Here is a 111,488-nt window from a genome sequence, read left to right on the forward strand (position 1 = left end):
TCGACCGGTTCGGCGATGAATCCGAGCTGCGCGGGCGTTCCGTCCCGACTCCGACGGTGGGGGAAAGTGACGTGCTCATCCGCGTCGATGTCGCCGGCGTCGGGTCCTGGGATCGGGTCGAGCGCGAAGGCCACTTCGAAGGGTCCTTCGGCGTCCCCTCGACGTTCCCCTACATCCTCGGATGGGAAGGTGCGGGAATCGTCGAGGATGTCGGCGCCGAGGTCACGCGCTTCACGCGGGGAGACCGCGTCTACGCGGCGTCGATGCCCGTGCCGAGAGGGGGGTTCTATGCCGAGTACGCCGTGGTCGATGAGGAACACGTCGCACTCGTACCCGAACGCCTCACGAACGAGCAGGCGGGTGTTCTCGCCTGGGATGCGCTGACCGCCGCCAGCGGACTCGACGTGATCGATGCCAGACCCGGAGACACCGTGATGATCTTCGGTGCGAGCGGAGGGATCGGTCACCTCGCGGTGCAGCTTGCCAAGCACCGTGGACTCCGGGTCCTCGCGGTGGCCTCAGGGCGGGACGGGGTCTCGCTGGCCGGAGGCCTCGGTGCCGATGTCGCCGTCGACGGTAGGCGGGACGACGTGCTGGCGGCCATCGAGAGCTTCGCTCCGGATGGCCTCGACGGCGCACTCGTCACCGCCGGAGGTCGGGCGGCCGAGGATGCGCTGCGCGGGGTGGCATCGACGGGGCGCATCGCGTGGGCGCACGGCGTGAATCCGCCGCCGTCGGCCGACCTCGTCGAACGCGTGTCGTTCTACGACGGCGACCGCAGCCGGGAGGCGCTGCAGCGTCTGAACGAGGTCATCGAGTCCAGTCTCATCGCCCCCGCACGTGGCGCAGGTGTTCGAAGCTGATGACATCGTGACGGCGCACCGGGCGCTGCGAGGCCATTACGTGGGAAAGCTGGCGTTGCGCGCACCGCGCTCCTCGCGCCCGCTGTGATGCTGTGTGCCGCATGACTCCGCGTGTGCGGTGAGGGAAGGGTCCGAGTGTGCGAACACGGCTCGGACCCTTCCCTCACTGCGGGATCAGATGCCGGATAGGTCGACCCAGTGCGTCAGCTTCAGCCACGCACTGCCCGTCCCCGAGAGCTGGTACTTCACCTCGGCCAGCACCCGAGGGGAGGTGAGAGAGTTCTGCGGTGGCTTGATTTGGAAGCCCCATCCGGTGTTGTAGCTATAGCTGTTCGCCGTTGGCGCCTTCTTGATGATCGACGGCACTCCGCCGCCGCTGTAGATCTCCACCTTCCGGTCTTTGAGTCCGAACCCAGGGTCGGGCGTCCAGCTCCCCGTGACCTTCTCTGTCCGAATCTGATCGCCCTTCAAGGTGTACTGGATCGTGATCGACGACTTGACCGAACCGTTGTCATGATTCCCGCCGACTGACGAGAGCGGGGCGATGGCGCCCGGCTTCGTCGAAGCAGCTGATGATTCGGTCGAAGGGATCCGCGCTTCGATCGTGGCCGACGTGCTGTTCGTATCCACGGGTATCTGCTCCGACTGCTGATACACGATCGCTCCGGTCCTCACATCGGTGACGACGATTGTCGAGTTCGCGTATAGATGCTCCTCTGTCGCCGCGTGAGCGGTGGCAGGCAGTGAGAAGGACAGAAGTACCGCGGTGGCCGTGGCGAGTGCGACTTTCTTGCGTGTTTTCATGACGTCTCCGGTCGTTGGATCGGTGCCGGACGGCACCGACACTCTTTCGAGTGCGTCGAGCAGAACACACGGTGCGGTTGCCGTCGCCGACTGTTTCTCACCGTCGCCGCCTGTGTCGTTCGATGACGGTCGGCCAGGGCGCAGGCGCGCGCGGTCGATTCGAGTCGGATGGAAGACGGTCGACCCGCCGCTGTGACGCCGTGTGACATTCGATTCCGCCTGCGTCGCGCGGCCTGCCTAACGTATTCGAGTCCCCCAAGAGAGGAACTCCTTCACATGTCACGCCGCACCACTTCCATCCTGGCCGCGTTCGCCGCGGTCCCGCTCTTCGTCGCGCTCACCGGGTGTGCCACGGGGGCGTCCGATGCCGGATCCGGCAGTGAGGGATCGTCCGAGAACGAGGTCGTCAAGATCGGCGTCGTCGGCGAGAGCGATCCGCAGTGGCCCGCGTTCGTGGATGCGGCTGCGGCGGAAGGCATCACCGTCGAGCTCGTCGATTTCGGTTCGTACGAGCTTCCGAACCCCGCACTGAGCGAGGGCGAGGTGGACCTCAACCAGTTCCAGCACATCGTGTATCTGGCGCAGTACAACGAGGCGTCGGGCGATGACCTTGCTGCGATCGGTTCGACGCAGATCTACCCGCTGGGCCTCTACTCGACCAAGTACGACTCCGTGAAGGACATCCCGGAAGGAGAGACCGTCGCTGTGCCCGATGACGCCTCGAACCAGGCCAGGGCGCTGCTGGTGCTGCAGGCCGCCGGGCTCGTCGATCTGAAGGACGGCGGTACCGCGTTCTCGGATCTCGCTGACGTCGATGAGAGCAAGTCCAAGGTCAAGGTCACAGCGCTGGAAGCGGCCCTCACCCCTGAAGCCCTGCCCGATGTCGCAGCGGCCGTCATCAACAACGACTTCGTGGAGGACGCAGGGCTTTCGTTCGATGACGCGCTGTTCACCGACGACCCCAAGGACCCGAGCGCGCTCCAGTATGTGAACATCTTCGCGTCGCGCGCTGAAGACGTCGACAACGAGACCTACCTCAAGCTGGTGGAGATCTTCCAGACCGACAAGGGCGTGCAGGAAGGCCTGGCGAAGTCGTCGGGCGGCACCGGTGTGACGCTTCAGACTCCAGCCGACGAGCTTGCATCGCTGCTCAAGGATGTCCAGAAGGACGTTGCCGCCAACGGCTGATCAACGTGACCTGAGAGAATCGGGCGACGCATGCGCGTCGCCCGATTCCGCATCTTCAGGTCGACCACGCCTTTCTCCCCCTCAAGACCGGAGCACCCCATGCCGATCGTCTCCCTCGAGAATGTGTCGAAGAAATACCCATCCCCGGCGGCGGCCGACGAGCAGATCACGGCGGTCGACGACGTCACGCTGCAGATCGACCAGGGCGACGTCTACGGCATCATCGGCTATTCGGGGGCCGGCAAGTCGACCCTCGTGCGTCTCATCAACGCGTTGGAGCCTGCCTCCGAGGGGCGTATCACCGTCGACGACGTGGAGATCACCGCTCTCACGGAGCGGGAGCTGCGCCGCGTGCGCAGCGGAATCGGAATGATCTTCCAGCAGTTCAATCTCTTCTCATCGAAGAGCGTGCGGGCGAACGTCGCGTACCCGCTCAAGCTCGCCGGATGGTCGAAGACCGACATCGAGGCGCGAGTCACCGAGCTGCTCTCCTTCGTGGGTTTGAGTGACAAGGCGCGGTCGTACCCCGAGCAGCTCTCCGGCGGTCAGAAGCAGCGCGTCGGCATCGCCCGCGCCCTCGCCACGAGGCCGGCGATCCTCCTCGCAGACGAAGCGACCAGCGCGCTCGACCCGGAGACCACTCACGAGGTGCTGTCGCTGCTCAAGAAGGTCAACGAGGAACAGGGCGTGACGATCGTCGTCATCACGCATGAGATGGACGTCATCCAGACGATCGCGACGAAGGTCGCCGTCATGGACCGCGGTCGCGTCATCGAGCAAGGCGACGTGTTCGAGGTCTTCTCCAACCCGCAACACGCGGCGTCGCAACGCTTCGTCGGCACGGTCGTGAAGGGGGTACCGTCTCCGTCCGAACGTGCTGTGCTCCGCGAGCGCCACGATGGACGCCTCGTGACGTTCTCGTTCCGCGACGGCGGTCCGTCCCAGGCGCAGGTCTTTCTGCAGCTCGCCGATGCGGGACTGGAGTTCGAGCTCGTGTTCGGGGGAATCAACGACATCCGCGGGCGGGCCTTCGGGCACCTCACTCTCGCGATCCGCGGCGAGGACGGAGTCATCGAGCGGACGCTCGCGAGCATCGCCCAACATGTCGACGTGTCCGACATCGACAGCGAGGAGGTGCGCTGATGGATCGTCTCATCGAGCTGGGGCCGGAGTTCTGGACGGCTGCTGTCGAGACTCTCTACATGGTCTCTCTCACGCTGGTGCTGGGCGGCCTGCTGGGCGGCCTGATCGGCGTCGGTCTGTATCTCACTCGGCCGGGAGGGATGCTGCAGAACCGCGCTGTCTCCGCGGTGCTGAATCTCTTCATCAACTTCTTCCGCCCCATCCCGTTCGTGATCCTGATCACGGTGCTGATCCCGTTCTCACGCTTCATCGTGGGCAGCGGCATCGGCACGAACGCCGCGATCGTCGCGCTGGTCGTGGCATCGATGTTCGCGATCGGTCGTATCGTCGAGCAGCACCTCGTCGGGGTGTCGCCCGGAGTGATCGAAGCTGCCCGTGCCATGGGAGCTGGCCCTTGGCGCACGCTCTTCACCGTCGTGATCCCTGAGGCGCTGGGCCCGCTCATCCTCGGATACACCTTCGTCATCGTCGCGCTCATCGACATGACCGCAATGGCCGGTTACATCGGCGCCGGCGGACTCGGCAATTTCGCGTTGACGTACGGCCGTCGTCAGTTCGAGCCCGTGGTGATGTGGGCTGCCGTGCTGCTCATCGTCGTCTTCGTGCACGTGGCCCAGACCCTCGGAACGCGCCTGGCGCGCAAGGTCATGCGCCGCTGACGGGATCTTCGCTGACGGGATCCTCGCCGGCGGGCGCGTGCTGCAGCGTGCGCCGCGTGGTGAACACCCGCTCCTCGCCGCTCAGCGGATCGATGAACCGCAGCTCCCGCGCGAGCAGTTGCAGGGGGCGGTCGAAATCGTCGGGCAGGTCCTCGAGCAGCTCGGGGTAGAACCTGTCGTTGAGGATGCCGATGCCGAGGGCGGCGAGGTGCACGCGCAGCTGGTGCATCTTCCCGCTGTGCGGTCTGAGCAGGGTGTGCACCACGCGATCGTCGCTGCTGATCAGCGCGATCAGCGTCTCGGCGTTCGGCTCCCTGGTGTCGTCGACCTCCACCCGCACCTGGGCCCGCGGCTTCTCGATGTGGTTGCGATACACGAGGGGGAACGAGGGCAACTCGCCGCCCTCGGGGAGTGCGGAGACCGCCTCGTAGACCTTCTGCACCTGCCGGTTCTCGAACATCAACTGGTAGGCACCGCGGGTCGCCGGCCGTGTCGAGAACATCAGCAGCCCGGCGGTCGCACGGTCCAGGCGGTGGATCGGCGCCAGGTCGGGATTGTCGAGGAGATTGCGCAAGCGCACCAGCGCCGAGTTCTGCAGGAACTTGCCGCCGGGAGTCGTCGGCAGGAAATGCGGCTTGTCGACGACCACGAGATGCTCGTCCTGGTGCAGGACCTCGATCTCGAAGGGGATCCGCGTCTCGACAGCGGGTTCGCGGTAGTACCAGACGAATTCGACGCTGCCCAGCGGGGCGTCGCGAGGGACGGGGGAGCCGTCGGCACGCACGATCTCGCCGCGGTCGAACCGCGCGAGCAGACGCTCGGGATCCATGTGGAAGAAGCGCTCGACCATGTAGGCCGCGGCGGTGGGCCACGGCCCGGTCAGCGGCACGTGCAGACGTGTGGCTCCCACGCCGTCGCGCACAGGGAGGGGAGAGGGCATGCCCATCAGATGCGGCCGGTCACGAGTCGAAGCTCAGACTCAGCTTGCGCAGCAGTCCCGCGAGGCGATCCCGATCCGAGCGGGAGAGGGCCTGCAGCAGATCCGCTTCCACGTCGACCAGACGCGTGATGGCGGCATCCACACGGATGCGGCCGTCGTCGGTGAGCGTCACCAGCACACTGCGGCCGTCACCGGGGTCTGCCTCGCGACGCACGAAGCGCCGTCCGACGAGACGGTCGATCCGGTTGGTCATGGTGCCGCTGGACACCAGTGTCTGCTGCAGCAGCTGCTTGGGGGAGAGCTGGAACGGCGCGCCGGCCCTGCGCAGCGCCGACAGCACATCCCACTCCCAGTGCTCCAGATCGCTGCGACGGAACACATCACGGCGGGCGCGGTCGAGGTGTCGCGACAGACGATCCATCCGGGACAGGACCTCGAGGGGCGAGAAGTCGAGGTCGGGGCGCTGGGTGTTCCACGCGCCCACGATCCGGTCGACCTCATCCGCCTCGCTCATCCGCCCATTATCCCGTGTGCGAGTCGGCGATCACGGACGCCGCGGGCAGATCGAGTGTCATGAAGGTGCTGTACGGGTCGGCGGCGTAGCCCCCGAACGGTCCGCATTCACGGAAGCCGACTGCGTGGTACAGGGCCCGTGCCGGGGCGAAGAAGTCGGCACTCCCGGTCTCCAGGGAGATCCGACGGATGCCGCGGGCCTCGGCATCCGTCAGGAGGAAGCCGAGCATCGCGCGTCCGAGGCCGCGCCCGCGTAGAGCGGGGTCGGTGCGCATCGACTTGATCTCCTCGTGTGCGTCCTCGACCGCCGCCAGCGCTCCGGTGGACACGGGGCGGCCGTCGAGGTGACCGGCGAACAGCCGCACACCAGGGGCGAGCAGACGCTCGAACACCAGGGCGTGACGACTCTCCGCCGGTGCCGTGTGCTCCATCTCCGCGTGATGGGCGACCAGGAACTCGGCGAGGGCGGGGCTCGCGGTCTCCACCCGTTCGATCACGATGCTCATCTCGTCAGCATCCCAGAGCCGTGTTTCGGCGGGATGACGAGCGGTGGTGTCAGCGGATCCGGGGTCGGAGCATGGCAGACTTGTCCCCGCGGCGTCCTCGGGGCGGCGCGGTCCGCCGTGGTGTAATGGCAGCACGACAGCCTTTGGAGCTGTTAGGTCTAGGTTCGAGTCCTGGCGGCGGAGCATGACTGGGAACAATCTCGCCATCATCGTCCTCGCCGCAGGCCAGGGCACCCGCATGAAGTCGCGCCTGCCGAAGGTGCTGCACCCGATCAGCGGTCGTCCGCTGGTGGGTCACGTCCTCACCACGGCGGGGCGGCTGCAGGCCGCGCACGTAGAGGTGGTCGTGCGACACGAGCGCGACCAGGTGGTCGCAGCTCTCCAGGCCGACTACCCGGATGCGGTGTTCGTCGACCAGGACGACATCCCCGGAACCGGACGTGCAGTGCAGGTGGCTGTGGATGCTCTCCCCGCCGACTTCGACGGCGACGTGCTCGTGCTCTCGGGCGACTGCCCGCTGGCCGATGCCGACACCCTCTCCGCCTTCCTCGCGGAGCACCGCGCCTCGGGCGCTCCGGCCACGCTGATGACGGCGCTGGTCGACGATCCGACCGGCTACGGACGCGTCGTGCGCGATGCCGACGGAGGCGTCGATCGCATCGTGGAGCAGAAGGACGCCAACGCCGAAGAGGCCGCCGTCCGCGAGATCAACGCCGGGATGTACGTGTTCCGTGCCGCGACGCTTCGGGACTACCTGCCCAGGGTCGGCGTCGACAACGCTCAGGGCGAGATGTACCTGACCGACGTCCCCGGCCTGCTGCGCCGCGACGGCGACCGGGTGGCGGCATCGGTCGTCTCCGACATCTCGGTCACCTTCGGTGTCAACGACCGTGCTCAGCTGGCCGAGGTCGGTCGTCTGCTCAACCAGCGCATCGTGCGCCGCTGGCAGCTCGAGGGCGTCACCGTGATCGACCCGACCACCACCTGGATCGATGATGACGCGACGCTCGCGCCCGACGTCACGATCCTCCCGAACACGCAGATCCTGCGGGCCACGACGATCGCCTCCGGCGCCGTCATCGGTCCGGACACGACTCTGGTCGACTGCGAGGTCGGCGAGGATGCGATCGTCCGCCGCACCGACGCCACTCTCGCGGTGATCGGCGCCGAGGCCACGGTGGGCCCGTTCTCGTTCCTCCGCCCCGGCACGGTGCTGGGCGCCAAGGGCAAGATCGGCGCCTACGTCGAGACCAAGAACGCCGAGATCGGCGAAGGCAGTAAGGTGCCCCACCTCTCGTACGTGGGCGACGCCACGATCGGGCGCGGCGTGAACCTCGGCGCGAGCACGATCACCGCCAACTACGACGACGTGAACAAGCACCGCACCGAGATCGGCGACGAGGTGCACACCGGGTCGCACACGGTGCTCGTCGCGCCCGTTAGGCTGGGAGCCGGTGCGAAGACCGGTGCAGGCGCCGTCGTCCGCAAGGACGTCCCCGCCGGCGCTCTGGCCATGAGCGTCGCGCCCCAGCGCAACATCGAGGGCTGGGTCGAGAAGAACAGAGCAGGGACGGGCGCGGCGGATGCTGCGTCCCGCGAGAATTCGGCGGAATAGGCGGACATGGCGCGCAAGAAGAAGACGGTCGATCTGGATCGCGACAACGGCGTGGCCCCCGGGATCATCGCCAAGACCAAGAAGCGGCTCGTCGTCGCCGGCGGTCGCTCGCACCCCGAGCTCACCGCAGCCGTCGCCGAGGCTCTCGGCACCGAGATCGCACCGGTGGAGCACCGCACGTTCGCATCGGGTGAGATCTACGCCCGCTTCGAGGTGTCGATCCGCGGCGTGGATCTCTTCCTCATCCAGACGTTCGGCGAACCGGTCAACGAGTGGCTCATGGAGACGCTCATCATGATCGACGCCGCCAAGCGCGCCTCGGCCAAGCGCATCACCGTCGTCGCGCCGTACTATCCGTATTCGCGTCAGGACAAGAAGGGCCGCGGCCGTGAGCCGATCAGTGCCCGACTCGTCGCCGATCTGCTGAAGACCGCAGGCGCCGACCGTGTCATGAGCGTCGACCTGCACGCGGCGCAGATCCAGGGGTTCTTCGACGGTCCCGTCGACCACCTGTTCGCCAAGCCCGTGCTCCTGGACTACTTCGAGCGCACCCTGTCGCCGGCCGACCGGGAGATCCTCACCGTCGTGTCGCCGGACATGGGCCGCGTGCGTGTCGCCGACACGTGGTCGGACAGCCTCGGCGCTCCGCTCGCGATCATCCACAAGCGCCGCGACCCGAAGGTCGCCAACCAGGTCTCCGTGCATGAGATCGTGGGTGCCGTCGACGGCCGCACCTGCCTGCTCGTCGACGACATGATCGACACCGGCGGAACGATCGTCAAGGCGGCCCAGGCGCTCAAGGCGAACGGCGCCCACCGCGTCATCGTGGCCGCCACGCACGCGATCTTCAGCGACCCGGCATCGGAGCGGCTGCAGGACTCGTCCATCGACGAGGTCGTCATCACCGACACGATCCCGCTCACCGAATCGCGTCGCTGGGACAACCTGACCATCCTCCCGATCGCCCCGCTGCTCGCACGCGCGATCCACGAGGTGTTCGAGGACGGCTCCGTGACGAGCATGTTCGGCGGCGACGCGTAACGCATCGTCACGGCACAGCCCGCGCATAGCCGCCGTGCCTACGGTCGAATGGTCGACGAGCGCGTCGGCCGACACCGAGCCGGGAGGACCACAATGATCCGCACGACCGTACCGACCTCTGTCCGCAAGGGAACCGCACTCCTCGGGGTCGCGGGACTCTTCGTCCTCGCCGGATGCTCCGGAACCGCTGACGCCGTGACCCCGAACAGCACCGGCAGCACGCCCGATGCCGGTTCTTCCTCCTCGTCGTCCGGCGGCGATTCCACGGGGACCTACGCCGACGGCACGTACACGGCCGAGGGCTCGTACCAGACGCCGGAGACGGTCGAGGAGATCTCCGTCACCCTCACGCTCGCCGACGGCGTCGTGACCGACGTCGAGGTCACGGGAGACCCGCAGGCCCCCGAGAGCAAGCAATACCAGGGGCAGTTCATCGCCGGGATCGCCGACGAGGTCGATGGCAAGGCACTCGACGACCTGAACGTCAGCCGCGTGGCCGGCTCGTCGCTCACCAGTGGCGGTTTCAACAAGGCCGTCGAGTCGATCAAGGAGCAGGCCGCCTCCTAGGCGCCTGAATTCCCATGGCGAGTTGGCGCTTCGAGGCCATCGGAACGCACTGGGAGATCGAGACGACGGATGCCCTTCCGGAATCCGTGACGGTAGCGGTCTCCGCGGAGATCCAGCGCTTCGACCGCGAGTGGTCCCGGTTCCGCACGGACTCGGACGTCTCGCGCCTCGGTCGGGAGGGCGGCGCTCTGGCTTCCTCCGATGCCGGGCCCATGCTCGACGCGTATCGCGAGCTCTCCGCCGCGACCGGAGGAGCCGTCAACCCGCTCGTCGCCGACAGCCTCGACGCGCTCGGATATGACGCGGACTACTCTCTGACCGCGGGAGATCCGGTGCGCGCTCCCGATACCTGGGAGCAGCGTCTGTCCTGGACCGACACCGGGGTCACCGCATCCACCCCGGCCCTGCTCGATGTCGGCGCGCTCGGCAAAGGACGCCTCGTCGACCTCGTGACGGCGGTCCTGGCGGGCGTGCCCGGAGATCTCGTGGTCGACGCCGGCGGCGACATCCGAGTCCGCGGGTCCGGTGTGCGCATCGGCCTGGAGCATCCGTTCGACCCGACGAAGGCGATCGGGGTCGTCGAGGTGCAGGATCAGGCGCTGTGCGCCTCGGCGATCAACCGACGAGCATGGGGGAGCGGGCTGCATCACGTGCTCGACGCCCGTACCGGACTCCCGGTGCGCACCTGGGCCGCGACCTGGGCGTGGGCACCGGAGGCGATGACGGCCGATGCGGTGGCGACGGCCCTCTTCTTCGACGGCGGCGACGAGATCGCGGCCGCCTGGGGCGTCGAGTGGGCGCGGATGAGTACCGACGGACGCGTGCAACGTTCGCCCGGGTGCCCGGCCCAACTGTTCCTCGCCGTGGGGGAGTCGTCCCCGGCAGCCCAGAACTAGGAAAGAGTGGAAACGTGATCACCTCATTCGCCGCCGCACGTCAGCGGGTCCTCGCGGTGCTGGGCTCGCTGTCGATGTACCGCCTCGTGCTGTTCGCGCTCGTCGCTCTCGCGGTCATCGCGTTCGTGCTCTCGCTGTTCGGCGTGATCGTCTCGCCCACCCCGATCGAGCTCGTGGCGTCGTTCCTCGTGCTCGCGGTCGCCATCTCCGCCGTCGACGCCGCGGCGCAGCGCCTGCTCCGACTGCCCTGGCGCATCGAGTCGTCGTTGGTGACGGCGCTCATCCTGCTGTTCGTGCTCCGACCGGGCGTCGAGGCCGGCGCGCTGCTCGGTCTCGCGCTCGCCGGTGCGGTCGCGAGCGTCTCGAAGTACCTGATCGCCTGGCGTGGGCGTCACATCTTCAACCCTGCCGCGTTCGGCGCCGCCGTGGTCTCGATCCTCGGAGCGTTCGGCGCCTTCGAGTGGCTGGGCACGTCGTCGTCGTGGTGGGTCGGCGCGCCGGTGCTCACCATTCCCGTGGCCGTGCTGGGCCTCGCGGTGCTGTGGCGCACCGAGAAGATCCGAGTGATCCTGGTGTTCCTCGCCGTCGCCGTGGCCACATCGGTCGTGCGGCAGGCCGTGCAAGCCGTGGAGTTCGACATCGCCTTCGACGTCGCGACGGCTCTGCAGTTCGCACTGTTGCAGTCGCCGTTCCTGTTCCTCGGAGCGTTCATGCTGTCGGAGCCGCTCACCCTTCCGCCGCGCCGCCGGCAGCAGCTCGTGGTGGCTGCCGTCGTCGGGCTGCTCGCGGGGTGGCCGATCTCGGTGGCCGGTCTCTTCACACTCGGTCAGGAGCGCGCACTGCTGATCGGCAACCTGGTGGCGTTCGCCTTCGCCTTGCGCGGTTCGGTGCGGCTGGTGCTCGAACGGCGCGAGTTCGTGACCCCGACCGCCCAGGAGCTGACGTTCCGCGCCAAGGGCCGGGTGCGTTTCCTGCCGGGACAGTACCTCGAGCTCGACGTCCCGCATCACCGACCCGATGCCCGAGGGACTCGTCGGGAGTTCAGCATCGTGTCGGCGCCGGCCGATCTGCCGACGCTGCGCATCGCCTACAAGAACGGCGACCAGAAGCATCCCTCGAGCTACAAGCGTGCTCTCGCCGCGGCCGAGCCCGGTGCGACCTTCGCGGTGACCGGAACCTGGGGCGACTTCATCCTGCCCCGCGGGGAGCAGCCGGTGCTCATGGTCGCCGCCGGCATCGGGGTGACGCCCTTCGTGTCGCAATTGCGGCAGCTGCAGGCGACCGGGCAGCAGCGCGACGTGGTGCTCGTGTACGTCGCCTCCGACGCCTCCGAGCTCGCTTTCCGCGAGGAGCTGGCAGCGACCGGCGTGCGCACCGTCGTGTTCACCCGTGACGAGCCCGCCGACCTCCCGGCGCACTGGTCGTGGGCGCAGGGCGCGCGTCTGGATGCGGAGACCCTCGAGCGCGCCGTCGCCGACCTGGCCTCGCGCCACGCCTTCATCTCCGGCCCCCCGCGGCTCATCGCCGACCTCGCCCCCGCCCTGCAGAAAGCACGCAGCCTCACGACCGACGCCTTCGCCGGATACTGATCCGGGTCGCGGGCGCGACCCCTCACCCCCGTGTGCACGGTGCCCCCGTGCTCTCGCGTCCTTCCTCGTCCACCTGTCGGGAGCTCGGGCGAATGTCGGGTGATCCGACGGCGATTCGTCCGACATCCGCCCGGACTCCCGACGGGTGGACGGCACCTCTGTTCCTGCACAGTCGATGCGTGAATCGAATCTGCCCGTATATCCGGATGCTCGGCCCCCGCCACGAGCACGGGAGGTGCAGGATCGACGGATGCTCAGTGCCGCTTTCGTGACCGCCCGACACGGCGGAGTCGTCCGGGGCACCCTGCTCCAGAAGTATGGGATCACTCGTCGGATGCGCGCGGACGAGGTGCGTGTCGGCGCGCTTCAGCGCGTGAGACCTGGGGTGTTCGCCGTGCCGGAGGCGAATGTGCACCTCGTGGAAGCCGCACGACACGGCGGTGCGCTCACCTGTGCACATGCGCTGCGACTGCACGGCGTATGGTGTCTCTACGACGAAGGTCCCGTTCACGTGTGGCTCGGCGGGCGAGGTCGTGCTCACCACGACGAGTGCGAATGCGTGGGGCACTACGACGCGGGTCGCGCGGGCGTCGGACTCGCACCGCTCGAAGAGGTGCTCGTCCATGTTTACCGTTGCGGTGGTGACGAGGCGTTCTTCGCCGCGCTCGAGTCGTCGCTCACGCAGCGGCTGATCTCCGAGGCCGCACGCCGACGAATCCGGAGTCGACTGCCGGCTCGGGCGCACTGGCTCGTCGATCTGGCCAGATCGGATGCCGACAACGGGCTCGAGTCGCTGCTGCGGCTGCGGCTGCATGTGCACGGGATCAGGCTGGATTGCCAGGTGACGATCCCGACCGTGGGGAGGGTCGACTTCGTGGTCGACGACAGGCTCATCCTCGAGGCCGACGGCAAGGGCAACCACGCGGGCTCTGCGCACCGCCACCGGGATCTGGTGAGGGATGCCGCGGCGTCGGCGCTGGGGTACGAGACGCTGCGATTCGACTATGCACAGATCGTGCATGCCTGGCCCACTGTCGAGGCTGCCGTGATCGCCGCCGTCGTGCGTTTGCGCGAGCGCGGCTGACGTGGGCGCTGGTCCCGGCCCGTCCCTCCCCTCGACCTCGACGCGTGCGCTTGTCGGGAGATCGTCCGGATGTCGGGAGGAAACAGCCCCCACACGCCGGTCCACGAGCAATCTCCCGACAGGTGTGCAGGGAGTGCGGGTGTGCCGGGGAGTGGGGAGCGCGGGGTGTGCGGGTGTGCGGGTGTGGGGGTGTGGGGAGCGAGGAAGGAGGGCGCGAGGCCCCGCGCGACTGTGCGGGGTTCTCACGCCTCCGCAGGGGCGTCGCCGGTCGTCGCCGGGTTCATGGGGATGCGGACGGTGAAGGTCGTGTCGCCGGGCTCGCTGGTCACGGTGATGAGGCCGTGGTGGCCCTCGACGATGGCCTTCGCGATCGCGAGTCCGAGGCCCGTGCCGCCGGTCTGCCGGGCCCGCGAGCTGTCACCGCGGGCGAAGCGGGCGAAGAGCTCGTCGCGGATGGCGGGGTCGATCCCTGGACCGTCGTCGTGCACGCGCAGCACCGCCTCCTCGCCTTCCTGAGCGACGCTCAGCGTGACGGTGGTGCCGGCGGGAGTGTGGGTGCGGGCGTTCGCGAGCAGGTTCGCGACGACCTGATGCATGCGTCCGGCGTCTCCCACGATCGTGACGGGCTCGTCCGGCACCTCAATGACCCAGTGGTGATCCGCGGCCGTCGGGCGGGCGTCCGAGAGTCCTTCGAGGGCGAGCTGGGCGAGATCGACCGTGCTGTAGACGAGTTCGCGGCCCTCGTCGAGGCGGGCCAGCAGCAGCAGATCCTCGACGAGGCGGGTCATGCGCAGCGACTGGGCCTGGATGCGCTCCAGAGACGACGTCGTGCTCTCGATGACCTCCGGCGCCTCCGCCTGTGAATCCGTCCGCCGCAGCGCCCGCAACGACAGCTCGGAGTAGCCGCGGATGGAGGCGAGCGGGGTGCGCAGCTCGTGGCTGGCGTCGGCGACGAAGCGCCGCATCCGCTCCTCGTTCTTCTGCCGTGAGGCGAGCGAGGTGTTCACGTGGTCGAGGAGCTTGTTCAGCGAGGCTCCGACGAGACCGGTCTCGGTGCGGGGATCGGCTTCGTACGCGGGAACGCGCTCGGTGATGGTCACCTCACCGCGGTCGAGCTGCTGATTCGCGACCCTGGTCGCGGTCAGTGCGACGGCGCGGAGGGGACGCAGACCCACCCGGATGGTGATAGCGGTGGTCAGCGCCAGGAGGATCAGACCACCGATCGTCGCGAGCGCGATCACGGTCAGCAGCTGCGTGAGCTGGTTCTGGATCTCGTCACGGGGGAGCCCGGTGACCACGATCAGCCCGTTGCTCGTCGGCAGCGCCATGACGCGGTAGGAGCCGAGGTCGGTGAGGGTGACGGTCGCGACCCGGGTATCCTTCAGCGACACCGCGATCTCGGCGAGCTGGGCGCCGGTCAGCGGATCGAGCGTTCCGGCGAATTCGTCGCCGTCCTCACTCTTCGCGACCACTCCGGAGAACCCTGTGACGGGACTGGAGACGACGAAGAGAACTCCGACCGGAGGTGCGGGGCTGCTCGCGAGCACGTTCTGCGCGGTCGCCGACGATGGAGCGACAGCCTGGGAGATGCGAACCAGCTGGTGGGCGTATTCGCTCAGCTTCTGGTCGAGCTGGTCTTCCATCGTCTTTCCCAGCGTCGCGCTGGTGATCACGGCGACGATGATGAGGATCAGCGACACGAACCCGATCACGGCGGTCATCAGCCGTGTCTGCAGGCTCATCGGCCTTCTCATCATCGTCGCTGAGCTCACTGCGGGGCCTTGATCATGTAGCCGACGCCGCGCACGGTGTGCAGCAGCGGCGTGCGCCCGGCATCGATCTTCTTGCGCAGGTACGAGATGTACAGCTCGACGACCGACGACTTGCCGCCGAAGTCGTAGCTCCACACCCGGTCGAGGATCTGCGCCTTCGACAGCACCCGGCGCTCGTTGCGCATCAGGTAGCGCAGCAGCTCGAACTCGGTCGCGGTGAGCTCGATCTCGGTGCCGTCTCGCACGACCTCGTGGCTGTCCTCGTTGAGGGTGAGGTCGGCGACGCGCAGGATCGACTGTCCGTCGTCGGCGGTGGCGTGGCCGGTGCGGCGGATGATCGCCCGCAGCCGTGCGATCACCTCCTCCAGGCTGAACGGCTTCGTGACGTAGTCGTCGCCTCCGGCGGTGAGACCGGCGACGCGATCGCCCACGGCGTCCTTCGCGGTGAGGAACAGCACGGGGACGAGGTTGCCGGACTCCCGCAGACGCTTGAGCACGGACATCCCGTCGAGGTCGGGCATCATGATGTCGAGCACGAGCGCATCGGGTTCGAACTCGCGCGCCACCTGGAGCGCCTCCATGCCGGAAGAAGCGGTCCGCACCTCCCAGCCCTCCATGCGCAGTGCCATCGCGAGCAGGTCGGTCAGCATCTGCTCGTCGTCGACGGCGAGGATGCGCAGGGGGGAGCCGTCGGGGCGGCGCAGTTCGGGCAGGTCGCTGGTCATGTGCCTATTCTGCGGAATCTCCTATGCGATTTCTATGGAGAACGCTATGCGTTGTCTGGGAGATCCGCAGGAGCGCTCAGATCAAGCGCTCGTCGGGGAGCGCGAGGAAGTCCAAGCCGTCCTGCAGGGCGAGGCGGTCGGACAGCTCGCCGATAGGTCCGTCGAGATGACCGCAGGCTCGCACGCCGAGGCGCTTCGGGCCCGGCAGCGCGTGATACACCGCGAACTGCCCGCGCGGATCGACGGCGGGGTCGAGCACTGCCGCGCTCACGTGCACGGGAATGCGCAGACGACGTGCCGCGATCGCCGCGTCGAAGTAGTCGAGGACGGGGCGGACCTCTGGATGGTCGCGCAGGTGCCGGCGAACGGCCTCTCCGCTGCCGGTGCAGCGCCGCGAGAGGCGCACGTCGTGGTTGCCGAAGCTCGGGACGTCGAGGACCGCGCGTCGGAACCGGGCGTCCCAGGGAAGGGCCAGGGCGCCGATGCCACCGCCGAAGCTGCCGCCGCTGAAGTCGAGCGATCCCGCGACGGCGGGCGCGATCTCGAGGAGGATCGTCGCTGCGCGCCAGATGTCGGCTGCGCTGAAGCGATGCGAGTAGGTGTCGCGATGGGCGATGCCGGCCAGGACGTGCTCTTCTGGCGGTGCGGGGAAGCGGCTGGCGGTGCCGACATGCGTCCCGGGGGCGACGGGGAAGATCGCCGCGGTATGGGCGGGCACCCTCTCGACGTCGGGTCCCGTGCGACCGCCGTAGCCGTGCCCGACGACGAGGCCGCGCCGCGCGTCGGCGACGGCATGGGGCCGCATCACGAAGGCGGTGGCGTGTTCATCGGCCGAGGAGCGGAAGCGGATCTCCATCACGCGATGCGTCGCGGTCTCGGGGTGCTCGCGAGTGAGCTCCCACGCCACCACTCCCGCACCGAACTCCTGGAAGGTGCCCCGCCAGAAGGCGTCGAAGTCCTCGGGCTCGGCCGGTGATTCGGGGGGAGCGAGGAGCGCACTCAGCGAGTACTCCGTCATCTCCTCGCGAGGGGTCTGGGTCACCGCGGGCGTCCTTTCGGGGTGGTCTGCCTCGACGACGCTACCGGTGTCGAGCGGAAGCGGCGGCGGGCGGATCGGTGAGGCGCGTTCCATTGACATGATCGCATATGGATTGCAGTATGTGGATCATGGATTCAATAGCTGGCGATGGAGCCGAAGACAATCCCCTGATGTGGAGCCGACGCTCCGTGCTGCGAATGCTCGTGATCGCCGGTGTGCTTCCTCCGGTGCTCGGCTCGTCCTCCGGCTCGGCACCCGCTGCGGCCACCGAGCTCACCACGCCGGGCGGGGTCTATGCCGATGCGCTCCGCCGCCTGGAGAAGCCGAATCTGGCGTTCTCGCAGGTCGCCCAGCTGGTCGGCCAGAACCACCGGATGACCTTCCTCCAGGCGACGTGGGACGGCGGGGCGACCATCGTGCGCGACCTGGAGATCAAGCACAACGGCGGCTGGTTGTCGATCACCGACCCCGCCCATCGGTTCGACGAGCAGTGGCTCGTGCTGGAGGGGGCACTGCCGACGGGGAGCGCCCCGGAGCTGTACGGGCCGCTCACCCCGAGCTGGCTCGGTTTCACCTCCTACCAGGTGCTCGGGCCGCAGGCCATCGAGCTGACCACGAGCACCGACGATGTCGATCTGGTCGTGCGGTGGAGGCTGGAGGGCGCTCACCCCGAGGCCCACCACGTGCTCACGGCCAAGACCGCCGGCGACTACATCGTCGGCTACCAGAGCCAGGACACGAGATCGCTCGACGACCTCGACGAGGTGCTGTGCGGTTCGTACCAGCATGCGCTCTCGGTGCTCGACGGCTCCGCGCCCCTGGGCGCCTGGGAGCTCTTCGCGCCGATGGCGCTGACGCAGTACTCCGTCGGCGGCGTCGCCGTCACCTCGGGGGTGTACCTGCCGTCGGAGGTCGCCGAGTTCGTGCATGAACGTCAGCTCATGGCGGACCGGCAGCCGTACGGCATGAGCCTGCGCAACGACAGCCTCGACATCGTGCCGTCCATGTACTCGCCGCAGCCGGGCCTGCGCACGGCCATGACGGTCGGACAGCAGCGGGGATTCGCGTTCGGCATCGCCGCTCGTGCGGACACGCTGTACGGCACCTACGCGCAGCTGTGCCGGAACGAATACGGTCTGAGCGCCTATCGGCACAACGTCTACGACCGATCGCTCACGGATGCCGTGCACGCGATGACAGCGCTGATCGCGGTGGAGCCCAGTGGCGACGACTCGGTCGACTACGTCCCGTCGTACTCGGGCTGGTGGAACCGCGCGAAGGGCTTCGTCGACGTCGAGAACGAGGATGCCGTCCGCGCCGCGGCGAGCGGGGTCGTGCTCGCCGCGCACTATCTGACCGGAACCGCCGACAGCACGCTGTACGACCGTCGCGCGCGGCCGCTCGTGGAGTATCAGCTCTCCCGCAAGGGCATCGGGCACACGCCGATGATCGGCAGCCCGGTCTACAACGACAAGACCCAGTACCGGATCGGGCGGATCCCCACCGATGCCGTGAACCTCGCGTCGCTGTACCAGCTCACGCACGGCCGGAATGCGGGCATCCAGCGGCTCGCGGTGCAGGCGACCAAGGCCGGCGTGGTCGGTCAGAGCAGGGCGCCGTTCTCGAACGCGCTGGCGACGTACCGGGTCACGGGGGATCCGGCCTATCTCGCGGAGGCCACGCTGATCGCGCGGCGCTACTCGCAGGAGCAGATCCTCACGCCCTATCGGAGCAACGGACAGCCGCCGGGCGGCTTCGCGTACAGCTTCTCGAAGTACTGGGTCGACCTCCTGGAGATGTTCGAGGCGACGGGGGAGACGGAGTTCCTGGACGGGGCGTACCGCGAGGTGCAGCGCTTCATCACGCAGACCGCGGTCCGCCCGGTGCCCGACACCACCGTCACCGTGCCGGTCGGCTCCGTGATCACGCAGCAGTACGACTGGGAGTCGCGCTCCTCGCTCCCGTCGTACCCGACGACGAGCGTGCAGAGCGAGACCGTGCCCGCCTGGTACGTCTCGACCTCGGGGCTGACGTTCGAGGCGCTGTCGTCGTTCAAGCTCGGCGTCAGCACATTGACGAACCCGGGCGGAGGCTACGTGTTCAACCCCTGCTGGGCCGGAGCCCTGCTGCGCCTGGCTCATCACACCGGTGACGAGCTGATCGCCGACATCGCGCACAACATGGTGATCGGGCGCTTCACCACGTATCCCGGCTACTACGGGCGGCAGTTCCAGGTCGCGCACATGAAGCCCGACTTCGCGACCAGCGGGCCGGTCGGGATCACCGGGTACTACTTCCACCACGCGCCCGCCCAGCTCGGTCTCGCGATGGACTACCTGATCAGCGAGAGCTTCTACCGCAGCGCCGGCGCGATCGAGTTCCCGCACGTGTTCGAGGCGGACTTCGCCTATTTCAAGTTCTTCGCCTACGGTCACGCGCCGGGGACGTTCTTCGGCGAGGGCGGCGTGTGGCCGTACCTCCCCGAGGGGCTGATAGCGGTCGACAACCCTCTGGTCAACTGGATCGGCGGCGTCGGCAACGAGGCCCTGTACGTGAGCCTCACGAACTCCGCCGGCACTCCGCAGCAGGTGGTCGTCGACCTCTCCACCGATCTCACCGGCTTGCCCCGCAGCTCGTCGACCGCGGTCGAGGTGGTGGCCGCGAACGGCGCCCGTTCGACCACGGCGGCCCAGAACGGTCGCGTCACCGTCACGGTGCCCGCCCGCGGGTTGGTGGCCCTGGTGGTGCGGAACGTGACCGTGCAGCGGCCGGGGCTGCCGTTCGACGACATCGTCGATCACGGGCGCGACAGCTTCCACGAGATCGACTCCGACCCCGCGACCGAGTATGGGGTCGCGCGCGGGATGCTCCTGGTGCGTCCCGACGGGGAGGGGTACGACGCCTACGTGCAGATCGACACCGAGCAGCAGGCCACGCTGTCATACCGCATCGGCACGCAGGCGGTGCAGCAGGCGCCGCAGAAGGCATACCCGTTCGAATGGACGATCCCCGTCGACGACCTCACCAAGACGTTCCGATACACGATCACCTCCGGGGGCACGACCACGCCCGAGGTCACGCTGCGACTGCCCGCACGGATCAGCGGAGCGAACCCCGGCCTCACGGGCGACGTCATCGCGCAGGCGACGGGAACCGCGGGCGACCGTGTGCCGCTGATCATCGAGGTGCGAAATGCCACCGACGATCCGATCACGGGCACCGTGGCGGTGACCCTGCCGTCGGGCTGGCAGATCGACGGTGCGGTCCCGTCGATCTCCGTGCCCGCGCAGGGGTCGGCGCGGGTGGAGTCGGCGGCCGTGATCGCCGCCGCTGCGCCGCTGGGCGAGGTCGAGGTGAAGGCGAAGCTGACGATCCAGGGGGAGGACCCGGTCACGCTCCGCGCCGCGGCGATCGAAGTCATCGACCGGCGCCGGCTGGTGTCGCTCACCTCGGACGTCGAGATCGTCAGCGGCCCCGGCGCGGTCGCCACACTGACGGCTCTGGTGATCAACACCGGAGTCACCCCGCTGCAGGCCACCCTCGCGCTCTACGGCCTCACGGGCTGGAGCGTCGGGCAGCAGAGCGCGACGATCACGGTGCCGCCGAGGTCCGATCTGACCCACACCTGGACGGTGACGGCAGGGGCCGGCGTCGCACCGGGGTCATCGACCCGATTCGAGGCGCGGCTGGATCAGACGCTGCGTCGAGGGGTGCTCGTGCGGGTCGCCGACGAGGGCGTGATCGCCCACACCCAGTCGCCGTGGCCGGGCTATCTGGAATCGGGAAACTGGTACCCCAGCGGGCTCTCGGGCTGGAACGGCACCCGCACGCGGTACAGCGATTCCGACTCGGTCGGCAGCACCGTGACGTGGAACGTCGATCTGCCGCAGGCGGGGCTCTACCGCGTCTCGGTCTGGTACCCGACGAACCCCACGACCACGACCTCGGCGGCCTACGTCGTCGAGCATCAGAACGGCAGCTCCGAGGTGATCGTGGATCAGACGCAGGGGGCGGCGGCCTGGCGCTCGCTGGGCTCGTTCCGCTACGGCGCGGGGGCGACCGGGACCGTGCGGCTCGAGGTGCGCAACACCAGCATCCACCGGGTCAGTGCGGCGCAGTTCGTCCGCATCGGAGACTGACCGGCGCGCGCCCAGACGACGAACGGGTGGGTGGGACCGGAAGGAATCCGGTTCCACCCACCCGTTCGTCTTCGGCAGGAGGGGAACTCGTCAGTGCCGCACGTACTCCTTGATCGCGTCCTCGTCGACGGTCACGCCCAGTCCCGGCCCCGTCGGGACGATGAACCCACCGTCGGCGCGCACCTCGAGCGGCGTCGTGAGCAGGCGGTTGGCGACCGGGAGTGTGAACGGCTGGTATTCGAACGCGAGGAGCGAGGCGGCGCTCGCCGCGACGTGCACGCCGGCAGCCATCGCGATGCCGAAGGCGGCCGAATGGTGAGGTGCGACCTGCACGTGGAATGCGTCGGCGACCGCGGCGATCGCGAGGCCCTCGGTGATGCCCGTGCGACCGATGTCGGGCTGCGTGATTCCGACGGCGCGGCGGGTGAGCCAGTCGGTGAATTCGAAGCGGCTGCGCATCGCCTCGCCGACCGCGATCGGGGTGGCGAGCGCGGTCGCAAGGTCACGGTGGCCCTCCACGTCTTCGGGAGCCAGCGGCGCCTCGAAGAACCAGGCCTTCCGGTCGTCGAGCTCCCGACCGAGTGCCCGCGCCTCTCCGAGCCGGTACGTCCAGTGCGCGTCGAGCGCGACGTCGAGGTCGGGGTGGACGCCGCGGACAGCGTCGTAGGTGGCGAGGTCGGTGCGGATGTCGACGCCGAGGTGCAGCTTGATGCGGCGTACACCGCCCTCGACGAGCTCGGCCGCCTTCTCCGCGCGCTCGACGTCATCGACGCCGCGGATCCCCGAGACGTAGGTCGGCAGCACCTCGTGGAAGCGGCCGCCGGCGAGCTCGGACACCGAGAGGCCGGTGGCGTGACCCCAGAGGTCCCACAGTGCGATGTCGACGGCGGCCATGGCGTCGGCCTGGTGACCGGTGAGGTGACCGCGCTCGCGCATCGACTCTGTCATTCGGTGCCAGAGCGTGCGCACCGAGCGCGGGTCCTCGCCGATGATGAGCGGGGTGAGCAGGTTGTCGACGATCGCGCCCGCCACGACGGGGGCGACCGGCGCCAGTGCCTCGCCCCAGCCCACCAGACCTTCGTCGGTCTCGATCTTCACGAGCAGGGTCTCGTAGCCGGGGGAGTACAGGCTCCGCCAAGGCGGACGGATCACATAGCCGCGGTGGTCGACCGCGGTGTCGCCGGCGTAGGAGTTGTTCGCCTCCTCTTTCGACAGGTAGAGGGGGAAGGTCTGGACGCGCGTGATTCTCACAGGGGTCTCCAAAGACATCGAGGGGCGAGCGGCCGGCGGCTGGTGCCGCGGTCAGGGATCAGGATCGGATCAGGGGGCCGCCTCGCGGCCGGGCGTCAGAGCGCCGCGAACGCCGACGCGGTGCGGGACGGGCTGTAGCCGAGAGCCACGGAGATCTCGTCGGCGGCCTCGATCAGCTGCAGCGCGAGTTCCTGGTGCGGGGCGTGCAGGTCGAGCACCGAGAGGGGGCCGCTGGCCGAGATGCCGGCCACGATCTCGCCGGCACGGTTGCGGATCGGGGCGGCGATGCAGGCACGTCCGAAGGCGAGCTCTTCGATCTCGGTCGAGTAGCCGCGACTGCGCGTCTCGTCGAGCGCGAGCTGCATGCTGTCACGGTCGACGATGGTGTGCGGGGTGAATCGCTGCGGCGCCTGCGCGAAGTACTCGTCCACCTGCGCGTCCGTCATGCCCGAGAGCAGCGCCTTGCCGATGCCGGTGGCGTGCAGCGGGCCCGTACGACCCGCCATGTCGAACGACTTGGGCGCGAGTGCTCCCTCGAAGTTGCACAGGTACATGAAGGTGAAGCCGCTGAGCTCGGCCACGTTCACACCGATCTCGATCCTGCGAGCGAGGTTCTGTGCGATCTGCCGCGATGCGCGGAAGATGGGCGAGCCGTTGAGGGCGATCGTGCCCAGGGACACGGCCGCGGGGCCCAGGCGGTAGAGCCCGGTGCGTGAGTCCTGCACCACGAACTTCATGCGATCGAGCGCCGACATCATGCGCGAGACGGTGGACTGGCCGAGGCCGGTGAGAGTGCACAGCTCGGAGACCCTCAGCTCACCGGATTCCTCGGTGAAGCATGCGAGCAACGACATCGCCCGTTCGACGGTCTGGGTGCCGCCCACCGATTCCGATGCCATGGTCACTCCTCCTCAGTGCTGCCGCCGCGGATGCGACGCCGCGGTCGATCGCCGCTGCCAGTCATCCTATTCAGAGAAATGGCTTCAAGCAACACAAATGTGGGTGTCTTATGCATCTTGTGGATTTCGCATCCGCATTGTGGTTAACTGGCCGCACGTCGACGTTGACGACTGTGACGACGACGCGCAGGGCCCTACGGGGTCGTCTCTACTGGAAAGTGACTGCAATGCAACAAGCCATACTCGAGCGGCCCGCAGAGAGCGAGCAGAAGGCCGTCGAGCCACGCTCCGGGCGACGCTCCACGCTGGGCGCGAAGGATCGCACCTTCGGTTTCATGATCGCACTTCCCGCGGTCCTGCTGTTCCTCGTGATCGCGATCTTCCCTCTCGTGTCGAGCATCTTCACGAGCCTCTTCGACCAATCGCTCCTGCGCCCCGAGCGCACGTTCGTGGGTTTCGACAACTATGCGGCCGTCTGGGAGGAGTTCTTCGCCCGGCTCGGCACGACCGTCGTGTTCGCGTCGCTCGCCACGGTCTTCCCCCTCGTCCTCGGCGTGGCGCTGGCACTGCTGCTGAACGCCCGCATGCGCGGACGCAACATCCTGCGCGGCGCCCTCATGCTGCCGTGGCTGCTCCCCGGTGTCGTGGTCTCCTTCCTCTGGGCGTGGATCTTCAACGACAGCTACGGCGTCGTCAACCATGTGCTCTCGGTCTTCGGCCTGCCCGAGGTGAGCATGCTCGGCACCCCCACCGGCGCCATGGCCGCCGTGGTCATCGCCAAGACCTGGCACTCGTTCCCGTGGATCATGGTCGTCGCGCTCGCGGTGCTGCAGACCCTCCCGAGCGAGCAGATCGAGGCCGCCACGATCGACGGCGCGACCCGCGCGCAGCGGTTCCGTCACATCTCGCTGCCGCACATCGCCGGCCCCGTCACCCTCGTCGCGGTGCTGGAGTTCATCTACAACTTCGGCAACTTCGACACCATCTTCGTCATGACCGGCGGCGGACCCGGCAACTCGACCACGACGCTCGCGGTCAGCCTCTACGACCTCGCCTTCGGCAGCTACGAGCTCGGCAAGGCCTCCGCCATGGGCGCGCTGTGGCTCGTCCTGCTGGCGATCATCACGAGCGGATACCTGTTCCTCAACCGACGGCTGGAGAAGTGATGCGCCGTAGTCGCGACGTGGGGGAGTCGATCATCCGTCCCCACCTGTCCATCCCGGGGCGCGTCCTGCTCCTCCTGCTGGCCCTGTTCGGCCTGCTGCCGGTGTACTGGCTCACGGCCACCGCCTTCACGAAGAAGGAGGACGTCTTCTCCCTCGACCGTCCGTTCTTCCCGGTCGACCCGACGTTCGAGAACTTCATCGGCTTCTTCCAGAACGACCTGCTGCTGAAGAACCTGCTCAACAGCATCATCGTCTCCACCGGCACCGCCCTGCTCGCGGTCCTGGTCGGCGGGCTGATGGCCTACTCGCTGTCGAAGTTCCGCTATCGCGGGCGCAACGCCATCATGTTCATGTTCCTGATCGGCCAGCTGATCCCGGGTGCACTGCTGCTCATCTCGCTGTACCTGATGCTGAGCTCGGCCGGTCTGCTGTACACCTACACGGCGCTGATCATCTCGTTCACGACCTTCACGCTGCCGCTCGCGGTGTTCCTGCTGAAGGGCATCATCGACGCCCTTCCCGACGACATCCTCGAGGCGGCCAAGGTCGACGGGCTCTCGCGCACGGGGACGATGTTCCGCATCGTGTTCCCGCTCGTGGTCCCCGGCCTCATCACCGCGGGCATGTTCGCCTTCATGCGCGGGTGGAGCGATCTGCTCTTCGCGCTCACGCTCGCCGGCCCCGACAAGCAGACGCTGCCCGCCGGTCTCACCCAGGCGTTCATCCGCGAGGGCACCGCCGACTGGCCGGCGCTCATGGCGGCGTCCCTCATCACCTCCCTGCCGCTCGTCCTCATCTTCATCCTCCTGCAGCGCTACTTCGTGTCCGGCCTCGCCGCCGGAGCGGTCAAGGGCTAGCGATGCACCGCAGAACAGCTCGTCCCCCTCACCCCGAAGGAGCAGTCTCATGAACCTCTCGAACTCGCAGCTGAGCCGCCGAGCCTTCCTCGGAGGCGGAACCGTCCTGGCCGCGTTCGGCGCTCTCGCGCTCGCCGGTTGCGCGACGCCCGCCGCGCCCGGCACCGGCGCCGGGGCCACGGCCGCCGGAGCCACGAAGGCCAAGACCATCAACTTCTACGGCAACTCGCTCGGCGAGGAAGCCCTGAAGTCGGCGTGGCAGGGCATCCTCGACGGCTTCTCGAAGCAAGAGGGCGTCAAGGTCGCCCCTGTCATCTACCCGTACGATCAGGCCGCCACGCAGCTGGCCCTGACCGGACGCTCCGGCAACCTCATGGGCGTCGGGCAGTCGGGCGGCTGGCAGGTGCTGACCCCGATGAATGTGCTCGCCGACCTCTCCGACCTCGCGAAGGGGCTGGGCATCCCGCAGGGCGTGCTCGACTCGTACACGATGGACGGCAAGCTGCTCGTGCTGCCGCTGACGGCCGCAGGCATCGGCATCATCACGAACGGCGAGATCGCCAAGAGCGTCGGCATCACCTCGGGTATGACCGTGGAGCAGTTCGCCACGGCGCTCGAGAAGATCAAGAAGCAGGACTCCTCGCTGATCCCGTACGCCGCTGTCACCAAGAACCCCGACCTGAAGGACGCCGTCCCGTGGATGTGGGGCTTCGGCAGCGATGTCGTCACCGACGACCTGAAGTGCACCCTGGGAGACGCCGAGAGCGTCAAGGCGGTCACCTGGTACAAGTCGCTGCAGGATGCCGGGCTCACGCAGACGAACGTGGCGCGCAGCGATGCCCGCATCCTGTTCGCGAGCGGGCGGGCGGCCCTGTACGACGACGCCCCGCTCGCGTCGACCTTCGTCAAGACGAACGGTGCCGCCCAGAACATCATCGACAACATCGGCGCCATCTCGCGTCCGACCGCCGGTGGTAAGGACTCGTACAACCGGGCCTGGGGCAGCGGCGTCTTCGCGACGGCGGGCGAGGGAGAGCTCACGAGCCGCGACTTCATCCTCTACGCGGCGACGAACGTCGAGGCCGCGACCGCGCTCTACGAGAACTCCGCTGTGGCGCCGGCCGCCAAGAGCGTGGCCGACAAGATCCCGGCTCTCGCCGCCGACAAGTTCCAGGGCGCGTTCCGCACCGAGGTCTCCGAGCACGCGCGCGGCGCCGCGTGGGATCGTGTCGCCGTGACCGCCCAGATCGATGCGGCCATCGGCGCGGGGGTCGCGACGATCCTCGCGGGTCAGGTCGAGGCGCAGGCCGGTCTCAACGCGCTGAAGAAGGAAGTGCAGGGGCTCCTCGACGCCAACGCCTGATCCGAGCGTTGCTCACGAAGAAGGCCGCGTCCCGGGAGGGGACGCGGCCTTCTTCGTCGATGTGCGCGGGTCAGAGCCAGCGTTCCCGCAGCACCGGCTTCAGCCAGGCCGCGGGGGAAGAGATCGACAGCCCCCCGTCGACGGCGATGGAGGTGCCGGTGACGAAGGAGGCGGCGTCGGAGGCGAGGAACGCCACCACCGACGCCACCTCCTCCGGGCGGCCGATTCGTCCGAGCGGGTACCCCTCGCTCTCGCCCGTGTCGGCGGCCGAGATGCTTCCCGGTTGCACGGCGTTCACGCGGATGCCGCGGGGGCCGTTGTCGAGGGCGAGCTGCCGGATGAGGCCGTCGACGCCCGCCTTGGCGGCCGCGTACGCGGGCAGGGCGGGTGCGGCGAGCGACGAGTTGACCGACGTCACCGCGACGATCGACGATCCCGCGGAGAGCCGGGGAAGGGCCGCTCGCGCCACGAAGAACGCGGAGTCGAGTGTGGCGCCCAGCGCGCCGCGCCAGTCCTCGTCGCTGGTGTCCTCCGCGCGGGCGATCGGCATGCGCCCGGCTGCGAGAACGATGACGTCGAGTCGGCCCAGCGCCTGCTCCGCATCCGCGACGGCACGGTCGGCGGCCTCGGGTCTGCTGCAGTCGGCGACGAGGTACCGCGCGAAAACGGGATCGTCGGAGTGCTCGAGCCCCACTCCGACGACGGCGTCTCCACCGTCGACGAAGGCGCGGGCGATCGCGAGGCCGATGTCGGAGCTGCCGCCGATCAGCAGAACACCGCGGCCGCTCACACGCGCACCGTGGTCGGGATCGGCGGAAGGGCGAGCTCGTCGATCACGAGCTTGACCGAGGCGCGGCTGCCGGCGTCCAGGCGCGAGGCCGGGTAGCGCACGGTCGCATGGTCGATCACGCCACGCGCGACGAGGACCTCCTTGTGCACCGCCCACGCGATGCCGCCCTGCAGACCGATGAGCACGAGAGGGAGCATACGACGGAACTCGGCGCGAGCCTCGTCGACGCGCCCCTCGAGGAACTGGGTGAGCACGGGGCCGAGGAGGTCGGGGAACTCACACGCGGGCATCGTGCCGACGGCGCCCCTGGCGTATTCCTCGAGGCAGAACTGGGCGTTCTGCCCGCCGAGCACGGCGAAGGCGGGATCGTCGATGGCCGAGACGACCGCGCCGACCTTGGGGGCGGTCGGGGGAGCTTCCACCTTGACGGAGTCGACGCCGTCGAGGCGGGCGATCTCGGCGATCAGCGCCGGTGCCATCACCACACCGGTGACACCGGGGGCATCCTGCACCATGACGGAGAGCGAGGTGGCGTCGGCGACGTCCCCGTAGAAGTCGACGAGCGTCCCGGCCGGAGGCTTCACCATGAACGGTGGAAGCACCATGAGGGCGTCAGCGCCCCCCTCTTCCGCGAGCAGCGCCTGCTCGATCGAGGTCGCCGTGGAGGTGCCGTTGACGCCGGCGATCACGGGGACCCGGCCGTCCACCACCCGGACGACATCGTCCAGGATCGTGCGTCGCTCCTCGGTCGTGAGGGCGAAGCCCTCGCTCGCCATGCCGAAGACGGCGACGCCGTCGACGCCGGACGCGAGCTGGAACTCGACCAGCCGGCGCAGGCCCTGGCGGTCGAGGGCACCCGACTCGTCGAAAGGTGTTGCCAGGATGGGCATCAAGCCGTGGAGTGTCGGAGCCATCAGCTGTTTCCCCGCTTCATCATCGTGTGTCCACATTTCTCGCAAGTGTTATGCATATTGTGAGATAGTCTGCCACATAACGGTTACGAGCTACCAGCGAAGGATGACCCGGATGCCGCACACCCAGACCTCCCGACGCGTCGAGATCCTCTCCGACGCCCGTTACGTCCAGGCCGAATCGCCGCGCTGGGACGGTCGGGACGGGAGCCTCGCCTGGATCGACATGGCGACCGGTTCGCTGCATCGCGGACGCATCGAAGACGGACGGGTGGTTCCAGAGACCGCGGTCGTCGTCGGCGCGCAGATCGGCGCCCCGATCCCGCTCGCCCGGCCGGGGGCGGGCTGGCTCGTCGGCGTCGACCGCCGCGTGGTGCATGTCGGTGACGACGGCGTCGTCTCTCCCCTCACGGGCGACATCGCCGGGGCGGGCGACTACATGAACGACGGCGGCGGCGATCCGTCCGGGCGGTTCTGGGTGGGTAGTCAGTCGATGCCCCGCGACCCCCACTGCACGCTGTGGAGCATCGGTCCCGACGGCGAGCCGACCGCCCGCCTCGACGGGATTACCGTGTCGAACGGACTCGCCTTCGACCGCAGCGGCTCGACGCTGTACTACATCGACACGCTTCCGCACCGCAGCATCGAGGCCTTCGACGTGGCGCCCGACGGGGAGCTCTCGAACCGCCGCACCCTGTGCCGGGTCGAGGGTGGCAACCCCGACGGCATGGCCATCGATTTCGACGGCATGCTCTGGGTCGCTGTCTGGGACGCCTCCGAGGTGCGCCGCTACTCGCGCGAGGGTGAGCTCGTCGAGACGATCACCCTTCCGGCGAAGCGGCCCACCGCGGTGGCGCTCGTCGACCGGCTGCTCGTGATCACGACGGCGAGCATCGGGCTCTCCGACCCCACGGATGCCGACGGCGCCCTGCTCGGCGTGCGGGTCGACGTCGGCGGCGCACCCGCCTTCCCCTGGGGCGGCGGGGCGCCGATCGTGGCATCTGCCGGCTCCGTGGAGGAGGTCGCATCGTGAGCACCGTCGACAACGCCGAGCTGCAGGAACGGCTGCGCAGCACCCGGCTCGTCGCGATCCTGCGGGGGACGGATGTCGACGCCACGGTCGCCGCGGCGCGGACGCTGCTGCAGGTGGGTGTGCTCACCCTCGAGATCGCCCTCACCCTGCAGGACGCGGAAGAGGCGATCGCGCAGATCGTGCAGGACGCCCCGGCGACGGCGCTGGTCGGTGCCGGCACGGTGCTCGACGAGGCCGATGTCGAACGAGCGGTCTCCGCCGGTGCACAGTTCATGGTCACGCCCACCCTCAGCGCCTCCGTCCCCTATGCGGTCAGCCAGGGCATCGGTGTGCTGGCGGGCGTCTACACGCCCACCGAGATCCAGCGGGGCCACGACCTCGGAAGTGCGGCGGTCAAGCTGTTCCCCGCGTCGGCGCTCGGCTCCGGCTTCATCCGTGCCGTGCGTGATCCCTTCCCGCAGGCGCGGATCATCCCGGTGGGGGGCGTACGTGTCGACACGGTCGCCGAGTATCTCGCGGCGGGTGCTTTCGGCATCGGGGTGGGCGGGCCGCTCGTCGGAGACGCCACGGCTCCCGGCGGCGACCTCGAGGCGCTCGCGGTTCGCGCCGGCGCGTTCGTCCAGGCATGCGCTGTGGATGATCCGCGCCTTCCATAGGTTCCTCATCACCTGTCCCTCGATCTCGCATATGAGCGATTCCTAACGTCGATCTCGCCCCGCGATGGCCGCGGCGGAAGGAGAGAGATGTACGGAATGTATCTGCGGCGCGAACTGGCCGGCCGCAAGAAGCAGACGATGATCGTCGCGATCGGACTGGCGATCGCAATCGCTCTCGTGATCGTGGTCAACGCCCTCACCGCGGGAGTGCGCGACGCTCAGGCGCAGGCCCTCGCCTCCGTCTACGGTGTCGGCACCGACCTCACCGTGACCGGCGCGACCACGGAGCCGGGCCAGGGCGAGGGGCCGCGCTTCGATTTCGATGCGGGCGCCGGGGAGAGCGACGGCGAGACGACCACGCTCGCGCAGTCGATGCTGCGGACCGACTTCCTGCGCGGCACTCTCGACTCCTCGGTGCTCGACACCGTCGCCGACACGGACGGCGTCGCTGCCGCTTCCGGGGCACTGAGTCTGACGAACTCCACCTTCTCCGGAGAGATGCCCAGCGGCGGTTTCGCACAGCAGGACGGCGAGCAGCCGGCCGCGCCCGAGGCCGGACAGGCACCGCCGGACGCCGGGCAGGGCGGCGGAGCATCCTTCGGCGTCGATTCCTTCTCGGTGCTCGGGATCGACCCCGCCGAGACCACGGTGGGCCCGCTCGCCTCCGCCGAGGTGACGGACGGTCGCGGCTTCGACGCTGCTGACGATGAGGCGCTCGTCGCACTCGTCGATCGCACCTATGCCGCCACGAACGAGCTCTCGGTGGGGAGCACCATCGACGTGGCCGGCTCCGATGTCGAGATCGTCGGCATCCTCGGCTCGACCTCGGACAGCGCGGACACGGCGGCGAACGTGTACCTGCCGCTGAGCACCGCGCAGACGCTCGCCGGTGTCGACGACGTCATCTCCACCGTCTACGTGCAGGCGGACTCTGCCGCCTCGATCGATGCCGTCCAGGCGGCTCTCGCAGATGAACTCCCCGACGCGACCGTCACGTCGCAGTCCGAGCTCGCCTCGACCGTCTCCGGCTCGCTCTCCAGCGCGACCGCATTGATCACGAACCTCGGCACGTGGCTCTCGATCATCGTGCTCGTCGTCGCGGTGGTGCTCTCGGTGCTGCTCACGCTGTCGGGCGTGGGGCGTCGCACCAGGGAGTTCGGCACCCTCAAGGCGATCGGATGGTCGAACGGTCGCGTCGTGCGGCAGGTCGCAGGCGAATCGATGGTGCAGGGGCTGATCGGGGGCGCCGTCGGGCTCGTCCTCGGCATCGCCGGGATCGTGCTGATCAACGTCCTCAGGCCCACGGTCGCCGCGAGCAGCGCGGGTCAGGGCGCGGGCCCCGGAGGCATGGGCCCCGGTCCCACCGGCGGTGGGGGCGGGATGCTCCAGACTCCCGCCGCCGACGTCGTCCTCCAGGCGCCCTTCACGCCGTGGGTGCTGGTGGCGGCGGTCGGTCTCGCGGTGCTCGGCGGCCTCGTCGCAGGCGCATTCGGCGGCTGGCGTGCCGCCAGGCTCAGCCCGGCGGAAGCGCTGCGGTCGGTCGCATGAGTATTCAGCACACGGACGATGTCCCACAGCGCACGCCATTGCCCGAGCAGTCGTTCCACGAGAAGGAGAACCGCATGACCATCGCAGACCTCGAGCCGACGACGCCACGACGCGAGGACGAGCACCCGCTCTACCGCGTGGCGGGCGTCACGCGGACGTACACGCAGAAGGGCCGCATCGTGAAGGCGCTCACCGGAGTGGACCTCGACATCATGCCCGGCGAGTTCGTCACGATCCAAGGGCCGACAGGCGGGGGGAAGTCGACACTGCTGCAGCTGCTCGGGGCCCTCGACACGCCGTCGACCGGTTCGCTCCTGCTCGACGGCAGAGAGCTCGCATCGGCTTCGGCGAAGGAGCTCGGCCGCATCAGGGCGGAGGAGATCGGGTTCGTGTTCCAGGGGTTCAACCTGATCCCCACGCTCACCGCCACGGAGAACGTGGACATGGCGCTCGAGCCCCTCGGTCTCGACAGGGCGCAGCGCCGCACCAGGGTGGCCGAGGCGCTCGCACACGTCGGGCTCGACGACAGGGGCGACCATCTGCCCACCGAGCTCTCCGGAGGGCAGCAGCAGCGCGTCGCGATCGCACGCGCCATCGTGAAGAGGCCGCGCGTTCTCCTTGCCGACGAGCCGACGGGCAATCTCGACGAGAGCATGCGCGACGAGATCCTGACGCTGCTCGAATCGCTGTGCGCCGAGGGGATCACGATCATCGTCGTGACGCACGATTCGGCGGTCGCGCGTCATGCGACACGGCGGCTGCGTCTGACGAAGGGCGTGGTGCAGGACATCACGAAGTAGGGGAGTGCGGCATCGTGGTGCGATGCACGAAGGGCCGGGTACCTCGCGGTACCCGGCCCTTCGACGGCGCGACGTCAGTGCGTGTCTTCCGCCTCGATCTCGGTGCGGTCGCCCGACCACAGCGTGTGGAAGGTGCCCGGCTTGTCGACGCGCTTGTAGGTGTGCGCGCCGAAGAAGTCGCGCTGACCCTGCACGAGCGCTGCGGGGAGGCGGTCGGCGCGGATGCCGTCGTAGTACGACAGCGACGACGAGAACGCGGGCGCGGGGATGCCGGCCTCGGCGGCCGCGATCACGACGCGGCGCCACGGCGCCTGGGCGCGGGTGATCGCCTCGGTGAAGTACGGAGCGGTCAGCAGCACGGGCAGGTCGGGGGTCTCGGCGTAGGCGTCCGCGATGCGGTTGAGGAACTGGGCGCGGATGATGCAGCCGCCCCGCCAGATCTTCGAGATCGCGCCGAGGTCGATGTTCCAGCCGTACTCGGCCGCACCCGCGCGGATCTCGTCGAAGCCCTGCGAGTAGGCGACGATCTTCGACGCGTAGAGCGCGAGGCGCACGTCTTCGATGAACGCCTCGGTGTCCTCGACGGAGAACTCCTCCTCGGGGCCGGGGAGGTCGCGCGACACGGCGCGCTGCTCGGGGTGCGAGGAGAGCGAGCGGGCGAAGGTCGCTTCGGCGATGCCCGAGACGGGGACGCCGAGGGACAGTGCGGTCTGTACGGTCCAGGCGCCGGTGCCCTTGGCTCCTGCCTGGTCGAGGATCACGTCGACCAGCGGCTGGCCGGTGGAGGCGTCCACCTGGCGCAGCACCTCGGCGGTGATCTCGATCAGGTACGACTCGAGCTCGCCCTTGTTCCACTCGGCGAAGATCTCGGCGATCTCGGCCGGCGACTTGCCGGTGCCGCGGCGGATGAGGTCGTAGGCCTCGGCGATCAGCTGCATGTCGGCGTACTCGATGCCGTTGTGCACCATCTTGACGAAGTGACCGGCGCCGTCGTGGCCGACGTGGGTGACGCACGGCTCGCCCTCGGCGATCGCGGCGATCGACTTCAGGATCGGTCCGAGCGTGATCCAGGACTCGTCGGAACCGCCGGGCATGATCGAGGGGCCGGTGAGGGCGCCCTCCTCGCCGCCGGAGATGCCCGCGCCGACGAAGTTGATGCCGGTCTCGCGCACGGCCTTCTCGCGACGGATGGTGTCGGGGAAGTAGGCGTTGCCACCGTCGACGATGATGTCACCGGGCTCGAAGACCTCGACCAGCGAGTCGATCACGGCGTCGGTCGGGCCGCCGGCCTTGACCATGATGATCGCGGTACGCGGCTTCTGCAGCGAGTCGGCGAACTCCTGATAGGTGCGGGCCGGGACGAAGCCGGCCTCGGGGTGCTCGTCGAGGAGCGTCTGGGTCTTCTCGTAGCTGCGGTTGAAGATCGCCACCGTGTTCCCCTCGCGGCTGGCGAGGTTGCGGGCGAGGTTCGATCCCATGACGGCGAGTCCGACGACTCCGATGTTCGCTGATGCTTCGGGCACAGAAGGCTCCTCGATGGTGAAGAAGGGGTGGTTTCAGCGTATCGCTGTACGGCAGGTCAGTGGCCACCTGTGTCACGAGAGGCGATGAAGCGTCGTGACACGGCGATGTCGCGGTCGCCGAGACCTGCGGCGACCAGCTCGTCGAAGGCCGCGCGCAGGGCGGGCAGCAGGACGGGGGAGGTGCCGGTGGCATCGGCGATGTCGGCCGCGAAGCCGAGGTCCTTCACCATGTACCGCGCGATGCCGCTGGGGGAGTCGTCGCCGGTGATGAGCTTCTCGCGACGGCTGTCCAGCAGCCGCGATCCGGCGTATCCGCCCGACAGCAGCGACCACAACGCGTCGAGATCGAGGCCGGAGCGGTCGGCGAGCACGGTGGCCTCCCCGAGCGCCATGATCGTCGCGGAGACCACGAGCTGGTTGCAGGCCTTGGCGACCTCGCCGGCGCCGAGCGGGCCGAGCAGGACGGGTGTGCCGCAGGGGGCGAGCACCTCTGCCGCGACGGCCGCGTCGTCCGGGGCGCCGCCGAGCATGATCGAGAGGGTTCCGGCGATCGCCCCGTCCTCGCCGCCCGAGACCGGGCAGTCCACGACACGTACCCGGCCGTCCGTCTGGTCCGAGACACGCTCCGCGAACGCGCGGACGGCGGGTGCCGAGGAGGTGGAGCCGATGAGGATGAGCAGGTCGCCGGCATCGGCGAGCAGTCCGTCAGGGCCGTCGAGCATGGCCTCGAACGGAGGGAGGTCCGGCAGCATCATGAGCAGGACGTCTACTCTGGAGGCGAGCTCACGTGGCGTCTGCGCCCAGGAGGCTCCGGCGGCCAGCAGTTCCGGCTGCGGGCGCCGCGCGTGGACGACGAGCCGGCCGTGTGCGGCGAGCAGGTGGTCGGCCATGGGGCGGCCCATGGCGCCGAGGCCCACGACGCCGACGGTGACGGATGAGATGGTCATGCGCACACGGTAGCAATATTCCAACAGATAGAACAGTGTCCAACCTGCTGGAACTGGGCTAAGGTGAGGGATCCAGACTTCCCGAGGAAGGGACCAGCATGACGGGGACCGAGAAGAAGCTGCGCGCCGTCGTGGCGGTACCGCTGGCGGAAGACCTGTGTCGGCTGATCGAGGAGCTCGAGCCTCGCGTCGAGGTGATCCGCGATCACGCGCTCATGCCGCCGATGCGCGGACCCGCCGATTGGTCCGGCGACCCGGACCACGTGCGCACACCGAGCGAGCAGCAGGCCTTCGATGAGATGGTCGACTCGGCCGACGTGCTGTTCGGGATCCCCGATGTGGATGCGGCGGCGCTGGCGCGCACCGTGGCTGCCAATCCGCGGCTGCGCTGGGTCATGACGACCGCTGCCGGTGGCGGCGCCTCGGTCAAGGCCGCTGGTCTCGATCGCGAGCAGCTCGACCGCGTCGTCTTCACCACCAGTGCGGGCGTGCACGGCGGACCGCTCGCGGAGTTCGCGGTGTTCGGGGTCATGGCGGGCGCGAAGAACCTCCCGCGTCTTCTCGCCGACCAGGGCACCCGCACCTGGCCCGACCGCTGGGAGATGCGTCAGCTCGACGAGATGACCGTGCTGGTCGTCGGCCTCGGCGGCATCGGCGCGGAGTGCGCACGACGTTTCCACGCGCTCGGCGCGCGGGTGTGGGGCACGACACGGTCCGGCGAACCGGTGGACGGAGTGGATCGCCTGGTGCCGCTGGACGAGCTGATCGACGCGGTGGCCCACGTCGACGCGATCGTCGTCACCCTTCCTGGTACGGCGCAGACCCATCATCTGATCGGCGCCGAGGTGTTCGAAGCCGTGAAGCCGGGCGCGATCATCACCAACGTCGGCCGCGGCACCGTTGTCGACGAGACCGCGCTGCGCGGTGCGCTCGACGACGGTCGGATCGCGTTCGCGGCTCTCGACGTCTTCGAGCAGGAACCCCTCGATGCCGCCTCGCCGCTCTGGGGCCATCCGAACGTTCTCGTGAGCCCGCACACCGCGGCCCTCAGCTCGAAGGAGGAGGAGCGCATCGCCCGCCGCTTCGCGGAGAACGCGGCGCGCCTGCTCGATGGCGAGCCGCTGACCGCCGTGGTCGATACGGTCGAGTTCTACTGATCGGCCTGCAGGCGGCAACCGCCTGCAGGAATCCCTGAAGGCGGAAGGCGCGGCCATGGACGACGACACCCGCGAAGGACGCGACCCCGCGCCGGCCGTGACTCGCAGCATCCGCCTGCTCGGCATCCTCGCCGAGGCCGGTGGCCCGCGCACGCTCACGGAGCTCGCGGGAGACCTGGGGCTGGCGAAGTCGTCGACGGCGAACCTCTGTCTGGCGCTCGAGGCCGGTGGCATGGTCGACCGCACCCCGCAGGGCTACCGCCTCGGGGTGCGCACCGCGGAGCTCGGAGGAGCGTTCGCGGCGCAGTTCAACCAGGTACGCGAGTTCTACAGCGTGTGCGAGGCCTCCCCGCAGCTCGCCTCCGAGCTCGTCCAGGTCGCGATGCTCGACGGCACCGATGCGCTCTACCTCGCCAGGCACGAGGGGTCGCGGTCGCTCCGGCTGGGCACGCCGCTCGGTTCGCGGCTCCCGGCCCCGCTGTCGGCGACGGGCCGCGCGCTCCTGGCGGCGATGAGTGACGCCGAGGTGGTCGAGCTCCTCGGTGAGGATGCCGTCTTCCCTCAGCTCACCGAGCGGAGTGCGACCACCATGTCCGGCCTTCTGGAAGTGCTGGCCACGGCCCGCCGCCGAGGCTGGGCGCTGGACGCCGAGGAGTCCTTCCGTGGCATCGTCGGCGTGGCCGTGCCGCTGGAGGGCTGGGCTCCGACCGATCCGCCCCTCGCGCTGGGAGTGGCGATCCGCGCCGCCGAAGCCGACTACGAGCGCATCGAGCGCGTGGGTGAGGCTCTGCGCGAGGCCGCCGCGGCGCTGACGAACCCGTTCAGCGCCGCCGTCCGGCGCTGACCCCTCGCGCCGCGCAACCGGCGGAGCCCTTATGGAGGGCCATGCTTTTCGTGCGCCTGACTCCGGTCCAAAGGGTTGAACGCAATCCAACGGGCTGGTACAGTCGGGGTCACGCCGCAGGCGAAGCCGATCGAAGGAGATGGCCGTGACCGACCCCCGCACCCCCGTCCGAGCAGCGTCCGATGACCCGGAATACGCGGCGAACCTGCGTCGCGCGACACTTGCGTCGAGCATCGGCAGCGCGCTGGAGTACTTCGACTTCGCGCTCTACGGCCTCTCGACCGCGCTGATCTTCAACGTGCTGTTCTTCCCTCAGGACGACCCGGCCATGGCCACGGTCGCCGCCTTCGCGACCTTCGGCGTCGGGTTCCTGGCTCGTCCGTTCGGCGGCCTGTTCTTCGGTGTCCTCGGAGACAAGCTCGGGCGCAAGTGGGTCCTGGTCGCCACGATCGTGCTGATGGGCGGAGCCTCGACCGCGATCGGTCTGCTGCCCACCTACGCCGCGATCGGTGTCTGGGCGCCGATCCTGCTGGTGCTGATGCGTCTGCTGCAGGGCTTCGGTGCCGGGGCCGAGCAGGCGGGCGCGACCGTGCTGATGGCCGAGTACGCGCCGGTGAAGCGTCGCGGCTTCTTCTCGGCCCTGCCGTTCGTCGGCATCCAGGCGGGAACGCTGCTCGCCGCGGTCGTCTTCGGCCTGATCACGCTGCTCCCCGAGGACCAGCTGCTGAGCTGGGGCTGGCGCGTGCCGTTCCTCGCCTCCTTCGCGCTGATCCTGCTCGCGCTGTTCATCCGGATGCGACTGCGCGAGACGCCGACGTTCATCGAGCTCGAGAAGCACGAGCAGGTCGCCGACCGCCCGATCAAGGAGATCTTCACGCACGGGCTGCCCGGTGTGATCGTCGGCGTGGGTCTGCGGATGGCCGAGAACGGCGGCTCCTACATGTTCCAGACACTCGGTCTCGCGTTCTTCGTCACCGTGATCGGCGACAACGCCGACAAGAGCCTGCTCACGTGGGGTGTCACCCTCGGATCGCTGATCGGCGTGTTCTCCGTGCCGTTCACCGGCCACCTCTCCGACCGCTTCGGGCGTCGCACGGTGTACCGCTTCGGGGCGGTGTTCATGCTCGTCTACACCTTCCCCGCGTGGTGGCTGCTGTCGCTCGGAAACTACGCCGTGGCGATCGGCGTGATCGCGATCGGCATCGGTGTCGCCGTGAACAGCATGCTCGGACCGCAGTGCGCCATGCTCCCCGAGCTCTTCGGCAACCGTCACCGCTACCTGGGTGTCGCGATGGCCCGCGAGATCTCGGCCGTGCTCGCCGGCGGTCTCGCTGGTGTCCTCGGTGCCTACCTGATCGCGGTGAGCGACGGCAACTGGGTGCTGCTGGCCATCTACATGGCCGTGCTCGCCCTCATCACCACCGCGTCGACCTTCCTCGCGCCCGAGACCCTTCGTCGCGACCTCACCCGCGTCGATGACGCGATCAAGGTCTCGAGGGCCGAGGCCGGCGACGACGTGTTCGCCACCACGGTGTCGATCAAGGCCGTGGGCCGATGACCGCGCTGCCGGCGGGACTCGCCGCCTTCGATCTGACGGGGCGCACGGCGCTGGTCACGGGGTCGAGCCAGGGGATCGGCAGGACACTCGCGGCGGGGCTCGCCGGAGCGGGCGCGACCGTCGTCGTGCACGGACGGGACGCTGTCAAGGCCCGGACATCGGCCGACGAGATCGCGCACGCCACGGGAGCCGTCGTGCACAGCGTCGTCTTCGACGTGACCGACGCCGCGGCGGTGGATGCCGGCATGGCCGAGGTCGAGCGTCTGGTCGGCACCCCCGACATCCTCGTGAACAACGCCGGGGTCCAGCGCCGAGCGCCGATCGCGGAGTTCGCCGACGAGGACTGGGATGCGCTCGTGCAGACCAACCTCTCCAGCGTCTTCCATCTGTCGCGACGAGTCTCCGCCGGGATGATCGCACGCGGCTCGGGCAAGATCATCCAGATCGGCAGCGTGCAGTCGCAGCTCGCGCGTCCTTCGATCGCTGCCTACTCGGCCACCAAGGGTGCCATCGTGATGTTCACGAAGGGATTGTGCGCCGATCTCGCCCCGCACGGCATCCAGGCCAATGCGATCGCTCCCGGGTACTTCGCGACCGAGCTCACGAAGGCGCTCGTCGCGGACGAGCAGTTCTCGCAGTGGGTGCGCGGACGCACGCCCGCCGGCCGCTGGGGAGACACCCAGGACCTCGTCGGTGCCCTGCTGTTCCTCGCCAGTGGCGCGAGCGACTTCGTCAACGGGCAGACGCTGTTCGTCGACGGCGGCATGACGGCGGTCGTCTGATGCGTCTCGGGCGCATCGACACCGCCGACGGCCCCCGCTGGGTGCGCGAGACGGCGGACGGGCTGATCCCGCTGTCCGATCCCTTCGTTGCCTTCGCCGAGGGGCGCCTGCCGAGCGATGAAGGAGACGCCGTCGACGGGGCGATGATCGCGCCGGTGGACCCCGTGGTGATCGTCGGCATCGCCCAGAACGGACCGGAGCACGTGTCGCCGGTGCAGGCGTGGCTCAAGAGTCCGCGGACGGTGATCGGCAGCGGTGCCGAGGTCGTGATGCGCCGCGACGCCGGTGCCCAGGTCGCCGAGGGCGAGATCGCCGTCGTGATCGGGCGCCCGACTCCGGGGCTGACCGTGCACAACGCGCACGAGTACGTGCTCGGCGTCACGGCGGTGAACGACCTCTCGAGCCCGGATCGAGCGGCGTTCGACCCCCGCAACTTCGAATCGAAGTCGGGGGAGGGCTACACCCCGCTCGGCCCCTGGATCGACACCGAGGTCGGGATCGGCGACGTGAGCCTCGAGGTGGAGGTGGACGGACGCCTGGTCGCCGAGACGGGAAGCAGGCAGCTGCCCATGTCGATCCGGGAATGCCTCGCCTACGTGGCCGCGTGGTCTCCGCTCGGACCGGGAGACGTCGTCATGACCGGCGCTCCGCACTCCCAGGCGCCCGTGGAGCCCGGGCAGACCGTGACCGTCAGGGTCGCGGGAATCGAGCTGGTCACGGCATTCGTGTGACCGAGGAAGGAGCGCGGTGAACAACCTCGCCGTGGTGGCGCATGCCGCCGAGGATCTGCGGATCGAAGACATCGGCGCCCCGGCGCCCCGACCGGATGAAGCCGTCGTGGACATCGCTTACGGCGGCATCTGCGGATCAGACCTCCACTACTGGCGACATGGAGCCGCCGGTGCCTCGGTGCTGCGTGAGCCGATGATCCTCGGACACGAGGTGTCCGGCGTCGTCTGCGTCGCCGCGGCCGACGGCACGGGGCCTGCGGTCGGCACTCCCGTGGCCGTCCATCCGCTCACCGCGCACGGCGACGGACGCACCCCCTGGCCGGCGGCGCATCCCAACCTCGCGCCGGCGTCGACGTATCTCGGCTCGGCGATGCACCTGCCGCACACCCAGGGGGCCTTCGCGCGCCGCGTCGCCCTGCCCGCACGCATGCTGCACGCGCTTCCCGCCGGTCTCGACCTGCAGACGGCGGCGCTCGCCGAGCCCGCAGCCGTCGCCTGGCACGGTGTGCAGCGTGCGGGTGATGTGCGCGGTCTGCGGGTCGTCGTGATCGGTGCCGGACCCATCGGCCAACTCGTCGCCGCAGTGGCGCAGCGCGCAGGGGCCTCCTCCGTGACCGTCACCGACCTTCAGCAGCAGCCGCGCGACATCGCCGAGGCGCGCGGCATCCGGTCGCTCGATGCACGGGCTGAGAGCGAGATCTCCGACCTGCACGCCGACGTCGTGATCGAATCGAGCGGCACCGTCCCCGGACTCTCGGCCGCCGTCTCCGCCGCCGCCCGCGGGGGCACGGTGGTGATGCTGGGGCTCCAGCGCGGGGGAGAGGTGCCGGCGCCGATGGCCACGGCCATCACCCGTGAGCTCACGCTGCGCGGATCCTTCCGCTTCGGGGCGGAGTTCGACGAGGTCATCGCCGCCCTCGCCGACGGCAGCCTCGACGTGCGCGGTATCATCAGCCACGTGCTGCCGGTGGACGATGCGCTCGATGCCTTCGCACGGGCCGCCGACCCCGCGAGCTCCTGCAAGGTGCTCATCGACTTCGGCCGGGAGGCATGAGTGTGCGCATCGTCGTGATGGGCCCGAGCGGTTCGGGCAAGTCGACGGTGGGGGCGTTCCTCGCCGATGCTCTCGGTGCGCGGTTCATCGACGGCGACGACCTGCATCCGGCAGCGAACGTCCGCAAGATGGCGGCGGGAATCCCCTTGGACGACGCGGATCGGCAGCCCTGGCTCCGCCTCGTGGGCGAGACGCTCCAGGCAGAGGAGCGGATCGTCGTCGCGTGCTCGGCACTCCGACGTGCCTATCGCGAGGTCATCAGAGCCGAGGCGCCGGAGACCTTCTTCGCGGAACTCGCGATCGGTCGGGCCGTGCTCGAGGAGCGGATGCGTCTGCGGGCCGATCACTTCATGCCGGCGGCGCTTCTGGACTCGCAGCTCCAGACGCTCGAGTCCCTCGAAGTCGATGAGCACGGCATCAGGGTGGACGAGTCGGCGGACGTGCGGACCGCATCCGCCGTCATCGCCGCGGCGGCACGGCTGCCGCGCTGAGTCCGGCGGAGGTCAGTCCTTGCGGTAGCCCGAGCGGCCCATCGCGAACAGCGCGATGAACGACGTGACGGCAGCGCACACGGTCATGGCGCCGATCAGCCAGAGGAGTGCGTGCGAGAGGAAGGCGCCGTCGAGCATGGGGGTTCTCCGTGTTCTGCAGAAAAAGGACCGGTGTCCTCAGCCTATCGGGTCATCCGGTACCATTGAGGCTGTACCTCGGCGAGGGATGCTTCTGCGCGTGCGCGAACATCCGTTATCGACGCGGCGAAGCAAGCCCGGTGGCTTTCCTCCTGCGTCAGCGAGTTCGAAAATTCCAAGACCACCGCGCGGCGCCTTCGCTGCGTGCCCCGAAGGAGAACCCCATGTCTGAAGACACCAAGGTCCAGGCCGAGCTCCGCGAGAGCTTCGGCAAGGGCTTCGCCCGCCGCCTCCGCGCCGCCGGCAAGATCCCCGCCGTCATCTACGGCCACGGCACCGAGCCGGTGCACGTCGCGCTGCCGGGCCACCAGGTCTCGCTCATCATCCGTCGCGCCAACGCTCTTCTCGAGCTCGACATCGAGGGCAAGGGCCAGCTCGCCCTCGTCAAGGACGTCCAGCGCGACCCGGTGCACCAGATCATCGAGCACATCGACCTGCTCGTCGTGAAGAAGGGCGAGAAGGTCGCCATCGACGTCCCGATCGTCGTCACGGGCGAGTCCGCTGCGGGCACCATCGTCAACCTCGACGCGACCACGCTGTCGATCGAGGCCGAGGCCACCCACATCCCCCAGAACATCGAGGTCTCGGTCGAGGGCCTGGAAGAGGGCGCGCACATCACCGGCGCCGACGTGAAGCTCCCCAAGGGCTCCACGCTGCTCTCCGACCCCGAGGTGCTCGTCGTCGCGATCTCCGTCCCGGCTGCACCCACCGAGGATGACGAAGAGGGCGAGACCGCCGCGGCGACCGAGGCAGCAGAAGAGGCCGCCGCGGAGTGATCTCCGACTGATTCATCACAGAGGGGGCGCGATCCGATCGCGTCCCCTCTGTCGTATCCTGACCGAGGCTCTGCACCCCGGGCAGTGAGAGGACGAGGACATGGCATCGACCTGGCTCGTGGTCGGGCTCGGCAACCCCGGCCCCCGTTATGAGGCCACACGGCACAACATCGGCCAGATGGTGGTCGACGAGCTGGCCTCGCGACGCAGCGAGGCGTTCCGCGAGCACAAGGGGGGAGCGCGCGTCGTCGAGACGTGGTTGCGCCCCGGGGCGGACAAGCTGGTGCTGGCCAAGCCGAACACCTTCATGAACGTCTCCGGCACGCCCGTGGCGGCTCTGGCCCGGTTCTACTCGGTCCCTGCCGAGCAGGTGATCGTGGTGCACGACGAGCTCGACATCCCGTTCGACACGGTCAAGCTCAAGACCGGGGGCGGTCACGGCGGACACAACGGCGTGCGCGATGTCGCACGTGCCCTGGGCACCGCCGACTTCCCGCGCGTGCGGGTGGGCATCGGCCGTCCCGTCGGGCGCCAGGATCCCGCGGACTGGGTGCTCGCTCCGTTCGGCAAGGAGGAGCGGCCGAACCTGCCGATCCTCATCGCGGATGCGGCTGACGCCGTCGAGCTGCTGGTGGGCGAAGGCCTTCTCGCAGCGCAGCAGAAGCACCACGCACCGCGGTGAGCCGGGCGGCGACGCCCGGCCGTTGACGACCGATCAGGCGGTGTAGCCGGCGAGGCCGGTGGCGCTTCCCGCGCCCAGCGCGATGACCAGGACGATCGAGAAGATCACCGCGCCGAGAACGGCCACGACGAGAGCGGCGATACCGGCCCCGCGGCCCTGCTTCTTGCGGATCGCGATGATGCCGAGCACGATCGCCGCGATGCCGAGGATCGTGCCCGCCCAGAAGGAGAGCTCCGTCCACAGCACCTGATCGCGTACCGGGGAGAAGATGCGCAGATCATCGCTGTAGGTGGTCATGCTCGGCGGGATGACGCGGCCGATCGCGAAGGCGTTGATGCCCGTGACGATGGGCATCACGATCGCGGCGACGAGCGCGGAGATCAGCGCGAGCATGCCCATCAGCCCGGAGCGACGGGGCGTGGTCTCCGGCACGGCGTACGCGCCCGCAGGTGCGGCGTAGCCGCCGACGGGCACCTGGTACGCCCCGGGAGGGGCCGCAGGGTATCCGGGAGCAGGAACGGACGGGAGAGAGCCGGGCGTTGCCGCATACGCAGGGTGACCGGGGGCAGGAGGTGCGGCCTGACCTGCCGGGTACGCCGGCGGAACCGGGTACGCTGGCGGAACCGGATAGGCCGGCGGGACCGAGAACGCGGGCGGCGCGGGGAAGGCCGGAGGAGGTGGGACCGCACCTGCAGGCGCTGCCGGCACCGACGGGACCGACGTCTCGGGCGGCACCTGCGATTCGGAGGGCACGGCACCGGACGGGGGAGGCAGCTGCGGATCAGTCACGCCCCCATCCTAAGGCGAGCGTCAGACGCGCCGAAGCAGACCCACCCGGTCGTACACGTCCGAAAGCGTCGCGTCGGCGACGGCATCGGCGCGGGCGGCGTTCTCGGCCAGGATGCGATCGAGCTCGGCGGGATCGTCGAGCAGCTCGAGGGCGCGGGCGCGCACCGGCTCGAATTCGTTGACGACGACCTCGGCCAGGCCCTTCTTGAAATCGCCGTAACCGCGTCCCGCGTACTCGTCCTCGATCGCGGCGACCTGGCGTCCCGTGAGCGCCGCATAGATCGTGAGCAGGTTCGAGACGCCGGGCTTGCTCTCGCGGTCGAACCGCACGGAGCCCTCGTTGTCGGTCACCGCGCGCATGACCTTCTTCGCCGACTTCGCCGGATCGTCGAGCATCCACAGCACGCCGGCGTCGCTCTCGGCAGACTTCGACATCTTCGACGTCGGGTTCTGCAGGTCGTAGATGCGCGCGGTCTCCTTCTGGATGACGGGCATCGGCACCGTGAAGGTCTCACCGAATCGCGAGTTGAAGCGCTCGGCGAGATCGCGCGTGAGCTCGACGTGCTGCTTCTGGTCATCGCCCACCGGCACCACATCGGTCTGGTAGAGCAGGATGTCTGCGGCCATGAGCACCGGGTAGGTGAACAGGCCGACACTGGTCGAGTCCGCACCGTAGCGCGAGGACTTGTCCTTGAACTGCGTCATCCGACCGGCTTCGCCGAAGCCGGTGATGGTGCTGAGAATCCACGCGAGCTCGGCGTGAGCGCGCACATGCGACTGCACGTACAGCGTCGACAGCGACGGCTCGATGCCGGCGGCGATGTACTGCGCTGCCGTACGACGCGTCTTCTCACGCAGCTCTGCCGGGTCTTGGGCGACGGTGATCGCGTGCAGATCGACGACGGAGAAATAGGCGTCGTAGGAACTCTGCAGCTCCCGCCACTGGAGCAGCGCGCCGATGTAGTTGCCGATCTGGAGGGAGTCGGCGGAGGGCTGCATTCCGGAGTAAAGGCGAGGTCTCGTCACGGGATCAATCCTATGGGGTGCGTGCTGTGCCCCTACGATGGGCGCATGGCTTCCGCTTCTCCTCTCCCACGGTCGCGAGGGGATCGGGCCCTCTACGTCGAGATCCTCATCCGCGCGCCCCTGGACGAGGTGTGGGCGCTGACCCAGGACCCGTCCTCGCACGTGCGCTGGGACGCGCGCTTCAGCGACATCGTGCCGCAGCGCACCCGGGCGGACGGCGCACAGGACTTCCGCTACGAACTCGACCTGGGGGTGCACACGATCCGCGGAACCGGCGTCTCGCTCGCCACGAAGCAGAGCCGCACGGGCGAGCGGACCTCCGCGCTCCTCTTCGACACGGACGACGTGCTCTCCCCGCTCGGAGTCGGGCGTGGGTACTGGCGCTACGTGCCGACGGATGACGGCGTGCGATTCCTCACCGGCTACGACTACGTCCCGGGCTGGGGCTGGCTCGGGCGCGTGCTGGATCCGCTGATCACGCGGCGCTTCGTCTGGTGGCTCACGGCGCGGAGCTTCGATCGCCTGCGGCTCTGGGCCGAGCAGGGGATCACGCCCGAGGAGACCAGCGGATGGCGATCGTTGCGCCGAGGTCACCGACCTCGCGCACGAAACTGCCTCTCCCGGCCTCCGCGACGCACCGGACGCACGATCATGGAGGACGCACCGGAATCTCTGGAGGAGCTCGTATGACCACAGGCGCCGGGATCTTCGAGCGCGCGTTGGGAGCCGATTTCGCGCGGCTCCACCCGCAGCTCCAGCGCCGGTTCGGGGTCGGCGTCGACGCCGGCTACGGCTGCATCGGGCGCGGAGTGATGACCGAGGTGCGCCGGGGTCCGTGGTGGACGCTGCCGTTCCTCCTCATCGGGACCTTCCGGAACATCCTCTTCCCCGAGCGGGGACAGGACGTGCCGTTCCGGATCGACAACCACGCCTACGTCGACGACTTTGGCCGTGAGACCGTGACCTTCGTGCGGACCATGGACGTGCGCCCCGGTCGCCGCCGCCGCTTCGACGCGACCATGATCTACAGCGAGGCCCGGCGGCGAGTGGTCGACTACCTGGGCACCCACCAGCACCTCGCGGTCGACCTCGACCTCGCCGTCACCGATGACGGCGGGCTCCTGCTCACCTCGGGGGCACAGCGCTTCTACGAGGGGCCTGCGGCCTTCCGCTTCCCGATGGTCTTCAGCGGACGGGCGCGGCTCGTCGAGCGCTATGACGACGAGCAGGAGTGCTACCTGATCGACCTCGAGATCCACAACGACGTCTTCGGGTTCCTGTTCGGCTATCGGGGCGCGTTCACGTGCGAGTTCGTCGACGGCCCCGCCCCGGAGACCGTGAAGCCGTACCGTGAGGAGGCTCGAGAGTGACCGCGCGTGGAGCGGCCTTCCTCGAAGCCCTGGGGGAGCAGGCGCAGCGGCTGCATCCCGAGATCCTCGCGCAGATGAGCGTCGAGGCGCCCCGCGACAGCGCCGAGGGCGTGTTCACGGTCGCCGGGAGCCGGTTCGGACGCGTCGCCGGTCTCGCCGCCCCTGTCATCGGTCCCGGTCTGCTGGTGACGCGGTTCGCGCGTGACGTGCCGTTCCGGATCGATACCGTGTCAGGCCGATCGCGCTCGGGGCGGGCGACGCTCGACACCGTCCGCGAGTTCCGCTTCCCCGGCGCGACGCAGTACGTGACGGATCGACTCTTCGCGACCGGTCACCCCGGCATCGTCCAGAACGCCTTGGGCGCGCGAGGGCGGGTGCAGATGCTCGAGCACTGCTCGGTGACCGACGAGGGTGCGCTGCGCATGAGCACTCGCGCCGTCGCACTGCGGCTGGGGCGGTATCGGATCCCGCTCCGCGGCATCCTGCGCATCGAGGTGGAGCTCGTCGACGGCTGGGACGAGGCCCGCCGTCGACGCACCATCGACATGCGCGCGACGAGCCCCGTTCTCGGGACGGTTCTGGAGTACCGCGGGTGGTATCGCTATGCGGACCTCACAGCGCCGGACGTCACGACGTCGGGTGGCGTGCCCGTCGCGGATCAGTAGCGGTAGTCGACGACGACGGGCGCGTGGTCGCTCCAGCGCTGGTCGTAGGCCGCGGCGCGCGCGACGTGATAGCTCTCGACGCGTTCGGCGAGTGCGGGCGTCGCGAGGTGATAGTCGATGCGCCACCCGGAGTCGTTGTCGAACGCCTGTCCTCGCATCGACCACCAGGTGTACGGGCCGTCGACCTCGCCGTGGAACTTTCGGCCGACGTCGATCCAGCCGAGGCCGGTGCCCACGGTGCCGTCGACCCCCGAGACCTCTGTGCCCGCCTCGCCGAGGAAGCGGTCGAAGTAGGCGCGCTCGCGGGGGAGGAAGCCGGCCTTCTTGCGGTTGCCTCGCCAGTTCTTGATGTCGAGCTCACGGTGCCCGACGTTCAGGTCGCCTGTGACGAGCGCGAGGGCGCCGTCGGAGCCGAGCTCGCCCAGGCGCGTCCCGAACGCGTCGAGGAACTTCCACTTCTCGTCCTGCTTCGGGGTGTCGGCCTCGCCGGAGTGCACGTAGGCGCTCACGACGGTGAGCGGGCGATCGCCGATCAGGAAGTCGGCTTCGATCCAGCGACCCTTGGAGTCGAAGTCGTCGGGGCCGAAATCGGTGCGGGAGGCCAGCGCGGGAGTGCGGCTGGCGATGGCGACGCCGGCCCGCCCCTTCGCTGTGGCCTCATCGTGCACGAAAGACCAGCCGGGGAGTGCGGCCTCGAGGTGCTCGTCCTGCCCGCGGACCTCCTGGAGCGTGAGGATGTCGACGCCGGCATCGTCCAACCAGGAGCTCATCCCGTTGCGAGCCGCCGCTCGGATTCCGTTGACATTGACCGTGGCGATACGCAGATGAGGCATGGTCACAAGCCTAACGAGCGCCGCCGACATCCCGTCCCGGTCGATGCAGCTCCGTGAGCAGGCGCTGGGCCAGCGGGCCGCGCGGGTCGTCGGGTGGGGGAGGAGAGGCCTCGAGGTCCGTGAGCTCCTGCTCCGCGTCGCGCACGGCCCTCTCCGCAGCCCAGGCGCGGTACCACGGCGCACTCTCGCGGGCGGCGTGGGCTTTGCGCACCCGGATGCGCGCCGCCGTCAACAGCGCTTCATACTCGGCCACGCGGCGTTCGGCATCCGTGAGCGTCAACAGAGGTAGATCGCGATCCTGCGCGGCGACAGCGATCCAGGAGGACGCCACCAGCATCACCACCCCGTTCACACGGAACCACAGCAGGAGCCCGATGAAGATGGCGAACGTGGCGAGCAGTGGGTTGGAGGGCGTGTAGCTCAGCAGGAATCCGGCCCCGTACTGGAGGATGGTCATCGCGCCGCCGCCGAGAAGCGCCCCCGGCCAGATCACGTGCCAGTGCAGTGACGTTCCCGTCAGGAAGCGCACCATCGCCGCCAGCGCCCCGGACATCAGGGCGAAGGACACCAGCACGGTGCCGATGCGGATGCTGATGTTGATCCCGTCGGAGCCGGAGTCCCACCCCAGCAGGCTGAGGAGCCAGCTCAGCACCGCCGCGCTGGCGGAGCTGAGCAGTGAGCCGACGACGAGAGAGACACCGAAGATCACGGCCGCCAGCAGGTCCCTGGCCTTCAGCAGCACGTAGCTGCGCCGGTCCGGCGGCAGGCCGAAGATGTCCCTCGTCGCCCGACGCGAGAACGTGACCCATCCGATGGCCGTCCAGATCACGGTGCCGAGGGCGATCAGACCGGTCACGCTCAGCAGCCCCGTGGTGTTCACCGCGATCTCCTGCACCTGTGCGGGCGTGAAGACACCGCCTTCGGGGAGGATCAGATTGGGGATGTAGCGGTTGATCATGGCGATCAGGCCATCCACCGCCTCCTCGCTGCCACCGAGCCAGAGCCCGGCGATCGCGAAGACGAGATAGATCGCCGCGAAGATCGCGAACAGCGCTTGATAGCTCACGCCCGCAGCGAGGAGGAATCCGTTGTGCTGCAGGAAGTGGCGCCAGACCCGCACAGGGAACAGACCGAGGGTGCGCTGTGTCAGTGCGGTCGCGCGTTCGACGGCCGCATCGAGGCGACCGGACTCGGCCTCGGAGCCATCGGGTTCGGACACCTCCCCACCCTACCCAAGAGGTGGCGGCGAGGAGAGTGGTGGCGGATACGCGAACAGGCGGCCCCGGAAGGGACCGCCTGTTCGGATGCGACTGCAGAAGCGTCGTCAGGGACGCCCGCGGAGCACGGCCTGCTTGACCTCGGCGATGGCCTTGGTGACCTCGATGCCACGGGGGCATGCCTCGGAGCAGTTGAAGGTGGTGCGGCAGCGCCACACGCCTTCCTTGTCGTTGAGGATGTCGAGGCGGACCGCCGCGTTGTCGTCGCGGGAGTCGAAGATGAAGCGGTGGGCGTTGACGATCGCGGCCGGGCCGAAGTACTGCCCGTCGGTCCAGAACACGGGGCAGGACGAGGTGCACGCGGCGCACAGGATGCACTTGGTGGTGTCGTCGAAGATCTCGCGGTCGGCGATGGACTGGACGCGCTCCTTGCCCTTCTCCGGCACGGAGCTGGCGACCAGGAACGGCTGCACCTCGCGGTACGACGCGAAGAACGGCTCCATGTCGACGACCAGGTCCTTCTCCAGCGGCAGGCCCTTGATCGCCTCGACGTAGATCGGCTTCGAGATGTCGAGGTCCTTGATCAGCGTCTTGCAGGCGAGGCGGTTGCGGCCGTTGATGCGCATGGCGTCGGAGCCGCAGATGCCGTGGGCGCAGGAGCGGCGGAAGGTCAGGGAGCCGTCGACCTCCCACTTGATCTTGTGCAGGGCGTCGAGCACACGGTCGGTGGAGTAGAGCTCCACGTCGTAGTCGACCCAGTGCGGCTCGGCGTCGACCTCCGGGTTGAACCGGCGGATGTTGAACGTGACGACGAAGGACTGGATGCCGGTCTCCTCGGTCGTGTCGGCAGGTGCCTCTGCGATGGCGGTCGACATGCTCAGTACTTCCTCTCCATCGGCGGGTAGTTGAACTCGCCCTGCTCGTTCTTCGTGAAGACGACCGGCTTCCAGTCGAGCTTGATGTGATCGCTCGGCGTGGAGGAGTGCGGGTCACCGGTCAGGTAGGCCATGGTGTGCTTCATGTACTTCTCGTCGTCGCGCTTCGGGAAGTCGTCGCGCATGTGTCCGCCGCGGCTCTCCTCGCGGTTCTGCGCGGCGTAGACGACGACCTCGGCGATGTCGAGGAGGAAGCCCAGCTCGACGGCTTCGAGCAGGTCGGTGTTGAACCGCTGGCCCTTGTCGTCGACGTGGACGTTCTTGTAGCGCTCACGCAGTTCGGCGATCACGCCGAGCACGTGCTGGAGGGAATCGTGCGTGCGGAAGACCTGCGCGCCCTTGTCCATCTCGTCCTGCAGGGTCTTGCGGAGCACGGCGATGCGCTCGGTGCCCTGGTTGTTGCGCAGGTCCTCGAGCATGCCCGACACGAATGCCGCCGGGTTCTCGGGGAGCGGCACGAACTCGGCGGTCTTGACGTACTCGACGGCGTTGCGGCCGGCGCGCTTGCCGAAGACGTTGATGTCCAGGAGCGAGTTGGTGCCGAGGCGGTTCGCGCCGTGCACCGAGACGCAGGCGCACTCGCCGGCGGCGTAGAGGCCGGGGACGACGGTGGTGTTGTCCGCGAGCACCTCGCCGTCGTTGTTGGTCGGGATGCCGCCCATGGCGTAGTGCGCGGTGGGCATCACGGGCACGGGCTCGACGACCGGGTCGACGCCGAGGTACGTACGGGCGAACTCGGTGATGTCGGGGAGCTTGGTCTCGAGAACCTCGGCTCCCAGGTGCGTGCAGTCCAGCAGCACGTAGTCCTTGTGGGGACCGGCGCCACGGCCGTCGAGGACCTCCTGCACCATGCAGCGGGCGACGATGTCGCGAGGGGCGAGGTCCTTGATGGTCGGGGCGTAGCGCTCCATGAAGCGCTCACCCGAGGCGTTGCGCAGGATCGCGCCCTCTCCTCGTGCACCCTCGGTGAGGAGGATGCCGAGACCGGCGAGCCCGGTCGGGTGGAACTGGAAGAATTCCAGGTCCTCGAGGGGGAGTCCCTTGCGCCACACGATGCCGACGCCGTCGCCGGTGAGGGTGTGCGCGTTCGAGGTCGTCTTGAAGATCTTGCCGAAACCGCCGGTCGCGAAGATCACGGCCTTGGCCTGGAAGACGTGCAGCTCGCCGGTGGCGAGGTCGTAGGCGACGACGCCCGAGACCTGGGTCTTGCCGTCGGCGTCCTTCACCGTGAGCAGATCCAGGACGTAGAACTCGTTGAAGAAGTTGATGCCGAGCTTGACGCAGTTCTGGAACAGCGTCTGCAGGATCATGTGGCCGGTGCGGTCGGCGGCGTAGCAGGCACGGCGGACCGGGGTCTTGCCGTGCTCTGCGGTGTGCCCGCCGAAGCGGCGCTGGTCGATCTTGCCCTCGGGCGTGCGGTTGAAGGGGAGGCCCATGTTCTCGAGGTCGATGACCGCGTCGATGGCCTCCTTCGCGAGGATCTCGGCCGCGTCCTGGTCGACGAGGTAGTCGCCGCCCTTGACGGTGTCGAAGGTGTGCCACTCCCAGGAGTCCTCTTCGACGTTCGCGAGGGCCGCCGCCATACCGCCCTGCGCCGCACCGGTGTGCGAGCGCGTGGGGTACAGCTTGGAGATCACGGCGGTCTTCGCCCCGGGGCCCGCCTCGATGGCGGCACGCATGCCCGCCCCACCGGCTCCCACGATGACGATGTCGAACTGGTGGTAGTGCACGCCGTCACGGACGACGGAATCCTGCGTCTCGGTAGTCACTTCTCGTATGCCTTCTTCTAGTTCCCGACGATCGCGGCGCATTCGGACCAGAGGACGCTGTCCTCTGTCACACCCAGGCACGGGTCGAACGTGAAGACCACGAGCGTGCCGAGGATGATGAGCAGGCCGGCGGCCAGCCCGAGCGCCCAGACCAGCGCCTTGCGCGCCGTGCTGTTCGTCACGTAGTCGTTCACGATCGTGCGCATGCCGTTGGCGCCGTGGATGAGTGCGAGCCATAGCATCAGCACGTCCCACCACTGCCAGAACGGCGTGGCGAACTTGCCGGCGATGAACGCGAAGTCGAGGGCGTGGATGCCTTCGCCCACCATGAGGTTGACGAAGAGGTGGCCGAAGATCAGCACGACGAGCACGACGCCCGAGACGCGCATGAAGATCCAGCCCCACTTCTCGAGGTTGACTCCGCGGCGGCGGCGCACCGGGGCGACTGCCATGGTCTGTGCAGACATCAGTGTCCCCCTCCGAACCCGGCGAACGCGAGCATCAGGTGGCGGGGCACGAAGCCGGCCATGATGATGCCCCACACCAGCAGGACGCCCCAGAACAGCTGACGCTGATACTTGGCGCCCTTCGACCAGAAGTCGACGGCGATGATGCGCAGGCCGTTCATCGCGTGGAACACGATGCCGGCGACGAGCACGACCTCACCGAGGGCCATGACCGGGTTCTTGTATGTGCCGATGACGGCGTTGTACGCCTCCGGCGACACCCTGATCAGCGCCGTGTCGAGCACGTGCACCAACAGGAAGAAGAAGATGGCGACTCCGGTGATGCGGTGAAGCACCCACGACCACATGCCTTCGCGACCCCGATAGAGGGTGCCGCGTGGGGTCTTGGACGTGGTTTCCGAAATCGACGGTGTCAAGCGGGCGCTTGTGGACACGGTCGTCCTCCCTGGATCGATGTGACTCGGTCGCGTGCACTGCTCTCGTTCAAGTGTGAGCCTGGCGAAGTCTCAGGCACGCCCGATCGCTGTCCATCTTATTCCTGTCAGATCACTGGGAGCGACGAAGGGGAGCCTAAGTCTCTCGATGTCGGGAGAGCCCGAGCATCCTGCGTGCCCCGTCCCCACCCTGCGGCCGGTGCGTGTGCGCTCAGGGGACACCGCCGAAGGACGCCAGGACATCGAACTCGAACCGGTCGGCGCGGGCGATGTGCACGCGTTGACGCGTGCCCCCTTCGGAGAGGGTGACGAGTCCGCGCGGGCCCTCGTAGGAGACTCCTTCGCTCGCGCTGGACAGCAGCGAGCGGACGTCGAGGGAGCGTGCGTGCTCGGCGGCTGCGGCCAGTGCGAGAATCCCCTCGTAGCAGGACTCGGCCGCGTTGTTGAGCGCGGGGGCGTCGAAGCCGAACTCCGCTCCGTAGGCGCCGGCGAAATCGAGTGCCGACGGCGTGGCGAGGGTGTTGAAGTACGCCGCAGCCACATAGAGCTCGTGGACCGCATCCTCTCCGGAGGCCAGCAGCATGTTCTCCTCCATGAGCGGGGTGAATCGGATCAGGTGATCCTGCAGCCCCGCCGCAGCGAACTGGCGGTTGAACAGCACGGCATCGCGGCCGACCAACAGCATCACGACGCCCTGGGCGCGGGCCGTCGACAGCTCGCCCAGCACGGCGCCGAAGTCGCGGCAGCCATATCGCACGAAACTCTCGTGCACGATCTCGAGTCCGGTGGCGTCGGCGTGACGGCGGATGGATCGCGCCGTCTCACGCGGCCAGATGTAGTCCGCGCCGACGATCGCCCACCGCCGCACACCGAATTCGCGACGCAACCATTCCAGACCCGGGGTCATCTGGTCGGCAGGCGTCTCTCCCGTCGAGAGCACGCCGGGTGTGCGCGCTCCCTCGTGGAGGGACGTGTAGACGTAGGGGACGCCGTATCTCGCCAGGACGGGGGCGAGGTGCTCTCGTACCGACGAGATGTGCCAACCGGTGATCGCGTGGGCGCGGTCCTCCTGGATCGCGGCGACCACGTTGCGCTGAGTCTCCTGCACGCTGCCCCCCGCATCGATGACCTCGATGACGACCTCGCGTTCGAGGATGCCGTGCCGTGCGTTGAGCTGCGATGCCGCCAGCTCTGCCACCGCCTCGCAGGAAGGGCCGAAGATGCCGCCCGGTCCCTGGCGGGGGATCGCGAGGCCGATGCGCAGGGGCTCATCGATCCGCATTGTCGATCCTCTCTGATCGAAGTAGTGCCGGCGTCGGGGTCTGCCGGTCGCGCCGGGACGCTCGTGACCGCTTTTGCACTCATATGGAAGTATGATTCGCGGGAAGCGAATGGTCAAGATGTGACGTATCGCTGGACGGGAGAGTGCTCACTCATGGTCGCTGATTCCGTGGTTCGGGCGGACCTGGCGCGAGCATTGCTGGTGGCGGCAGACGGCATCGAACGCGCGATGGCGTCCGGCCTGCGAGGTACGGGGCTCGGCGTCGCGCACTATCTCGTGCTAGACCACCTGCGTGAGTGCGAGGTGGCGACGACATCCGAGCTCGGTCGCATCGCACTCGTCCCTCCGGCGACTCTGACGCGAACGATCGACAAGCTCGTCGATCTCGCCCTCGTGCACCGCGTGCTCGACGAGGAGGACCGGCGGAGGATCGTCGTCCGCCTGACCGACCGCGGGAGAGGGAAGGCCGTTGCCTATGCCGACCTGGTGGACGCGGAGATCGCGGGGGCGCTGCCCGACTTGCGCGAGTGGGAGACGCAGGCTCTCACCGAGATGCTCCGCGGGGTGCCGCTCCGGTAAGCGATCGGGTCCTGCGGTCCTTGACTATTAGTTCCAAATGGAATTAAATCCTCCTAACTGTTCAACGCAGAGGAGGACGACGATGTCTGAAGGTACGGATTTCACGACGACCGGGGTCTCGCGGTTCCCGGATCGGGACCTGGGTGTGCAGAGATTCCGATGCGAAGTGGGGGTGCCACTCGCGGAGCAGAAGGAGCTGGGGCACAACCGCTGGCACCCTGACATCCCGCCGCTCGTGGAGGTCGGGCTGGGCGAAGAACTGATCCTGGAGTGCGGTGGGTACGACGACTACCAGCTGCAGGACGACGACGACCCGAGTGACATCCAGAACTTCGATCTGTTCCGGACGCATCCGCTCACCGGACCGGTGCGGGTGGACGGTGTCAAGCCGGGAGATCTGCTCGTCGTGGACATCCTCGACGTCCAGCCTCTCTCGGGAATCGGCTACTCGAACATCCTGCCCGGGATGGGCGGGCCGTTGGCCTCCTGGTTCCCCGAGGGCTTCAAGACGGTGTGGGATCTCCACGGCACGTCGGCGACGAGCCGCCAGATCCCCGGAGTGGCGATTCCCGCCATCAGCCACCCGGGCATCACCGGTGTCGCTCCCTCTCACGACCTGCTCCGTGTCTGGAACGAACGGGAGGACCCGCTGATCGCGGACGGACTCGCGGCCCCACGGCTCGATGCCAAGGATGCGTCCGTGCTGCGAACGCTCGAAGGCGAGGAATGGGAGCGCGTGGCCGCGACGGCGGCTCGTACCATTCCTCCCCGCGAGAACGGCGGGAACATGGACATCAAGAACCTCTCGCGGGGGTCGCGCGTGTTCTTCCCCGTGTTCGTGGAAGGGGCGCTCTTCTCCGCCGGAGACTTCCACTTCGCGGAGGGCGACGGCGAAGTGACCTGGAACGCGATCGAGATGGACGGTGTCGGCTGGTTCCGGTTCTCGGTCATCAAGGACGGCATGGCGCGATACGGCGTGCGCACGCCGATGTTCCGGCCGTCGCCGTTCGACCCGGACTTCGGGACACGCTACATCTCGTTCACGGGGCTGTCGGCGGCGGGCGGTGAGCAGAAGTACCTCGACACCACGATGGCGGCGGTGCAGGCCATCGAACAGGCGATCGAGTATCTGGGCAAGTTCGGGTATACCCCGGAGCAGGCCTACACGATCATCTCGGTCGCCCCGTGCGAGATGCACGTCGGCGGGATCGTCGACATCCCCAATGCCGCGGTGGTGTTGAAGGTGCCACTCGACATCTTCGACAAGGACATCCTGCCCCGCAACGTCTGACGGGCGGGACGACCCACCTCCGGCGCGATGGCGGGCGCGAATCGAACGCGTCTGCCATCGCGCCTCAAGGAAGGAGACGAGGATGTCGGATATCGGCCTTCTCTACGTCGGTGCGGTGCTGATCATCAACGGCGTCATGCTGCTCGGGGTGATGACGGGTCGCGATGCCGCACCGCTCAATCTGTTCGTCGGCGCGATGCAGGTCTTCACGCCGACACTGATGGTCGTCGGGGCGCAGGGCGATGACGCGGTGATCCTTGCGGCGAGCGGTCTCTATCTCTTCGGATTCACGTACCTGTGGGTGGGGATAAATGCGCTCGCGGGCCTTCCCGCTCGCGGGCTCGGATGGTTCTCGTTGTTCGTGGCGGTCGCGGCGATCGGCTTCGCGGGGGCCACCTGGGCGCAGGGCGGCCGGGTCTTCGTCGTGATCTGGATCCTGTGGGCCGTGCTGTGGATGTTGTTCTTCCTGGTCCTCGGTCTGGAGAAGCAGGGACTGACGCGTTTCACCGGTGCCGTCGCGGTGACGGAAGGCATCTGCACGGCAGCGATCCCCGCGTGGCTCTCGCTGACCGGCGGGCTCCGGGACTCGGACACGCTGGCGCTGGTGTACGCGGTCGCCGCCGTCCTCGTCCTGCCGATCCTCTACGTACTCACGAGGGTGCGTACTGCCGGTTCCTCCAGCGCCGAGGCCGTGGCCCCGGGCGTCGGATGATCGGCGCCGGATGTCGGCTGCTTCTCTGCGGCTACCCTGGCAGGGTGAGCGCACCCATCAAGGATTTCTACGCAGTCATTCCCGCCGGCGGCATCGGCAGCAGGCTGTGGCCGCTCTCCCGGGCGGACGCACCGAAGTTCCTGCACGACCTGACAGGGTCCGGGCACTCGCTGCTGCGCGACACCTGGGATCGGCTCGTCCCGCTCGCCGGGGCGGACCGGATCGCCGTCGTCACCGGCCGTGCCCATCGCGCGGCCGTCGAGGCGGAGCTGCCCGGCATCCCCGACCTGAACGTCTTCCTGGAGTCCGAGCCGCGCGAGTCGGCGGCGGCGATCGGACTCGCCGCGGCGATTCTGCACCGCCGCAATCCCGACGTGATCATCGGCTCGTTCAGCGCGGACCACGTGATCCGCGGCACACGCGTGTTCGAGTTCGCGGTGCGCGACGCCGTCGAGGTGGCGCGGGAGGGGTACATCTGCACGATCGGCATCACGCCGACCGAGCCGGCGATCGGTTTCGGCTACATCAAGATGGGGCCCGAGCTCGTGGTCGAAGGCGCGCGCGAGGCCGCTCTCGTCGAGAGTTTCGTGGAGAAGCCTGATCTCGAGACGGCGAAGTCCTACATCGCTGATCGCGGGTACCTCTGGAACGCGGGCATGTTCATCGCCAAGGCCAGCGTGCTGCTGGAGGAACTGGCCGTGAACGAGCCCGAACTGCACGCCGGTCTGCTCGAACTCGCCGAGGCATGGGACGACCGCGATCGTCGAGGACCGGCGGTCGATCGGATCTGGCCGCGCCTGAAGAAGATCGCGATCGACTACGCGGTCGCCGAACCCGCCGCCCGCCGCGGACGCCTCGCCGTCGTCCCCGGCCACTTCGACTGGGACGACGTGGGCGATTTCGCCTCGCTGACCAAGCTCATCACCAACGGTCGCAAGAACGATCTCGCCGTTCTCGGCCCGAACGCGCGCGTTCTCACCGACGGCGCGAGCGGAATCCTCGTCAGCCAGACCTCGCGCGTGATCAGCCTGGTGGGGGTGCAGGACATCGTCGTGGTCGACACCCCCGACGCGCTGCTGGTCACCACCGTGCAGCACGCGCAGCGGGTCAAGGGCGTGGTCGAGTCGCTCAAGCTCACCGGTCGCGGAGACGTGCTCTGATGCCTGCTCCGATGAGCACGCTCTCACGCTCATCGGCTGTCTTGATTTCAGCTTGGTAACCATTGGCCAGCACATGCGGGGCGGGCGTGCACAAAAGCCGAAACAGTAGGTAACTTTGATCGATCCGCGATGGCCGCGGTTTCGTTGAGGGAGGCATCAGTTGACCATCTCCACCACCAAGAAGCTGCTCGGCGTCACCGTCGCCGCTGGCGTCGTCTTCGCACTCGCCGGTTGCGGCCAGGCACCGACAGACAAGCCCGCCGGCTCCGGCGAGCCGGTCGCCTCCGACTTCCTTCCCTGCCTCGTCTCCGACGCCGGCGGATGGAACGACAAGTCGTTCAACCAGTCCGCCAAGGAGGGCATGGACAGCGCCGCCGAGGAGCTGGACATCAAGCCCCTCGAGTTCGAGTCGGCGAATGACAACGACTACGCGCCGAACCTCGAGACCGCGGTCTCCGAGGGCTGCTCGCTCATCGTCTCGGTCGGCTTCAAGCTGTCCGCTGCCACGGTCGAGTCCGCTCTCGCGAACCCCGACATCGACTACGCGATCATCGACGACTGGGCCGACAACGACTTCGACGGCACCGTCGATGCCCCGAACATCAAGCCCCTCGTCTTCGACACGGCTCAGGCCGCATACCTCGGCGGCTACGCTGCCGCATCGTGGTCTGCCCAGAGCGGTGTGAACAAGGTCGGCACGTTCGGCGGAATGCAGATCCCGTCGGTCGCCGTGTTCATGGACGGCTACCAGCTCGGTGTCGAGAAGTACAACGAGGACAAGTCCGCTGCGGTCGAGGTCTTCGGCTGGGACGAGGCCACGCAGAAGGGCTCGTTCACGGGCGGCTTCGACGCGAACGACACCGCCAAGCAGACCGCACAGGGTGTGCTCGACCAGGGCGTCGACGTCATCCTCCCGGTCGGCGGCCCCGTCTACCAGAGCGCGGCTGCGGCGATCGCCGACAGCGGCAAGGACACCCTGATGCTCGGTGTCGACAGCGACCTCGCCGTCGCCGACCCCGAGGTGGCCGGCATCACGCTCGTCTCGATCATGAAGGCGATCGACGTCGCCGTGAAGGACGCGACCCTGGCTGCGGCCAAGGGCGAGTTCGACCCGGCCCCGTACGTGGGCACGCTCGAGAACGAGGGCGTCAAGCTCTCCGGCTTCGGTGACTTCGAGTCGAAGCTGCCGGAGGGTCTGACCGACGAGCTCAAGGCTCTGCAGGAGCAGATCATCGCCGGCGACATCAAGGTGGAGTCCCCGAACTCCCCGACCTCCAAGTAATTCCGTCGCAGTTCCCGCACGGGGCGAGTGGTGAGCAGGATGCCACTCGCCCCGTGTCGTGGACGGACGATGATTCTCCTGGACAACTCTTCTGGATAAGGTGCAGATATGAAGCTCGAACTTCGCGGCATCACCAAGCGATTCGGCACCCTCGTTGCCAACGACCACATCGATCTCGTGGTCGAACCGGGTGAGATCCACGCGCTCCTCGGTGAGAACGGCGCAGGCAAGTCCACCCTCATGAACGTGCTCTACGGCCTGTATCAGGCCGACGAGGGCGAGATCCTCCTCGATGACGAGGTGCAGCGGTTCCGCGGTCCCGGTGACGCGATGGCTGCGGGGATCGGCATGGTCCACCAGCACTTCATGCTCGTCCCGGTGTTCACCGTGGCCGAGAACGTGATGCTCGGACACGAACAGACCAAGGCCCTCGGCACGCTCGACATCGCGAAGGCGCGAGAGCACGTGCGATCGGTCGCCGCCCGCTTCGGTTTCGACATCGACCCCGACGCCCTCGTCGGAGACCTTCCCGTCGGCGTGCAGCAGCGCGTCGAGATCATCAAGGCGCTGTCGCGCGACGCGAAGGTGCTCGTGTTCGACGAGCCCACGGCCGTGCTCACGCCGCAGGAGACCGACGAGCTGATGAGCATCATGCGCCAGCTGCGCGACGAGGGCACGGCGATCGTGTTCATCACGCACAAGCTGCGCGAGGTCCGCGAGGTCGCCGACAAGATCACCATCATCCGTCTCGGCCGCGTCGTCGGCGAGGCGTCCCCGACCGCGACCAACGGCGAGCTCGCCTCGCTCATGGTCGGCCGAGCCGTCGAGCTCACCGTGCACAAGGAACCGCCGCGCCTGGGCGAGGGCGGATTCGAAGTCAAGGGACTGCGCGTGCTCACTCCCACCGGGGCCATCGTCGTCGATGGTGTCGACTTCGCCGTCCGACCGGGAGAGGTGCTCGCGATCGCGGGTGTCCAGGGCAACGGCCAGACCGAGCTCGTGGAGGCCATCGTCGGCCTCGCCGCCCGCGTCGAAGGCAGCATCGAGCTCGACGGCAACGAGCTCGTCGGCAAGAGCGTGCGCGCGATCCTCGACGCCGGAGTCGGCTTCGTGCCGGAAGACCGCACGGAAGACGGCCTGGTGGCCGGTTTCTCCGTCGCGGAGAACCTGATCCTCGACCGTTCGGACGACCCGGCGTTCAGTCGCGCGGGAACACTGCGGCGCTCGGTGCTCGACGAGTTCGCCCGTGCGCGCATCAAGGAGTACGACATCCGCACCCAGGGTCCGGAGACGGCCGCAGGAACGCTGTCCGGCGGAAACCAGCAGAAGGTCGTCATCGCCAGGGAGATGAGCCGCGATCTGCGCCTCCTCGTCGCGGCGCAGCCCACCCGTGGTGTCGACGTCGGCTCGATCGAGTTCATCCACAAGCGGATCATCGAGACGCGCGACGCGGGTGTGCCCGTGATCGTCGTCTCCACGGAGCTCGACGAGGTCGCAGCTCTCGCCGATCGGATCGCGGTCATGTACCGCGGCACGATCGTCGGCATCGTCCCCGGCGACACGCCTCGGGAGACGCTCGGACTCATGATGGCCGGAGCGGCCGAAGGGGAGGTGGCCGCGTGAGCGGAGCGACACCCGGCGCAGGAGATGTGACCAAGGGGATTCCGCCGCAGGAGCTCAGCACGAGCACCGGCACGGTCCCGCGCGACCCCTCCGATGTGCCGCCGCCCCCGCGCGGCAACGTCATCCTCAAAGAGATCCTCCGCGGCAATGCGGTCACCACGATCCTCGCGATCGTGCTGGCACTCATCGTCGGCGGCGTCCTGATCGCCTTCACGAACGAAGACGTGCTGGAAGCATCCGTCTACTTCTTCGCACAGCCCGGTGATACGTTCGCCGCCGCGTGGAACGCCGTCTACAACGGGTACGAGGCCCTGGTCCGCGGAGCGATCTTCAACGCCCGCGGCGCGGACTTCGCGGCGCAGATCCGACCGCTGACCAACACGCTCGGCTTCGCGGCGCCGCTCATCGCGGCCGGCCTCGGCGTGGCGCTGGCATTCCGCGTCGGCCTGTTCAACATCGGTGCTCGCGGCCAGATGCTCATCGGTGTGGCCGTCGCCGCACTGCTGACGTTCTCGCTCGACCTGCCGATCTGGTTGCACATCCCGGTCACGCTCATCGCCGGCATCGCGGGCGGTGCGCTCTGGGGCGCGATCGCGGGACTCATCAAGGCGCGCACGGGTGCGCACGAGGTGATCCTCACGATCATGCTGAACTACATCGCGTACTACCTGCTGCTGTGGATGATCCGCACCCCGGGTCTGCTGCAGAAGCCGGGGACGAACCAGGCGCTCGGATCGGCGACGCCGGAGAGCGCCCAGTTCCCGACGCTGCTCGGACCGCAGTTCCCGTTGCTCGACCTCGGCTTCGTGATCGTGATCGTGGCGACACTGTTCGTCTGGTGGCTCATCGAGCGCTCGTCGCTCGGCATGCGCATGCGCGCCGTGGGGGAGAACCCGCACGCCGCGCGCGCCGCGGGCATCAGCGTCCAGCGCGTCTACGTCTACGCCATGCTCTTCGCCGGTGGCCTCGCCGGTCTCGCGGGCATGAACCAGATCCAGGGCGCGGTCACCACGGGCGTCACCGAGACCATCGATGCCGGGATCGGCTTCGACGCGATCACCGTCGCCCTCCTCGGCCGCAGCCGCGCCTGGGGCACGTTCGCCGCCGGCATCCTGTTCGGCGCGCTCAAGGCAGGGTCCTTCTCCATGCAGGCGCAGGACATCCCGGTCGACATCGTGCTCGTCGTGCAGTCGCTCGTGGTGCTGTTCATCGCCGCGCCGCCGCTGCTGCGCGCGGTGTTCTTCCTCCCGAAGACCGATATCGAGAAGGCGGCCAGGCTCAGAGCCAAGGCCGCGAAGAAGGCGGTGGCGGCATGATGTCCCTCGTGCAGACTCAGGCCGCCGACGGCACGGTCCAGCTGGCGACCGTGAAGGAACGGCACCTCAAGGCGCCGATCGTCCTCGCCGGCGCCACCGTGCTCCTCGCGCTGCTGTTCCTGTTCGTGCCGCGCGACGGCACCAGCACGTTCCGCCTCTCCGACCAGTCCTCGGCGCTCGCGCTGCCGGACGTGGCGCTGCCCACGGCTTCGACCTTCTGGGTCGTGATCGGCATCCTCGTGGTGCTGACGGTGGGGGCGTTCCTTCGGGCATGGACCTACCGTGCGCCCTCGCTGTGGCTGGTGATCGCGTTCAGTGTGCTGGCCGTGTTCGCGTTCCTCGTCTGGGCGGCCGCCGGCGGACTCGTGCCCGTCACGAGCCTGCTGTTCGGTGCGGTCTCGCTCTCGGTGCCTCTGGTCTTCGGAGCTCTCGGCGGCGTCATCGGCGAGCGTGCCGGCGTCGTGAACGTCGCGATCGAAGGGCAGCTGCTCCTGGGCGCGTTCTCCGCGGCGCTCCTGTCGAGCATCACGGGCAACCCGTTCGTCGGTCTCGTCGGCGCCATGATCGGCGGCGTCCTGGTGGCGAGTGTGCTCGCCGCATTCGCGATCAAGTACCTCGTCGAGCAGGTCATCGTCGGTGTCGTGCTCAACGTGCTCGTCACCGGACTCACCGGCTTCCTGTACGGCGCTCTGCTCGCTCCGAACGAGGCGACGCTGAACAGGCCGGTGCGCTTCCCGCGCGTCGAGATCCCGGTGCTCAGCGACATCCCGATCATCGGACCGGTGCTGTTCAACCAGACGTTCATCGGGTACCTGATGTTCATCACCGTCGGCGTCGTGGCCTGGGGCCTCTACCGCACCCGGTGGGGTCTGCGGCTGCGTGCCGTCGGTGAGCACCCGCAGGCTGCGGACACCGTGGGCATCAAGGTGAACCCGACCCGGTTCTGGAACGTGCTGCTCGCCGGCGCGATCGCAGGCATGGGCGGCGCGTACTTCACCCTGGTCTCGGTCCCGCAGTTCGGAAAGGACATGACGGCCGGGCTCGGCTTCATCGCCCTTGCCGCGGTGATCTTCGGACGCTGGGACCCGATCCGCGCGACGCTCGCGGCGCTGCTGTTCGGATTCGCCACCAACCTGCAGAACCTGCTGTCGATCCTGAAGACGCCCATCCCGGGTGAGTTCATGCTGATGCTGCCCTACGTGGTGACGCTGCTCGCGGTCGCCGGGTTCGCCGGGCAGATCAAGGCGCCTGCCGCCGACGGCAAGCCCTACATCAAGTCGTAGCCCTGCAGGGAAGAGAGAACATCGCAATGACGGACATCGACTGGGATGAACTGCGCCAGGTCGCAACCGACGCCATGACCAAGGCGTACGCGCCGTACTCCCGCTATCGCGTGGGTGCGGCCGCCCTGGTCGGCGACGGCCGCATCGTGGCCGGCTGCAACGTCGAGAACGCCTCCTACGGCGTGACGTTGTGCGCCGAGTGCGCTCTGGTCGGCGACCTGCACATGTCCGGCGGCGGCCAGCTCGTCGCGTTCGTGTGCGTCAACAACGAGGGGCAGACCATCATGCCGTGCGGACGCTGTCGCCAGCTGCTGTTCGAGCACGCGATGCCCGGGATGCTGCTGGAGACCGTCTCCGGCATCCGCACGATCGACGAGGTGCTGCCCGACGCATTCGGGCCGCGCGACCTGGAGGAAGCACGATGACCGCTGCACAGGCTCAGGGAGCCATCGAACCGTTCGACGCGATCGATGTGATCCGCGCCAAGCGCGACGGCGGTGCCGTGCCGGAGCCCGCGCTTCGCTGGATGGTCGACGCCTACACGCGCGGCTACGTCTCCGACGCGCAGATGGCGTCGTTCGCGATGGCCATCTTCCAGCGCGGCATGGAGCGCGATGAGATCCGCGTGCTGACCGACGCGATGATCGCCTCGGGGGAGCGGATGAGCTTCGCCTCTCTCGGCAAGCGCACCGTCGACAAGCACTCCACCGGTGGCGTGGGTGACAAGATCACTCTGCCGCTCGCGCCGCTGGTCGCCTCGTTCGGCGTGGCCGTGCCGCAGCTGAGCGGTCGTGGACTCGGCCACACCGGTGGCACGCTCGACAAGCTCGAGTCGATCCCCGGATGGCGCGCCGCTCTCAGCAACGAGGAGATGTTCGCGCAGATGCAGGGCGACGTCGGCGCGGTCATCTGCGCGGCCGGCTCCGGGCTCGCCCCCGCGGACAAGAAGCTGTACGCACTCCGCGACGTCACCGGCACGGTCGAGGCGATCCCGCTGATCGCATCGAGCATCATGTCCAAGAAGATCGCCGAGGGCACGGACGCTCTCGTGCTCGACGTGAAGTTCGGATCCGGCGCATTCATGCAGGACATCGATCGCGCCCGCGAGCTGGCACGCACGATGGTCGCGCTCGGCACCGACTCGGGTGTCGCGACGACGGCGCTGCTGACCGACATGAATGTGCCGCTCGGGCTCGCGATCGGCAACGCCAACGAGGTCAGGGAGTCCGTCGAGATCCTCGCCGGCGGCGGACCGTCGGATGTGCGCGAGCTGACGATCGCCCTGGCACGCGAGATGCTCGCCCTCGCCGGGCAGCCGGATGCCGACGTGGAGGCCGCCCTCGACGACGGACGCGCGATGGACACCTGGAAGGCGATGATCCGCGCCCAGGACGGCGACCCGGATGCTGCACTTCCGACGGCTCGCGAGACCCACCAGGTGCTCGCACCGGCCGATGGCATCGTCACGCGCATGGACGCCCTCCCGTTCGGCGTCGCCGCGTGGCGTCTGGGTGCGGGGCGCGCCAGGGCACAGGACCCGGTGATCTTCGAGGCGGGCATCGATCTGCACGCGAAGCCGGGTGACCGCGTCGTCGCCGGCCAGCCGCTCTTCACGCTCTCCGCCGCCGACGACGCCCGATTCGGCAGGGCGCTCGACGCTCTCGAGGGCTCCTGGGCGATCGGAGACGAAGCTCCGGTCACCGGTCCCATCGTCCGCGAGCGCATCACGGCGTGACCTTCGACCGCTAGCCTGAACTGAGCACATCCGCGACCGAGAGGATCACCATGTCGATCGATGCGAACGGCGACGTCACGCTTCAGGGCGTCTCCCTGCGGAGCCTGCCCAAGGTCTCGCTGCACGACCACCTCGACGGCGCGCTGCGGCCCGCCACGATCATCGAGCTCGCGGACGCGATCGGCCTGGAGGTGCCGGAATCCGAGCCGGCTGCTCTCGGGTCGTGGTTCGCGAAGCAGAGCGACTCCGGCTCGCTGGTCGAGTACCTCAAGACGTTCGACCTCACGACCGCGGTGATGCAGACGCAGGAGGGCCTCACCCGGGTAGCGCGCGAGTTCGTGCAGGACCTCGCGGCCGACGGCGTGATCTACGGCGAGGTGCGCTGGGCCCCCGAGCAGCACCTGGCTCGCGGCCTCACCCTCGAGCAGACCGTGGAAGCCGTGCAGCAGGGCATCGAGGAAGGCGAGGATGCCGCCGACCGCGCGGGGCGCAGCATCCGTGTCGGCCAGCTGATCACCGCCATGCGGCACAACGATCGTGCCCTCGAGATCGCCGAGCTCGCGGTCGACTTCCGCGGCCGCGGCGCCGTGGGCTTCGACATCGCCGGTCCCGAAGACGGCTTCCCGCCGTCGAACCACCGCAAGGCGTTCGACTTCCTCGCCGAGAACTTCTTCCCCGTCACGGTGCATGCGGGAGAGGCGGCAGGCCCCGCCTCCATCCGCTCGGCTCTGCTGGACGGACGCGCACTGCGGCTCGGACACGGTGTGCGCATCGCGGAGGACCTCGATGTCATCACGCAGGAGGGCGACGAGGTGCAGGTGCAGTTCGGCGACCTCGCGCGCTGGGTCCGCGACCGTGAGATCCCGCTCGAGCTCTCGCCGTCGTCGAACCTGCAGACCGGTGCGATCGCCGCGTGGGGCAACACCATGGTGGATCACCCCTTCGATCTGCTGTACCAGCTCGGATTCGCGGTCACCGTGAACGTCGACAACCGCACCATGAGTGCCACCTCTCTCACCCGTGAGCTCGCGCTGCTGGTGGAGGCGTTCGAGTACGATCTCGACGACCTCGAGACGTTCCAGTTCAACGCCGCAGCCGCAGCATTCCTCCCGGTCGAGGAGCGGGAGGAGCTCGTCGAGATGATCGCCGAGGGCTTCGACGCCTGATGATGGCTTCCGGGGGGAAGCGGCGCTCGCGTGCCGCGATCATCATCAGCGCCGCCGTGGCGGTCGTCGTCGTCGTCGGAGGAGCGGCAGCCGCGTTCGTGTGGTTCACCCGCACGCCGGAGAACACGGTCCCGAAGGCGCAGTCCGAGGCGATCGAGCATCCGCTGACGCCGGCGGAGCAGATCGTGGCGGACGCGAACGACCCGCGTGCGTGTGCGGTCACGTTCACGGGCGAAGGTGCTCCTGCGGAGCCGATGCTGCAGTTCCAGGAATCTCTGTATCAGGGACTGCCCATCCCGCAGCTCGACGGCCGGGTATTCGCCGGCTGGTACCCGAGCGCGGCGGATGCGGGAGCCTTCGCGGTCGCAGCCCGCGTGAACGGCGCCGACCCCGTGGTGTGCGTGGATCAGCAGGTCGAGCTCTTCGCCGCCTGGAAGACGCCGGAGGAGAACGCCGCGGAAGACGTGCGGGTGCCCATCCTCATGTACCACCAGTTCACGGCCGACCCCGAGGGCGAGAAGGGCTGGCTGCGCGGCAACTACGCGTACATCGGAGACTTCGACGCGCAGATGAACCACATCGCGACCACTGGCTTCTATCTGCCGACGTGGGATGAGCTCAGCGCCTTCATCGACGGACGGCTCTCGCTGCCGGCGAAGAGCGTGATCATCACCGACGACGACGCCGATCAGACGTGGTTCGACCTCGCGGTACCGGTCGTCGACAAATACAAGGTGCTCTCGACGTCGTTCATGATCACAGCCTATCGGCAGGATCCGGCGCCGTCGATCTACGTGCAGCGCCGCTCGCACACCCACGACATGCACCAGGCCGGCGACAACGGCAAGGGCCGGATGGTCAACTGGAGCGCCGATCAGATCGCGGCCGACCTCACGACCTCGGCCGACATCCTCGGCGTGGGTCAGGTGGTCGCGTACCCCTACGGGCACTACAACGACACGACCAAGCAGGGCGTCGCCCAGGCCGGCTACGAGATGGGTCGCACCATCGAACCCGGATACGTGAAGATCGGCACGGACAAGCTCGCTCTTCCCGTGGTGCGCATCGACTACGGCATGGGGTTGGACGCGCTGGTCTCCCGCATCGGCTGAGGGGACCGCACGGCAGGATGGTGTCATGCCTCCCGCCTCCGAACCCGCGTCCGTCTTCATCGTCGGCCCCGCGTCGTGGAACCGTATCGTCGTGCTCGATCGGTTGCCGGAACCGGAGCCGCACATGCAGTTCGCCGAGGACACGTGGGAGACGGTCGGCGGGACCAGCGCCGGCAAAGCGCTCAGCCTGACCGCACTGGGCCGCACGACGCGGCTCCATGGCATCACCGGGACGGACGCGGAGGGCCGACGCATCCGCGAAGCCCTGCGTGCCTCCGGTGTGCGGACGCGGTGGAGCGACGGCATCACCGAACGGCATCTGAACCTGATGACGCGGGCGGGGGAGCGCGTGTCGCTGTACCTGTCGACGCCGCAGGAGACGCGAGGAGAGCATGACGAAGAGGTGCGCGACGAGATGACGGCGGCCGATGCCATCGTGCTCGATCTCGCGGCGGAGCCCTTGCGGCTGCTGCCGGTCGCTCGAGCGACCGGCACTCCGATCTGGGTGGACGTGCACGACTACGACGGTACTGCGCCCTTCCACCGGCCGTTCCTCGACGCCGCTCACGCCGTGTTCTGCAATGCGGACCGCCTCGATGACCCGGTCGCGTTCCTGCGCTCACGCATCGCGGCGGGGGCCGGCCTCGCCGTGTGCACCCTGGGCGCCGACGGGGCGGTGGCGATCGACGGGAACGGAGAATTGCACCGAGTTCCGGCTGCGTCCGTGGAGGTCGTCGACACGAACGGCGCCGGTGATGCCTTCCTGGCCGGCGTGCTCGATGCGCGTCTCGACGGGGCGGACCTCACCGCCGCACTTGAAGCAGGGGCCCGAGCTGCGGCATCGGTTCTGCGCACACGGCACCTGCATCCGCTGCTCGACCCGATCCTCGGGACGGCGGGGGAGTGACCCTCACGGGGCGAGCGGCGCGAGGAAGCTCTCGGTGAGACGCGTGACCTCTGCGTGCATCTGCTCGCGAGAGATCGTGGGAGTGCCGTCCCCGTCCTGCGGGCCGTAGTCGCCGAAGGAGGCGTGCGAAGCGCCGTCGATCTCGACCATGTCGGCGTCGGCGGGCAGCTGGTCCCGTGCGTCGGCGATCTTCTCCGGGGTGGACAACCCGTCCTCGCTTCCGGACAGGCTGAGGACGGGGAGCCCGCTCTCGGACAGGTCGTTCGCGCAGTAGGAGGCGAACAGCACGAGCGCATCGGCATCGGCGGCGAGCTGGCAGGCGCGTACGCCGCCCAGGGAATGACCGCCGACGCTCCAGACATCGACGTCGGGGGCCGCAGCTGTGAAGGCATCGAGGCCGCGCGGATCGAAGAACGCCAGGTTCAGCCAGGGTCGGGTGATCACGACGGTGACCCCGTCCTCTGCGAGCCCCTGCAGTATCGCGGCGTATGCCCAGGGGTCGACCTTGGCTCCGGGGATGAACACCAGTCCGCGCTCCGACGCGCCGTCGGCCGGGGCGAGGACGATGCCCTCGTCCGCGTCGGTCACGGTGATCGCCGGGTTCTCTCGCACGGCCGCGAGCGGTTCCGGCTCGGCGGCCATGACGCCGATCTGCGACCACGCGAGCACGCCGCCGACGGCGAGCACCAGCACGATCGCGACACTCCACAGAACACGCTTCAGGATCCGGCGTCCACGCTTCTTCTGCATGGCTCCACGCTACTGCGCCCGGCGTCTCTCCCGGGCGATCGTGGGGTGCGTGCGGAGGTACTCCTCGAAGGCCTGCCTGCTCGTGCGCAGCGGGGTGTAGCCGAACACCCTCTTGAGGTCTCCGTTGGCCAGGACCGGCCGGTACCGCAAGAAGGGGACTTTCTCCGGTCCGTGCTCCGTGAGACGCAGCATCCGCCCGATGCGCAGGGCCCCCGACAACGCCCACGCCGGGAGGACGAGTTGCGGCTTCCCCAGGCGTTCGGCGATCTCGGTAACGGTCAGGCATCCGTCTCCGGCGACGTTGAAGACGCCCGGTGGGCCGTCGGTCGCCGCGCGCACCATCGCCGCAGCCACGTCATCCACCCAGATGAAGACGAAGGGCGATGCGGATCCGGCTATCCGGAGTATCCGTCGTCCATCCCAGAGCGCCGTTATCTGGTTCTGCACGGTCGGCCCGAGAATCGTGCCGATGCGGAACACCACCTGCTGGAGCTCGGGGTGGGCAGCCCGGTGCTCCGCGAGCATCTCCTCGACCAGGCGCTTGTGCCGCGCGTACGGGAAGGCGTCGTTGCCGCGCAGAGGCTGTTCCTCGTCGATCCACCGGGGGTTGTCCGCATGGTAGCCGTAGGCGGCCCCGGAGCTGGAGACCACGATCCGCCGGACACCTGCCTCCACGCACGCGGCGAGCACGTTCGCGGACCCGGTGACATCGACGCGATACTCCTGCTCGACATCGCGACCGGGATTGACGATGGCTGCCAGATGCACGACTGTGTCGATCGCGTGCCGTCGCAGGAGCGGGGCGAGGCCGGCTGAGTCCGTCACATCCAGCGTCTCGTCGATGATGCCGTCGCGAGGCACCCCGTGTCGAAGATCGCCGCAGACGACCAGCTCGACGTCGTCGCGGGCCGCGAGGGCCGCGGCGACATGCGAACCGAGGAACCCGCTTCCTCCCGTGATGAGCACGCGCGGCATCAGGCAGCCTCCGCCTTCGTGCGGCCGCTCGCGTCGCCGGACGAGGAGCCAGTTCGTCTTCTGGTGTGCCGCGCCCAGAGCCCGGCGAGCACGAGGCCGGCGATGATGTCCCAGATGCCCCACCAGCCGGCGACGACGGCCATGCCTCCGAGCCCGTCGAAGAACAGGAACACCAGCCCAAGGCCGAGGCCGGCGTTGCGGATGCCGACCTCGAACGTCATGGCCTTGCGCTCGCGGGTGCCGAGCCCGCCGATCACCGCTGTGCCGTAGCCGAGGGCCAGGGCGACAGCGTCGTGCACCGCGACCACGATCAGGATGATGCCGAGGACCTGCACGAACACCGCCCAGTTGCCCACGAGCGCGGCGATGATGAACCCGAGCAGCGCGATGAGGCTGAACCACTTCACGAACGGCTGCACACGGGCGCTGAACCGCGGAGCGCCGGCACGCAGCAGCAGTCCCAGCGCGAACGGGAGCCCCACGATGAGCAGGACCTCGAGCAGCATGCGCCAGGGATCGACGGCGACGTCACGCAGCAGCGTGCGTGCCGTCGGGTGCAGCGATCCCCAGAAGGTGATGCTGAGCGGCATCGCGAAGATGTAGATCAGATTCCCGACCGCCGTGAGCGAGACCGAGAGGGCGACATTGCCGCCGGCGCGGTGAGTGAGCACCTGCGAGATGTTCCCGGGTGGGCAGCACGCGACCAGGAGCATGCCCAGCGCCATCGACGGCGGCACGGGAAGCACGAGGGTGAGTGCGAAGGTGGCGATCGGCAGCAGGAGCAGCTGTGCGAGGATCGCGATCACGAACGGTTTCGGATGCTTCGCCACGACGCGGAAGTCGCTCGGCGAGGTGTCGAGGGCGATGCCGAACATGATCAGGCCGAGCACGACGTTGAGGATCGTGAGTGTGCCCGGCGTGAAGGACAGGACCACGTCGTCGACGTTCACGCCGACACCTCCAGCGCCATCTTCTCGCGTCGCACAGCGCCCCGGTAAGCGTCCTTGTTGACGTAGTACGCCATCCGGTCCAGGCCCAGGTAGCGGTAGCCGCCGGTCACATCGGGCCAGGGTGCTCCGGTCACCCGCTCGCGGAAACGGGCGGCGCGCGCGGGGTCCTCCTCGACGGCGGAGAGGTAGGCCGCGAGCAGCTCGGCTTGTTCGTAGCGGCCCTGCCAGCCGATGCCGGAGGCCTCGATCATGCCCATCACGTAGAGGCCGTTGAACGATGCGGGGAAGACGTTGAGGAACAGCCGGGGCGAGGCGCCGCGCCAGTGCAGGTGCTCCCTGTCCACGAACGGGTAGTCGAGGGTGTACCCGGTGGCGAGCAGCACCAGGTCGTAGTCGTCGGCGCTGCCGTCGCGGAAGTGCACCGTCGTCCCCTCGAATCGGGCTATGTCCGGCCGGATGCGCAGGTCGCCCTGCCCGAGGTGATTCAGGATCAGTGTGTTCACGATCGGGTGCGACTCGTAGATGCGGTAGTCGGGCCGGGGGAACCCGAACCGCACGGGGTCACCCGTGAAGGCCCGTAGCACGCGGCTGTCGACCGCCTGCTTGATGCGCGCCGGCAGTGGGCGTCCCTGGTTGAGGGTGTCGCTGGGCCTGCCGAACAGGTAGCGGGGTACGAAGTAGTACCCGCGCCGCACACTCATGTCGACCGAGACCGCATGGTGCACGGCATCCACCGCGATGTCGCAGCCGGAGTTGCCTGCGCCGATCAGCAGCACGCGCTTGTCCTTCAGCTGCTCGGGCGACTTGTAGGCACTCGTGTGCAGCAGCTCGCCGCTGAACTCCCCGGCGAACGTCGGCACGTTCGGCTCGGCGAGCGTCCCGTTCGCGAGGACGACTCCGGCATACCAGCGGGTCTCCTTTCCCGTGGGACCGGCACTGGTCAGGTCCCAGCCGCCGTCGCGCGGCTCGAGGCGGGTGACCCTGGTGTCGAACCGGAACAGCTCAGTGAGTCCGAAGTGCTCCGCGTAGTCGTCGAAGTACTCCTTGAGCACCCGGTGACCGGGGTAGTCGACGCGAGAGCGCATCGGGAACTCGGCGAACTCGGTGGTCGTGCGCGAGGAGATGAGGTGTGCGGATTCGTACATCGTGCTGCGGGGGCTGGTGATGTCCCACAGCCCGCCGACGCCGTGCGACGCCTCGTAACCGTCGACGGTGATCCCGCGCGTGTGCAACGCACGTGCTGCGGCGAGGCCCGACGGCCCCGCGCCGATCACGGCATATCTGTTCATCTGGCTCCCCGCACATCGTCGTGCTCGAAAAACGCCCCCGCCCACCGATCGTATCGGCAGCGCGGGGGCGTGCATGAGCTGTGGGTCAGGCGACCTCGAGGCCGTGCTGCCGGGCGGCGACGGCGTCGCGGACCGAGCGGAACAGCGGATGCTCGGGGTCGAGGCCCGTCGTCCTCGTGGTGAGAGCGTCAGGGTCCTCGGTCCGCAGCAACTGCTGCAGCTCGACCGACTGCTCGTCCGCCGGGTCGTCGAACTCGAGCGCCGCCGAGACGGCCGCCACCAGAGCCTCAGTGGGCAGGCCGCGCTCCGCGGCCATGGCGGCAGGACCCACGAAGCGCTCGTGCCGCGAGATCTTGCGCAACGGTTGGCGACCGACGCGCTGGACGGTGTCGATGAGCGCGGGGTTGCGGAACCGGTCGAGGATCGTCGCACGGTAGCCGGCGAGATCGTCCGGGTCCAAGCCGTGCTCGGCGACCAGAACCGCCGACGTCTCCTCGAGAGCCGCCGAGACGCTCGCCGCGATGGCGGGGTCCGCCAGAGCATCCGAGATGCGTTCGATGCCGGCGCGGGCTCCGAAGTACGCGGTAGCCGCATGGCCCGTGTTCACCGTGAACAGCTTGCGCTCGATGTACGGGGCCAGATCGTCGACGAAGTGCGCACCGGGGATGTTCGGCAGGTTCGCACCGAACGGTCCCGACTCGATGGCCCATTCGAAGTAGGGCTCGACCGTGACGTCGACGCCCGACCCCTCCGGCTGCGCCGGGACGATGCGGTCCACCGCCGTGTTCGCGAAGACCGCTCGGGCGAGCAGAGTCTCGGCATCCGGTCCTGCGGCCGTCACGATCTCACGGCGGAGCAGATCGGTGGCACCGATCGCGTTCTCGCACGCCATCACCTGCAGAGGTGCGGCATCGGGGGAGCGGAGGGCGAGTCCCGCGACGATCGACGGAGCCACGAACCTCAGCACGGTCGGCCCCACCGCTGTGGTGACGACGTCGGCCGATGCGACCTCCTCGGCCACGACGGCGGGGTCCGTCCGGCTGTTCACCGCCCGGAAGCCGGTGACGACGTGATCGGTCCCTCCGGGGCCGGCCTCGTGCACGGTGTACGAGTCGACCGCGTTGATCGCATCGACCAGCGCGTCGGCGACGTCAGAGAACACGACCTCGTACCCGCCCTCGCGCAGCAGCAGACCGACGAATCCGCGCCCGATGTTGCCCGCCCCGAAGTGGACCGCCTTCATCCTTCGTTCACCTCCGAGAGGAGGGCGTAGAGCTCCTCCGAGGTCTTCGCCGCGGAGAGCCGTGCCACATCGTCTTCCTCCGAGAACAGGATCGCGATCCGGGAGAGGATCTCCAGATGCTCGTCGCCCACTCCGGCGATGCCGATCACGAAGGTGGCCGGGTCGCCGGACCAGTCCACACCGCCGTCATAGCGGACGACGGAGAGCGCGGAGGCGAGGATCGTATCCTTCGCATCGTTGGTGCCGTGCGGGATCGCCAGCCCGTTGCCCATGAAGGTCGAGACGGTCTCCTCGCGCTGTCGCATCGCGTCGACGTAGGCCGGGGTGACGGCTCCGGCGGCGACGAGGATGTCGGTCGCCTCCTGGAGAGCTTCGTCCCGCGATGCGCCTCCGGGGTGGATGCGGACCTGTTCGGGGGTGAGAACGCTCATTCGCTTTCCTTTCGCTGCTGTCGCACCATCTCGACGACCTCTTCGTACTTGGGCGAGTTCATGAAGTTGTCGACCGACACGTGGACCGAGTTCGGCGACTTCGCGGTGGCGCGCTCGGTGAGCTGCTGCTGCGTGATCACCACGTCGGCCGTTCCGTCGAGGTTCGCGATCGCCTGGTTGGTGACCGTGATGTCCTCGATGCCGGCCTTCTTGAGCTTGTTGCGCAGCACGCTGGCGCCCATCGCGGACGAGCCCATGCCGGCATCGCACGCGAACACGATGCGCTCGATCGGCGCGGTCGCGACCGCCGTGGAGCTCGGGGTGGCAGCGGCCTCGGCGGTCGTGCTCGACGTCGAGGAGCGCAGCGCATCCATGGCTGCCGACGACTTGCCCTTGTTCGCCTCGGTCTGTGCGATCGCGGCGCCGAAGGTGTCGCCCTCGGCCTCGAGGTCGCGCTTTCGGGACGCGCGCAGGATCACCCCGGTGATGAGGAAGGTGACGGTGGCCGCGATCAGCACCGACAGATACACGACCACCAGGTTGCCGACGCCGGCCCCGAGGGCTGCGAAGGTGACCGCGATGATGCTGCCCGGCGCTGCCGGGAAGGCCAGACCGCCGCCGAGGACCATGTTCGTGGTGACTCCGGCCGCGCCACCCGCGATGAGGGCGAGGATCGTGGTCGGCTTGCTCAGGGCGTACGGGAAGTAGATCTCGTGGATGCCACCGAAGAACTGGATGATGGCCGCGCCCGGTGCGGATCCCTTGGCGGCGCCGACGCCGAAGAACGTGAAGGCGAGCAGCAGGCCGAGGCCGGGGCCGGGGTTCGCCTCGATGAGGAACAGGATCGACTTGCCGGTCTCTGCCGCCTGCTCGATGCCGAGCGGGGTGAACACGCCGTGGTTGATGGCGTTGTTGAGGAACAGCACCTTCGCCGGCTCGACGATGATCGACACGAGCGGCAGCAGCTGCAGCGCGACGAGCCAGTCGACGGCCGCGCCGAGAGCCGCGCTGATACCGAGCATGACAGGACCGAAGGCGAAGAAGCCCACGATCGCGAGGATCATGCCGAGGATGCCGGCGGAGAAGTTGTTCACGAGCATCTCGAAGCCGGGACGGATCTTGCCGTCCCAGATGCTGTCGACCTTCTTCATGATCCACGCGGCGATCGGGCCCATGATCATGGCGCCCAGGAACATCGGGATGTTGGTTCCGACGATCACGCCGACGGTGGCGATCGTGGCCACGACACCGCCGCGCTCGCCGTAGACCATACGGCCGGCCGTGTTGGCGATGAGCAGCGGGAGCAGGTAGGTGACCATCGGGCCGACGAGGCCGACGTAGGCGAGGATGTTGCCGTCGGCTGCCTCGGCGGTTGCGGTCATGGCGCCCTGCCAGCCGATGACGGCGGAATCGCCGCCACCGCCGACGATCTCGGCCACACCGGCCCAGTGCCAGCCGAAGGGGCTCTCCGCGCCGAAGAAGCCCTTCGGGATGAAGAGCATCGTGATGAAGCCCCAGGCGATGAAGGCTGCGATGTTGGGCATGATCATGCCCGAGAGGAATGTGCCGAAGCGCTGCACTCCTACGCGGAGGCCGCCGGGTCTGGTGGCGGCAGGTGACGTCGTCGTCATGATGTCGTCTCTTTCTTGTGGAGGGGGAGTTCCGCGGCGAGAGCTGCCACGGCGGTTCGGGCGGAGGAGGCATCATCGGCAGCCAGGGCGGCCGCAGCGAGGCTCCGCGCCTCGGACGGGGTGCGCTCGGACAGCGCATGTCGCACATCGGCCAGCGCCGACGGGGCCATCGAGAGGCTGGTCGCGCCGAGCCCGACCAGCACGACGGCCAGCAGCGGGTCGGCTGCGGCTTCGCCGCAGATGCCCACGGGCTTGCCGAGACGCGCGCCCGCATCGCCGACCTCGCGCACGAGGCGCAGGACGGCAGGATGCCAGGGGTCCTGGAAGCCGGCGACCGAGCCGAGCATGCGGTCGGCAGCCATCGTGTACTGCGTGAGGTCGTTGGTGCCGATCGAGGCGAAGTCGGCGTGAGCGAGAACGCGGTCGGCGAGCAGCGCGCTCGCCGGGATCTCGACCATGACGCCGGCCGTCTTCAGCCCGTACTCGCGGGCGAGGGTCGTGAAGTACACCGTCTCCTCGACGGTGGCCACCATCGGCGCCATCACCCACAGGTCGGCCTCGGTGGACGCATCGGCCTCGGCGAGAGCGGTGAGCTGCTCGCGCAGGATGTCCTCGCTCGCGCGCAGCGCCCGCAGGCCGCGAAGACCGAGGGCCGGGTTCTCCTCGTGCGCGTCGTTGAGGAACGCCAGCGGCTTGTCGGCGCCGGCATCCAGCATCCGGACCACGACCTTCTTGCCGGGGAACGCCGCCAGCAGCTCGCGGTACGACTCGCGCTGCTGGGCGATCGTCGGCGCCTGCGCCGAGGAGAGGAACAGGAACTCGGTGCGGAACAGCCCGACGCCCTCGGCCCCCCGAACGACCGCATCGGCCGCGTCTGCGGGCTTCCCCAGATTCGCGAGCAGCGCGACAGGCGTGCCGTCGGCGAGGGCGCCGGGAGTCGGTGGGGCGGAATCGGCCGACCGGCGAGCAGCCGCGCGCTCCGTGGCGCGCGCCTTCTCGTCCTCCGTCGGCTCGCGCGTGACGACGCCGCTGGCCGCGTCCACGATCACGGTCTCGCCGGTGGTGAGCATCTCGCCGTCGGCGACGCCGACGATTGCGACGATGCCCTTCTCCCTCGCGAGGATCGCGGTGTGAGAGGTGGGTCCGCCGTCTGTCGTGATGAGCGCCAGCACCTGGTCCAGGTCGAGGAGCGCGGTGTCGGCGGGGGCGAGGTCGCGCGCCACCAGGACGAACGGGTGTCCCGGGTTCGGCACGCCGGGGGCCTCGACGCCACGAAGGCGGGCGAGCACACGCTGTGCGATGTCGTCGAGATCGGCCGCGCGCTCGCCGAGGTAGCCGCCGACGGCCTCGAGCGTGGCGCGGAAGCCGGCGAACGCATCGTGCACGGCCCACTCCGCCGTCGCTCCGGCGTCGATCCGGGTGTCGACCTCGTCCTGGAGCGTCGGATCCTCGGCGATCATCGCCTGTGCCTCGAGGACCTCCTGCGCGGATCCTCCCGCGGCCTCCCCGCGCTCGTTGAGCTCGCTCGCGACGATCGAGACGGCGTCGCGCACCCTGGCGCGTTCGGCATCCGCACCCGCGGTGCTGGGAGTGTTCTCCGGGGCGGGCATCGCCTCGGCCATGCGGACGATCGGTCCCTGGGCGACCCCGAGGCCGATCCCCACCCCGCGCAGCTCGCTCATCCGGCGGCGTCCTGGTCGTGGTCGGTGGTGAGGAGCTCGGTGAGCGTGTCCAGCACGTTCTCGGCACCGTCGCCGTCGGCCGTGAGGGTGACGTAGTCACCGTGCTCGATCGCCAGCGCGATGACCCCGAGGATGCTGGCGGCGTTGACGGCCTTGCCCGAATCCTTGGCGATCGTCACGGCGATGCCGGAGTCCTTGGCCGCCTGCGCGAAGAGCTTCGCGGGGCGCGCGTGCAGTCCGTGGGAGGAGCCGATCCGGACGGTGCGAGTGGCGGTCATGATGTTCCTTTCGGGGTTTCGCCGGCAGCGGCGAGGATCGATCGGGCGAAGACGAGGGTGCGTGAGCCGTCGAGGTCGGCGAAGACGTCGTCCGGCAGCACGGCGACCGGCGCGCTCGCCTGGTCGCGGATCGCGGCGAGGCGTTCGGCCAGGTGCGGGCCGACGAGGACGAGGTCGTGAGCGGAGCCGGCGACGGAGGACTCCATGCCCGCTGCCGTCTCCCAATCGAGACCGGCAGCGGCTGCAGCGCGGCGCAGCCGCTGTGCGACGAACGTGCTCGATGCGCCCGCACCGCACACCACGAGAATCCTCATCGATGCCCACCCTTCCTGAGAACAGTCTGGGAACCGCCGAGGGGTCGGCGCCAACACGTTCCTTTCCGCCCCTGCGGAACAGGCTCTTCCGCCCGCGGACGCAGGGCACCTGACATCATGGAGAACACGTCGAGACAGTGCGGTCAGCACGCGGGAAGGGGAGGACCATGTCGCGCCAGCGCCAGGACCAGCTCCTCGCGGCGCTGCTGCGTCAGGAGGGCTGGGCGACGGCCGCGAGCCTCGCCGACCTCATGGGGGTGACGCCGCGCAGCATCCGCTCCTATGTCGCGGCGCTGAACGCCCGCGCTCCCGGGGCTGCGGTGATCGAGTCGGGCCCTGCCGGCTATCGCGCCGGATCCGGTGCCCGCGGCGTGCTGCGGATGCGTCAGAGCGGAGAGTCCGCACCGCGCGACCGCCTGCACACGCTGGTGCGCCTCCTGCTCGACGAGCACGGAGGGATCGACGTGTTCGACACCGCCGAGGATCTGCACGTCAGCGAGGCGACGCTCGAGGCCGACCTGGTGCGCGTGCGCGGTCTGCTCGACGGGACGGATCTGGTGCTCGAGCGAGAGCGCGAGACCGTGCGGCTGCGAGGCAACGAGACGGCGCAGCGTCGTCTTCTGAGCAGACTCGCCCATGACGAGATGGATGACGCCTCCTTCCATCCGGAGACATTCCGCCGCGCGCTCTCCGGTTCCGCGGTCGCTGCGAGCGCGGTCGGACCCTTCAAGTCGTCACTGGTGCGCGAGCTCGGTGAGCTCGGCTACTACGTGAACGAGCTCGCGATCTCCGACGTGCTGCTGCACATCGCCATCGCGGCGGAGCGGGTCGCGGCGGGGCACACCCTGGAGTCGACCCCGGCGGGTACTCGTGAGGAGATCCCGCGCGTCGGAGCCGTCATCGCCCGTCTTGCTTTCGAGCACTTCTCCGTGGCCCTCGGCGAGGGCGACAGCGGCCATCTCGCCTCCCTGGTCCTCACCCGCATCGTCGCGCCGGGAGAGGATGCGACGCGCGAGGTCGCGCGCAGCGGTGTGGATCCGGCCGTCGAGGCGGCCGTGCGCGCGGAGATCGCACGAGCTGCGGAAGACTTCCAGGTCGACCTCGTGGATGAGACGTTCGTCCTCCGCCTCGCGGTCCATGTGCAGAACCTGCTGCGGCGAGCCGAGGAGAGCGCCCTCACCCGCAACCCGCTCACCCGGTCGCTCAAGACCACCTACCCGATGATCTTCGAGGTGGCCGTCTCGATCGCGAGCGGCCTGCACGACCGCGTCGGCACGCCCATCCACGACGATGAGATCGCGTACATCGCGATGCACGTGGGCGGGCGCCTCGAACGCAGTCGGAAGGCGGAGTCGATCCTCACCGCCACGATCGTCTGCCCGGGGTATCACGAGCTGCACGAGCTGCTTCGCTCCAGCGTCGACCGCTCGCTGGGCTCGGCGATCGAGGTCACGACCGTCGTGACGAACGTCGACCCCGACTGGTCGTCTTTCGACACCGACCTCGTGCTCAGCACGATCGAACCTGGGTCCTCCGGCGACCGTTTCGTGCGCATCCAGCCGTTCCTGACCGACGCCGACGTCGACCGCATCCAGCAGGCGGCGGCTCGGGTGCGTCGGGGACGACGTCTCACGCGCCTTAGGGGTGAGCTCGCCCGCTACTTCCTGGCCGACGCCTACGTGTTCCCGCTGCCGGACGAGGGGGAGGAGGCGATCATCCGACGCCTCGGCGGGCTCCTCGTCCAGGCGGGGCTGATCGGCGAGGACTACGTCGAGAACACCATCGTGCGCGAGCGGATGTCCTCGACCGCCTTCACGGATGCGCTCGCGGTCCCGCACGCGCTCCAGATGACCGCGAGCCGCACCGCCATCGCCATCGGCGTCGCCGACGGCTCTGCGGCGTGGGGCGGAGGACGCGTGCAGGTCGTCGCGCTCGCGGCCTTCAGCGAGAGCGATCGTGCGGCGTTCCAGACCGTGTTCGAGCAGCTGGTCGAAGTGTTCAGTGAGCGCGAGAGCGTGCAGCGGATCGTCCGGAAGGGGACGACCTTCGAGGCGTTCCTCGACGAGCTCGTCTCCGTGATCGACGGCTGACCGCGGTCACCCGTCATCCGCGGGGAGCGAGCACCTCCGCGAGCTGATCGAGAACGGCCTCAGCCGTCGCTGAGGGCGCCGTCTCGAGCACGACCGAATCCCCCGAGGCGATCCCGAGGTCCATGACCGCCAGCACACTGGTCAGGTCGACGATCGTGCCGTCGCCCGTGCGGAGGGTCACCGGAGCGGTGTGGGACTGCGCGAGTCGTACCAGCTCGGCCACCGGTCGGGCGTGCGCACCGTTGTGCGCGCTGACGACGAGGTGTCGGACGGGCATGCTCAGGAACGCTCGTCGAGCAGGGCGCGGACTCCGGCTTCGAGCTCTGCGACCGCCTCGCGCGCACTCTCCGCCGACTCCGCGCGGGCGTCGATGTAGACCTTGAGCTTCGGTTCGGTGCCGCTGGGGCGCACGATCACCCGTGATCCGTCGACGAGACGGTACCGCAGCACGTCGCCGGATGGCTGGCCCGGCGCTGCCTGAAGAAGATCCTCGGTGGAGGCGATCGAACGTCCGGCGATGTGCGTCGGAGGAAGCGTGCGCAGCGCGAGCATCACGTTGCCGATGACCGCGAGGTCCTCGACGCGCACCGACACCTGGCCGCTCGCGAAATGCCCGTAGGTCTCTCCGAGCTCATCGAGCAGATCGACGAGCGTGGCTCCCCGGTCGCGTGCCTCCGCGGCGAGGCCGAGGATGGCGACCGCGGCCGACACACCGTCCTTGTCGCGCACGGTCTCCGGGTTCACGAGATAGCCCAGTGCCTCCTCGAAGCCGAAGACGATGCCGGGGGCGCGCGAGATCCACTTGAACCCGGTGAGGGTCTCGTGGAAGTCGAGTCCGTGGTGCGCCGCGACGGCACCGAGACCGGGGGAGGAGACGAGGGAGCACGCGAGCGATGCACCCGGGGTTCCTGCCGCGGCGCGGGCAGCCCGTGCGCCGAGCAGGAGACCGACCTCGTTGCCGGTGAGACGTCGCCATCCGTCCGCTGTCGAGGCATCGGGCACGGCAACGGCCAGGCGGTCCGCATCGGGGTCGTTCGCCAGGATGAAGTCGGCCTTGACCCGGCGGGCCCTCGCGAAGGCGAGATCCATCGCTCCCGGTTCCTCGGGGTTCGGGAACGAGACGGTGCGGAACGTGGCATCGGGGGTGAGCTGCTCGTCGACGACGAAGGGCTGAGGGTAGCCGGCATCCTTCACGATGCGCGACAGCGTCTCCCAGCCGACCCCGTGCATCGCGGTGTACACCCACCGCATGCCCGTGGTGCCCGCCGGGGCCGGGGCGACGGCGACGGTCGCGGCGATGTAGGCCTCGACGACCTCTTCACCGGCGGTCTCGTAGTCCGTGGAGCGCGGGAGCGTCACGACGGATCCCGCGTCGGCCGTGCGCTGGATGTGCGCGGCGATCTCGGCGTCTGCGGGGGCGACGATCTGCGACCCGTGGTCGGCGCCGCCGAGGTAGACCTTGTAGCCGTTGTCGTTCGGCGGGTTGTGGCTCGCGGTCACCATCACGCCGGCATCGGCTCCGAAGTGGCGCACGGCGAAAGCGAGCACGGGCGTCGGGAGGAGCCGGGGGAGCAGGATCGCGCGCAGACCTGCCCCGGCGAACAGCTCGGCGGAGTCCGTCGCGAACACGCGGGAGTTGCGGCGTCCGTCGTAGCCGACGACGACTGTCGGCGTGCGTCCGTCGGACTTCTCGCGCAGGTAGGCGGCGAAGCCCGCGGCGGCCTGCGCGACGAGCACCCGGTTCATCCGGTTGCTGCCGGCACCGAGCTCGCCGCGGAGACCGGCGGTCCCGAACGCGAGCCGCGTGCGGAAACGGTCCTCCAGGTCGGCGATCGCCCCTTCGTCGCCGGCGGCGGCACGGGTGATCACACCGGCCAGCTCGTCGCGCGTCTCGTGATCCGGGTCCTGTCGCAGCCAGGCCCTGGCCTGCGCGAGCAGCTCCTCGTTCACAGGGCCTCGACCACCCTCGCCAGGAGCGCGGAGATCACGGGTTCGGCCTCACGTCCGGCTTCGATCACCTCGCCATGGCTGAGCGGGGTCTGCTGGATGCCCGCGGCGAGGTTGGTGATGAGGGAGAAGCCGAGGATCTCCATGCCGGCCTCGCGGGCGGCGATCGCCTCGAGCGCGGTCGACATGCCGACGATGTGACCGCCGATGTGCTTGGCCATCTGCACCTCCGCCGGGGTCTCGTAGTGCGGGCCGCGGAACTGCGTGTAGACGCCCTCGTCGAGCGTCGGATCGACGGTGCGGGCGACGTCGCGCAGGCGCTTCGAATAGAGGTCCGTGAGGTCGACGAACGTGGCGCCCTCGAGCGGGGAGTCCGCGGTGAGGTTGATGTGGTCGCTGATGAGCACGGGCTGACCGGGCGTCCAGGTCTCGCGGATGCCGCCGGCGCCGTTGGTCAGCACCATGATCTTGGCGCCGGTGGCGGCGGCGGTGCGCACGCTGTGCACCACGCGACGCACGCCGTGAGCCTCGTAGTAGTGGGTGCGTGCACCGATGACGAGCACGTTCTTGCCGTCGGGGGTGCGGATGCTGCGCAGGGTGCCGACGTGGCCTTCGAGCGCGGGCTTGGAGAAGCCCGTGACCTCGGTCGCGGGGATCGTCGCGACGGTCTCGCCGATGATGTCGGCGGCCTTGCCCCAGCCGCTGCCGAGGGTGAGGGCGATGTCGTGCTTCTCGACACCGGTCAGACGTGCGATGTCGGCTGCGGCCTGCGCGGCGACCTCGAACGGGTTCGCGGTCGGGTCGTCGAGGGGGTTGCTGTGCGTTTCGGGCATGGATCCACTCTAGGAAGGTGCAGGCTCGGGTGCCAGGATTGCGCGAGAATGGATTCCATGTCTTCCACCACTTTCGAGCGCACTCAGCGCGTCGCCGTCCTCGGCGGCGGTCCCGGCGGCTACGAGGCGGCCCTCGCGGCTGCCCAGTTGGGGGCCGAGGTCACCCTGGTCGAGCGCGTGGGAGTCGGCGGATCCGCCGTCCTCACGGACGTCGTGCCCTCGAAGAGCCTGATCGCCACCGCCGATGCCGCCGTCGCCATCTCCGAGGCGAGCGACCTCGGTGTGAACTTCTACGCGAAGGGCGATCACTCCAGGCCGCTCAAGCCGGAGATCGCGATCAACCTCGCCGCGGTGAACAAGCGCCTGCTCGCACTGGCGGGTCAGCAGTCCGAGGACATGCGCGCCACGCTCCTCGAAGCCGGGGTGCGCATCCTGTCCGGACACGGCCGCCTCGAGGGGCCCACCGCGATCATCGTGTCGACGGGCCAGGGCGGCACCGACTTCGATCGGGTCGAGGCCGACACGATCGTCGTGGCCGTCGGCGCCTCGCCGCGCGAGCTCGACTCGGCCAAGCCCGACGGCAAGCGCATCCTGACCTGGACCCAGCTGTACGACATGAAGGCCCTTCCCGAGCACCTCATCGTGGTCGGATCGGGTGTCACGGGTGCGGAGTTCGCCTCCGCCTACATGAACCTGGGGGCGAAGGTCACACTCGTCTCGAGCCGCGAGCAGGTGCTCCCCGGCGAGGACAAGGATGCCGCAGCCGTTCTCGAGAAGGTGTTCAAGCGCGGGGGGATGCAGGTGCTCTCCAAGTCCCGCGCCGACCGGGTCGAGGTCACCGACGAGGGCGTCACGGTCACGCTGTCCGACGGGCGCACCGTCGACGGCAGCCACTGCCTCATGGCGGTCGGGTCGATCCCGAACACCGCGGGCATCGGTCTGGAGGAGGCCGGCGTCGAGCTCGACGAGTCGGGGCACGTCCGTGTGAACAGGGTCGCGCGCACCTCGGTCCCCAACGTGTACGCCGTCGGCGACTGCACGAACTTCTTCCCGCTGGCCTCCGTCGCCTCGATGCAGGGCCGCACGGCCGTGTTCCACGCCCTGGGCGACATCGTGATCCCGCTCGAGCAGATCAAGATCACCTCGAACATCTTCACCGCGCCCGAGATCGCCACGGTCGGCTACGGCGAGAAGGACGTCGAGGACGGCGTGGCCGACGGCCTGGTCTACAAGCTCCCGCTCGCGGCGAACCCGCGCGCGAAGATGATGGGCATCAAGGACGGCTTCGTCAAGCTCATCGCGCGCAAGGGATCGGGCACGGTGATCGGCGGTGTGATCGTCGCTCCCAAGGCCTCGGAGCTGATCTACCCGATCGCGGTCGCCGTAGAGCGCCGTCTCACGGTCGACCAGGTCTCCCGGGTCTTCGCGGCGTACCCCTCGCTGTCCAGCAGCATCACCGATGCGAGCAGGGCGATGCACCTCGTGAACATCTCCTGATCCACGGAGACATGCGAAAGGCGCCCCACCTCGGTGGGGCGCCTTTCGCGTCGATGCGGTGCGTCAGCTGATCGTGAGCAGCTGGTGTCCTGCGGAGACCGTGGCGCCGGCGTCCGCGTTGATGTTGCCGACCACGCCGTCCTTGTGCGCCTGCAGCGGCTGCTCCATCTTCATGGCCTCGAGCACGACGACCAGGTCGCCCTTGACGACCTGCTGTCCGTCGGCGACGGCGATCTTGACGACGGTGGCCTGCATGGGCGACTTGACCGCGTCACCGGATGCTCCGGCGTTGGCGGTGGTGGCGTGGCTGCGACGCGACGGCGGGACGGCGGCAGGGCGCCCGGCGGTGCCGGCCGCGACCGCGACGCGATCGGGCAGGCTCACCTCGAGACGCTTGCCGGAGACCTCGACGACGACCGTGTGACGCGATTCCGCAGGCGTCGGCGCCTCGAGCTCGCCGTCCCACGCGGGGATGTCGTTGACGAACTCCGTCTCGATCCAGCGCGTGAAGACGCCGAACTCACCGTTCTCCGCGGTGAACGCGGGATCGCGCACGACCTTGCGGTGGAACGGGATGACGGTGGGGAGCCCCGCGACCTCGAACTCGTCGAGCGCGCGGCGCGAGCGCTCCAGTGCTTCCGCCCTGTCTTTGCCCGTCACGATGATCTTCGCCAGAAGCGAGTCGAACGCACCCGAGACCGCGTCGCCGGCGGTGACGCCCGAGTCGAGCCGGATGCCGGGACCCCCGAACGTCTTGAAGACGTGGATCGGGCCGGGCTGGGGCAGGAATCCGCGACCGGGGTCCTCGCCGTTGATGCGGAACTCGATCGAGTGCCCCTGCGGCTTCGGGTCGTCGTAGTCGATGGTGCCGCCGGCCGCGATGCGGAACTGCTCGCGCACCAGGTCGATGCCGGTGACCTCTTCGGAGACCGGGTGCTCGACCTGCAGGCGGGTGTTCACCTCGAGGAACGACACCGTGCCATCGGCGCCGATGAGGAACTCGCACGTGCCGGCGCCGACGTAGCCGACCTCCTTGAGGATGGCCTTCGACGCCGAGTAGAGGAGGTCGTTCTGCTCCTGCGTGAGGAAGGGGGCGGGCGCCTCCTCGACGAGCTTCTGGTGGCGGCGCTGCAGTGAGCAGTCACGCGTCGAGATGACGACGACATTGCCCTCGGCGTCGGCCAGGCACTGCGTCTCGACGTGACGCGGCTTGTCGAGGTACTTCTCGACGAAGCACTCGCCGCGTCCGAAAGCGGCGACGGCCTCGCGGGTGGCGGATTCGAACAGCTCGGCGACCTCGTCGAGCTCACGCGCCACCTTGAGGCCGCGTCCGCCGCCCCCGTAGGCCGCCTTGATGGCGATCGGCAGGCCGAACTCCTTCGCGAAGGCGATGACCTCGTCGGCGCCTTCCACGGGACCGGGAGTGCCGGGGGCGAGAGGTGCGCCGACCTTCTCTGCCACGTGACGCGCGGTCACTTTGTCTCCGAGCGCCTCGATGGCCTCGGGCGACGGGCCGATCCAGGTCATCCCCGCACCGATGATGGCCCGAGCGAACTCGGCGTTCTCGGCGAGGAACCCGTATCCCGGGTGCACCGCGTCGGCACCGGCGCGGCGGGCGATCGAGAGGATCTTCTCGATCTGGAGGTAGGTCTCGGCACTGGTCGAGCCGCCGAGGGCGTAGGCCTCGTCGGCGAGGCGGACGTGCAGAGCGTCGCGATCCTGGTCGGCGTAGACGGCGACCGAGGCGATTCCGGAGTCCCGGGCGGCGCGGATGATGCGGACGGCGATCTCGCCGCGGTTGGCGATGAGCACCTTGGCGATAGCAGGCATGCTTGCCAGCCTAGCGAGAACGATCCCGATCCCTTTGACGACTCCCCACAAGAAAGTCGAGAAAACGTGGAGGGGAGTCTACGACCACAGGTCCGTCCAGCGGACGCCGAGCTCGGCCGCCAGACGGCGGACGGTCGACAGCGACATGCCGACGACCGTCGAGGGGTCGCCGTCCACGCGCGTGATGAAGGCGCCGCCCAGGCTGTCGACGGTGAAGGCCCCTGCCACGTGCAGCGGCTCTTCGGAGGCGACGTACGCGGCGATCTCCGCGTCGCTCACGTCGTGTGCGAACGTCACGGCGGCTTCGGCGACGGCGGTGGCTTCGGTGGGCTCTGAGCCGGGAGCGACTCGGAAAACGGAGTGCCCGGAGTGCAGGATGCCCGTCGCTCCGCGCATCTCCTGCCAGCGCCTGGTCGCCTCCTCCGGGGTGTAGGGCTTGCCGTACACCCGCCCACCGAGGGCGAACATCGAGTCCCCGCCGATCACCAGGCCGTCGAAGGTGCCCTCGTCGGCGAGACCGTGCGCGACGGCCGCGGCCTTCGCGCGGGCGAGCAGCAGCACCAGTTCCGCCGGCGGCAGGGATGCGCCTCGTTCCGCCTCTGCGGCGGCGGCGACGGCGTCCTCATCCACATCCGGCGACACCGTGAGCGGTTCGATGCCGGCCTGGCGGAGCAGCATGAGTCGGGCGGGGGAGGTGGAGGCGAGGCAGACGCGCATGTCCACCACCGTATCCTCGAAGAATGACTTCCTCCCCAGCCGACGTGCTCGAACTCGACATCACCGGCATCGCACACGGGGGCACCTTCGTCGCCCGCCACGAGGGACGCGTGGTCTTCGTCTCCGATGCGATCCCCGGTGAGCGCGTGCGTGCCCGCGTGATCGCCCCGCAGGAGGGCGCTGATGCGTCGACCCGCAGCTTCTGGAGGGCGGAGACCGTCGAGGTGCTCGAGGCCTCGGAGCACCGCCGCCCGCACGTGTGGGCGGAGGCCGACGTCTCCCGTGATCCGGCGGACCGCCCGGGCGGCGCCGACCTGGGCCACATCGATCTGGACCACCAGCGCGAGCTCAAGCGGCGTGTGCTGACCGAATCGCTGGACCGATTCGCGGGCAGCGGCCTCGAGGCCCCCGAGATCGAGTCCGTGGAGTCGGGCGACGGCCTCGGATGGCGCACCCGCGTCACCCTGCACGTCGACGACACGGGAGTGGCCGGGCCGTTCGCCGCTCGCAGCCACCGCGTCGTCCCCGTGACCTCGCACCCGCTCGCACGGCCGGCGATCGCCGAAGCGGCACTCGCACTGCAGGGCGAGGCCCCTGGTCGCATCGAACTCGTCGAGCCCGCCGACGGCACGGTGCGCATCATCCGTCGCGAGGAGACCGAGCGCGCACCACGGGTGCAGAGGGGCTTCCGCAAGCGTCCCACTCCCGAGGTCATCCACGAGATGGTCAACGACCGGCGCTTCGAGGTCGACTCCACGGGCTTCTGGCAGGTGCACCCGCGCGCGGCCTCAGTGCTCGATGCCGCCGTCTACGGGATCCTCGACGGGCACGTCGACGAGCAGAAGTCGCACTACGACCTGTACGGAGGGGTCGGTCTGTTCGCCGCGACACTCGCCGATCTCGGCGGCACCGACATCGTGACGGTCGAGTCCAGCGCCCGCGCCACCCAGCACGCGGCCGCGAACCTCGCTCCCCTCGAGGTGAATGCGGTGACGGCGCGCGTCGATCGTTTCCTGGCCACGCAGAAGCGCGGGCGCACAGGAGCCGTGGTCCTCGATCCCCCGCGCGCCGGTGCCGGTCGTCAGGTGGTCGAGGCGATTCACGCGCTCGCGCCGGATGCCATCGCGTATGTCGCGTGCGATCCGGTGGCCCTCGCTCGCGATCTCGGCACCTTCCGGACTCTCGGATGGAACGTGGACCGCCTTCGTGGCTTCGATCTGTTCCCGCACTCGCATCACTTCGAGGTCGTCGCGCTGCTCACCCGGTGAGCGATCCTCGGCTCGTCGGGGGACTCAGTAGGCTGAGGGGATGAGCACGGTCGCACTCATCGACGATCACGAGTCCGTTCGCCTCGGTCTCGAGGCCGCGTGCGCGCGTGACTCGCAGACCGTCGTCTTCTCCGGGAGCACCGTCGTGTCGTACCTCGAATGGCGCCGCGCCACCGCGGCGGCGCCTGCCGAGGTCGTCGTGCTCGATCTCACTCTCGGCGACGGGACGACCGTGACCGAGAACGTGTCCTCCCTCGTGAACGACGGTGCGAGCGTCGTGATCCACAGCGTCGCCGATCGGCCGGCAGCCGTGCGCGAGGCGCTCGCTGCCGGTGCCGCCGGAGTGGTGAGCAAGTCCTCTGCCCTCGACGACGTCCTCGATGCGATCCGTACCGTGGCGCAGGGCGAGGCCCTCAACAACGTCGAGTGGGCGAGCGCCGTCGACGGAGACCGCGCCTTCGCCGATGCGCAGCTCGCCACACGGGAGCGCGAGGTGCTCCGCCTCTACGCGACCGGCCTGCCGTTGAAGGCCGTCGCCGAGAAGCTGGGCGTCGCCTACTCCACCGCCAAGGAGAACATCACCCGCATCCGCGTGAAGTACGTCGAGGTCGGGCGCCCCGCGCCGACGAAGGTCGATCTCCTGCGCCGAGCGATGGAGGACGGGATCGTCACGGCTGACGAGGCACCCGGTGGCCGCTGAGCCGCTGAGCATCCGCGACGCCTGGAGCAAGATCCCCTCTCCCGGCAGCACGGAGACGGCGTACGAGCGCTTCACCGGCAAGCGCATGGAACGGATCCTCGCGATCGTCGTCGCGATCGGTTCGGCCGTGCTCGGAGCGCAGGCCCTGATCTCCGCGATGGCTTCCCTGTCCGCAGCGGATCCTGCGCACCTGGTGACGCTGATCGTGGTGTTCGTGCCGCTCGCTGCGATGCTGCTGGCCTGTGTGGTGGGCCGGGGCGTTCGCACCTTCTCCGGGATCTTCGCCGTGGTCTACGTCCTCGCGCTCGCCGCCTGGCCGACCGTCGTCGACCCCTCGGACAAGGGCGCGGGAGACCAGCCCTGGATCTTCTTCCTGGTCAACGTCGGCGTCGTCGCGGCCATGCTCGCGTTCCCGCTGCGGCTCCAGTTCGCGTGGGCTGCCGGGATGCCGTTCGTCTACGGCTACGTGCGCCTCGTCCAGGGGGAGTTCTCCCGTGAGTTCTGGGTGACGACCGCGTTCGATGTGTCGTTCACCCTCATCCTCGGTGTCGTCATCGTCTCGCTCGGCTGGATGTTCCGCTCCGTCGCCGCCGGCGTGGACGAGGCCAGGGGGCAGGCGGTGGCTTCGTATTCGACGGCTGCCGCAGCGGCCGCAGCGGAAGAAGAGCGGGCGGCGATGTCCGCCTTGATGCATGACAGCGTCCTCGCCGCGCTGATCGCCGCCGAGAGGGCCGAGGGTGAGCGTGCGGAGGAACTGGCCGTCGCCATGGCGCGGGAGGCTCTCACCCGCCTTGCGAACACCGAAGCCGCCGTCGCGCAGGAGGGCAGCGATGAGCCCGTCGGCACGGCGCAGATCGTCGTCGAGCTGCGTCGGGCCCTGTCCGAGCTCGGTGCCGACGCGATCGTCGAGGAGCGCGGAGGAATCGGCCTCATCCCAGGGCGGGCGGCTCGTGCGCTGGTACTCGCGGCGCGGCAGGCCATCGGCAACGCCGTGTCGCATGCCAACGGACGCGGGCTCCACATCATCGTCGAGGGGCATGCAGACGAAGGGGTCGTCGTGACGGTCTCGGACACCGGGTCGGGTTTCGACGTCGACTCGATCGGTGCCGACCGCCTCGGGATTCGCGCGTCGATCTTCGCGCGCATGGCGGGCGTCGCCGGCACGGCCGACATCGTCTCCGACGAGCACGGCACCACCGTCACGCTGGGATGGGTGCGCTCGTGAACCGCACCGTGCGCAGCGTCGCCACCTCTCTCGCCGTCGGTTTCGCACTGTACTTCGTCGCCCGAGGGATCTGGTGGATCGAGCAGCCGACGGCTCCGCTGCTGATGGTCCTCGCGATCGCCGTGTACCTGGTGGTCGTGAACATCGCGATCCTCGGCGACGGCGCCTCGGTGAAGATGCCGATGTGGTCGGCGATCCTCGCGTTGCTGGCGAGTGCGGTGATCCCCGTGCTCGTCACCTTCTCGCTCGAACCGGCGGATCGCACCGCCCCTTTCGCGACCTGGTACATCGGTGCTCTCGGCCTGCTCGGTATCGTGTGCGTCGTTCGCCGGCGGTCCCTGATCGGCTGGCTCGTGCTCGTGGTGCTCGTGGTGGCGGCGTCCGCGTCGCTGGGCTTCGTCGTGGCGCTCAACCTCGGGCTGGTCGGCTCCATCATGTGGGTGGCCGTTGCGCGACTGCTCGTGATGTTCTGGGACCGGGCGGTGCGCGACACCGAGCGTCTCGCAGAGATCCAGCAGGCGGTGTCCGCATGGCACGCCACGCAGCGGGTCCGGCAGCGTGAGCGGCGTCTTCGCACGCAGTTCGCCCTGGCCGTCGCCGGCCCGGTCCTCAGCAGGGTCGTGGCGGCGAGGGGCGCGCTGAACGATCAGGAACGTCTGGATGCACGTCTCGCCGAGGGGCGGCTGCGCGACGAGTTGCGCGGAGCCGACCTCCTCAACGACGCGGTGCGCAACGCGATCGAGGCGGCGCGACGGCGCGGCGTGGTCGTCACCGTGTTCGATGAGGGCGGCTTCGACGGTATCGACGAGGCGCGTCGCAAAGCGATCCGAGACGAACTGGCGGTGGTGCTCAGCCGGGCGCAGACGTCTCGACTCATCATCCGCTCGTCACCGGACCCTCGTATCGCGGTGACCGTGGTCGGCCGCGCCGGTTCGCGATCGTCCGGCGACGATGACGCGGTCGACCTCTGGCACGAGATCCCGCGCTGAATGCCGGTCGTCTGACGCGGTTCGCGAACGTCCTCGGCCCCGGCCGGGGGAGGCGACCGGAGTCGAGGATGATGAGAGTGGGAGAGGGGCGGCGAATCCGCCTGCCCCTCTCCGTGCGGACAGTTACCCGAAAACCGTCCGCTGGTGGCCGATCAGCGTCTGTCTACCCTGGGACAGAGAGACCAGCCGAACGCGAAGCGTCTCCCTCAGTCTGATGGCTTGCGCAAACATTGTCTGTAGGTATTTTGGGGGACAAGAATCCGCCTCGATGGTGGATCATTGGACGATGGCAACGCGTCGTGGCACCAATCTCCCGCGTATGGGTGACTTCAACCAGTCCGTGATTCTCGAGGCCATCCGCCAGTCCGGCGAGGGGTTGAGCAGGATCGAGCTCGCGACGGCGACCCGGCTCTCGGCGCAGACCGTCACGAACATCACCCGGAGGCTCCTCGATGACGGGTTCATCAGGGAGGCCGGGCGCACGATCAACGGGCCTGGCAAGCCGCGCGTCACCCTGAGGCTCGTCGCAGACAGCCGCTTCGCGGTGGGAGTGCACCTCGACCCCGCCCTCATGACATTCGTGCTGCTCGACCTGTCGGGTGCCATCGTTCGACGCCTGAGCGTGCGCACGCCCGCCGAGGATCCGCACCGGATCGTCGAGGCCATGGCGACGACGATCGACGCCCTGATCGTGGGATCGGGTGTGGATCGCTCGCGGATCGCGGGGGTGGGGGTCGCGGCCCCCGGCCCGCTCGACGTGGAGAAGGGCACGGTCATCGATCCCCCGAAGCTCGTCGGCTGGCACCGTGTTCCGCTGCGCGAGGTGTTGGCGGAGGCCACCGGGCTGCCCGTGGTGCTGGAGAAGGACACGACGTCTGCCGCGGTGGGGGAGTTGTGGACTCGACGCGAGTCGGCCGACGACTCGTTCGTCTTCGTCTACCTCGGCACCGGGATCGGCGCGGCCCTGGCCAGAGACGGGGAGGCGGTGCGTGGCAGCACGCGCAACATCGGCGAGATCGGGCACATCATCGTCGACCCGGACGGGCCCTCCTGCTCGTGCGGGTCCCGCGGGTGCGTCGAGGTCGTCTGCACCCCGCAGGCGATCGTCGAACAGGCGGAGCGTGCGGGTGTCTTCGGCGACGACCGCCAGGCGAGCGACGTCGCCGCCGTCCATGAGAGATTCAGTCGGCTGTGCGAGCGAGCGGCCGAGGGCGATGAAGCGGCTGTCGGGGTGCTGAGACAGGCGGCTGCGCACATCACCGTGCTGACGGCGGCGCTGACCAACATGCTCGACGTGGATCGGGTCGTGTTCGGCGGGCCTTTCTGGGCTCGGCTCGCCGACGTGTACCTGCGGGAGATCCCCGCCAGGCTCGATCGTGCCAGTGCGACGCGCGCGGTGCGCACGCTTCCTGTCGATGGCACGGTGGTGGGGGACGACGTCGGTGCGGTGGGTGCCGGGTGCGTGGTCCTCGACTCGGTCCTCAGTCCCCGTGCCTCGGATCTGCTGCTCGACAGCTGATCCGAGACGCCGTCCCGGTCTCTGCCGTCGACGGATCAGGGCTTGCGGGTATATGTCTAATCGATGTAATATTTAGGGTTCCCTCATCGTCGGATCACGGAACTGCGCCCTCTCTCCGCATGCTCGGCACCGTGGCATGCAGGGGGGAAGCGGTCCCGGTCCGAGTCGGGGTGAACACGCCCCATCCTGCACAGGGCAGGGCGAGGCGGCGACGGGGAACGTCGCCGAGCAGGGCGCTGGGGGTCCTGCGACGATCGTCTGCGTGATTCGTGAGGCGGAGGGTTCACGGATCACGCAGACGTAGTCGGATTCCTTCGAGACGCCTGAGTCCCGCAGCTGCGCGCGGCGGTCAGCCGGAGAAGCGCCCCCAGGGGATGTCGCGACGAAGCGGGCGTCGCAGCGGTCGCTGCGTCCGCGTCCATGCCGACACGGACGGCTCGTCGGCGACGGCGGCAGCCGCCTCCGTCGCATAGGCCTCGCTGATCACCGCGATGAGCGCGGCGAGCTCTTCCTCGGTGGCCGCCCCTCGGGTGATGTCGAGCATCGGCGCCTCCGGGGTCTCCGGGGCCGGTGTGCCGTCCTGAGCGTTCTGCGCGGTCACAGCGGGATGTTCCCGTGCTTCTTCGGAGGCAGCTCCGCACGCTTGCCGCGCAGAGCGCGCAGCGCCTTGGCGATCGAGACGCGGGTGTTCGCCGGCTCGATGATGCCGTCGAGTTCGCCGCGCTCTGCCGCCAGGAAGGGCGACGCCACGTTGTAGGTGTACTCGTTCGCGAGCCGGGTGCGCACGGCGGCGACGTCCTCACCGGCCTCCTCGGCCTTCTTGATCTCGCCGCGGTACAGGATGTTGACGGCGCCCTGGCCACCCATGACCGCGATCTCCGCTGTCGGCCACGCGAGGTTCACATCCGCGCCCAGCTGCTTCGAGCCCATCACGATGTATGCGCCGCCGTAGGCCTTGCGCAGGATCACGGTGACGAGGGGCACGGTGGCCTCTGCGTAGGCGTAGAGCAGCTTCGCGCCACGGCGGATGACTCCGGTCCATTCCTGGTCGGTGCCGGGCAGATAGCCGGGCACATCCACGAGCGTGACGATCGGGATCGAGAAGGCGTCGCAGAAGCGCACGAACCGGCTCGCCTTCTCTCCGGCCTCGATGTTCAGGGTGCCGGCCATCTGCGAGGGCTGATTGGCGATGATGCCCACCGACCGGCCCTCGATGCGTCCGAATCCGATCACGATGTTGGGCGCGAACAGCGGCTGGACCTCGAGGAAGTCGCCCTCATCGACGACATGCTCGATGACGGTGTGGATGTCGTACGGCTGATTCGTCGAATCGGGGACGATCGTGTTGAGCGTGCGATCGGCGTCGGTGGTCTCGAACTCGAAGGCGCTCTCGTACGACGGCAGCTCCGCCATGTTGTTGTCCGGGAGGAAGCTCAGCAGCGTGCGCGCGTAGTCGATCGCGTCGTCCTCATCCTCGGCGAGGTAGTGCGCGACGCCCGAGCGGGTGTTGTGCGTGTACGCACCGCCGAGCTCTTCCATGCCCACGTCCTCGCCCGTGACGGTCTTGATCACGTCGGGGCCGGTGACGAACATCTGGCTGGTCTTGTCGACCATGATCACGAAGTCGGTGAGGGCGGGGGAGTACACCGCTCCGCCCGCAGCCGGGCCCATGATGATGGAGATCTGCGGGATGACGCCGGATGCACGGGTGTTCAGGCGGAAGATCTCGCCGTACTTGCCGAGGGCGACGACGCCCTCCTGGATGCGCGCGCCACCGGAGTCGAGGATTCCGATGCAGGGCATCCCTCCGGCGAGGGCGAACTCCATGATCTTGATGATCTTCTCGCCGGCGACCTCGCCGAGCGAACCGCCGAAGGTCGAGAAGTCCTGCGAGTACACCGCGACCGTGCGGCCGTTGATCGTGCCCACGCCGGTGACGACCGAGTCGCCGTAGGGTCGCGAACGATCCATGCCGAAGGCCGTGGTGCGGTGGCGCACATACTCGTCGAACTCGACGAAGCTCCCGGGGTCGACGAGCAGCTCGATGCGCTCGCGGGCGGTCATCTTGCCCTTCGCGTGCTGCTTCTCCTTCGCCTTCGCTTCCGCGTCGACGACGGCTTCTGTATAGCGAGCGCGCAGATCCGCGATCTTGCCGGCGGTGGTAAAGAGGTCGGGCTTGTCCGTCACGGATTCCACCCTATCGTCGGCTCGCCTCCGGCTGTTGGATGCTCGCCACAACGGGTCGGCCGATCCTTTGGCGAGGTGCGCTCAGCCCTCGGGCTCACCGGACTCGAGTTCCGGGTCGGTCTTGGGGCGGCGGCCGATCGAGCGGGCCTTGCGTCCCGCCCACTCCACCCCGCGGACGGTCGTACCGGCCGCTCCCGCGACCGCGTTGCCGGCGTAGCGGGCACCACGCAGCATCCGCAACTCCAGCTTCTCGGCGCCGGGTACGGGTTCCAGTTCGAGGGGAAGGTCGATCGGGGCGGCGCCGAAGGCCTTGTGGGACGTCGTCAGCACGCGGCGGCCGAGGATGTTGTTCCCCGCGCCTCCGATCGCGGCACCGATCCCGAACGGGAGGGCCTTGCCGATGACCGACGCGCCGCCCTTGGCAGCGAACTGCTTCACGAACATGCTCTTGAGCTGGTCGACGAGAGGTCCGACGGCGGCGCGGGGGAGTGACTTCGTGACGAGTTCGCCCCAGTACGACGATCTGCTCCCGCCGCGCCCTGCCACCTGCCCGGCGAGCTGTCCGACCAGGTCGACGCCCTCCTTGCCGAGCATCAGCGTCATCACCAGCGCTCTGGCGCGATCCGGGTTCGCGACCGCGATCCCATGCACCTCGGCGACCGACTGCGCGAACAGAGCTGTGGACTCCACGAAGCCGACCGTCTCCACGCCGGAGAGTGCGAGCGTGACACCCGTGCCGATGCCCGGGACGACAGCGGTCGCGCCGACCGCGGCTCCACCGGTGGTCACGGCCGCCAGGTAGCGACGCTCGAGGATGCGGATGATCTCGGCCGGCGAGGCCTGCGGATTGCGCAGGCGGATGCTCCGGATGTGCGCCAGCACGAGCGGTCGCTGGATCGACAGCACGCGGTCGAGGCCGCGCACCATCATCGGATGCTCCGCCGATCCGGTGGGAGGCACCCCCTTGTCCCACGGGGCGTCGTCCGGGAGCGAATGGATCTTGTGCACCTTGGGAGCCATGCTGCGATCCTATGGAGCCAGTCCGCGAAAACGCCGAAAGCCCGGTCCCTCGGAGGGACCGGGCTTTCGTGACCGGCGATCAGACGAAGAGGTTCGCCCGCTCCAGGTCTTCGGCGAAATCGACCTCGACCGCGTACAGGTCGGAGACATCCATCGGCTCGAGCAGCAGGCCGTCTTCGGCGATCGCGAGCTCGAGACCGCGCTCGAAGTAGTCCTGGTCCTCGACGCGCTGCAGCTGACGCATGAACGCCTTCTTGTGTGCGGACGAGATGTAGTTGATGCCGACGGCCTCGCCGAGACCGCCCTTGACGGTCTTGGACAGCTCGTTGATGAAGCCCTCGGCCGTGACCGTGTACTTCACCTCTTCATCGCTGACCTTGGAGGTGTTCACCGTCACGAAGGACTGGTCGCGCTCGATGTACTCGAGCGCGCGGCCGAGGATCATCGGGTCGAAGACGACGTCTCCGTTCATCCACAGCACTCCGCTGCGACCGGTCGCACCGAGGGCCCGCAGCAGGCTCTTCGAGGTGTTGGTCTCGTCGTAGCGTTCGTTGTGGACGTAGTTCACCTGGGGGAACGCGTCGATGATGGTCTCTGCGCGGTAGCCGACCACGGTGGTGATGCGGGCATCGGAACCGAAAGCGGCGCGGATGTTGTCGTGCTGCTGGCCCATGATCGTGCGGCCGTCGCTCAGTTCGGTGAGCGGCTTCGGCAGCGCGCGGCCGAGGCGCGAGCCCATTCCGGCGGCGAGGATGACGGTCTGAAGAGTCACGAGTGCTCCTAAAGGAAGTTGTGTTCACGGTCGATTAACCGACCAGACACTTCGTCGTGCCGTTGTCATGGTATCGATTCCGCCTGGGAACCTCGGGGTGAGGAGGCCCCCGTTGTCATTTCGTGATCGACTACACACCGGATGCACAGGGTTCCGATCGCCTCGAGATCTCGGCGGATCTGCGCGATCCGAGGGCAGTTTATTGCGCGGCGGCCTTGGCGTACAGCCACCCGTTGATACCGTAGGACGGTGACTGCCTCCCCTGACGACCGCACCGCCCAGGTGGACCAAACCGAGATCGCGCAAGAGAAGACGTCGGCGAAGCGCGCGCCGGCCAAGAAGCAGACCCCCACCGCGGCAGCGGCCGCCGATGAGACCTCGTCCGCGCCCGCTGTGAAGAAGCCGGCGGCGAAGAGGCCGGCCGCGAAGCGCCCGGCGACCACTCGTACGACCACGGCCTCCGCCGCGAGGAAGCCCGCTGCGGCAAAGGCATCCGCGGCGAAGACCGGAGTCACGAAGGCTGCTGCGGAGAAGGCGGCGCCGACAGCGGAAGTGGTGGTGGAACCGCTCGTGAAGGCGATGCCCGGCCAGACGAGTGAGCCGTCGTCGACCACGAGCTCCCCCCGCAGCACGACAGCCGCACGCTCGGCCGCCGCGAAGAACACGGCCGCCGCGAAGACCACCGCGGCGAAGACGACTGCGGCGAAGACGGCGGCATCGAAGACGGCGGCAGCGAAGACCACCGCGGCGAAGACGGCGGCAGCGAAGACCACCGCGGCGAAGACCACCGCGGCGAAGACCACGGCCGCGAAGACGGCAGCGGCGAGGACGGCGGCGACCAAGGCAGCGGCGTCCAAGTCCACTGCGCGATCGGCCGCAGCGAAGACCACGGCGGCCAAGACCACGGCCGCGAAGGCGGCGGCTGCGAAGAAGGCCGCGGCGAAGAAGGCTGCCGATGCGGCGGCGAAGGCCGCGGCAGACACCGTCACGGCGGCGCCGGAAGCGACTCCCGTCATCGAGTCGGTGACCGTCGAGACGGCTCCCGCAGTGGAACTCACCCCGACGGCCGATTCCACTCCTGCGGCGATCGAGCAGGTCACCGTCGTCGATACCGCGGCCGTCGAGCCCGCCGTCGTCGAGCCCGCCGTCGTCGAGACCGCGGCCGTCGCGGAAGCGACGGTCGCCTCGGAACCCGTCGAGGCCGAACCCGTCGAGGCCGATCCTGTCGATGCCGGGCCTGCGGAGGCTGCTGCCGCAGTCGAACCCGATGGTTCCGTCGAGATCGCTGCGGCGGTGGCGGAGTCCGACGATGCGGCTTCCGGGGTCGTGGATCCCCACGATGCCGGCTCCGCCGGCGAGGCGATCAGCATTCGCGGTCTCGTCAAGCAGTTCGGTGACAACAGAGCCGTCGACGGCATCGACCTGACCGTGCCGGCCGGCTCGTTCTACGGGGTCGTCGGTCCCAACGGCGCGGGTAAGACCACCACACTCTCGATCGTCGCCGGGCTTCTGCGCGCCGACGCGGGCAGCGTCGTCATCTGCGGCATCGATCAGGCGAAGCAGCCGCTGGCGGCGAAGCGGCTGATGGGCGTGCTGCCTGATCGGCTGCGCACCTTCGACCGTCTCACCGGTCGTCAGCTGCTCTACTACTACGGGTTGCTGCGCGGCCTCGCGGCGGATGTGATCGAGAAGCGCGCCGCCGACCTCGCGCGAGCCTTCGATCTCGGCGATGCCCTCAGCCGCGTCGTCTCCGACTACTCGGCCGGCATGACGAAGAAGATCATGCTCGCCGGGGCCATGATCCACTCGCCGCGCGTGCTCGTGCTCGATGAGCCGTTCGAGTCGGTGGATCCTGTCTCCTCGGCGGTCATCCTGGACATCCTCCGCGCCTACGTCTCGCACGGCGGCACCGTGATCCTGTCGAGCCACGGCATGGATCTGGTCGAGCGTGTCTGCTCACGCGTCGCGATCATCGTCGGCGGAGAGGTTCTCGCCGAAGGCACGATCGACGAGGTCCGCGCGGGTCAGACTCTCGAGGCGCGCTTCGTCGAGCTCGCCGGTTCCAGCGGAGAGGTGGAGGGGCTCGAGTGGCTGCACACGTTCTCCGACTGAGGCTCGCGCTGCTGCTGGGCTCTGTGCGCGGCGATCGTCGGATCCGGACGCTCATCTCGCTCGCGGCGGTCATCGCCGTCACCGCCGTGGTGTGCATCGCCGTGTTCAGCCTCGCGGCAGCCCCGGTACCGGTGGCACGCGCAGTCACCGTGCTCGGCGGGGCCGCCCTCCTCATCGGCTTCCTCGTCGGCCCGATCCTCGTCGGTGCCGTCGACCAGCTCGACCCCCGACGGTTCGCGGTCTTCGGTGTCGATGAGCGGCAGATGCCCTGGGTGCTCACGCTTGCCGCCTTCATCAGCGTGCCCAGCCTGGCGCTTCTCGCGGTCTACATCAGCGTCTGCATCGTGGCGATCGGAGCAGGGACTCCCTGGCCGCTGGCGGTGCTGATGACGATCATCGGTGTCATCACGACGATGCTGGTCTCGAGGATCGGTATGGCGCTCAACGCTCTGCTTCTTCCGGAGCGCCGATCCCGAGAGCTCACGGCGCTGTTCGCGCTCGCGCTGATCGTGATCGCGTTCCCCGTCGCGGTGTTCTTCGGATCGCTCCGCTGGGACGGCCTCGTGCCGCCGTCGCTCGCGACGCTCTCGAGCATCTTCGGCTTCAGCCCGTTCGCCGCGGCGCCCGCGTTCCTCTTCGACTCCGCAGCCGGGGCGACCGCCTCGGCGTGGGTCAGCGGCGTCATCGCGGTCCTCACGGTCGTTCTGCTCGGGATCGCATGGGCCTGGCTCGTGCGGCGTCTGCTCACGACGACGGAGCGTCCGGTCACGCTGAGGGAGCGCACGGGCCTCGGCTGGTTCGGTCTACTGCCGTCGAACGCCTTCGGTGCGATCGCGGCTCGAAGCCTCGTCTACTGGCTTCGCGACCGTCGCTACATCATGAACATCATCGTGGTGCCGGTGGCCGGTGTCCTCACCGTGCTTCCGCTCATCGTCGCCGGTGTCCCGTTGGAGGTCGCAGCGCTCGTGCCCGTGCCCGTGATGGCGCTGTTCTTCGGCTGGTTGCCGCACAACGACGTCGCCTACGACTCGACGGCGCTGTGGACCCACGTGGCCAGTGGCGTCCGGGGTCTTCCCGACCGTCTCGGACGCCTGGTGCCGGTCCTTCTCGTCGCGATTCCGGTGCTCGCGATCGCGGTTCCCCTGTCGCTCCTCCTCGTCGGCAACTGGAGCCTGCTGCTGCCGATGGGCGGCGTGGCCGCGAGCCTGCTCTTCTGCGCTCTGGGTATCTCGAGCATCGTCTCGGTCGTCGCCCCGTACGCGGTCTCGCGACCCGGTGACAGCCCGTTCCAGCAGCCGCAACGGCCGACGTCCCGAGGCACATACGGTCCCGCAGCGGCGTTCCTCGGAGCGATCGTGCTGAGCGCCCCCACCATCTGGTTGTTCGCGGCCACGATGCTCGAGGGCTCCGCATACGCCCCGGCGACCTTCTGGGTCGGGCTCCTCGGCGGCCTCGCGGTGTTGGCCGCGGGGGCGGTCATCGGCGGTCGCATCTTCGAGCGCAGCGGGGAGCGCCTGATGGAGTTCGTCGAGACGGCGTGACGACCGCCCACGAGGCATTCGACGCCGCTAGACTCACGGGATGAGTACTCCGCTGGACAGCCCCGATCAGGGCGGCGTGGCAACGCTTGATCGCGAACTGGAAGAGCTCCTCCGTGAGGAGAATCTCGAACCGGGCGACCATGAGCGCTTCTCGCATTACGTGAAGAAGGACAAGATCCTCGAGTCCGCGATCACCGGTAAGCCGGTGCGGGCACTGTGCGGCAAGAAGTGGACCCCGGGCCGCGACCCGGAGAAGTTCCCCATCTGCCCCACGTGCAAGGAGATCTACGAGTCGATGATGGGCTGACCTCAGTCTGCTTCGACGTACACGGTGGGAATCGCCGGGTCGGACTTGCTGAGCGCGAGAGCGCGCACCGGGAGTTCTTCGCGCACGCGCAGATGGTGCGCCCGCGCGGCTGCCGTGCCCTCGACGCCTTCGTAGCTCGAGTCGATGTCACCAGCCTCGACGAAGGTCACCTGCAGCGGGCGGCCGTCGGGATGCTCCGCCGCGGTGCCGAGCTCTTCGAAACCATCGGAGACGACGACCGTCTCGGCGGTGGCGACGCCGTCCACCAGGGTCCGGAAGGCGGCCTTGCGACCACCGTGCGACGCCTTGTCCGCCGATGCCTTCGCGACACCGATCCAGGATCCGGTGGCATCCTGTCGTGCCACGAGCTTGTAGACCATGCTCGCGGTCGGATATCCGGATCCGGTGACCACCGACGTTCCGACACCGTAGGCGTCGACCGGCGATGCGGCCAGGGCGGCGATCGCATACTCGTCGAGGTCGCTGGTCACCGTGATGCGAGTGGACGTCGCCCCGAGCTCGTCGAGCTGCGCGCGAACGTCTCCGGCGACGATGGGGAGGTCGCCGGAGTCGATCCGCACGCCGCCGAGCTCCGTGCCGGCGACCCGGATGGCGGTCTCGACGCCCGTGCGGATGTCGTACGTGTCCACGAGCAGCGTCGTTCCGATGCCCATGCTCTCGACCTGCGACCGGAACGCCTCCTCTTCGGAGTCGTGCAGCAGCGTCCAGGAGTGGGCGGCCGTGCCCATGGTGGGGATGCCCCAGCTTCGCCCGGCCTCGAGGTTGCTCGTGGCGCCGAAGCCGGCGATGTAGGCAGCCCGGGCGGCGGCGACGGCCGAGCGCTCGGCTGCGCGTCGTGATCCCATCTCTGCCAGCGGACGCTCACCGGCGGCGATGCTCATGCGAGAGGCAGCGGTCGCGACGGCGGAATCGTGATTGAGCACGCTCAGGGCGAGCGTCTCGAGTACGACGGCATCGGCGAACGTGCCCTCGACGGTGAGGATGGGGGAGCCGGGGAAGTACAGCTCACCCTCGCGATAGCCGCGGATCGTTCCCGAGAACCGGTAGTCCTCGAGGTGAGCGATCGACGACGCATCGACGACGTTCTGGTCTCTGAGGAACCGCAGCTCGTCGTCACCGAAGCGGAAGTCGCGCAGGAGACCGAGCAGGCGGCCGGTGCCGGCGACGACACCGAAGCGTCGGCCCCCGGACAGACGCCGGGAGAACAGCTCGAAGACGCTGGGGCGGAATGCCGTCCCGTCCCGGAGGGAGGCGGCGAGCATCGTCAGCTCATAGCGGTCGGTGAGCAGCGCCGTCGACGTGGTCATGCGCTCAGTTTAGTGAGCGTGCTGATGCGCGCGGCAGCTCCCGCGCAGGTAGGCTGGGGAGTCATGAACGACGCGCCGATCGGGATCTTCGACTCCGGTGTCGGCGGGCTCACGGTGGCGCGGGCCATCCGCGCCCAGCTGCCCCGTGAGTCGTTCGTCTACATCGGCGACACCGCGCACTCGCCGTACGGCCCCAAGCCCATCGCCGACGTGCGCCGCTACTCTCTCGAGGTGCTCGACACCCTCGTCGAGCAGGGTGTGAAGATGCTGGTGATCGCGTGCAACACCGCCTCGGCCGCCATGCTCCGCGATGCTCGTGAACGCTACGACATCCCGGTCGTCGAGGTGATCGGTCCCGCGGTGCGCCGCGCGGTCTCCACGACCCGCAACGGGCGCGTCGGCGTGATCGGCACGGTCGGCACCATCGGCTCACGCGCCTACCAGGACATGCTCGAGGTCAACGAGAGGCTGCAGGTCTTCACCGCCGCCTGCCCGCGCTTCGTCGAGTTCGTCGAGGCCGGGATCACCGGGACTCCGGAGGTGCTCGCCGTGGCTGAGGAGTATCTCGCCCCTCTTCGCGATGCTGACGTCGACACGCTCGTGCTCGGCTGCACGCACTATCCGTTCCTTCGCGGCGCCATCAGCTACGTCATGGGAGAGGGCGTCACGCTCGTCTCCAGCGACGACGAGACCGCCGGCGACGTCTATCGCCAGCTCGTCCGCGGAGACCTGCTCGCCTCGCCGGATGCCACCGCGAGCTACGTCTACGAGGCCACCGGAGCGTCGACCGACGACTTCACCGCTCTGGCCAACCGTCTGATGGGCCGTGAGGTCCGCGACGTGCAGCTCGTCCAGACCGGCGTGATCACTCTTCCCGAGAACGCTTTCGAGTAATCCGGATCGAGTCGCTCCGACTCGATCCGCCACCCCGACCTGAGAGAAGCACATGTCCGAAATCGTCCGCGTCGACGGCCGCTCCACCGATCAGCTGCGTGAGATCACCATCGAGCGGGGCTGGAGTGCGCACGCCGAGGGATCCGCACTGATCAGCTTCGGCGGCACCAAGGTGCTGTGCACCGCCTCCTTCACCAACGGCGTTCCGCGCTGGTTGACCGGTAAGGGCAAGGGATGGGTCACGGCCGAGTACTCCATGCTCCCGCGGGCTACGAACAGCCGGAACGACCGGGAGAGCGTCAAGGGCCGCATCGGCGGTCGCACCCATGAGATCTCGCGCCTGATCGGTCGCGCCCTGCGTGCCGTCGTCGATACGAAGGCGCTCGGCGAGAACACGATCGTGATCGACTGCGACGTGCTGCAGGCTGACGGTGGCACGCGCACGGCGGCCATCACCGGTGCGTACGTGGCGCTCGCCGATGCCATCGAGTGGGGCCGGGAGAAGAAGTTCATCGGCAAGAACTCCACGCCGCTGCTCGATTCGGTCGCCGCCGTGTCCGTGGGGATCATCGATGGCGAGCCCATGCTCGATCTGGCATATGTCGAGGATGTACGCGCGGAGACCGACATGAACATCGTCGTCACCGGCCGCGGACTCTTCGTCGAGGTCCAGGGAACGGCCGAGGGCGCTCCGTTCGACAAGCGGGAGCTCGACGCGCTGCTCGAGCTCGGTCTGGCCGGATGCGCCGACCTGAAGGGCGCGCAGCTCGCCACACTGGCAGGGGAGTGACCATGCGGATCGTGCTCGCGACGCACAATCCGCACAAGGTCGCGGAGCTCCAGCAGATCGTGGCGCAGGCCCGTCCCGATCTCGAGGTCGTCGGCTACGACGGTCCCGAGCCGGTCGAAGACGGCGTGACGTTCGCCGAGAACGCGCTGATCAAGGCACGGGCGGCCGCCGCTCACACCGGACTCGCGGCTCTCGCCGACGACTCCGGCATCTGCGTCGACGTTCTCGGCGGCTCTCCCGGGGTGTTCTCGGCCTATTGGGCCGGTCAGAAGAAGGACGCCGCGGCGAACCTCGAGCTGCTGCTCGACCAGCTGCGTGACATCGCCGACCCGCACCGGACCGCGCACTTCACCTCGACGATCGCCCTCGTGCTGCCGGACGGCCGTGAGCAGGTCGTGGAGGGACGCTGGCCGGGGCGCCTGGCCCACGCGGCAACGGGAGCGGGCGGCTTCGGGTACGACCCGATCTTCGTCCCGGACGGTCAGCCCGCGGGGGAGGAGCGGTCGGTGGGCGAGTTCACCTCCGAGGAGAAGCAGGCGCAGTCCCACCGCGCCCGCGCCTTCGCCGAACTGGTTCCGCTGCTCGCCGCGCTCTGAGCGCGCTCGGCTCTCGGTCGCGAGAAACCGCTGCTGAAGCTGAGAATCGTTACCCTTCCCGACTAGCCGGAACAGGCCTTCCGGGCCGTCGTCCCGGTCTAGCCTGGGGGCATGCACGATCACGCACCCGCCCCCGGCGGCATCCGCTCCGCGAGCAGCAGACGCCTGCTCGCGATCTCGCTGTCCCTCACCGCGACGGTGATGCTCGTCCAGATCGTCGGCGCGCTGCTCTCCGGTTCTCTCGCGCTGCTCGCCGATGCGGCACACATGTTCACGGACGCCTCCGGCCTCGTGATCGCTCTCATCGCCGCGACTGTCGCCGCGCGCCCGGCGGATGACAGGCGCACCTTCGGATATCAGCGCGCCGAGGTGTTCGGTGCGCTGATCAATGCCGTCATCCTGATCGCCCTCGCGACCTGGGTCGCGATCGAGGGCATCGGGCGACTCATCGATCCGGGAGAGGTCGAGGTCGCCGGCGGCCTCATGCTGATCGTCGCGGTGGTGGGAATGCTCGCGAATGCCGTGTCGATGTGGCTGCTGAGTCGCGCGCAGCGCACCAGCATCAACGTGCGCGGTGCCTACCTCGAGGTGATGGGCGATCTGATCGGTTCTGTGGCGGTCATCGTGGCAGCGGTGGTCATCCTCGTCACCGGATGGATGCCGGCCGATGCCATCGCGTCGCTGTTCATCGCGGCGATGATCATCCCTCGGGCCATCGCCCTGCTGCGGGAGGTGTTCTCGGTTCTCGCCGAGTCCGCGCCGAAGGGCACGGCGGTGAGCGAGATCCGTACCCACCTTCTCGGATACGAGGGCGTCGTCGGTGTGCATGATGTGCACGTCTGGCAGCTCACACGCGGAGCACCCGTGTTCACGGCCCACGTCAGCATCGAGCCGGCGCTGTTCGCCGACGGCCGTTCAGCCCAACTGCTCACCGAGATGCAGGCGTGCCTCGCCGATCACTTCGACGTGGAGCATTCCACCTTCCAGATCGAGCCGGCCGAACAGTCGGACTGCGAGCCGCACCACGCCTGATCTGCTCGATCGAGCCTCAGGCCTCGACGGAGATCTCGTCCGGGCTCTTGTCCGGGCGCAGACCTCGCCAGCGGGCATGACGGAGCACGCCGTCCGGAGTCCAGTTCGCGAACTCGACCTCGCCGACGACTTCCGCCCGCACCCAGAGGGCGTCAGAGGCATCCGGGGCGGGTACTCCGTCGAGCGGTGCAGCGTCCACCCGCAGCGGTTCGAGCCGTGTGAGCAGATCGCGCAGGATGCGGTCGGTGAATCCGGTACCCACGCGTCCGACGTAGCGCAGGCCGCCCCCACCTCGGTTCGGGTCGGGCACGGCGAGCAGGAGAGACCCGAGCGTGCTCTCCCGGTCGCCCTTGCCGGGGCGGATCCCGACGATTACCGCCTCCTGCATCCTGGTGTGCTTGAGCTTCAGCCAGGAGGGGGAGCGCTGCCCCGGGCGGTACCGCGACATCGGATCCTTGACGACGACGCCCTCGAGCCCGAACTCCCTGCTTGCGGCGAGTGCCGCGTCGACGTCGTCGAACACGGGAGGGATCTGCACGGGGGCGTCGAGGTCGGCGATCACATCCTCGAGCAGTGTGCGACGCTCCCGCAGAGGCATGCCGGTGAGGTCGTGTCCGTCGAGACGCAGCAGGTCGAACAGCATGTAGACGATGGGGGTGCGCACCACCTCGCGCTCGATCTCTCGCGGGCGGGTGAGGTGCATCCGATTCTGGAGGAGGGAGAAGCTCGGGCGGCCGTGGGGGTCGAAGGCGACGATCTCACCGTCGACGATCGCGTCTGCGACCGGCAGGAAGGGCGCTCCGTCGGCTGTGAGCTCGGGGTAGCGGGCGGTGATGTCGATTCCGCTGCGTGCGTGCAGCAGCATCCGCCCGTTCGCCCAGGTGCCCATCGCGCGGATGCCGTCCCACTTGACCTCGACCCACGAGGGGTCGCTCAGAGCGCGGGCGACCCCGGGGGAGCCGCTCTCGGCGAGCATCGGCGCCACCGATGCCGGGATCGGCGGGGAGGCGGGCGCGGGAGAGCTCTGGGGATACCGGTGGGAGCGTCGGGCCTTCGCCGGTTGCGGGAGCGGAGCGGTCTCGGGCGGGTGGAGCGTCGCGAGGGGGTCGACGCCGGCGGCCGCGCGGGCGAGCACCTGATCGAGGTCGAGCTGGGCGAGGCCCGAGTCGTCGAGTTCGTCCCAGGTGCGAGGAGCAGCCACCCAGGGCTGCGCACGGCCGCGGAGCGAGTAGGGCGAGATCGTGGTCTTCTTGCCGTTGTTCTGGCTCCAGTCGAGGAACACCTTGCCGCCACGGACCGCCTTCGCCATGACGCTGGTGGCAAGGTCGGGGTGGTCGTTCTCGATCATCCGCGCGAGCTCTCTGACGACGGTCGAGACCTCGTCGCTCGTCTGCTCGCCGGGCAGTGATGCGTACAGGTGGATGCCCTTGCTGCCGCTGGTGACCGGCAGGGGGTCGAGCCCCATGTCGGACAGGATGACGCGGGCGATGCGGGCGACCTCGGCACACTGCTCCAGCCCCACCCCCTCCCCGGGGTCGAGGTCGAGCACGAGCCGATCGGGCTTGCCGGGAAGGCCCTCGGGGGAGAAGCACCACTGCGGCACATGCAGTTCGATGGCGGCGACCTGCGCGAGCCAGACGAGGGTCGGAACGTCCTGGACGAGGGGATACTCCTTGGGGCCGTCCGAGTGCTGGATGGCCTGTCGGGGGATCCACGACGGCGCGCCCGGCTCGATCTGCTTCGTGAAGAACGCGTCAGCCGGGGCCTTCGCGCTCCCGACGCCCTCCACCCAGCGTTTGCGGGTGACGGGGCGGCCGTCGAGGAGGGGGAGCAGGAGCGGAGCGATGGCCGTGTAGTAGGCGATGATCTCGCCCTTGGTGGTGCCGGTCGCGGGGTACACGACCTTGTCGAGGTTGGTCACACGCAGGCGTCGGCCGTCGACCTGCACGATCTGCCCTTCTGTGACCATGGGGCCAGCGTAGTCAAGGGTCCGCGTGGTCGAGGCGTCGGTGGTCAAGGGGCTGGTCGTGACCGCTGCGGCTGGTGTCTACTGGTGTGATGAGGACGATCTGGAAGGGCGCACTGACGTTCGGGCTCGTGAACGTCCCGGTCAAGGTGTACTCCGCGACCGAGGACCACGACGTGCCGCTGCATCAGGTGCACGAGAAGGACGGCGGACGCATCCGCTATCAGCGCACCTGCGAGGTGTGCGGCGAGACCGTGGCCTACGCGGACATCGATCGCGCCTACGTCGATGAGGGCCAGACCGTCGTGCTGACGAAAGACGACCTCGCGGCGCTTCCGGCGGAGAAGAGCCGGGAGATCGACGTGGTCGAGTTCGTGCCGTCCGACCAGGTCGATCTGCTCACACTCGACAAGCCGTACTACCTCGAACCCGATTCGAAGTCGCCGAAGGCCTACGTGCTGCTGAGGAAGACCCTCGAGCAGACCGACCGCACGGCGATCGTGCGCTTCACCCTGCGGCAGAAGACCCGCCTCGCCGCGCTCCGGGTGCGAGGGAAGGTGCTCGTGCTGCAGACGCTCCTGTGGGCAGACGAGGTGCGCGAAGCCGCTTTCCCGGCGCTGGACGAGGACGTGCGGATCTCGAAGAAGGAGTTGGAGCTCTCGGCCTCCCTCGTCGACAGCTACTCGGCGGACTTCGACCCCGAGGCGTTCGTCGACGAGTACCAGAAGGAACTGCGCACCCTCATCGACGCGAAGATCGAGGCGGGCGACACGTTCGACGTGGCCGAGACCTTCGGGGAAGCCGAGAAGGCGGCAGAAGGCGGCGAGGTCATCGACCTCATGGAAGCGCTGCGCGCGAGTGTGGCGCGGTCGAAGGAAGAGCGCGCCAAGAACGCGGGGTGATCATCGGGTGCCGAGGAGTCGGCCCCGATGCGCGATCAGTGCTTGCCGTCGCCGTCCAGGTCGGGAGAACGGTCGAAGACGTCGGCGTCGAGCACGAGCTCCTGTGCCTCCTCGGCGTCGGTGAACACGTCTTCGCCTGCTGCAGCGGCCTTCTTGGCCTTGTGGCGCTCGGAGAAGTAGTGCCACAGCGTGACGAGAGCCGTGCCACCGACCGCGATCAGCAGGATCACATCGATGTACTCGACCACGAGATCGCGCACCCACGGGATGTAGGCGATGAGGTATCCGACCATCGTGAGGCCGAAGCCCCAGATCATGGCACCGATGAAGTTGTAGAGCGAGTAGCGGCGCCACGGCATGTGGCCCACGCCGGCTGCGACCGGCGCGAAGGTGCGCACGATGGGCACGAAACGGGCCAGGATGACCGTGAGGCCGCCGAAGCGCTCGAAGAATGCGTTCGTGCGCTCCACGTTCTTCTTGCTGAACAGGCCCGACTCCTTGCGCTCGAACACCGCCGGCCCGCCCTTGTGGCCGATCAGGTAGCCGACCTCGCCGCCGACGAAGGCCGAGAGAGCGATCAGGAGCGAGACGACCCAGATGTTCACGCCGAACACGTTGCTGGTGTGTGTCAGGAGCCCCGCGATGATGAGCAGGGTGTCGCCGGGGAGGAGGAAACCGACCAGCAGGCCGGTCTCGGCGAAGATGATGAAGCAGACCACCAGAAGCGCCCAAGGACCAGCCGCGCCGATGATCGTCTGGGGGTCGAGCCAGGGGATGAGAGCGGTCGGCGCGTGCAGCATGGTTTCGAGCACAGGGGGAGTCCCGTCGGTCGTGAATGGTCGGCGGTAGAACAGAGCGATGTCGTGGCGACCCGAGAAGGATGCCGTCGTCTCTCGTGCGGAAGGTGGGACTTGAACCCACACGCCCTGGGGCACAGGAACCTAAATCCTGCGTGTCTGCCAATTCCACCACTCCCGCGCGGTGGAAACAGTCTACTGATCGTCGAAACCGCCTGTCTGGGGATCAGCCCGCAGTCCGTCTCCCCCTGAGCGCTCGGGCGCGCCAGAGCGGCTGTGGATAACTTCGGAGGGCGGAGGGCGATTGTTGCGAGGATGCCTGGGTGAGTCATCCGTCCGCCCTTGTCGCCGAGCGTGTGCGGTCGCGTCTGCGCGCTGAGGGTATCGACCCGTCGATCGATCCGGAGGCGGCCTCGCGCATCACCCACGCCGAGGTTCGCCGACACGACGATCTCGCCCTCGCTCGCGGCGAGGCGCTGATCGACGATGAAGCGGCGTGCGTGAGAGAGGTCATGGCGTCGCTCAGCGGATTCGGCGCGCTGCAGCCGCTGCTCGACGATCCGGAGATCGAGGAGATCTGGCTCAACGGAACGGGCCACGTGCACGTCGCGCGAGAGGGCACGGCCGAGCGGACGGGCCTTCGTCTCGACGATGTCGCGGTGCGCGACCTCGTCGAGCGCATGCTGCAGTCGACCGGCCGGCGGGTGGATATCAGCCAGCCGTTCGTGGATGCCTCGTTGCCGGACGGATCCCGTCTGCACGTGGCGATCGCCGATGTGGTGCGCGGCTCCTGGGCCGTCAACATCCGCAAATTCCTGCCGAAGTATCGATCCCTCGACGCGCTCGCGGCGCAGGGGATGATGCCGACCGACGTCGCGGAGCTGCTGACGACCGCCATGAACGACGGCCGCAGCGTGATCGTCTCGGGAGCGACGCACGCGGGCAAGACCACCATGCTCGGCGCGCTGCTGGCCTCCTGCGCCGGTACGCAGCGCATCGTCACCGTGGAGGAGACGTTCGAACTGGCCGTGGAGGGGCCAGATCTCGTCTCGCTCCAGGGGCGCCAGGCGAGTCTCGAGGGGACCGGGGAGATCACCTTGCGTCGACTGGTGAAGGAGGCGCTGCGCATGCGCCCCGACCGTCTCGTCGTCGGCGAGGTCCGCGACGCCGAAGCCCTTGATCTCGTGCTCGCGCTCAACACCGGCGTACCCGGGGCGTGCACCGTGCACGCGAACTCGGCGACCGAAGCCATCGAGAAGCTCACGATCCTCCCGCTCTTGGCCGGACGGAACATCGATCGTGCATTCATCGCACCGGCGCTCGCCGCGTCGATCGATCTGGTCGTGCACTGCGTCCGAGATCGGGCAGGACGGCGACACGTGCAGGAGATCATCGCTCCGACAGGCGACATCGACGAGGGGAAGGTGCGCACGAGGTCGGTCTACCGGGCGCGAACCCGGCAGAGCGACGATTTCGGCAGGGAGCGCGGGGACCTGCGTCCGATCGAGGCCGCATCGTGACGGTGCTCGTGGGCGCTGTCCTCGCTGCGGGTGTGCTCCTGTGCCTCTCGCCATGGATGTGGCCCCTGTCGGACGAGGCCGAACCGCTCCCGCGACAGGGTCGGCTCGTCCGTCTGATCGAGGAGGCGGGGTTCGACGGGCTCTCGCGACGTGTCTTTCTCACCGTCATCATCGCGGCCGGGCTGGTCGCGGCGTCCGTGGTGTGGCTTCTGACCGGAATCGCGGTGCTCTCCGTACTGGCAGGCCTTGCGGGGGCGGCGGCGCCGATCATGCTCCTCCGAGGGCGCCGCACGCGACTGCGACGATTGCGGCGACAGCTCTGGCCGGACGTCTGCGATCTCCTGATCGCATCGATCCGCGTGGGCTTGTCGCTCCCCGACGCGGTGGCGAGTCTGGCGGAGTCCGCACCGAAGATGCTCAGGCCGGCGTTCATCGTCTTCGCGAGAGATCTGCGGGCGAGCGGAAGGTTCGAGTCGAGCCTCGATCGGCTCAAGTCCACGTTGGCCGACCCCATCGGCGATCGCATCGCCGAGACCTTGCGGATGGCGCGTCAGGTCGGCGGCACGGAACTGATCAGTGTGCTGCGCGCCCTGTCGAGCTCGGTGCGGGCGGATGCGGCGCTCCGGGGCGAGGTCGAGGCGCGACAGTCGTGGATCCGCGGTGCCGCGGTTCTCGGAGCCGTCGCGCCGTGGGTGATCCTCGGCCTGCTGGTGCTCCGACCTGAGGGCGCTGCGGCATACGGCACTCCCGAAGGCGTGATCGTGATCTGCCTGGGGGCGGCGGTGTCGGTCCTCGCCTTCCACGTCATGGTCCGCATCGGCCGGCTTCCCGAGCCTCGGCGGTGGTTCGGATGAGCGCGATCTCGGTCCTCGCGAGCGCCATCCTGATCGGGGGTGGCTTCGCCGCGGGAGTGATGAGCATCCTCTCCGCCCTCCCGCGGTGGAGGGCGGCATCTCTGGCCGTGCGGATCGGGCCCTACGTGCGCGACGTCGTCGCCGATGATCAGCTGCCCAGCGGGGTTCTTCCCGCTGCGGGAGCACTGCCAGCGAGCGGGCGGACGCTGTGGGAGCGCGCGCGAAGCGGGTTCGAGAGGATGCTCGGCGGGGGAGAGGCTCTCCGGCAGCGGCTGGCGCAGGCGGGTCTGCGCACGGACCCGGCTGCGTTCCGCGGGCGGCAGCTGGGGTGGGGTCTCGCCGGGATCGGTGTGGGCGCGGTTGTGCTGACCGTGCTGGCGGTGACCGGCCGGTTGTCAGTGCCGACGGGCGCGATGCCGCTGCTCTGCGGCGCGGCGGCCGCCGCCGCATACGACGTGCAGCTCTCCGCGCGCGCCAGGTCCCGCCGGGCGCGGCTCACCGATGAGCTTCCGACGACGCTCGAATTCCTGGCTCTGTGTCTCTCCGCGGGTGAGGGGTTCCTCGATTCGCTGCGCCGGGTCGCCGATGTGGGGTCGGGTGAGCTCACCGCCGAGCTGCGCCAGGTGGTGCTCGCGGTCGGCACCGGATCCCCCTTGGCC

Annotated in this window: 106 protein-coding genes and 2 tRNA genes (2 of these 108 running past the window's edge); 62 read left to right on the forward strand and 46 right to left on the reverse strand. The window is 68.8% G+C overall.

The genetic code is table 11. The annotated features are described in order from the left end of the window. Positions 1-863, forward strand: partial view of an NADP-dependent oxidoreductase gene (locus ASC55_RS16415; protein WP_200935191.1) — the 3' portion only. 28 nt of this gene lie to the left of the window's left edge; the window shows 863 of its 891 coding nt (coding positions 29-891); its start codon lies beyond the left edge, outside the window; it ends in the stop codon at positions 861-863. 174 nt (positions 864-1,037) lie between these two features. Here the strand turns inward: ASC55_RS16415 and ASC55_RS16420 are convergent, their stop codons facing one another. Then, on the reverse strand, positions 1,038-1,703 hold the full coding sequence (locus tag ASC55_RS16420) for a hypothetical protein (RefSeq protein WP_157559477.1): 666 nt from the start codon (positions 1,701-1,703) through the stop codon (positions 1,038-1,040). Between the two features lie 240 nt (positions 1,704-1,943). Here ASC55_RS16420 and ASC55_RS16425 point away from each other — a divergent pair, with 240 nt between their 5' ends. From ASC55_RS16425 to ASC55_RS16435, 3 genes are all read left to right on the forward strand, one after another. After that, the gene (locus ASC55_RS16425; RefSeq protein WP_055877587.1) at positions 1,944-2,855 is read left to right on the forward strand and encodes a MetQ/NlpA family ABC transporter substrate-binding protein; all 912 of its coding nucleotides are present in this window, start codon (positions 1,944-1,946) and stop codon (positions 2,853-2,855) included. A gap of 99 nt (positions 2,856-2,954) precedes the next feature. Beyond that, entirely contained in the window at positions 2,955-3,998 is a 1,044-nt protein-coding gene (locus tag ASC55_RS16430; protein ID WP_055877590.1) for a methionine ABC transporter ATP-binding protein, read from the forward strand. Then, positions 3,998-4,657, forward strand: a complete 660-nt coding sequence (locus ASC55_RS16435; protein ID WP_021198776.1) for a methionine ABC transporter permease — start codon at positions 3,998-4,000, stop codon at positions 4,655-4,657. Before ASC55_RS16430 ends, ASC55_RS16435 begins: the two co-directional genes overlap by 1 nt. Here the strand turns inward: ASC55_RS16435 and ASC55_RS16440 are convergent. Genes ASC55_RS16440 through ASC55_RS16450 form a run of 3 tightly spaced genes read right to left on the reverse strand, consistent with a single transcriptional unit; the run spans position 4,644 to position 6,616 of the window. After that, positions 4,644-5,597: a pseudouridine synthase gene (locus ASC55_RS16440; RefSeq protein WP_200935192.1), complete on the reverse strand. Its 954-nt coding sequence runs from the start codon at positions 5,595-5,597 to the stop codon at positions 4,644-4,646. The two genes, ASC55_RS16435 and ASC55_RS16440, sit on opposite strands and share 14 nt — an antisense overlap. 19 nt (positions 5,598-5,616) lie before the next feature. After that, entirely contained in the window at positions 5,617-6,111 is a 495-nt protein-coding gene (locus tag ASC55_RS16445; RefSeq protein ID WP_055870746.1) for a MarR family winged helix-turn-helix transcriptional regulator, read from the reverse strand. 7 nt (positions 6,112-6,118) lie between these two features. Continuing rightward, entirely contained in the window at positions 6,119-6,616 is a 498-nt protein-coding gene (locus ASC55_RS16450; RefSeq protein WP_055870748.1) for a GNAT family N-acetyltransferase, read from the reverse strand. A 111-nt stretch (positions 6,617-6,727) separates the two neighbouring features. On the opposite strand from ASC55_RS16450, the gene ASC55_RS16455 reads away from it, so the two are divergent. From ASC55_RS16455 to ASC55_RS16485, 7 genes are all read left to right on the forward strand, one after another. Beyond that, positions 6,728-6,799, forward strand: a tRNA-Gln gene (locus tag ASC55_RS16455). A gap of 1 nt (position 6,800) precedes the next feature. Continuing rightward, complete coding sequence (gene glmU, locus ASC55_RS16460) at positions 6,801-8,231, forward strand: bifunctional UDP-N-acetylglucosamine diphosphorylase/glucosamine-1-phosphate N-acetyltransferase GlmU (protein ID WP_055870751.1); 1,431 nt, start codon at positions 6,801-6,803, stop codon at positions 8,229-8,231. 6 nt (positions 8,232-8,237) lie between these two features. Then, positions 8,238-9,272, forward strand: a complete 1,035-nt coding sequence (locus ASC55_RS16465) for a ribose-phosphate diphosphokinase (RefSeq protein ID WP_017828424.1) — start codon at positions 8,238-8,240, stop codon at positions 9,270-9,272. 93 nt (positions 9,273-9,365) lie between these two features. Further along, entirely contained in the window at positions 9,366-9,839 is a 474-nt protein-coding gene (locus ASC55_RS16470) for an FMN-binding protein (protein ID WP_055877598.1), read from the forward strand. 14 nt (positions 9,840-9,853) lie between these two features. Next, positions 9,854-10,735, forward strand: a complete 882-nt coding sequence (locus ASC55_RS16475) for an FAD:protein FMN transferase (RefSeq protein WP_055877600.1) — start codon at positions 9,854-9,856, stop codon at positions 10,733-10,735. Between the two features lie 14 nt (positions 10,736-10,749). Beyond that, positions 10,750-12,324 (forward strand): FAD-dependent oxidoreductase, encoded by a 1,575-nt coding sequence (locus ASC55_RS16480; RefSeq protein ID WP_055877603.1) that lies wholly within the window; start codon positions 10,750-10,752, stop codon positions 12,322-12,324. Positions 12,325-12,574: 250 nt separating this feature from the next. Next, positions 12,575-13,408 carry a DUF559 domain-containing protein gene (locus ASC55_RS16485; protein ID WP_055877606.1) on the forward strand — a complete coding sequence of 278 codons (834 nt, stop codon included), beginning with the start codon at positions 12,575-12,577 and terminating at the stop codon, positions 13,406-13,408. A gap of 242 nt (positions 13,409-13,650) precedes the next feature. On the opposite strand, the gene ASC55_RS16490 is transcribed toward ASC55_RS16485, so the two are convergent. The 3 genes from ASC55_RS16490 to ASC55_RS16500 all read right to left on the reverse strand — a co-directional run bounded on the left by ASC55_RS16490 (position 13,651) and on the right by ASC55_RS16500 (position 16,947). Beyond that, positions 13,651-15,150: a sensor histidine kinase gene (locus tag ASC55_RS16490; RefSeq protein WP_055877610.1), complete on the reverse strand. Its 1,500-nt coding sequence runs from the start codon at positions 15,148-15,150 to the stop codon at positions 13,651-13,653. A gap of 26 nt (positions 15,151-15,176) precedes the next feature. Further along, entirely contained in the window at positions 15,177-15,905 is a 729-nt protein-coding gene (locus ASC55_RS16495) for a response regulator transcription factor (RefSeq protein ID WP_017828429.1), read from the reverse strand. A 76-nt stretch (positions 15,906-15,981) separates the two neighbouring features. Continuing rightward, positions 15,982-16,947, reverse strand: a complete 966-nt coding sequence (locus ASC55_RS16500) for an acetylxylan esterase (protein ID WP_200935193.1) — start codon at positions 16,945-16,947, stop codon at positions 15,982-15,984. Between the two features lie 167 nt (positions 16,948-17,114). On the opposite strand from ASC55_RS16500, the gene ASC55_RS16505 reads away from it, so the two are divergent. Next, positions 17,115-21,083 carry a golvesin C-terminal-like domain-containing protein gene (locus tag ASC55_RS16505; RefSeq protein ID WP_055877616.1) on the forward strand — a complete coding sequence of 1,323 codons (3,969 nt, stop codon included), beginning with the start codon at positions 17,115-17,117 and terminating at the stop codon, positions 21,081-21,083. A 90-nt stretch (positions 21,084-21,173) separates the two neighbouring features. Here ASC55_RS16505 and ASC55_RS16510 read toward each other — a convergent pair whose 3' ends face one another. After that, positions 21,174-22,334, reverse strand: a complete 1,161-nt coding sequence (locus ASC55_RS16510; RefSeq protein ID WP_055877618.1) for a mandelate racemase/muconate lactonizing enzyme family protein — start codon at positions 22,332-22,334, stop codon at positions 21,174-21,176. A gap of 95 nt (positions 22,335-22,429) precedes the next feature. Next, the gene (locus tag ASC55_RS16515) at positions 22,430-23,233 is read right to left on the reverse strand and encodes an IclR family transcriptional regulator (RefSeq protein WP_055870787.1); all 804 of its coding nucleotides are present in this window, start codon (positions 23,231-23,233) and stop codon (positions 22,430-22,432) included. Between the two features lie 227 nt (positions 23,234-23,460). Between ASC55_RS16515 and ASC55_RS16520 the strand changes: the two genes are divergently transcribed. From ASC55_RS16520 to ASC55_RS16530, 3 genes are read left to right on the forward strand one after another with little or no spacing between them, the layout of a single operon-like run. Then, a complete protein-coding gene (locus tag ASC55_RS16520) occupies positions 23,461-24,399 on the forward strand; it encodes a carbohydrate ABC transporter permease (protein ID WP_017828434.1) in 939 nt (312 codons plus the stop codon). Then, positions 24,399-25,256, forward strand: coding sequence for a carbohydrate ABC transporter permease (locus ASC55_RS16525; protein WP_055877620.1), 858 nt, complete (start codon positions 24,399-24,401; stop codon positions 25,254-25,256). Before ASC55_RS16520 ends, ASC55_RS16525 begins: the two co-directional genes overlap by 1 nt. 49 nt (positions 25,257-25,305) lie before the next feature. Beyond that, the gene (locus tag ASC55_RS16530; protein ID WP_017828436.1) at positions 25,306-26,619 is read left to right on the forward strand and encodes an ABC transporter substrate-binding protein; all 1,314 of its coding nucleotides are present in this window, start codon (positions 25,306-25,308) and stop codon (positions 26,617-26,619) included. 70 nt (positions 26,620-26,689) lie between these two features. On the opposite strand, the gene ASC55_RS16535 is transcribed toward ASC55_RS16530, so the two are convergent. Beyond that, positions 26,690-27,409: an SDR family NAD(P)-dependent oxidoreductase gene (locus ASC55_RS16535; protein ID WP_055870796.1), complete on the reverse strand. Its 720-nt coding sequence runs from the start codon at positions 27,407-27,409 to the stop codon at positions 26,690-26,692. Continuing rightward, positions 27,406-28,323, reverse strand: a complete 918-nt coding sequence (locus ASC55_RS16540) for a dihydrodipicolinate synthase family protein (protein ID WP_055877624.1) — start codon at positions 28,321-28,323, stop codon at positions 27,406-27,408. The genes ASC55_RS16535 and ASC55_RS16540 overlap by 4 nt, the downstream gene beginning before the upstream one ends. A gap of 112 nt (positions 28,324-28,435) precedes the next feature. On the opposite strand from ASC55_RS16540, the gene ASC55_RS16545 reads away from it, so the two are divergent. The 4 genes from ASC55_RS16545 (at position 28,436) to ASC55_RS16560 (ending at position 32,357) form a co-directional block, all read left to right on the forward strand. Then, on the forward strand, positions 28,436-29,353 hold the full coding sequence (locus tag ASC55_RS16545; protein WP_055877627.1) for an SMP-30/gluconolactonase/LRE family protein: 918 nt from the start codon (positions 28,436-28,438) through the stop codon (positions 29,351-29,353). Next, entirely contained in the window at positions 29,350-30,009 is a 660-nt protein-coding gene (locus ASC55_RS16550; RefSeq protein ID WP_235563399.1) for a bifunctional 4-hydroxy-2-oxoglutarate aldolase/2-dehydro-3-deoxy-phosphogluconate aldolase, read from the forward strand. The genes ASC55_RS16545 and ASC55_RS16550 overlap by 4 nt, the downstream gene beginning before the upstream one ends. Before the next feature lie 87 nt (positions 30,010-30,096). Next, entirely contained in the window at positions 30,097-31,557 is a 1,461-nt protein-coding gene (locus tag ASC55_RS16555; RefSeq protein ID WP_055877631.1) for an ABC transporter permease, read from the forward strand. 74 nt (positions 31,558-31,631) lie between these two features. Next, complete coding sequence (locus ASC55_RS16560) at positions 31,632-32,357, forward strand: ABC transporter ATP-binding protein (RefSeq protein ID WP_055871229.1); 726 nt, start codon at positions 31,632-31,634, stop codon at positions 32,355-32,357. Between the two features lie 74 nt (positions 32,358-32,431). Here ASC55_RS16560 and gndA read toward each other — a convergent pair whose 3' ends face one another. Both gndA and ASC55_RS16570 read right to left on the reverse strand, forming a co-directional pair. Then, entirely contained in the window at positions 32,432-33,880 is a 1,449-nt protein-coding gene (gene gndA / locus ASC55_RS16565) for an NADP-dependent phosphogluconate dehydrogenase (protein WP_017828443.1), read from the reverse strand. Between the two features lie 56 nt (positions 33,881-33,936). Further along, positions 33,937-34,827, reverse strand: a complete 891-nt coding sequence (locus tag ASC55_RS16570; RefSeq protein WP_055877634.1) for an NAD(P)-dependent oxidoreductase — start codon at positions 34,825-34,827, stop codon at positions 33,937-33,939. Between the two features lie 98 nt (positions 34,828-34,925). Between ASC55_RS16570 and ASC55_RS16575 the strand changes: the two genes are divergently transcribed. The 7 genes from ASC55_RS16575 (at position 34,926) to ASC55_RS16605 (ending at position 41,444) form a co-directional block, all read left to right on the forward strand. Next, a complete protein-coding gene (locus ASC55_RS16575) occupies positions 34,926-35,984 on the forward strand; it encodes a D-2-hydroxyacid dehydrogenase (protein WP_055877638.1) in 1,059 nt (352 codons plus the stop codon). 55 nt (positions 35,985-36,039) lie between these two features. Beyond that, a complete protein-coding gene (locus ASC55_RS16580) occupies positions 36,040-36,828 on the forward strand; it encodes an IclR family transcriptional regulator (RefSeq protein ID WP_055870819.1) in 789 nt (262 codons plus the stop codon). A 139-nt stretch (positions 36,829-36,967) separates the two neighbouring features. Beyond that, positions 36,968-38,386 carry an MFS transporter gene (locus tag ASC55_RS16585; RefSeq protein WP_055870821.1) on the forward strand — a complete coding sequence of 473 codons (1,419 nt, stop codon included), beginning with the start codon at positions 36,968-36,970 and terminating at the stop codon, positions 38,384-38,386. Beyond that, positions 38,383-39,168 carry an SDR family oxidoreductase gene (locus tag ASC55_RS16590; RefSeq protein ID WP_055877641.1) on the forward strand — a complete coding sequence of 262 codons (786 nt, stop codon included), beginning with the start codon at positions 38,383-38,385 and terminating at the stop codon, positions 39,166-39,168. Before ASC55_RS16585 ends, ASC55_RS16590 begins: the two co-directional genes overlap by 4 nt. Then, the gene (locus ASC55_RS16595; protein ID WP_055877646.1) at positions 39,168-39,899 is read left to right on the forward strand and encodes a fumarylacetoacetate hydrolase family protein; all 732 of its coding nucleotides are present in this window, start codon (positions 39,168-39,170) and stop codon (positions 39,897-39,899) included. Before ASC55_RS16590 ends, ASC55_RS16595 begins: the two co-directional genes overlap by 1 nt. Positions 39,900-39,915: 16 nt before the next feature. Continuing rightward, positions 39,916-40,953 carry a zinc-binding dehydrogenase gene (locus tag ASC55_RS16600; RefSeq protein ID WP_055870829.1) on the forward strand — a complete coding sequence of 346 codons (1,038 nt, stop codon included), beginning with the start codon at positions 39,916-39,918 and terminating at the stop codon, positions 40,951-40,953. Then, complete coding sequence (locus ASC55_RS16605) at positions 40,950-41,444, forward strand: gluconokinase (RefSeq protein WP_055877648.1); 495 nt, start codon at positions 40,950-40,952, stop codon at positions 41,442-41,444. The genes ASC55_RS16600 and ASC55_RS16605 overlap by 4 nt, the downstream gene beginning before the upstream one ends. A 12-nt stretch (positions 41,445-41,456) precedes the next feature. Here ASC55_RS16605 and ASC55_RS17810 read toward each other — a convergent pair whose 3' ends face one another. After that, a complete protein-coding gene (locus tag ASC55_RS17810) occupies positions 41,457-41,582 on the reverse strand; it encodes a hypothetical protein (protein WP_017828452.1) in 126 nt (41 codons plus the stop codon). A gap of 224 nt (positions 41,583-41,806) precedes the next feature. Between ASC55_RS17810 and ASC55_RS16610 the strand changes: the two genes are divergently transcribed. Together ASC55_RS16610 and pth are read left to right on the forward strand one after the other, a co-directional pair. Then, positions 41,807-42,418, forward strand: coding sequence for a 50S ribosomal protein L25/general stress protein Ctc (locus tag ASC55_RS16610; RefSeq protein WP_055877651.1), 612 nt, complete (start codon positions 41,807-41,809; stop codon positions 42,416-42,418). A gap of 100 nt (positions 42,419-42,518) precedes the next feature. After that, positions 42,519-43,100 (forward strand): aminoacyl-tRNA hydrolase, encoded by a 582-nt coding sequence (gene pth, locus ASC55_RS16615; RefSeq protein WP_055877654.1) that lies wholly within the window; start codon positions 42,519-42,521, stop codon positions 43,098-43,100. Positions 43,101-43,133: 33 nt separating this feature from the next. On the opposite strand, the gene ASC55_RS17750 is transcribed toward pth, so the two are convergent. Together ASC55_RS17750 and trpS are read right to left on the reverse strand one after the other, a co-directional pair. After that, positions 43,134-43,889 (reverse strand): hypothetical protein, encoded by a 756-nt coding sequence (locus ASC55_RS17750; protein ID WP_235563405.1) that lies wholly within the window; start codon positions 43,887-43,889, stop codon positions 43,134-43,136. A gap of 21 nt (positions 43,890-43,910) precedes the next feature. Further along, entirely contained in the window at positions 43,911-44,915 is a 1,005-nt protein-coding gene (gene trpS / locus ASC55_RS16625; protein WP_081603831.1) for a tryptophan--tRNA ligase, read from the reverse strand. Positions 44,916-44,960: 45 nt separating this feature from the next. On the opposite strand from trpS, the gene ASC55_RS16630 reads away from it, so the two are divergent. Genes ASC55_RS16630 through ASC55_RS16640 form a run of 3 tightly spaced genes read left to right on the forward strand, consistent with a single transcriptional unit; the run spans position 44,961 to position 46,950 of the window. Next, positions 44,961-45,605 carry a hypothetical protein gene (locus ASC55_RS16630; protein ID WP_082524392.1) on the forward strand — a complete coding sequence of 215 codons (645 nt, stop codon included), beginning with the start codon at positions 44,961-44,963 and terminating at the stop codon, positions 45,603-45,605. Beyond that, positions 45,602-46,285, forward strand: coding sequence for a DUF4166 domain-containing protein (locus ASC55_RS16635; RefSeq protein ID WP_055877658.1), 684 nt, complete (start codon positions 45,602-45,604; stop codon positions 46,283-46,285). Before ASC55_RS16630 ends, ASC55_RS16635 begins: the two co-directional genes overlap by 4 nt. Further along, positions 46,282-46,950: a DUF4166 domain-containing protein gene (locus ASC55_RS16640; protein ID WP_055877661.1), complete on the forward strand. Its 669-nt coding sequence runs from the start codon at positions 46,282-46,284 to the stop codon at positions 46,948-46,950. Before ASC55_RS16635 ends, ASC55_RS16640 begins: the two co-directional genes overlap by 4 nt. On the opposite strand, the gene ASC55_RS16645 is transcribed toward ASC55_RS16640, so the two are convergent. The 7 genes from ASC55_RS16645 to ASC55_RS16675 form a co-directional block, all read right to left on the reverse strand. Next, on the reverse strand, positions 46,944-47,783 hold the full coding sequence (locus tag ASC55_RS16645) for an exodeoxyribonuclease III (protein ID WP_200935194.1): 840 nt from the start codon (positions 47,781-47,783) through the stop codon (positions 46,944-46,946). The genes ASC55_RS16640 and ASC55_RS16645 overlap by 7 nt on opposite strands. A gap of 10 nt (positions 47,784-47,793) precedes the next feature. Further along, a complete protein-coding gene (locus ASC55_RS16650; protein ID WP_055877667.1) occupies positions 47,794-49,002 on the reverse strand; it encodes a YihY/virulence factor BrkB family protein in 1,209 nt (402 codons plus the stop codon). A gap of 105 nt (positions 49,003-49,107) precedes the next feature. Continuing rightward, positions 49,108-49,875, reverse strand: coding sequence for a succinate dehydrogenase iron-sulfur subunit (locus tag ASC55_RS16655; RefSeq protein WP_017828462.1), 768 nt, complete (start codon positions 49,873-49,875; stop codon positions 49,108-49,110). A 2-nt stretch (positions 49,876-49,877) separates the two neighbouring features. After that, positions 49,878-51,704: a succinate dehydrogenase flavoprotein subunit gene (gene sdhA / locus ASC55_RS16660; protein ID WP_017828463.1), complete on the reverse strand. Its 1,827-nt coding sequence runs from the start codon at positions 51,702-51,704 to the stop codon at positions 49,878-49,880. A 17-nt stretch (positions 51,705-51,721) separates the two neighbouring features. Beyond that, the gene (locus tag ASC55_RS16665; RefSeq protein WP_055877669.1) at positions 51,722-52,171 is read right to left on the reverse strand and encodes a succinate dehydrogenase hydrophobic membrane anchor subunit; all 450 of its coding nucleotides are present in this window, start codon (positions 52,169-52,171) and stop codon (positions 51,722-51,724) included. Beyond that, positions 52,171-52,605, reverse strand: a complete 435-nt coding sequence (sdhC, locus tag ASC55_RS16670) for a succinate dehydrogenase, cytochrome b556 subunit (RefSeq protein WP_074731658.1) — start codon at positions 52,603-52,605, stop codon at positions 52,171-52,173. The genes ASC55_RS16665 and sdhC overlap by 1 nt, the downstream gene beginning before the upstream one ends. 211 nt (positions 52,606-52,816) lie before the next feature. After that, positions 52,817-53,887: a substrate-binding domain-containing protein gene (locus ASC55_RS16675; protein WP_055870859.1), complete on the reverse strand. Its 1,071-nt coding sequence runs from the start codon at positions 53,885-53,887 to the stop codon at positions 52,817-52,819. Between the two features lie 153 nt (positions 53,888-54,040). On the opposite strand from ASC55_RS16675, the gene ASC55_RS16680 reads away from it, so the two are divergent. The 13 genes from ASC55_RS16680 to ASC55_RS16740 all read left to right on the forward strand — a co-directional run bounded on the left by ASC55_RS16680 (position 54,041) and on the right by ASC55_RS16740 (position 68,053). Beyond that, entirely contained in the window at positions 54,041-54,466 is a 426-nt protein-coding gene (locus ASC55_RS16680; protein WP_055870862.1) for a MarR family winged helix-turn-helix transcriptional regulator, read from the forward strand. 82 nt (positions 54,467-54,548) lie between these two features. Further along, positions 54,549-55,757 (forward strand): acetamidase/formamidase family protein, encoded by a 1,209-nt coding sequence (locus tag ASC55_RS16685; RefSeq protein WP_200935195.1) that lies wholly within the window; start codon positions 54,549-54,551, stop codon positions 55,755-55,757. Between the two features lie 82 nt (positions 55,758-55,839). After that, complete coding sequence (locus ASC55_RS16690; RefSeq protein WP_055877671.1) at positions 55,840-56,469, forward strand: AmiS/UreI family transporter; 630 nt, start codon at positions 55,840-55,842, stop codon at positions 56,467-56,469. Positions 56,470-56,513: 44 nt separating this feature from the next. Then, entirely contained in the window at positions 56,514-57,629 is a 1,116-nt protein-coding gene (locus tag ASC55_RS16695) for a mannose-1-phosphate guanylyltransferase (RefSeq protein ID WP_017828465.1), read from the forward strand. Positions 57,630-57,789: 160 nt separating this feature from the next. Continuing rightward, positions 57,790-58,911 carry a BMP family lipoprotein gene (locus ASC55_RS16700; protein ID WP_055877675.1) on the forward strand — a complete coding sequence of 374 codons (1,122 nt, stop codon included), beginning with the start codon at positions 57,790-57,792 and terminating at the stop codon, positions 58,909-58,911. A gap of 108 nt (positions 58,912-59,019) precedes the next feature. Then, the gene (locus tag ASC55_RS16705; protein ID WP_017828467.1) at positions 59,020-60,534 is read left to right on the forward strand and encodes an ABC transporter ATP-binding protein; all 1,515 of its coding nucleotides are present in this window, start codon (positions 59,020-59,022) and stop codon (positions 60,532-60,534) included. Continuing rightward, complete coding sequence (locus tag ASC55_RS16710; RefSeq protein WP_055870872.1) at positions 60,531-61,850, forward strand: ABC transporter permease; 1,320 nt, start codon at positions 60,531-60,533, stop codon at positions 61,848-61,850. Before ASC55_RS16705 ends, ASC55_RS16710 begins: the two co-directional genes overlap by 4 nt. Continuing rightward, the gene (locus ASC55_RS16715; protein ID WP_017828469.1) at positions 61,850-63,133 is read left to right on the forward strand and encodes an ABC transporter permease; all 1,284 of its coding nucleotides are present in this window, start codon (positions 61,850-61,852) and stop codon (positions 63,131-63,133) included. The genes ASC55_RS16710 and ASC55_RS16715 overlap by 1 nt, the downstream gene beginning before the upstream one ends. A gap of 26 nt (positions 63,134-63,159) precedes the next feature. Beyond that, positions 63,160-63,558, forward strand: a complete 399-nt coding sequence (locus ASC55_RS16720; RefSeq protein WP_017828470.1) for a cytidine deaminase — start codon at positions 63,160-63,162, stop codon at positions 63,556-63,558. Continuing rightward, a complete protein-coding gene (locus ASC55_RS16725; protein ID WP_017828471.1) occupies positions 63,555-64,868 on the forward strand; it encodes a thymidine phosphorylase in 1,314 nt (437 codons plus the stop codon). The genes ASC55_RS16720 and ASC55_RS16725 overlap by 4 nt, the downstream gene beginning before the upstream one ends. A 50-nt stretch (positions 64,869-64,918) precedes the next feature. Then, a complete protein-coding gene (locus tag ASC55_RS16730; RefSeq protein ID WP_055877688.1) occupies positions 64,919-66,034 on the forward strand; it encodes an adenosine deaminase in 1,116 nt (371 codons plus the stop codon). Then, on the forward strand, positions 66,034-67,146 hold the full coding sequence (locus ASC55_RS16735; RefSeq protein ID WP_055877691.1) for a polysaccharide deacetylase family protein: 1,113 nt from the start codon (positions 66,034-66,036) through the stop codon (positions 67,144-67,146). Before ASC55_RS16730 ends, ASC55_RS16735 begins: the two co-directional genes overlap by 1 nt. A gap of 25 nt (positions 67,147-67,171) precedes the next feature. Then, complete coding sequence (locus ASC55_RS16740) at positions 67,172-68,053, forward strand: carbohydrate kinase family protein (protein WP_055877695.1); 882 nt, start codon at positions 67,172-67,174, stop codon at positions 68,051-68,053. Positions 68,054-68,056: 3 nt separating this feature from the next. Here the strand turns inward: ASC55_RS16740 and ASC55_RS16745 are convergent, their stop codons facing one another. The 10 genes from ASC55_RS16745 to ASC55_RS16790 all read right to left on the reverse strand — a co-directional run bounded on the left by ASC55_RS16745 (position 68,057) and on the right by ASC55_RS16790 (position 77,596). Then, complete coding sequence (locus ASC55_RS16745) at positions 68,057-68,803, reverse strand: alpha/beta hydrolase (RefSeq protein ID WP_055877698.1); 747 nt, start codon at positions 68,801-68,803, stop codon at positions 68,057-68,059. A gap of 9 nt (positions 68,804-68,812) precedes the next feature. Beyond that, complete coding sequence (locus tag ASC55_RS16750; protein ID WP_055877701.1) at positions 68,813-69,778, reverse strand: SDR family oxidoreductase; 966 nt, start codon at positions 69,776-69,778, stop codon at positions 68,813-68,815. Further along, entirely contained in the window at positions 69,778-70,728 is a 951-nt protein-coding gene (locus ASC55_RS16755) for a bile acid:sodium symporter family protein (RefSeq protein ID WP_017828477.1), read from the reverse strand. The genes ASC55_RS16750 and ASC55_RS16755 overlap by 1 nt, the downstream gene beginning before the upstream one ends. After that, positions 70,725-72,017: a flavin-containing monooxygenase gene (locus ASC55_RS16760; RefSeq protein ID WP_055877704.1), complete on the reverse strand. Its 1,293-nt coding sequence runs from the start codon at positions 72,015-72,017 to the stop codon at positions 70,725-70,727. Before ASC55_RS16760 ends, ASC55_RS16755 begins: the two co-directional genes overlap by 4 nt. A gap of 85 nt (positions 72,018-72,102) precedes the next feature. Next, on the reverse strand, positions 72,103-73,260 hold the full coding sequence (locus tag ASC55_RS16765; protein ID WP_055877706.1) for a mannitol-1-phosphate 5-dehydrogenase: 1,158 nt from the start codon (positions 73,258-73,260) through the stop codon (positions 72,103-72,105). Continuing rightward, positions 73,257-73,691, reverse strand: coding sequence for a PTS sugar transporter subunit IIA (locus ASC55_RS16770; protein ID WP_055870898.1), 435 nt, complete (start codon positions 73,689-73,691; stop codon positions 73,257-73,259). The genes ASC55_RS16765 and ASC55_RS16770 overlap by 4 nt, the downstream gene beginning before the upstream one ends. Next, positions 73,688-75,322: a PTS mannitol transporter subunit IICB gene (locus tag ASC55_RS16775; RefSeq protein ID WP_055877709.1), complete on the reverse strand. Its 1,635-nt coding sequence runs from the start codon at positions 75,320-75,322 to the stop codon at positions 73,688-73,690. Before ASC55_RS16775 ends, ASC55_RS16770 begins: the two co-directional genes overlap by 4 nt. Beyond that, the gene (ptsP, locus tag ASC55_RS16780; protein WP_082524393.1) at positions 75,319-77,004 is read right to left on the reverse strand and encodes a phosphoenolpyruvate--protein phosphotransferase; all 1,686 of its coding nucleotides are present in this window, start codon (positions 77,002-77,004) and stop codon (positions 75,319-75,321) included. Before ptsP ends, ASC55_RS16775 begins: the two co-directional genes overlap by 4 nt. After that, on the reverse strand, positions 77,001-77,282 hold the full coding sequence (locus ASC55_RS16785) for an HPr family phosphocarrier protein (protein WP_055877714.1): 282 nt from the start codon (positions 77,280-77,282) through the stop codon (positions 77,001-77,003). Before ASC55_RS16785 ends, ptsP begins: the two co-directional genes overlap by 4 nt. Beyond that, positions 77,279-77,596 carry a PTS sugar transporter subunit IIB gene (locus tag ASC55_RS16790; protein ID WP_055877719.1) on the reverse strand — a complete coding sequence of 106 codons (318 nt, stop codon included), beginning with the start codon at positions 77,594-77,596 and terminating at the stop codon, positions 77,279-77,281. Before ASC55_RS16790 ends, ASC55_RS16785 begins: the two co-directional genes overlap by 4 nt. A gap of 167 nt (positions 77,597-77,763) precedes the next feature. On the opposite strand from ASC55_RS16790, the gene ASC55_RS16795 reads away from it, so the two are divergent. Beyond that, positions 77,764-79,686: a BglG family transcription antiterminator gene (locus ASC55_RS16795; RefSeq protein ID WP_055877721.1), complete on the forward strand. Its 1,923-nt coding sequence runs from the start codon at positions 77,764-77,766 to the stop codon at positions 79,684-79,686. A 13-nt stretch (positions 79,687-79,699) separates the two neighbouring features. Here ASC55_RS16795 and ASC55_RS16800 read toward each other — a convergent pair whose 3' ends face one another. The 3 genes from ASC55_RS16800 to ASC55_RS16810 are packed head-to-tail and all read right to left on the reverse strand — an operon-like array spanning position 79,700 to position 82,466. After that, entirely contained in the window at positions 79,700-79,963 is a 264-nt protein-coding gene (locus ASC55_RS16800; protein ID WP_017828486.1) for an HPr family phosphocarrier protein, read from the reverse strand. Positions 79,964-79,965: 2 nt separating this feature from the next. Beyond that, positions 79,966-81,636, reverse strand: coding sequence for a phospho-sugar mutase (locus tag ASC55_RS16805; protein WP_055877724.1), 1,671 nt, complete (start codon positions 81,634-81,636; stop codon positions 79,966-79,968). After that, positions 81,633-82,466, reverse strand: coding sequence for a purine-nucleoside phosphorylase (locus tag ASC55_RS16810; protein WP_017828488.1), 834 nt, complete (start codon positions 82,464-82,466; stop codon positions 81,633-81,635). The genes ASC55_RS16805 and ASC55_RS16810 overlap by 4 nt, the downstream gene beginning before the upstream one ends. 48 nt (positions 82,467-82,514) lie before the next feature. On the opposite strand from ASC55_RS16810, the gene ASC55_RS16815 reads away from it, so the two are divergent. Then, the gene (locus ASC55_RS16815; RefSeq protein ID WP_055870910.1) at positions 82,515-83,963 is read left to right on the forward strand and encodes an NAD(P)H-quinone dehydrogenase; all 1,449 of its coding nucleotides are present in this window, start codon (positions 82,515-82,517) and stop codon (positions 83,961-83,963) included. A gap of 63 nt (positions 83,964-84,026) precedes the next feature. On the opposite strand, the gene ASC55_RS16820 is transcribed toward ASC55_RS16815, so the two are convergent. Both ASC55_RS16820 and ASC55_RS16825 read right to left on the reverse strand, forming a co-directional pair. Further along, positions 84,027-85,793 (reverse strand): acetyl/propionyl/methylcrotonyl-CoA carboxylase subunit alpha, encoded by a 1,767-nt coding sequence (locus tag ASC55_RS16820; RefSeq protein ID WP_055870912.1) that lies wholly within the window; start codon positions 85,791-85,793, stop codon positions 84,027-84,029. 78 nt (positions 85,794-85,871) lie between these two features. Next, positions 85,872-86,510 (reverse strand): Maf family protein, encoded by a 639-nt coding sequence (locus ASC55_RS16825; RefSeq protein ID WP_055877951.1) that lies wholly within the window; start codon positions 86,508-86,510, stop codon positions 85,872-85,874. Positions 86,511-86,533: 23 nt separating this feature from the next. Between ASC55_RS16825 and ASC55_RS16830 the strand changes: the two genes are divergently transcribed. The 5 genes from ASC55_RS16830 to ASC55_RS16850 all read left to right on the forward strand — a co-directional run bounded on the left by ASC55_RS16830 (position 86,534) and on the right by ASC55_RS16850 (position 92,211). Further along, on the forward strand, positions 86,534-87,778 hold the full coding sequence (locus ASC55_RS16830) for a class I SAM-dependent RNA methyltransferase (protein WP_055877725.1): 1,245 nt from the start codon (positions 86,534-86,536) through the stop codon (positions 87,776-87,778). A gap of 40 nt (positions 87,779-87,818) precedes the next feature. Next, a complete protein-coding gene (locus tag ASC55_RS16835; RefSeq protein ID WP_055877728.1) occupies positions 87,819-88,478 on the forward strand; it encodes a response regulator in 660 nt (219 codons plus the stop codon). After that, positions 88,468-89,703 carry an ATP-binding protein gene (locus tag ASC55_RS16840; protein ID WP_055877732.1) on the forward strand — a complete coding sequence of 412 codons (1,236 nt, stop codon included), beginning with the start codon at positions 88,468-88,470 and terminating at the stop codon, positions 89,701-89,703. The genes ASC55_RS16835 and ASC55_RS16840 overlap by 11 nt, the downstream gene beginning before the upstream one ends. Continuing rightward, positions 89,700-90,692, forward strand: coding sequence for a hypothetical protein (locus ASC55_RS16845; protein WP_229778878.1), 993 nt, complete (start codon positions 89,700-89,702; stop codon positions 90,690-90,692). Before ASC55_RS16840 ends, ASC55_RS16845 begins: the two co-directional genes overlap by 4 nt. Positions 90,693-91,011: 319 nt before the next feature. Further along, positions 91,012-92,211, forward strand: a complete 1,200-nt coding sequence (locus ASC55_RS16850; RefSeq protein ID WP_055870932.1) for an ROK family transcriptional regulator — start codon at positions 91,012-91,014, stop codon at positions 92,209-92,211. A 349-nt stretch (positions 92,212-92,560) separates the two neighbouring features. Here the strand turns inward: ASC55_RS16850 and ASC55_RS16855 are convergent, their stop codons facing one another. The 4 genes from ASC55_RS16855 to ASC55_RS16870 all read right to left on the reverse strand — a co-directional run bounded on the left by ASC55_RS16855 (position 92,561) and on the right by ASC55_RS16870 (position 96,190). Further along, positions 92,561-92,812, reverse strand: coding sequence for an acyl-CoA carboxylase epsilon subunit (locus ASC55_RS16855; RefSeq protein WP_229778879.1), 252 nt, complete (start codon positions 92,810-92,812; stop codon positions 92,561-92,563). After that, a complete protein-coding gene (locus tag ASC55_RS16860) occupies positions 92,809-94,398 on the reverse strand; it encodes an acyl-CoA carboxylase subunit beta (RefSeq protein ID WP_373695445.1) in 1,590 nt (529 codons plus the stop codon). Before ASC55_RS16860 ends, ASC55_RS16855 begins: the two co-directional genes overlap by 4 nt. An 81-nt stretch (positions 94,399-94,479) precedes the next feature. Further along, the gene (locus tag ASC55_RS16865) at positions 94,480-95,418 is read right to left on the reverse strand and encodes a hypothetical protein (RefSeq protein ID WP_055877737.1); all 939 of its coding nucleotides are present in this window, start codon (positions 95,416-95,418) and stop codon (positions 94,480-94,482) included. A gap of 79 nt (positions 95,419-95,497) precedes the next feature. Beyond that, positions 95,498-96,190: a phosphocholine cytidylyltransferase family protein gene (locus tag ASC55_RS16870; RefSeq protein WP_055870939.1), complete on the reverse strand. Its 693-nt coding sequence runs from the start codon at positions 96,188-96,190 to the stop codon at positions 95,498-95,500. 249 nt (positions 96,191-96,439) lie between these two features. Between ASC55_RS16870 and ASC55_RS17830 the strand changes: the two genes are divergently transcribed. The 3 genes from ASC55_RS17830 to ASC55_RS16885 are packed head-to-tail and all read left to right on the forward strand — an operon-like array spanning position 96,440 to position 100,150. Continuing rightward, positions 96,440-98,302, forward strand: coding sequence for an ATP-binding cassette domain-containing protein (locus ASC55_RS17830; protein WP_327038874.1), 1,863 nt, complete (start codon positions 96,440-96,442; stop codon positions 98,300-98,302). Continuing rightward, a complete protein-coding gene (locus tag ASC55_RS16880) occupies positions 98,278-99,843 on the forward strand; it encodes a hypothetical protein (RefSeq protein ID WP_055877739.1) in 1,566 nt (521 codons plus the stop codon). The genes ASC55_RS17830 and ASC55_RS16880 overlap by 25 nt, the downstream gene beginning before the upstream one ends. A 40-nt stretch (positions 99,844-99,883) precedes the next feature. After that, on the forward strand, positions 99,884-100,150 hold the full coding sequence (locus tag ASC55_RS16885; RefSeq protein ID WP_017828506.1) for a DUF3039 domain-containing protein: 267 nt from the start codon (positions 99,884-99,886) through the stop codon (positions 100,148-100,150). A 2-nt stretch (positions 100,151-100,152) separates the two neighbouring features. Here the strand turns inward: ASC55_RS16885 and ASC55_RS16890 are convergent, their stop codons facing one another. Further along, the gene (locus ASC55_RS16890) at positions 100,153-101,478 is read right to left on the reverse strand and encodes a nicotinate phosphoribosyltransferase (RefSeq protein ID WP_055877741.1); all 1,326 of its coding nucleotides are present in this window, start codon (positions 101,476-101,478) and stop codon (positions 100,153-100,155) included. A gap of 63 nt (positions 101,479-101,541) precedes the next feature. Between ASC55_RS16890 and murI the strand changes: the two genes are divergently transcribed. From murI to ASC55_RS16910, 4 genes are all read left to right on the forward strand, one after another. Beyond that, positions 101,542-102,372, forward strand: a complete 831-nt coding sequence (gene murI / locus ASC55_RS16895; protein ID WP_055870948.1) for a glutamate racemase — start codon at positions 101,542-101,544, stop codon at positions 102,370-102,372. A 52-nt stretch (positions 102,373-102,424) separates the two neighbouring features. Then, on the forward strand, positions 102,425-103,162 hold the full coding sequence (gene rph, locus ASC55_RS16900) for a ribonuclease PH (protein WP_055877744.1): 738 nt from the start codon (positions 102,425-102,427) through the stop codon (positions 103,160-103,162). A gap of 2 nt (positions 103,163-103,164) precedes the next feature. After that, positions 103,165-103,758 carry an RdgB/HAM1 family non-canonical purine NTP pyrophosphatase gene (rdgB, locus tag ASC55_RS16905; protein ID WP_055877747.1) on the forward strand — a complete coding sequence of 198 codons (594 nt, stop codon included), beginning with the start codon at positions 103,165-103,167 and terminating at the stop codon, positions 103,756-103,758. 111 nt (positions 103,759-103,869) lie between these two features. Further along, positions 103,870-104,790, forward strand: a complete 921-nt coding sequence (locus ASC55_RS16910) for a cation diffusion facilitator family transporter (RefSeq protein ID WP_055877749.1) — start codon at positions 103,870-103,872, stop codon at positions 104,788-104,790. 16 nt (positions 104,791-104,806) lie between these two features. Here ASC55_RS16910 and ligD read toward each other — a convergent pair whose 3' ends face one another. Further along, entirely contained in the window at positions 104,807-106,759 is a 1,953-nt protein-coding gene (ligD, locus tag ASC55_RS16915; RefSeq protein ID WP_055877752.1) for a non-homologous end-joining DNA ligase, read from the reverse strand. Between the two features lie 89 nt (positions 106,760-106,848). Here ligD and ku point away from each other — a divergent pair, with 89 nt between their 5' ends. Beyond that, the gene (ku, locus tag ASC55_RS16920) at positions 106,849-107,658 is read left to right on the forward strand and encodes a non-homologous end joining protein Ku (protein WP_028503543.1); all 810 of its coding nucleotides are present in this window, start codon (positions 106,849-106,851) and stop codon (positions 107,656-107,658) included. Positions 107,659-107,693: 35 nt separating this feature from the next. Here the strand turns inward: ku and ASC55_RS16925 are convergent, their stop codons facing one another. Further along, positions 107,694-108,458, reverse strand: a complete 765-nt coding sequence (locus tag ASC55_RS16925) for a DedA family protein (RefSeq protein ID WP_055877955.1) — start codon at positions 108,456-108,458, stop codon at positions 107,694-107,696. A 96-nt stretch (positions 108,459-108,554) separates the two neighbouring features. After that, positions 108,555-108,636, reverse strand: a tRNA-Leu gene (locus ASC55_RS16930). A 142-nt stretch (positions 108,637-108,778) separates the two neighbouring features. Between ASC55_RS16930 and ASC55_RS16935 the strand changes: the two genes are divergently transcribed. The 3 genes in view from ASC55_RS16935 to ASC55_RS16945 are tightly spaced (each overlapping or abutting the next) and all read left to right on the forward strand, a layout consistent with a single transcriptional unit that may run on beyond the window. Then, positions 108,779-109,975 (forward strand): CpaF family protein, encoded by a 1,197-nt coding sequence (locus tag ASC55_RS16935; protein ID WP_200935196.1) that lies wholly within the window; start codon positions 108,779-108,781, stop codon positions 109,973-109,975. Then, complete coding sequence (locus ASC55_RS16940; protein ID WP_055870978.1) at positions 109,972-110,829, forward strand: type II secretion system F family protein; 858 nt, start codon at positions 109,972-109,974, stop codon at positions 110,827-110,829. The genes ASC55_RS16935 and ASC55_RS16940 overlap by 4 nt, the downstream gene beginning before the upstream one ends. After that, a protein-coding gene (locus ASC55_RS16945; protein WP_055877755.1) for a type II secretion system F family protein crosses the window boundary here: on the forward strand, positions 110,826-111,488 show its 5' portion. It continues 276 nt past the right edge of the window; only the first 663 of its 939 coding nucleotides appear in the window; its start codon is at positions 110,826-110,828; its stop codon lies off the right edge, out of view. The genes ASC55_RS16940 and ASC55_RS16945 overlap by 4 nt, the downstream gene beginning before the upstream one ends.

The sequence above is a fragment of the Microbacterium sp. Root322 genome (assembly GCF_001425645.1).
Lineage (GTDB): Bacteria > Actinomycetota > Actinomycetes > Actinomycetales > Microbacteriaceae > Microbacterium > Microbacterium maritypicum.

What these genes read in the sequence shown, in the direction of transcription:
- ASC55_RS16425 (WP_055877587.1), top strand. Translation starts at nt 1,944, where the DNA reads ATGTCACGCCGCACCACTTCCATCCTGGCCGCGTTCGCCGCGGTCCCG.
- ASC55_RS16430 (WP_055877590.1), top strand. Translation starts at nt 2,955, where the DNA reads ATGCCGATCGTCTCCCTCGAGAATGTGTCGAAGAAATACCCATCCCCG.
- ASC55_RS16435 (WP_021198776.1), top strand. Translation starts at nt 3,998, where the DNA reads ATGGATCGTCTCATCGAGCTGGGGCCGGAGTTCTGGACGGCTGCTGTC.
- ASC55_RS16440 (WP_200935192.1), bottom strand. Translation starts at nt 5,597, where the DNA reads ATGCCCTCTCCCCTCCCTGTGCGCGACGGCGTGGGAGCCACACGTCTG.
- ASC55_RS16445 (WP_055870746.1), bottom strand. Translation starts at nt 6,111, where the DNA reads ATGAGCGAGGCGGATGAGGTCGACCGGATCGTGGGCGCGTGGAACACC.
- ASC55_RS16450 (WP_055870748.1), bottom strand. Translation starts at nt 6,616, where the DNA reads ATGAGCATCGTGATCGAACGGGTGGAGACCGCGAGCCCCGCCCTCGCC.
- glmU (WP_055870751.1), top strand. Translation starts at nt 6,801, where the DNA reads ATGACTGGGAACAATCTCGCCATCATCGTCCTCGCCGCAGGCCAGGGC.
- ASC55_RS16465 (WP_017828424.1), top strand. Translation starts at nt 8,238, where the DNA reads ATGGCGCGCAAGAAGAAGACGGTCGATCTGGATCGCGACAACGGCGTG.
- ASC55_RS16470 (WP_055877598.1), top strand. Translation starts at nt 9,366, where the DNA reads ATGATCCGCACGACCGTACCGACCTCTGTCCGCAAGGGAACCGCACTC.
- ASC55_RS16475 (WP_055877600.1), top strand. Translation starts at nt 9,854, where the DNA reads ATGGCGAGTTGGCGCTTCGAGGCCATCGGAACGCACTGGGAGATCGAG.
- ASC55_RS16485 (WP_055877606.1), top strand. Translation starts at nt 12,575, where the DNA reads ATGCTCAGTGCCGCTTTCGTGACCGCCCGACACGGCGGAGTCGTCCGG.
- ASC55_RS16490 (WP_055877610.1), bottom strand. Translation starts at nt 15,150, where the DNA reads ATGAGCCTGCAGACACGGCTGATGACCGCCGTGATCGGGTTCGTGTCG.
- ASC55_RS16495 (WP_017828429.1), bottom strand. Translation starts at nt 15,905, where the DNA reads ATGACCAGCGACCTGCCCGAACTGCGCCGCCCCGACGGCTCCCCCCTG.
- ASC55_RS16505 (WP_055877616.1), top strand. Translation starts at nt 17,115, where the DNA reads ATGTGGAGCCGACGCTCCGTGCTGCGAATGCTCGTGATCGCCGGTGTG.
- ASC55_RS16515 (WP_055870787.1), bottom strand. Translation starts at nt 23,233, where the DNA reads ATGGCATCGGAATCGGTGGGCGGCACCCAGACCGTCGAACGGGCGATG.
- ASC55_RS16520 (WP_017828434.1), top strand. Translation starts at nt 23,461, where the DNA reads ATGCAACAAGCCATACTCGAGCGGCCCGCAGAGAGCGAGCAGAAGGCC.
- ASC55_RS16525 (WP_055877620.1), top strand. Translation starts at nt 24,399, where the DNA reads ATGCGCCGTAGTCGCGACGTGGGGGAGTCGATCATCCGTCCCCACCTG.
- ASC55_RS16530 (WP_017828436.1), top strand. Translation starts at nt 25,306, where the DNA reads ATGAACCTCTCGAACTCGCAGCTGAGCCGCCGAGCCTTCCTCGGAGGC.
- ASC55_RS16540 (WP_055877624.1), bottom strand. Translation starts at nt 28,323, where the DNA reads ATGGCTCCGACACTCCACGGCTTGATGCCCATCCTGGCAACACCTTTC.
- ASC55_RS16545 (WP_055877627.1), top strand. Translation starts at nt 28,436, where the DNA reads ATGCCGCACACCCAGACCTCCCGACGCGTCGAGATCCTCTCCGACGCC.
- ASC55_RS16555 (WP_055877631.1), top strand. Translation starts at nt 30,097, where the DNA reads ATGTACGGAATGTATCTGCGGCGCGAACTGGCCGGCCGCAAGAAGCAG.
- ASC55_RS16560 (WP_055871229.1), top strand. Translation starts at nt 31,632, where the DNA reads ATGACCATCGCAGACCTCGAGCCGACGACGCCACGACGCGAGGACGAG.
- ASC55_RS16570 (WP_055877634.1), bottom strand. Translation starts at nt 34,827, where the DNA reads ATGACCATCTCATCCGTCACCGTCGGCGTCGTGGGCCTCGGCGCCATG.
- ASC55_RS16575 (WP_055877638.1), top strand. Translation starts at nt 34,926, where the DNA reads ATGACGGGGACCGAGAAGAAGCTGCGCGCCGTCGTGGCGGTACCGCTG.
- ASC55_RS16580 (WP_055870819.1), top strand. Translation starts at nt 36,040, where the DNA reads ATGGACGACGACACCCGCGAAGGACGCGACCCCGCGCCGGCCGTGACT.
- ASC55_RS16585 (WP_055870821.1), top strand. Translation starts at nt 36,968, where the DNA reads ATGGCCGTGACCGACCCCCGCACCCCCGTCCGAGCAGCGTCCGATGAC.
- ASC55_RS16590 (WP_055877641.1), top strand. Translation starts at nt 38,383, where the DNA reads ATGACCGCGCTGCCGGCGGGACTCGCCGCCTTCGATCTGACGGGGCGC.
- ASC55_RS16595 (WP_055877646.1), top strand. Translation starts at nt 39,168, where the DNA reads ATGCGTCTCGGGCGCATCGACACCGCCGACGGCCCCCGCTGGGTGCGC.
- ASC55_RS16605 (WP_055877648.1), top strand. Translation starts at nt 40,950, where the DNA reads ATGAGTGTGCGCATCGTCGTGATGGGCCCGAGCGGTTCGGGCAAGTCG.
- ASC55_RS17810 (WP_017828452.1), bottom strand. Translation starts at nt 41,582, where the DNA reads ATGCTCGACGGCGCCTTCCTCTCGCACGCACTCCTCTGGCTGATCGGC.
- ASC55_RS16610 (WP_055877651.1), top strand. Translation starts at nt 41,807, where the DNA reads ATGTCTGAAGACACCAAGGTCCAGGCCGAGCTCCGCGAGAGCTTCGGC.
- pth (WP_055877654.1), top strand. Translation starts at nt 42,519, where the DNA reads ATGGCATCGACCTGGCTCGTGGTCGGGCTCGGCAACCCCGGCCCCCGT.
- ASC55_RS16630 (WP_082524392.1), top strand. Translation starts at nt 44,961, where the DNA reads ATGGCTTCCGCTTCTCCTCTCCCACGGTCGCGAGGGGATCGGGCCCTC.
- ASC55_RS16635 (WP_055877658.1), top strand. Translation starts at nt 45,602, where the DNA reads ATGACCACAGGCGCCGGGATCTTCGAGCGCGCGTTGGGAGCCGATTTC.
- ASC55_RS16645 (WP_200935194.1), bottom strand. Translation starts at nt 47,783, where the DNA reads ATGCCTCATCTGCGTATCGCCACGGTCAATGTCAACGGAATCCGAGCG.
- ASC55_RS16655 (WP_017828462.1), bottom strand. Translation starts at nt 49,875, where the DNA reads ATGTCGACCGCCATCGCAGAGGCACCTGCCGACACGACCGAGGAGACC.
- ASC55_RS16665 (WP_055877669.1), bottom strand. Translation starts at nt 52,171, where the DNA reads ATGTCTGCACAGACCATGGCAGTCGCCCCGGTGCGCCGCCGCCGCGGA.
- ASC55_RS16675 (WP_055870859.1), bottom strand. Translation starts at nt 53,887, where the DNA reads ATGCGGATCGATGAGCCCCTGCGCATCGGCCTCGCGATCCCCCGCCAG.
- ASC55_RS16680 (WP_055870862.1), top strand. Translation starts at nt 54,041, where the DNA reads ATGGTCGCTGATTCCGTGGTTCGGGCGGACCTGGCGCGAGCATTGCTG.
- ASC55_RS16685 (WP_200935195.1), top strand. Translation starts at nt 54,549, where the DNA reads ATGTCTGAAGGTACGGATTTCACGACGACCGGGGTCTCGCGGTTCCCG.
- ASC55_RS16690 (WP_055877671.1), top strand. Translation starts at nt 55,840, where the DNA reads ATGTCGGATATCGGCCTTCTCTACGTCGGTGCGGTGCTGATCATCAAC.
- ASC55_RS16705 (WP_017828467.1), top strand. Translation starts at nt 59,020, where the DNA reads ATGAAGCTCGAACTTCGCGGCATCACCAAGCGATTCGGCACCCTCGTT.
- ASC55_RS16715 (WP_017828469.1), top strand. Translation starts at nt 61,850, where the DNA reads ATGTCCCTCGTGCAGACTCAGGCCGCCGACGGCACGGTCCAGCTGGCG.
- ASC55_RS16720 (WP_017828470.1), top strand. Translation starts at nt 63,160, where the DNA reads ATGACGGACATCGACTGGGATGAACTGCGCCAGGTCGCAACCGACGCC.
- ASC55_RS16725 (WP_017828471.1), top strand. Translation starts at nt 63,555, where the DNA reads ATGACCGCTGCACAGGCTCAGGGAGCCATCGAACCGTTCGACGCGATC.
- ASC55_RS16730 (WP_055877688.1), top strand. Translation starts at nt 64,919, where the DNA reads ATGTCGATCGATGCGAACGGCGACGTCACGCTTCAGGGCGTCTCCCTG.
- ASC55_RS16735 (WP_055877691.1), top strand. Translation starts at nt 66,034, where the DNA reads ATGATGGCTTCCGGGGGGAAGCGGCGCTCGCGTGCCGCGATCATCATC.
- ASC55_RS16740 (WP_055877695.1), top strand. Translation starts at nt 67,172, where the DNA reads ATGCCTCCCGCCTCCGAACCCGCGTCCGTCTTCATCGTCGGCCCCGCG.
- ASC55_RS16745 (WP_055877698.1), bottom strand. Translation starts at nt 68,803, where the DNA reads ATGCAGAAGAAGCGTGGACGCCGGATCCTGAAGCGTGTTCTGTGGAGT.
- ASC55_RS16750 (WP_055877701.1), bottom strand. Translation starts at nt 69,778, where the DNA reads ATGCCGCGCGTGCTCATCACGGGAGGAAGCGGGTTCCTCGGTTCGCAT.
- ASC55_RS16760 (WP_055877704.1), bottom strand. Translation starts at nt 72,017, where the DNA reads ATGAACAGATATGCCGTGATCGGCGCGGGGCCGTCGGGCCTCGCCGCA.
- ASC55_RS16765 (WP_055877706.1), bottom strand. Translation starts at nt 73,260, where the DNA reads ATGAAGGCGGTCCACTTCGGGGCGGGCAACATCGGGCGCGGATTCGTC.
- ASC55_RS16770 (WP_055870898.1), bottom strand. Translation starts at nt 73,691, where the DNA reads ATGAGCGTTCTCACCCCCGAACAGGTCCGCATCCACCCCGGAGGCGCA.
- ASC55_RS16775 (WP_055877709.1), bottom strand. Translation starts at nt 75,322, where the DNA reads ATGACGACGACGTCACCTGCCGCCACCAGACCCGGCGGCCTCCGCGTA.
- ptsP (WP_082524393.1), bottom strand. Translation starts at nt 77,004, where the DNA reads ATGAGCGAGCTGCGCGGGGTGGGGATCGGCCTCGGGGTCGCCCAGGGA.
- ASC55_RS16785 (WP_055877714.1), bottom strand. Translation starts at nt 77,282, where the DNA reads ATGACCGCCACTCGCACCGTCCGGATCGGCTCCTCCCACGGACTGCAC.
- ASC55_RS16790 (WP_055877719.1), bottom strand. Translation starts at nt 77,596, where the DNA reads ATGAGGATTCTCGTGGTGTGCGGTGCGGGCGCATCGAGCACGTTCGTC.
- ASC55_RS16795 (WP_055877721.1), top strand. Translation starts at nt 77,764, where the DNA reads ATGTCGCGCCAGCGCCAGGACCAGCTCCTCGCGGCGCTGCTGCGTCAG.
- ASC55_RS16800 (WP_017828486.1), bottom strand. Translation starts at nt 79,963, where the DNA reads ATGCCCGTCCGACACCTCGTCGTCAGCGCGCACAACGGTGCGCACGCC.
- ASC55_RS16810 (WP_017828488.1), bottom strand. Translation starts at nt 82,466, where the DNA reads ATGCCCGAAACGCACAGCAACCCCCTCGACGACCCGACCGCGAACCCG.
- ASC55_RS16815 (WP_055870910.1), top strand. Translation starts at nt 82,515, where the DNA reads ATGGATTCCATGTCTTCCACCACTTTCGAGCGCACTCAGCGCGTCGCC.
- ASC55_RS16820 (WP_055870912.1), bottom strand. Translation starts at nt 85,793, where the DNA reads ATGCCTGCTATCGCCAAGGTGCTCATCGCCAACCGCGGCGAGATCGCC.
- ASC55_RS16825 (WP_055877951.1), bottom strand. Translation starts at nt 86,510, where the DNA reads ATGCGCGTCTGCCTCGCCTCCACCTCCCCCGCCCGACTCATGCTGCTC.
- ASC55_RS16830 (WP_055877725.1), top strand. Translation starts at nt 86,534, where the DNA reads ATGACTTCCTCCCCAGCCGACGTGCTCGAACTCGACATCACCGGCATC.
- ASC55_RS16835 (WP_055877728.1), top strand. Translation starts at nt 87,819, where the DNA reads ATGAGCACGGTCGCACTCATCGACGATCACGAGTCCGTTCGCCTCGGT.
- ASC55_RS16850 (WP_055870932.1), top strand. Translation starts at nt 91,012, where the DNA reads ATGGGTGACTTCAACCAGTCCGTGATTCTCGAGGCCATCCGCCAGTCC.
- ASC55_RS16865 (WP_055877737.1), bottom strand. Translation starts at nt 95,418, where the DNA reads ATGGCTCCCAAGGTGCACAAGATCCATTCGCTCCCGGACGACGCCCCG.
- ASC55_RS16885 (WP_017828506.1), top strand. Translation starts at nt 99,884, where the DNA reads ATGAGTACTCCGCTGGACAGCCCCGATCAGGGCGGCGTGGCAACGCTT.
- ASC55_RS16890 (WP_055877741.1), bottom strand. Translation starts at nt 101,478, where the DNA reads ATGACCACGTCGACGGCGCTGCTCACCGACCGCTATGAGCTGACGATG.
- murI (WP_055870948.1), top strand. Translation starts at nt 101,542, where the DNA reads ATGAACGACGCGCCGATCGGGATCTTCGACTCCGGTGTCGGCGGGCTC.
- rph (WP_055877744.1), top strand. Translation starts at nt 102,425, where the DNA reads ATGTCCGAAATCGTCCGCGTCGACGGCCGCTCCACCGATCAGCTGCGT.
- rdgB (WP_055877747.1), top strand. Translation starts at nt 103,165, where the DNA reads ATGCGGATCGTGCTCGCGACGCACAATCCGCACAAGGTCGCGGAGCTC.
- ASC55_RS16910 (WP_055877749.1), top strand. Translation starts at nt 103,870, where the DNA reads ATGCACGATCACGCACCCGCCCCCGGCGGCATCCGCTCCGCGAGCAGC.
- ligD (WP_055877752.1), bottom strand. Translation starts at nt 106,759, where the DNA reads ATGGTCACAGAAGGGCAGATCGTGCAGGTCGACGGCCGACGCCTGCGT.
- ku (WP_028503543.1), top strand. Translation starts at nt 106,849, where the DNA reads ATGAGGACGATCTGGAAGGGCGCACTGACGTTCGGGCTCGTGAACGTC.
- ASC55_RS16925 (WP_055877955.1), bottom strand. Translation starts at nt 108,458, where the DNA reads ATGCTGCACGCGCCGACCGCTCTCATCCCCTGGCTCGACCCCCAGACG.